The 113119-nt window shown below is 63.6% G+C and carries 110 protein-coding genes, 3 tRNA genes and 1 pseudogene; 61 read left to right on the top strand and 53 right to left on the bottom strand.

What is annotated here, in order from left to right; translation table 11 throughout:
- Positions 1-71: 71 nt before the first annotated feature.
- Together clpX and clpP are read right to left on the bottom strand one after the other, a co-directional pair.
- Entirely contained in the window at positions 72-1340 is a 1269-nt protein-coding gene (clpX, locus tag BRX37_RS10380; protein ID WP_004207563.1) for an ATP-dependent Clp protease ATP-binding subunit ClpX, read from the bottom strand.
- 133 nt (positions 1341-1473) lie between these two features.
- Positions 1474-2109, bottom strand: a complete 636-nt coding sequence (clpP, locus tag BRX37_RS10375) for an ATP-dependent Clp endopeptidase proteolytic subunit ClpP (RefSeq protein WP_125986765.1) — start codon at positions 2107-2109, stop codon at positions 1474-1476.
- Positions 2110-2240: 131 nt separating this feature from the next.
- On the opposite strand from clpP, the gene BRX37_RS10370 reads away from it, so the two are divergent.
- Complete coding sequence (locus BRX37_RS10370; RefSeq protein ID WP_125986763.1) at positions 2241-2870, top strand: HdeD family acid-resistance protein; 630 nt, start codon at positions 2241-2243, stop codon at positions 2868-2870.
- On the opposite strand, the gene BRX37_RS10365 is transcribed toward BRX37_RS10370, so the two are convergent.
- The 4 genes from BRX37_RS10365 to BRX37_RS10350 form a co-directional block, all read right to left on the bottom strand.
- The gene (locus BRX37_RS10365) at positions 2852-3823 is read right to left on the bottom strand and encodes a glycosyltransferase family 2 protein (protein ID WP_125986761.1); all 972 of its coding nucleotides are present in this window, start codon (positions 3821-3823) and stop codon (positions 2852-2854) included. The two genes, BRX37_RS10370 and BRX37_RS10365, sit on opposite strands and share 19 nt — an antisense overlap.
- 42 nt (positions 3824-3865) lie before the next feature.
- A complete protein-coding gene (locus tag BRX37_RS10360) occupies positions 3866-5275 on the bottom strand; it encodes a hypothetical protein (RefSeq protein WP_125986759.1) in 1410 nt (469 codons plus the stop codon).
- Positions 5276-5532: 257 nt separating this feature from the next.
- A complete protein-coding gene (gene tig / locus BRX37_RS10355; protein ID WP_125986757.1) occupies positions 5533-7122 on the bottom strand; it encodes a trigger factor in 1590 nt (529 codons plus the stop codon).
- Positions 7123-7185: 63 nt separating this feature from the next.
- Positions 7186-7270 (bottom strand) — tRNA-Leu (locus tag BRX37_RS10350).
- Between the two features lie 119 nt (positions 7271-7389).
- On the opposite strand from BRX37_RS10350, the gene BRX37_RS10345 reads away from it, so the two are divergent.
- From BRX37_RS10345 to BRX37_RS10335, 3 genes are all read left to right on the top strand, one after another.
- Positions 7390-7590 carry a hypothetical protein gene (locus BRX37_RS10345; RefSeq protein WP_004207569.1) on the top strand — a complete coding sequence of 67 codons (201 nt, stop codon included), beginning with the start codon at positions 7390-7392 and terminating at the stop codon, positions 7588-7590.
- 171 nt (positions 7591-7761) lie between these two features.
- Complete coding sequence (locus BRX37_RS10340) at positions 7762-8367, top strand: RNA polymerase sigma factor (RefSeq protein WP_004207570.1); 606 nt, start codon at positions 7762-7764, stop codon at positions 8365-8367.
- The gene (locus tag BRX37_RS10335; RefSeq protein ID WP_037511612.1) at positions 8336-9316 is read left to right on the top strand and encodes a FecR family protein; all 981 of its coding nucleotides are present in this window, start codon (positions 8336-8338) and stop codon (positions 9314-9316) included. The genes BRX37_RS10340 and BRX37_RS10335 overlap by 32 nt, the downstream gene beginning before the upstream one ends.
- Before the next feature lie 6 nt (positions 9317-9322).
- Here BRX37_RS10335 and BRX37_RS10330 read toward each other — a convergent pair whose 3' ends face one another.
- The 3 genes from BRX37_RS10330 to BRX37_RS10320 are packed head-to-tail and all read right to left on the bottom strand — an operon-like array spanning position 9323 to position 11053.
- Positions 9323-10024, bottom strand: coding sequence for an NAD-dependent deacylase (locus BRX37_RS10330; RefSeq protein ID WP_125986755.1), 702 nt, complete (start codon positions 10022-10024; stop codon positions 9323-9325).
- A gap of 22 nt (positions 10025-10046) precedes the next feature.
- Entirely contained in the window at positions 10047-10346 is a 300-nt protein-coding gene (locus BRX37_RS10325) for a polyhydroxyalkanoic acid system family protein (protein ID WP_004207574.1), read from the bottom strand.
- Between the two features lie 23 nt (positions 10347-10369).
- Complete coding sequence (locus tag BRX37_RS10320) at positions 10370-11053, bottom strand: fumarylacetoacetate hydrolase family protein (RefSeq protein WP_125986753.1); 684 nt, start codon at positions 11051-11053, stop codon at positions 10370-10372.
- A 109-nt stretch (positions 11054-11162) separates the two neighbouring features.
- Here BRX37_RS10320 and dapB point away from each other — a divergent pair, with 109 nt between their 5' ends.
- The 5 genes from dapB to BRX37_RS10295 all read left to right on the top strand — a co-directional run bounded on the left by dapB (position 11163) and on the right by BRX37_RS10295 (position 13505).
- Positions 11163-11927 (top strand): 4-hydroxy-tetrahydrodipicolinate reductase, encoded by a 765-nt coding sequence (gene dapB / locus BRX37_RS10315; protein ID WP_125986751.1) that lies wholly within the window; start codon positions 11163-11165, stop codon positions 11925-11927.
- 4 nt (positions 11928-11931) lie between these two features.
- On the top strand, positions 11932-12591 hold the full coding sequence (gene nth, locus BRX37_RS10310) for an endonuclease III (RefSeq protein WP_069338244.1): 660 nt from the start codon (positions 11932-11934) through the stop codon (positions 12589-12591).
- A 78-nt stretch (positions 12592-12669) separates the two neighbouring features.
- The gene (locus BRX37_RS10305) at positions 12670-13056 is read left to right on the top strand and encodes a hypothetical protein (protein ID WP_125986749.1); all 387 of its coding nucleotides are present in this window, start codon (positions 12670-12672) and stop codon (positions 13054-13056) included.
- Positions 13057-13131: 75 nt separating this feature from the next.
- Positions 13132-13208: transfer RNA gene (locus BRX37_RS10300), tRNA-Arg, on the top strand.
- 90 nt (positions 13209-13298) lie between these two features.
- A complete protein-coding gene (locus BRX37_RS10295; protein ID WP_125986747.1) occupies positions 13299-13505 on the top strand; it encodes a hypothetical protein in 207 nt (68 codons plus the stop codon).
- Between the two features lie 219 nt (positions 13506-13724).
- On the opposite strand, the pseudogene BRX37_RS27610 reads toward BRX37_RS10295, so the two are convergent.
- The 5 genes and pseudogenes from BRX37_RS27610 to BRX37_RS10265 all read right to left on the bottom strand — a co-directional run.
- Positions 13725-14813, bottom strand: a pseudogene (locus tag BRX37_RS27610) (recombinase family protein); the annotation flags it as partial.
- Positions 14814-14839: 26 nt separating this feature from the next.
- Positions 14840-15040 carry a hypothetical protein gene (locus tag BRX37_RS10280; protein ID WP_125986745.1) on the bottom strand — a complete coding sequence of 67 codons (201 nt, stop codon included), beginning with the start codon at positions 15038-15040 and terminating at the stop codon, positions 14840-14842.
- Positions 15041-15100: 60 nt separating this feature from the next.
- The gene (locus BRX37_RS10275) at positions 15101-16606 is read right to left on the bottom strand and encodes a hypothetical protein (protein WP_125986743.1); all 1506 of its coding nucleotides are present in this window, start codon (positions 16604-16606) and stop codon (positions 15101-15103) included.
- Positions 16603-16818 (bottom strand): hypothetical protein, encoded by a 216-nt coding sequence (locus BRX37_RS10270; protein ID WP_069335775.1) that lies wholly within the window; start codon positions 16816-16818, stop codon positions 16603-16605. The genes BRX37_RS10275 and BRX37_RS10270 overlap by 4 nt, the downstream gene beginning before the upstream one ends.
- A complete protein-coding gene (locus tag BRX37_RS10265; RefSeq protein WP_125986741.1) occupies positions 16815-17444 on the bottom strand; it encodes a hypothetical protein in 630 nt (209 codons plus the stop codon). Before BRX37_RS10265 ends, BRX37_RS10270 begins: the two co-directional genes overlap by 4 nt.
- Positions 17445-17771: 327 nt before the next feature.
- On the opposite strand from BRX37_RS10265, the gene BRX37_RS10260 reads away from it, so the two are divergent.
- From BRX37_RS10260 to BRX37_RS10240, 5 genes are all read left to right on the top strand, one after another.
- Positions 17772-20492: a hypothetical protein gene (locus BRX37_RS10260; protein WP_125986739.1), complete on the top strand. Its 2721-nt coding sequence runs from the start codon at positions 17772-17774 to the stop codon at positions 20490-20492.
- Between the two features lie 168 nt (positions 20493-20660).
- Complete coding sequence (locus BRX37_RS10255; RefSeq protein ID WP_125986737.1) at positions 20661-21194, top strand: hypothetical protein; 534 nt, start codon at positions 20661-20663, stop codon at positions 21192-21194.
- Positions 21191-21556 (top strand): hypothetical protein, encoded by a 366-nt coding sequence (locus BRX37_RS10250; protein ID WP_125986735.1) that lies wholly within the window; start codon positions 21191-21193, stop codon positions 21554-21556. Before BRX37_RS10255 ends, BRX37_RS10250 begins: the two co-directional genes overlap by 4 nt.
- A gap of 168 nt (positions 21557-21724) precedes the next feature.
- A complete protein-coding gene (locus BRX37_RS10245; protein WP_318276660.1) occupies positions 21725-22204 on the top strand; it encodes a hypothetical protein in 480 nt (159 codons plus the stop codon).
- The gene (locus BRX37_RS10240; RefSeq protein ID WP_125986733.1) at positions 22201-22797 is read left to right on the top strand and encodes a hypothetical protein; all 597 of its coding nucleotides are present in this window, start codon (positions 22201-22203) and stop codon (positions 22795-22797) included. Before BRX37_RS10245 ends, BRX37_RS10240 begins: the two co-directional genes overlap by 4 nt.
- Positions 22798-22944: 147 nt before the next feature.
- On the opposite strand, the gene BRX37_RS10235 is transcribed toward BRX37_RS10240, so the two are convergent.
- From BRX37_RS10235 to BRX37_RS10230, 3 genes are all read right to left on the bottom strand, one after another.
- Positions 22945-23412 (bottom strand): DUF6998 domain-containing protein, encoded by a 468-nt coding sequence (locus BRX37_RS10235; RefSeq protein ID WP_206434146.1) that lies wholly within the window; start codon positions 23410-23412, stop codon positions 22945-22947.
- Positions 23413-23414: 2 nt separating this feature from the next.
- On the bottom strand, positions 23415-23540 hold the full coding sequence (locus BRX37_RS27265) for a hypothetical protein (protein ID WP_318276659.1): 126 nt from the start codon (positions 23538-23540) through the stop codon (positions 23415-23417).
- A 78-nt stretch (positions 23541-23618) separates the two neighbouring features.
- A complete protein-coding gene (locus BRX37_RS10230) occupies positions 23619-24407 on the bottom strand; it encodes a transposase (protein WP_125986731.1) in 789 nt (262 codons plus the stop codon).
- A gap of 183 nt (positions 24408-24590) precedes the next feature.
- Here BRX37_RS10230 and BRX37_RS10225 point away from each other — a divergent pair, with 183 nt between their 5' ends.
- Positions 24591-24836 carry a hypothetical protein gene (locus tag BRX37_RS10225; protein ID WP_019052496.1) on the top strand — a complete coding sequence of 82 codons (246 nt, stop codon included), beginning with the start codon at positions 24591-24593 and terminating at the stop codon, positions 24834-24836.
- 255 nt (positions 24837-25091) lie between these two features.
- Here BRX37_RS10225 and BRX37_RS10220 read toward each other — a convergent pair whose 3' ends face one another.
- Complete coding sequence (locus BRX37_RS10220) at positions 25092-27338, bottom strand: AAA family ATPase (protein ID WP_125986729.1); 2247 nt, start codon at positions 27336-27338, stop codon at positions 25092-25094.
- 94 nt (positions 27339-27432) lie between these two features.
- Positions 27433-28077 carry a RipA family octameric membrane protein gene (locus BRX37_RS10215; protein ID WP_125986727.1) on the bottom strand — a complete coding sequence of 215 codons (645 nt, stop codon included), beginning with the start codon at positions 28075-28077 and terminating at the stop codon, positions 27433-27435.
- Between the two features lie 326 nt (positions 28078-28403).
- Here BRX37_RS10215 and BRX37_RS10210 point away from each other — a divergent pair, with 326 nt between their 5' ends.
- The 5 genes from BRX37_RS10210 to BRX37_RS10190 are packed head-to-tail and all read left to right on the top strand — an operon-like array spanning position 28404 to position 34739.
- Positions 28404-28721, top strand: a complete 318-nt coding sequence (locus BRX37_RS10210) for a hypothetical protein (protein WP_125986725.1) — start codon at positions 28404-28406, stop codon at positions 28719-28721.
- A 53-nt stretch (positions 28722-28774) separates the two neighbouring features.
- A complete protein-coding gene (locus BRX37_RS10205; protein WP_125986723.1) occupies positions 28775-30007 on the top strand; it encodes a TolC family protein in 1233 nt (410 codons plus the stop codon).
- A 20-nt stretch (positions 30008-30027) separates the two neighbouring features.
- A complete protein-coding gene (locus BRX37_RS10200; protein ID WP_318276658.1) occupies positions 30028-31233 on the top strand; it encodes an efflux RND transporter periplasmic adaptor subunit in 1206 nt (401 codons plus the stop codon).
- Between the two features lie 13 nt (positions 31234-31246).
- The gene (locus BRX37_RS10195) at positions 31247-34381 is read left to right on the top strand and encodes an efflux RND transporter permease subunit (RefSeq protein ID WP_125986719.1); all 3135 of its coding nucleotides are present in this window, start codon (positions 31247-31249) and stop codon (positions 34379-34381) included.
- A gap of 7 nt (positions 34382-34388) precedes the next feature.
- Positions 34389-34739 (top strand): DUF3147 family protein, encoded by a 351-nt coding sequence (locus BRX37_RS10190; RefSeq protein ID WP_125986717.1) that lies wholly within the window; start codon positions 34389-34391, stop codon positions 34737-34739.
- Between the two features lie 228 nt (positions 34740-34967).
- Here the strand turns inward: BRX37_RS10190 and BRX37_RS10185 are convergent, their stop codons facing one another.
- Positions 34968-36347 (bottom strand): alginate export family protein, encoded by a 1380-nt coding sequence (locus tag BRX37_RS10185; protein ID WP_164522447.1) that lies wholly within the window; start codon positions 36345-36347, stop codon positions 34968-34970.
- A gap of 17 nt (positions 36348-36364) precedes the next feature.
- Between BRX37_RS10185 and BRX37_RS10180 the strand changes: the two genes are divergently transcribed.
- Genes BRX37_RS10180 through BRX37_RS10170 form a run of 3 tightly spaced genes read left to right on the top strand, consistent with a single transcriptional unit; the run spans position 36365 to position 39659 of the window.
- Positions 36365-37324: a chromate resistance protein ChrB domain-containing protein gene (locus BRX37_RS10180; RefSeq protein WP_125986715.1), complete on the top strand. Its 960-nt coding sequence runs from the start codon at positions 36365-36367 to the stop codon at positions 37322-37324.
- A complete protein-coding gene (gene chrA / locus BRX37_RS10175; protein ID WP_125986714.1) occupies positions 37321-38733 on the top strand; it encodes a chromate efflux transporter in 1413 nt (470 codons plus the stop codon). Before BRX37_RS10180 ends, chrA begins: the two co-directional genes overlap by 4 nt.
- A 26-nt stretch (positions 38734-38759) precedes the next feature.
- Entirely contained in the window at positions 38760-39659 is a 900-nt protein-coding gene (locus BRX37_RS10170; protein ID WP_206434145.1) for a DUF1259 domain-containing protein, read from the top strand.
- A 492-nt stretch (positions 39660-40151) separates the two neighbouring features.
- Here BRX37_RS10170 and BRX37_RS10165 read toward each other — a convergent pair whose 3' ends face one another.
- From BRX37_RS10165 to BRX37_RS10150, 4 genes are all read right to left on the bottom strand, one after another.
- A complete protein-coding gene (locus tag BRX37_RS10165) occupies positions 40152-40691 on the bottom strand; it encodes a methylated-DNA--[protein]-cysteine S-methyltransferase (protein WP_125986712.1) in 540 nt (179 codons plus the stop codon).
- A 94-nt stretch (positions 40692-40785) separates the two neighbouring features.
- A complete protein-coding gene (locus BRX37_RS10160) occupies positions 40786-42204 on the bottom strand; it encodes an efflux transporter outer membrane subunit (protein WP_206434144.1) in 1419 nt (472 codons plus the stop codon).
- Positions 42205-42206: 2 nt separating this feature from the next.
- On the bottom strand, positions 42207-45386 hold the full coding sequence (locus tag BRX37_RS10155; protein WP_125986710.1) for an efflux RND transporter permease subunit: 3180 nt from the start codon (positions 45384-45386) through the stop codon (positions 42207-42209).
- A gap of 3 nt (positions 45387-45389) precedes the next feature.
- Complete coding sequence (locus BRX37_RS10150) at positions 45390-46580, bottom strand: efflux RND transporter periplasmic adaptor subunit (RefSeq protein ID WP_048938183.1); 1191 nt, start codon at positions 46578-46580, stop codon at positions 45390-45392.
- 209 nt (positions 46581-46789) lie between these two features.
- Between BRX37_RS10150 and BRX37_RS10145 the strand changes: the two genes are divergently transcribed.
- Positions 46790-47284, top strand: coding sequence for a TetR/AcrR family transcriptional regulator (locus BRX37_RS10145; RefSeq protein ID WP_234831892.1), 495 nt, complete (start codon positions 46790-46792; stop codon positions 47282-47284).
- Positions 47285-47331: 47 nt separating this feature from the next.
- Here the strand turns inward: BRX37_RS10145 and BRX37_RS10140 are convergent, their stop codons facing one another.
- Complete coding sequence (locus tag BRX37_RS10140) at positions 47332-48612, bottom strand: Xaa-Pro dipeptidase (protein ID WP_164522446.1); 1281 nt, start codon at positions 48610-48612, stop codon at positions 47332-47334.
- A 227-nt stretch (positions 48613-48839) separates the two neighbouring features.
- Here BRX37_RS10140 and BRX37_RS26715 point away from each other — a divergent pair, with 227 nt between their 5' ends.
- Positions 48840-49010, top strand: coding sequence for a hypothetical protein (locus BRX37_RS26715; protein WP_164522445.1), 171 nt, complete (start codon positions 48840-48842; stop codon positions 49008-49010).
- Between the two features lie 9 nt (positions 49011-49019).
- Here BRX37_RS26715 and BRX37_RS10135 read toward each other — a convergent pair whose 3' ends face one another.
- From BRX37_RS10135 to BRX37_RS10125, 3 genes are all read right to left on the bottom strand, one after another.
- Positions 49020-51917, bottom strand: a complete 2898-nt coding sequence (locus BRX37_RS10135; protein ID WP_125986706.1) for a M16 family metallopeptidase — start codon at positions 51915-51917, stop codon at positions 49020-49022.
- 208 nt (positions 51918-52125) lie between these two features.
- Entirely contained in the window at positions 52126-53556 is a 1431-nt protein-coding gene (locus BRX37_RS10130; RefSeq protein WP_125986704.1) for a DEAD/DEAH box helicase, read from the bottom strand.
- 278 nt (positions 53557-53834) lie between these two features.
- Positions 53835-54305, bottom strand: a complete 471-nt coding sequence (locus BRX37_RS10125) for a pyridoxamine 5'-phosphate oxidase family protein (RefSeq protein WP_125986702.1) — start codon at positions 54303-54305, stop codon at positions 53835-53837.
- Positions 54306-54410: 105 nt separating this feature from the next.
- Here BRX37_RS10125 and BRX37_RS10120 point away from each other — a divergent pair, with 105 nt between their 5' ends.
- The 10 genes from BRX37_RS10120 to BRX37_RS10075 all read left to right on the top strand — a co-directional run bounded on the left by BRX37_RS10120 (position 54411) and on the right by BRX37_RS10075 (position 62060).
- Positions 54411-54989, top strand: coding sequence for a NifU family protein (locus BRX37_RS10120; RefSeq protein WP_125986700.1), 579 nt, complete (start codon positions 54411-54413; stop codon positions 54987-54989).
- A gap of 88 nt (positions 54990-55077) precedes the next feature.
- Complete coding sequence (gene tsaB, locus BRX37_RS10115) at positions 55078-55704, top strand: tRNA (adenosine(37)-N6)-threonylcarbamoyltransferase complex dimerization subunit type 1 TsaB (RefSeq protein WP_164522444.1); 627 nt, start codon at positions 55078-55080, stop codon at positions 55702-55704.
- Positions 55701-56183 (top strand): GNAT family N-acetyltransferase, encoded by a 483-nt coding sequence (locus BRX37_RS10110; protein WP_004207594.1) that lies wholly within the window; start codon positions 55701-55703, stop codon positions 56181-56183. Before tsaB ends, BRX37_RS10110 begins: the two co-directional genes overlap by 4 nt.
- 111 nt (positions 56184-56294) lie before the next feature.
- Entirely contained in the window at positions 56295-56720 is a 426-nt protein-coding gene (locus tag BRX37_RS10105) for a Ros/MucR family transcriptional regulator (protein ID WP_004207595.1), read from the top strand.
- A 126-nt stretch (positions 56721-56846) separates the two neighbouring features.
- Positions 56847-57269, top strand: a complete 423-nt coding sequence (locus tag BRX37_RS10100; protein ID WP_004207596.1) for a Fur family transcriptional regulator — start codon at positions 56847-56849, stop codon at positions 57267-57269.
- A gap of 4 nt (positions 57270-57273) precedes the next feature.
- On the top strand, positions 57274-58032 hold the full coding sequence (locus BRX37_RS10095) for a lysophospholipid acyltransferase family protein (protein ID WP_125986698.1): 759 nt from the start codon (positions 57274-57276) through the stop codon (positions 58030-58032).
- 9 nt (positions 58033-58041) lie between these two features.
- Positions 58042-59406, top strand: coding sequence for a tRNA (N6-isopentenyl adenosine(37)-C2)-methylthiotransferase MiaB (gene miaB, locus BRX37_RS10090; RefSeq protein WP_125986696.1), 1365 nt, complete (start codon positions 58042-58044; stop codon positions 59404-59406).
- 101 nt (positions 59407-59507) lie between these two features.
- Entirely contained in the window at positions 59508-60509 is a 1002-nt protein-coding gene (locus BRX37_RS10085) for a PhoH family protein (protein ID WP_125986694.1), read from the top strand.
- Between the two features lie 24 nt (positions 60510-60533).
- Entirely contained in the window at positions 60534-61043 is a 510-nt protein-coding gene (ybeY, locus tag BRX37_RS10080) for an rRNA maturation RNase YbeY (protein ID WP_037516911.1), read from the top strand.
- Between the two features lie 69 nt (positions 61044-61112).
- Positions 61113-62060, top strand: a complete 948-nt coding sequence (locus BRX37_RS10075; RefSeq protein WP_125986692.1) for a hemolysin family protein — start codon at positions 61113-61115, stop codon at positions 62058-62060.
- Positions 62061-62309: 249 nt separating this feature from the next.
- Here the strand turns inward: BRX37_RS10075 and BRX37_RS10070 are convergent, their stop codons facing one another.
- On the bottom strand, positions 62310-62771 hold the full coding sequence (locus BRX37_RS10070) for a hypothetical protein (protein ID WP_318276656.1): 462 nt from the start codon (positions 62769-62771) through the stop codon (positions 62310-62312).
- A gap of 111 nt (positions 62772-62882) precedes the next feature.
- On the opposite strand from BRX37_RS10070, the gene BRX37_RS10065 reads away from it, so the two are divergent.
- Positions 62883-64325 carry a DUF2142 domain-containing protein gene (locus tag BRX37_RS10065; RefSeq protein WP_125986819.1) on the top strand — a complete coding sequence of 481 codons (1443 nt, stop codon included), beginning with the start codon at positions 62883-62885 and terminating at the stop codon, positions 64323-64325.
- On the opposite strand, the gene BRX37_RS10060 is transcribed toward BRX37_RS10065, so the two are convergent.
- Genes BRX37_RS10060 through BRX37_RS10045 form a run of 4 tightly spaced genes read right to left on the bottom strand, consistent with a single transcriptional unit; the run spans position 64299 to position 68080 of the window.
- Complete coding sequence (locus BRX37_RS10060) at positions 64299-64940, bottom strand: phosphatase PAP2 family protein (RefSeq protein WP_125986690.1); 642 nt, start codon at positions 64938-64940, stop codon at positions 64299-64301. The genes BRX37_RS10065 and BRX37_RS10060 overlap by 27 nt on opposite strands.
- The gene (gene lpdA, locus BRX37_RS10055; RefSeq protein ID WP_125986688.1) at positions 64918-66333 is read right to left on the bottom strand and encodes a dihydrolipoyl dehydrogenase; all 1416 of its coding nucleotides are present in this window, start codon (positions 66331-66333) and stop codon (positions 64918-64920) included. The genes BRX37_RS10060 and lpdA overlap by 23 nt, the downstream gene beginning before the upstream one ends.
- Before the next feature lie 41 nt (positions 66334-66374).
- On the bottom strand, positions 66375-66776 hold the full coding sequence (locus BRX37_RS10050) for an acyl-CoA thioesterase (RefSeq protein ID WP_004207606.1): 402 nt from the start codon (positions 66774-66776) through the stop codon (positions 66375-66377).
- On the bottom strand, positions 66776-68080 hold the full coding sequence (locus BRX37_RS10045; RefSeq protein WP_063141293.1) for a pyruvate dehydrogenase complex dihydrolipoamide acetyltransferase: 1305 nt from the start codon (positions 68078-68080) through the stop codon (positions 66776-66778). The genes BRX37_RS10050 and BRX37_RS10045 overlap by 1 nt, the downstream gene beginning before the upstream one ends.
- 189 nt (positions 68081-68269) lie before the next feature.
- Here BRX37_RS10045 and BRX37_RS10040 point away from each other — a divergent pair, with 189 nt between their 5' ends.
- The 3 genes from BRX37_RS10040 (at position 68270) to BRX37_RS10030 (ending at position 71173) form a co-directional block, all read left to right on the top strand.
- Positions 68270-68725 (top strand): universal stress protein, encoded by a 456-nt coding sequence (locus BRX37_RS10040; RefSeq protein ID WP_004207608.1) that lies wholly within the window; start codon positions 68270-68272, stop codon positions 68723-68725.
- A 427-nt stretch (positions 68726-69152) separates the two neighbouring features.
- The gene (locus BRX37_RS10035; RefSeq protein WP_097383583.1) at positions 69153-69989 is read left to right on the top strand and encodes a cupin domain-containing protein; all 837 of its coding nucleotides are present in this window, start codon (positions 69153-69155) and stop codon (positions 69987-69989) included.
- A complete protein-coding gene (locus tag BRX37_RS10030) occupies positions 69986-71173 on the top strand; it encodes a GNAT family N-acetyltransferase (protein ID WP_125986686.1) in 1188 nt (395 codons plus the stop codon). The genes BRX37_RS10035 and BRX37_RS10030 overlap by 4 nt, the downstream gene beginning before the upstream one ends.
- A gap of 24 nt (positions 71174-71197) precedes the next feature.
- Here BRX37_RS10030 and BRX37_RS10025 read toward each other — a convergent pair whose 3' ends face one another.
- The 7 genes from BRX37_RS10025 to paoA form a co-directional block, all read right to left on the bottom strand.
- On the bottom strand, positions 71198-72661 hold the full coding sequence (locus BRX37_RS10025) for a TolC family protein (RefSeq protein WP_125986817.1): 1464 nt from the start codon (positions 72659-72661) through the stop codon (positions 71198-71200).
- A gap of 2 nt (positions 72662-72663) precedes the next feature.
- Complete coding sequence (locus BRX37_RS10020) at positions 72664-73734, bottom strand: efflux RND transporter periplasmic adaptor subunit (protein ID WP_017501808.1); 1071 nt, start codon at positions 73732-73734, stop codon at positions 72664-72666.
- Positions 73731-75413 (bottom strand): ATP-binding cassette domain-containing protein, encoded by a 1683-nt coding sequence (locus BRX37_RS10015; RefSeq protein ID WP_125986684.1) that lies wholly within the window; start codon positions 75411-75413, stop codon positions 73731-73733. The genes BRX37_RS10020 and BRX37_RS10015 overlap by 4 nt, the downstream gene beginning before the upstream one ends.
- Positions 75414-75597: 184 nt before the next feature.
- Entirely contained in the window at positions 75598-76197 is a 600-nt protein-coding gene (locus BRX37_RS10010; protein WP_125986682.1) for a cysteine hydrolase family protein, read from the bottom strand.
- 20 nt (positions 76198-76217) lie between these two features.
- Positions 76218-78419 carry an aldehyde oxidoreductase molybdenum-binding subunit PaoC gene (paoC, locus tag BRX37_RS10005; RefSeq protein WP_125986680.1) on the bottom strand — a complete coding sequence of 734 codons (2202 nt, stop codon included), beginning with the start codon at positions 78417-78419 and terminating at the stop codon, positions 76218-76220.
- A 4-nt stretch (positions 78420-78423) separates the two neighbouring features.
- Positions 78424-79374, bottom strand: coding sequence for an FAD binding domain-containing protein (locus tag BRX37_RS10000; RefSeq protein ID WP_125986678.1), 951 nt, complete (start codon positions 79372-79374; stop codon positions 78424-78426).
- Complete coding sequence (paoA, locus tag BRX37_RS09995) at positions 79371-80006, bottom strand: aldehyde dehydrogenase iron-sulfur subunit PaoA (protein ID WP_125986676.1); 636 nt, start codon at positions 80004-80006, stop codon at positions 79371-79373. The genes BRX37_RS10000 and paoA overlap by 4 nt, the downstream gene beginning before the upstream one ends.
- 301 nt (positions 80007-80307) lie before the next feature.
- On the opposite strand from paoA, the gene BRX37_RS09990 reads away from it, so the two are divergent.
- The 4 genes from BRX37_RS09990 (at position 80308) to BRX37_RS26710 (ending at position 84854) form a co-directional block, all read left to right on the top strand.
- Entirely contained in the window at positions 80308-81324 is a 1017-nt protein-coding gene (locus BRX37_RS09990; protein ID WP_125986674.1) for an adenosine deaminase, read from the top strand.
- A 79-nt stretch (positions 81325-81403) separates the two neighbouring features.
- Positions 81404-83173 carry a tetratricopeptide repeat protein gene (locus tag BRX37_RS09985; protein WP_125986672.1) on the top strand — a complete coding sequence of 590 codons (1770 nt, stop codon included), beginning with the start codon at positions 81404-81406 and terminating at the stop codon, positions 83171-83173.
- Positions 83174-83353: 180 nt separating this feature from the next.
- The gene (locus BRX37_RS09980) at positions 83354-84676 is read left to right on the top strand and encodes a chloride channel protein (protein ID WP_125986670.1); all 1323 of its coding nucleotides are present in this window, start codon (positions 83354-83356) and stop codon (positions 84674-84676) included.
- 28 nt (positions 84677-84704) lie between these two features.
- Positions 84705-84854, top strand: coding sequence for a hypothetical protein (locus BRX37_RS26710; protein WP_168708657.1), 150 nt, complete (start codon positions 84705-84707; stop codon positions 84852-84854).
- Position 84855: 1 nt separating this feature from the next.
- Here BRX37_RS26710 and BRX37_RS09975 read toward each other — a convergent pair whose 3' ends face one another.
- From BRX37_RS09975 to dnaE, 5 genes are all read right to left on the bottom strand, one after another.
- On the bottom strand, positions 84856-85101 hold the full coding sequence (locus tag BRX37_RS09975) for a hypothetical protein (RefSeq protein ID WP_010337356.1): 246 nt from the start codon (positions 85099-85101) through the stop codon (positions 84856-84858).
- Positions 85102-85174: 73 nt separating this feature from the next.
- On the bottom strand, positions 85175-85765 hold the full coding sequence (locus BRX37_RS09970; protein WP_125986668.1) for a GNAT family N-acetyltransferase: 591 nt from the start codon (positions 85763-85765) through the stop codon (positions 85175-85177).
- Positions 85762-86736, bottom strand: coding sequence for a carbon-nitrogen hydrolase family protein (locus BRX37_RS09965; protein WP_125986666.1), 975 nt, complete (start codon positions 86734-86736; stop codon positions 85762-85764). Before BRX37_RS09965 ends, BRX37_RS09970 begins: the two co-directional genes overlap by 4 nt.
- Positions 86737-86776: 40 nt before the next feature.
- Positions 86777-87187: a ketosteroid isomerase-related protein gene (locus BRX37_RS09960; protein ID WP_125986664.1), complete on the bottom strand. Its 411-nt coding sequence runs from the start codon at positions 87185-87187 to the stop codon at positions 86777-86779.
- A gap of 32 nt (positions 87188-87219) precedes the next feature.
- Complete coding sequence (gene dnaE, locus BRX37_RS09955; RefSeq protein WP_004211996.1) at positions 87220-90762, bottom strand: DNA polymerase III subunit alpha; 3543 nt, start codon at positions 90760-90762, stop codon at positions 87220-87222.
- Between the two features lie 159 nt (positions 90763-90921).
- Here dnaE and BRX37_RS09950 point away from each other — a divergent pair, with 159 nt between their 5' ends.
- Complete coding sequence (locus tag BRX37_RS09950) at positions 90922-92094, top strand: Yip1 family protein (protein WP_125986662.1); 1173 nt, start codon at positions 90922-90924, stop codon at positions 92092-92094.
- Between the two features lie 64 nt (positions 92095-92158).
- Entirely contained in the window at positions 92159-93964 is a 1806-nt protein-coding gene (locus BRX37_RS09945) for a diguanylate cyclase (RefSeq protein ID WP_125986660.1), read from the top strand.
- Here BRX37_RS09945 and BRX37_RS09940 read toward each other — a convergent pair.
- The gene (locus BRX37_RS09940; protein ID WP_004211993.1) at positions 93953-94639 is read right to left on the bottom strand and encodes an ABC transporter ATP-binding protein; all 687 of its coding nucleotides are present in this window, start codon (positions 94637-94639) and stop codon (positions 93953-93955) included. The genes BRX37_RS09945 and BRX37_RS09940 overlap by 12 nt on opposite strands.
- Positions 94632-95882: a lipoprotein-releasing ABC transporter permease subunit gene (locus tag BRX37_RS09935; RefSeq protein ID WP_125986658.1), complete on the bottom strand. Its 1251-nt coding sequence runs from the start codon at positions 95880-95882 to the stop codon at positions 94632-94634. The genes BRX37_RS09940 and BRX37_RS09935 overlap by 8 nt, the downstream gene beginning before the upstream one ends.
- Positions 95883-96499: 617 nt before the next feature.
- Here BRX37_RS09935 and BRX37_RS09930 point away from each other — a divergent pair.
- On the top strand, positions 96500-96967 hold the full coding sequence (locus BRX37_RS09930; RefSeq protein WP_010337347.1) for an Hsp20 family protein: 468 nt from the start codon (positions 96500-96502) through the stop codon (positions 96965-96967).
- A gap of 64 nt (positions 96968-97031) precedes the next feature.
- On the opposite strand, the gene BRX37_RS09925 is transcribed toward BRX37_RS09930, so the two are convergent.
- The gene (locus BRX37_RS09925) at positions 97032-97217 is read right to left on the bottom strand and encodes a hypothetical protein (protein ID WP_125986656.1); all 186 of its coding nucleotides are present in this window, start codon (positions 97215-97217) and stop codon (positions 97032-97034) included.
- Between the two features lie 102 nt (positions 97218-97319).
- Here BRX37_RS09925 and rpiB point away from each other — a divergent pair, with 102 nt between their 5' ends.
- From rpiB to BRX37_RS09905, 4 genes are all read left to right on the top strand, one after another.
- Positions 97320-97757 carry a ribose 5-phosphate isomerase B gene (gene rpiB / locus BRX37_RS09920; protein WP_017501826.1) on the top strand — a complete coding sequence of 146 codons (438 nt, stop codon included), beginning with the start codon at positions 97320-97322 and terminating at the stop codon, positions 97755-97757.
- Between the two features lie 11 nt (positions 97758-97768).
- Complete coding sequence (gene glyA / locus BRX37_RS09915; protein ID WP_010337344.1) at positions 97769-99100, top strand: serine hydroxymethyltransferase; 1332 nt, start codon at positions 97769-97771, stop codon at positions 99098-99100.
- Positions 99101-99106: 6 nt separating this feature from the next.
- Positions 99107-99568, top strand: coding sequence for a transcriptional regulator NrdR (gene nrdR / locus BRX37_RS09910; protein WP_010337343.1), 462 nt, complete (start codon positions 99107-99109; stop codon positions 99566-99568).
- 63 nt (positions 99569-99631) lie between these two features.
- A complete protein-coding gene (locus BRX37_RS09905) occupies positions 99632-100720 on the top strand; it encodes a TrmJ/YjtD family RNA methyltransferase (RefSeq protein ID WP_125986654.1) in 1089 nt (362 codons plus the stop codon).
- On the opposite strand, the gene BRX37_RS09900 is transcribed toward BRX37_RS09905, so the two are convergent.
- Positions 100717-101013 (bottom strand): chorismate mutase, encoded by a 297-nt coding sequence (locus BRX37_RS09900; RefSeq protein ID WP_037516695.1) that lies wholly within the window; start codon positions 101011-101013, stop codon positions 100717-100719. The two genes, BRX37_RS09905 and BRX37_RS09900, sit on opposite strands and share 4 nt — an antisense overlap.
- Before the next feature lie 256 nt (positions 101014-101269).
- On the opposite strand from BRX37_RS09900, the gene rpsD reads away from it, so the two are divergent.
- The 5 genes from rpsD to BRX37_RS09875 all read left to right on the top strand — a co-directional run bounded on the left by rpsD (position 101270) and on the right by BRX37_RS09875 (position 105688).
- Positions 101270-101884: a 30S ribosomal protein S4 gene (gene rpsD / locus BRX37_RS09895; RefSeq protein ID WP_004211980.1), complete on the top strand. Its 615-nt coding sequence runs from the start codon at positions 101270-101272 to the stop codon at positions 101882-101884.
- A gap of 136 nt (positions 101885-102020) precedes the next feature.
- A complete protein-coding gene (locus BRX37_RS09890; protein ID WP_125986652.1) occupies positions 102021-103694 on the top strand; it encodes a M28 family peptidase in 1674 nt (557 codons plus the stop codon).
- Between the two features lie 72 nt (positions 103695-103766).
- Complete coding sequence (locus BRX37_RS09885; RefSeq protein ID WP_125986650.1) at positions 103767-104111, top strand: hypothetical protein; 345 nt, start codon at positions 103767-103769, stop codon at positions 104109-104111.
- Positions 104111-105247 carry a glutathionylspermidine synthase family protein gene (locus BRX37_RS09880; RefSeq protein ID WP_125986648.1) on the top strand — a complete coding sequence of 379 codons (1137 nt, stop codon included), beginning with the start codon at positions 104111-104113 and terminating at the stop codon, positions 105245-105247. The genes BRX37_RS09885 and BRX37_RS09880 overlap by 1 nt, the downstream gene beginning before the upstream one ends.
- Before the next feature lie 60 nt (positions 105248-105307).
- Complete coding sequence (locus BRX37_RS09875; RefSeq protein WP_125986646.1) at positions 105308-105688, top strand: hypothetical protein; 381 nt, start codon at positions 105308-105310, stop codon at positions 105686-105688.
- A 307-nt stretch (positions 105689-105995) separates the two neighbouring features.
- On the opposite strand, the gene BRX37_RS09870 is transcribed toward BRX37_RS09875, so the two are convergent.
- Complete coding sequence (locus BRX37_RS09870; protein WP_125986644.1) at positions 105996-106448, bottom strand: DUF6265 family protein; 453 nt, start codon at positions 106446-106448, stop codon at positions 105996-105998.
- A 101-nt stretch (positions 106449-106549) separates the two neighbouring features.
- Here BRX37_RS09870 and BRX37_RS09865 point away from each other — a divergent pair, with 101 nt between their 5' ends.
- From BRX37_RS09865 to BRX37_RS09850, 4 genes are all read left to right on the top strand, one after another.
- A complete protein-coding gene (locus tag BRX37_RS09865; RefSeq protein WP_125986642.1) occupies positions 106550-107539 on the top strand; it encodes an agmatine deiminase family protein in 990 nt (329 codons plus the stop codon).
- An 89-nt stretch (positions 107540-107628) separates the two neighbouring features.
- Entirely contained in the window at positions 107629-107961 is a 333-nt protein-coding gene (locus BRX37_RS09860; RefSeq protein WP_069337833.1) for a DUF2501 domain-containing protein, read from the top strand.
- 68 nt (positions 107962-108029) lie between these two features.
- Positions 108030-108878 (top strand): N-carbamoylputrescine amidase, encoded by an 849-nt coding sequence (gene aguB / locus BRX37_RS09855; protein WP_125986640.1) that lies wholly within the window; start codon positions 108030-108032, stop codon positions 108876-108878.
- Between the two features lie 31 nt (positions 108879-108909).
- The gene (locus BRX37_RS09850; RefSeq protein ID WP_037516667.1) at positions 108910-109236 is read left to right on the top strand and encodes a YnfA family protein; all 327 of its coding nucleotides are present in this window, start codon (positions 108910-108912) and stop codon (positions 109234-109236) included.
- On the opposite strand, the gene BRX37_RS09845 is transcribed toward BRX37_RS09850, so the two are convergent.
- Complete coding sequence (locus BRX37_RS09845) at positions 109233-109898, bottom strand: uracil-DNA glycosylase (protein ID WP_125986638.1); 666 nt, start codon at positions 109896-109898, stop codon at positions 109233-109235. The genes BRX37_RS09850 and BRX37_RS09845 overlap by 4 nt on opposite strands.
- A gap of 23 nt (positions 109899-109921) precedes the next feature.
- Here BRX37_RS09845 and folK point away from each other — a divergent pair, with 23 nt between their 5' ends.
- Together folK and BRX37_RS09835 are read left to right on the top strand one after the other, a co-directional pair.
- Positions 109922-110431, top strand: coding sequence for a 2-amino-4-hydroxy-6-hydroxymethyldihydropteridine diphosphokinase (gene folK / locus BRX37_RS09840; RefSeq protein WP_125986636.1), 510 nt, complete (start codon positions 109922-109924; stop codon positions 110429-110431).
- A 41-nt stretch (positions 110432-110472) separates the two neighbouring features.
- Positions 110473-110548: transfer RNA gene (locus BRX37_RS09835), tRNA-Lys, on the top strand.
- Between the two features lie 305 nt (positions 110549-110853).
- On the opposite strand, the gene BRX37_RS09830 is transcribed toward BRX37_RS09835, so the two are convergent.
- Both BRX37_RS09830 and BRX37_RS09825 read right to left on the bottom strand, forming a co-directional pair.
- Entirely contained in the window at positions 110854-112521 is a 1668-nt protein-coding gene (locus BRX37_RS09830) for a TonB-dependent receptor domain-containing protein (RefSeq protein WP_318276655.1), read from the bottom strand.
- Positions 112518-113119 (bottom strand): transposase (locus BRX37_RS09825; protein WP_206434143.1); only part of this gene is annotated, 602 nt, incomplete at its 5' end. The genes BRX37_RS09830 and BRX37_RS09825, both read right to left, overlap by 4 nt.

Below are 113119 nucleotides of genomic sequence, written 5' to 3'. Positions count from 1 at the left end.
AGACTTGCACGAAAAAGGGGCCGGTGGATGGTCCACCGGCCCCTTTTGTTCCAGCCTGAACGGCGAATGAACTAGGCGGCGTCTTCCGCGCGCTTGTCCTTCTCGCTGAACACGCGAATCGGTTCCTTGGTCCCAGCGACGACATCCTTGTCGACCACCACTTCGCCAACACCCTCCATCGAGGGCAGATCGAACATGGTGTCGAGCAGGATCGCTTCCAGGATCGAACGCAGGCCACGAGCTCCGGTCTTGCGCTCGATCGCCTTCTTCGCGATCGCGGTCAGCGCATCGTCGGTGAAGCTCAACTCGACATTCTCCATGTCGAACAGCTTGCCATATTGCTTCACCAGCGCGTTCTTGGGCTCGACCAGGATCTTGACCAGTGCGGTCACGTCCAGATCCTCCAGCGTCGCGATCACCGGCAGACGGCCGACAAATTCGGGGATCAGGCCGAACTTCAGCAAATCTTCCGGTTCGCTCTGACGCAGCAGTTCGCCCGTCTTGCGCTCTTCGGGCGCCGCGACATGGGCGCCGAAGCCGATCGACTTGGCTTCCAGACGGTCGCCGATGATCTTTTCCAGACCCGCGAACGCGCCGCCGCAGATGAACAGGATGTTGGTCGTGTCGACCTGCAGGAACTCCTGCTGCGGATGCTTGCGACCACCCTGCGGCGGAACCGAGGCGGTCGTGCCTTCCATCAGCTTGAGCAGCGCCTGCTGCACGCCTTCACCCGACACGTCGCGCGTGATCGACGGGTTTTCGGCCTTGCGGCTGATCTTGTCGATCTCGTCGATATAGACGATGCCGCGCTGTGCCTTCTCGACATTATAGTCGGAGGCCTGGAGCAGCTTAAGGATGATGTTCTCCACGTCCTCACCGACATAGCCGGCTTCGGTCAGCGTGGTGGCATCAGCCATGGTGAAGGGCACGTCGAACGTCTTGGCCAGCGTCTGCGCCAGCAGCGTCTTGCCACAGCCGGTCGGGCCGACAAGCAGGATGTTCGACTTGGCCAGTTCCACCTCACCAGGCTTGGAGCCATGGTTGAGGCGCTTATAATGATTGTGGACCGCGACCGACAGGACACGCTTGGCGCGCTTCTGGCCGATCACATAATCGTCGAGCACATCGCAGATTTCCTGCGGGGTCGGAACGCCGCCATCCTTCTTGCCGACGAGACCGCCCTTGGTCTCCTCGCGAATGATGTCGTTGCACAGTTCCACGCATTCATCACAGATGAAGACGGTCGGCCCCGCGATCAGCTTGCGCACCTCATGCTGCGACTTGCCGCAGAAGGAGCAGTAAAGCGTGCTTTTTGAATCGGAGCCCGTAAGCTTAGTCATTCGCCAATCTTTCCTCCCCGCCGTCGGCACCATGCCGGATCTGGCCGGGGATATTCTGGTCCAAAGGCCATCCTAGACCGGGGCACGGCGGTTTCACAAGGGGTGATATACCGCGCCCCGGTAAAGATCGCCTTTAGGCTTCTGCGGTTTCCGCAGCGGCCGGGCGGCGATCGAACACTTCGTCGACCAGACCGAACGCCTTGGCTTCGTCAGCCTCCAGGAAAGTGTCGCGGTCCATCGCCCGCTCCACCGCTTCCAGCGACTGGCCGGTATATTTCACGTAGAGATCGTTGAGGCGGCGGCGAATCCGAAGGATTTCCTTGGCCTGGATCTCGATATCCGACGCCATGCCCTGGGCGCCGCCCGACGGCTGGTGGACCATGATGCGGGCGTTGCTGAGCGCGATGCGCTTGCCCGGCTCGCCAGCGGCCAGCAGGAAGCTGCCCATCGAGGCGGCCTGGCCAATGCAGACGGTGCCGACCTGGGGGCGGATATATTTCATCGTGTCGTGGATCGCCATGCCCGCCGTGACGACGCCGCCCGGCGAGTTGATGTACATCCAGATGTCCTTCTTCGGATTTTCCGATTCGAGGAACAGAAGCTGGGCGACAATCAGCGAGGCCATATGGTCCTCGACCTGGCCGGTCACGAAGATGATCCGCTCGCGCAGAAGACGCGAGTAAATATCGAAGCTGCGCTCGCCACGGTTCGATTGCTCGATGACGATGGGAACCAGCGCGGCCATGGGATCATGCATGATGTTGGTCATTGTGCTCTTTCAGTCAGGTGCTTTTGCCCGACCCCCTACATCGGCACAAAACCCGACTGGTTCAAGGGGGAACCATGTGTCACCCCTACCGTTCCACAATCGTTTCAAATCGCGACAGGGGGAACAAGCCGATGGTTTCCGACGTGCATTCCGATATTCCGCCCCATGACGGCGGGGCCGGACCGGGGCTGATCGCCGCCTTCTCCTTCGGTTGGAAGGCGCTGGCGCTGCGTGGCGTGGTCTCGATCATCCTGGGCATCATCGCCCTAGCCTACCCGTTCAGCGCGCTGTTCGCGCTGACGCTGATCTTCGCGGTCTATGCCCTGGTCGACGGCATATTCTCGGCGATCAGCGCCTTTCGCCGGATGGGGCATGGCCGCCATTGGGGCGCGATGCTGCTGCGCGGGCTGCTGGGCATTGCCGTCGGCATCATCTTCATCGTCACCCCGATCGCGATGACGATCACCTATGCGCTGCTGACCGTGTTTCTGATCGCGGGCTGGGCAATCATCGCCGGCGGGCTGGAAATCATCGCCGCGATCCGGCTGCACAAGGAGATAGAGGGCGAATGGCTGCTGGCACTGAGCGGGCTGCTCTCGCTGCTGCTGGGCCTGTTCGTCCTCTATCTGGCCCTTGCCAACCCGCATGTGTCGGTGGCCATGCTGGGCTGGGGCATCGGCTTCTATGCGCTGGTGACCGGCGTCACCCTGCTGATCCTGGCGATGCGGCTACGCCGCCGGGTTCAGTCCTTCAAGGCATAGTCGCTCGGCGCGCGGAAGGCGAGATAGGCGAGCCGCCGCACTTCGCGGCGGCCGCGCACCACGGTATCGAGGATGAGGCCACACATGCCGCTCAAGGTCGCCAGGATCATGAGGCCGGTGACCAGGATCGCGGTCGGGAAGCGCGGCACCAGCCCGGTCTGGGCATAGGTGACGATCAGCGGCGCCGCCAGGCCAAGGCCCAGCGCCGCGAGGAAGGCCGCGATGATGCCGAAGAACAGGATCGGCCGCTCGATGCGATAGAGGGTGATGATCGTGCGCAGGATGCGCCAGCCGTCGCGATAGGTCGAAAGCTTGCTGACCGATCCTTCAGGGCGCGCGCCATAGGCGGTCATCACTTCGGACACCGGCATCGCCAGTTCGAGCGCATGGACGCTGATCTCGGTCTCGATCTCGAAGCCGGCGGACAGCACCGGGAAGCTCTTGACGAAGCGGCGCGAGAAGACGCGATAGCCCGACAGGATATCGGTGAAGCTGCGGCCGAACAGCTGCTTCAACAGGCTGGTCAGCGCCCAGTTGCCGAAGCGATGGCCACGCCGATAGGCAGCCTCCACCTGATCGCGACGACAGCCCACCACCATGTCGAGATTATCCTGCAGCATGGCGGCGATCATCTGCGGCGCGGCGGCCGCTTCATAGGTCGCGTCGCCATCGGCCATGATGTAGATATCGGCATCGACATCGGCGAACATGCGGCGCACGACATGGCCCTTGCCCTGTTGCGCCACGCGGCGAACGATCGCGCCCGCGCCGGCCGCCAGTTCGCGGCTGCCGTCGCTGCTGTTATTGTCGAAGACATAGATTTCGGCATGGGGCAACGCGCGGCGGAAATCCTCCACCGTCTGCACGATCGCCCCGGCCTCATTATAGCAGGGCAGGATAACGGCGACGCGCGGATGACCGACGCCAATGTTCGAAAGATTGTCCATATCCATAAATTGCCCCAACCTATGCTGACCAAATATGGCCGTCGCCCGTCAGACCGGCGGCGGCAACATGTATCGCGCAACGACGGTCAGCGCCAATATGGCTGCCGGCACACCCACCGTTGCAACCGCCAATGCCGAATGTCGCCGCATCATGGCCCTTATCGTCGCATCGGACAATGCGAGCGGCAGGGCCAGACAAACCGCCAATGTCGTAAAGAAGAAATAGCGCTGATCGGTCGCCACCCCGACAAGCAGGAAGGTGCCTGTATATATCAAGGCAAGCCATATCAATATCGCGCAGACACGCAGCAGCGCATCGCGCGAGGCGCGCAGCGCGGCAATGATCCAGGGCAGCAGCGCCAGCGCGATGGCGACCATCATCACGGGCGAGGTCAGCGGCGAATAGCGGACCTGGTCCAGCAACCGGTTCTTGAACGACCCGCCGCGGTTGCCGGCGGTGTTCAACTTGCGCACGGCTTCGGTATGATGGACCGGCACCCAGAAATAGAGGGTCGAATTATAATGGGTCAGGCGATGGCGCAGATAGGCCAGCGGATGATGCCGGATCGCGCCAGTCCAGCGTGACGACAGCGATGCGCCCCCGCCATCCCGGATCGCCTGCTCGACATTCTTGAGCACATGACAATTCCAGTGAGCATAGGCCAGCGTGTCCCACATGATCGGGCTGTAGCAGCGATGGACATCCTGCGTCAGCGCCTGCGCGCCCGGCAGATCGGCCAGGATATCATCCCCGCCCCGCACCATGATGCCGGCGATGTCGAATATCTGCAGCGACCGGATCGCCCCGGCATCCGATGCGCCAAGGATGCGATGATTGACGATATTGCTGGCCGGGACCAGCAACACTCCGCCGACCGCGGACAGCGCCAGCATCAGCACCGGCCGTGCCATCAGCGCCGGCCGGCCGGCAAAGACCAGCATCGGCGCAACCAGGAACACGGCATTGCTGCGGACCAGCGCCGCCATGACGACGATCAGCAGCGCCAGCGCCCAGCACAGCGTCCGGGCCGGCCGCGCGGCGACAAGCCCTTCCTGCACCGCCCCGATGATCGCCACTGCCAGCAGCAACATCACCGCCATCATGATGTCCTTGGCGATGTTGACGCTCATCATCAGCAGCATCGGCTGGGCCGCGAGGAAGATCATGCAATAGGCGCAGAGCCACCGGCCGCGCCGCGCCGGCAGGCTGGCCAGCAGCGCAACGCCGCAGCCGTAGAAAATGGTGTCGAAGGCGAAGATCGGCCCGGTGCCCGCGCCGAACAGGGTCAGCCCTTCCCAGATCCGCGCCATCAGCGGCGGATGCCAATCGTTGAACTGGCCAGTGACGATCTGATGATATTGGCTGTTGCTGTCGCTGTTGGGCTCACCGGGAAAGCGCAGGAGGAAGAAGGCGAGAAACAGGAGCAGGCAGACGCCCACCAGGAGCCACCTGTTCATCAGCAATTGCCCAAGACCCCGACCAGAACCGCCCTTGACGACTTGCATAAGCCCTCCGCGATCAGTTCATCGCCTGATCCCTAGTTTCGGGCCTTCATCAGAATATATTGCAGCGCAAAAATAAAGATCAGGAAAAGCGCGTATGATCCCGGCGTTCGCGCCGAGGGCTGATCGCCAATCACCCGCGCGCCCATGCAAAACGCCCGCCCTTCCCTGTGGGGGAAGAACGGGCGTTCCGATTTGCTGGCTGGAAAGGCTTACTCAGCCTTGGCAGCGGCCTTCTTGGCGGGAGCCTTCTTCGCCTTGGGCTTTTCCTCGGCGGCAGCGTCCTCAGCCGGGGCTTCGTCCTTCTTGGCGGCAGCCTTCTTGGCCGGAGCCTTCTTGGCGGGCGCTTCCTCGGCTACGGCTTCGGCCTCGGCGGGCTCGGCCTTCTTCTTGGCAGCGGCCTTCTTCGCCTTGGGCTTTTCGTCATGGTCATGGCCGCAGCCCGGACCGTGGACGTGGGGCTTCAGATCGCCATCTTCGGCTTCGATCGCGGCTTCCAGTTCCTCACGGCTGACAGCGCGGTCGCTGACTTCCGCCTTTTCGAACAGGAAGTCGACGACCTTGTCCTCATAGAGGGGCGCGCGCAGCTGGGCGGCGGCCATCGGATCCTGGCGGACATACTGCACGAAACGCTCACGGTCCTGCGGGCTGTACTGCTGGGCAGCCTGCATGATGAGACGGTTCATTTCATTGTCCGAAACGACGACATTGTTGGCCTGGCCGATTTCCGACAGCAGCAGGCCCAGGCGCACGCGGCGCACGGCGATGCCGCGATAATCTTCCTTCTCGGCTTCCATTTCGGCCAGAGCCGCTTCCGGATCGGCTTCATGGCTGGCTTCATGCTGAAGCTGCTGCCAGATCTGGTTGAATTCGGCTTCCACCATGCTCGGCGGAACGTCGAAGTCGTGCGAAGCGGCGAGCTGGTCGAGCAGCTTGCGCTTCATATAGGTGCGGGTCAGGCCGTTATGCTCCTGCTCGATCTGGCCCTTTAGCAGATCCTTGAGCTGGTCGAGACCTTCCAGGCCCAGCGACTTGGCGAAGTCGTCGTCGAGCTTGGGCTTGTCGGCGTTCAGCACCGACTGCACGGTCACGTCGAAGGTCGCGGCCTTGCCGGCGAGGTGCGCGGCGCCATAATCTTCGGGGAAGGTGACTTCGATGGTCTTTTCTTCGCCCTTCTTCACGCCGCCGAGCTGCTCTTCGAAGCCGGGGATGAACTGGCCCGAACCGATCTTCAGCTTCACGCCTTCGGCCGAACCGCCTTCGAACGCTTCACCGTCGACCTTGCCGACGAAGTCGATGACCAGCGTGTCGCCGTCCTTCGCCTTGTGGCTGCCGGCATATTCTTCCAGCGCGCCCTGCTGGGTCGCGATGCGGCCGGCCTGTTCCTCGACCTGCGCGTCGCTGACTTCGGCAGTCAGGCGCTCCAGCTTCAGACCGTCGATGCTCGGTGCTTCGATCACGGGCAGAACTTCCAGTTCCACCTTGACCTGTGCGTCCTTGCCGAACTCGAAGCTTTCGTCCAGCTCGACCGAAGGCTGCATCGCGGGACGCAGCTTCTGATCGGCGATCAGCTTCTGAACGCTTTCCTGGATGGAATTGTTGAGCGCGTCACGCTGCAGGCTTTCACCATGCATCTTCTTGACGAGGTTCGCCGGCACCTTGCCGGGGCGGAAGCCGGGCATGCGCACCTGCGGCGCAATCGCCAGCACTTCCTTCTCAACGCGGGCGTCGATATCCTTCGACGTGATGGTCACGGTGTAGGCGCGCTTCAGGCCCTCGTTCAACGTCTCGACAGTCTGCATCTCTTCTCTCAAACGCTTTCTTAGCTGAATCTCGTTGGCGCCGGATCAAGCCAAGCCTGACACTGGTGCGGGCGAAGGGACTCGAACCCCCACATCTTGCGATACCAGAACCTAAATCTGGCGCGTCTACCAGTTTCGCCACGCCCGCATCGGTCGCCGGTCGGCGCGGCATAGAGAAAAGCATTGGCGAGAGCAAGGGATATGGATGCATTGGTGGAACCGGCGTCCTTGCCCGCGCGTAGCTTCTTCTTTGCAGGAGAGCATAGCATGGCCACCCAGCCCGATCCAGCGCCCGACACCCTGCCCCCGCCCGACCGGATCGAACCCCAGTCGCCGCCCGAAACGCCGCCGCCCGCGACTCCGGACGAGACTCCGATCAACGAGCCGCCCGAAATCATCCCCGGCGAACCCGATTATGACCAGCCCGACAGCGCGCCGGACGAGGTTCCGCCTGACATAATTTCGTAACCACGCAACAAAAGAAGGCGCCCGAAAACTTTTTTGCAACAGGGTGGAACTTTTTATGGCGGATTACGGAATATGCGTAATCACGTGCTGGACACCCCCCGGAATCCATGATTGAAATGTGACAACAAAAAGAAATTCAGGAGAGGCGCGCTGACATAAAAGGGGGTCGACGTGCATAGGGTTCGCGCCAAGCTAGAGTGGTTCAAGACCGTGATTTTGCCGCAGGAAGCTGCCTTGAGGGGCCGCCTGCGTCGCATTTTGCCCTCTACCCACGAGTTGGAAGACATGGTCGCAGAAGTTCTTGCCCGTGCCTATGCCACGGAGAACTGGGAAAATGTCACCACCGGGCGCGCCTATCTCTTCACCATCGCCCGCAACCTCGTCATCGACACGGCCCGCCGCAACAAGGTGGTGAGCTTCGAGACGATTGCCGATCTGGAATTGCTGGGCGGCGAAAACACCATCGAGGCACAGCTCCACGCCCGCGAGGCGCTCCGCCAGGTCGAGGCGATTGTCGATTCGCTGCCCACCCAGTGCCGCCGCGTCTTCATTCTTCGCCGTATTCACGAAAAATCGATGCTGGAAATAGCGGAGGAAATGTCTCTGTCCGTTTCTACTGTTGAAAAACATCTGGCCAAAGCGATCGGCATAGTTATGCGGGCCTGGGCAGAACGTGAGGAAACGGATTTCGAACGTGCAGGCGTCGGGACCAGGTTCAAACAGCGGGGACAGGGACGCGATCGCGTTGGAAGCCGCGCGCCTGCTGGCCAGGCTTAACAGCGACCCTACTCCCCAGGACGAAGACGAGATATGTGCGTGGATCGAGGCCGATCCGCGCCATGGTGTGGCCTTTGCCCGCGCCGAAGCCGCCTGGGACGCGGCCGAGCGGCTGAAGAGCGCCGCCGCCGAAGTCAATCTGCCCCCGCTCGAAGCGATCGTCAGCGAGGAACAGCAGCGCCGCCTGTCGCGCAACATCATGATTGCCGCCGGCATTGCCATCGCCTTCTTCATCGTCGCCGCGATCGTCACCATCCGCACCTTCAGCGGCGTGGATCGTTATGAGACGGCAGTGGGCCAGATCCGCGACGTCGCACTGGCCGACGGCTCCATCCTGCACCTCAACAGCAATAGCGAGGCGGAAGTCCGCTTCACCGACATCGGCCGCAAGGTGCGCGTACTGAAGGGCGAAGCCTCCTTCGACGTGGCCCATGACAAGGGCCGCCCGTTCGACGTGGAGGTGCGATCGGCCCAGATCCGCGCCGTCGGCACCGCTTTCAACGTCCGCATGCGCCCGTCAGTGGTGGAACTGACCGTCACGCAAGGCACGGTGACGGTCCATTCGGGCAATAGCGGGCTGGAAAAGGTCAGCGCCGGCAGCGGCGCCGTGATCCAGTCGCGCAGCATCGACCTTACCCATCTCAGCCCCAAGCTGATCGACCAGCGCACTGCCTGGCGCGACCAGATGGTCGAGCTGGACGGGGAAACGATCGAGCAGGCGGCGAGCGAGTTCAACCGCTATCGCCGCGCGCCGATCCTGATCGGCGATGCGCGCGTCTCCTCACTGCGGGTCGGCGGGCGCTTCCGCGTCAGCGACAGCAAGGAATTCCTGTCCGCGCTGCAACTGAGCCTGCCGATCCGTGCGGTGAATGGCGAGGATGGATCGGTGATGCTGCTTTATCGCGATGAACCCGATGGCGCCGACATCATGGCGGCACCCAGCGAATAAGGCCGGTCAGCCGAGCAGGTCGCGGACCAGCGCGGGTACAAGTTCGCTTGCCGGGCCAAGCCGGCTTTCCTCGAAATAGCTGCTGCCCGCCGACGGATCGAGATTGAGCTCCAGCGTGCGGGCGCCATAATGGCGCGCCATCTGGACGAAACCGGCGGCCGGATAGACCGCGCCCGACGTGCCGATCGACACGAACAGATCGGCCTGCGCCAGCGCTTCCTCGATCCGCTCCATCTCATAAGGCATCTCGCCGAAGAAGACGATGTCGGGCCGCAGGCTGGGCGCGCCGCAACCGGCGCAGGCGCTGCCGGGCGGCAGCGGATCCGCCCAGCCCACCGCCTTGCCGCAGGCGGCACAGAGGGCGGACTTCAATTCCCCATGCATGTGGAGCAGCCGGCTCGCCCCTGCCCGCTCATGCAGGTCATCGACATTCTGGGTGACGATCAGCAGATCGCCCGGCCAGGCGCGGTCGAGCGCGGCCAGCGCATCATGCGCGGGATTGGGCGCCACCTCCGCCAGCTTCGCCCGCCGCTCGTCATAGAAGCGATGCACCAGCGCCGGATTACGCGCCAGAGCTTCGGGCGTGCAGACATCCTCCACCCGATGCCCCTCCCACAAGCCATCCGGCCCGCGAAAGGTGGCAAGCCCGCTCTCGGCCGAAATACCCGCGCCGGTAAGGATGACAATATTGCGAATGTCGGTCGGCATGGCGGCACCTCGGCAGGCAGGCTTACGCCTTGGTCAGCATCTTCTGGGCACTGGTCTTGATGAAGTCGGAGATCGGCCCGGACATCATCTTGAGGAACATCGGGATCGACACGGTGCCGCGCACCTTGTCCTCCTCGATCAGCAGCTTGACCGGAATGGTCTGGGCCATGGCCGAAATTTCCATGTCCAGCGCATAATCGGACGGCCAGGTCGCGGTCATGGTGCCGCCGCCGGGGATATGCTGTTCCAGCTTGGGCAGGCCCTGCTCCACCCGGCGCTTCGCTTCGTCCCGGCCGAGGTCATGGGGAATGTCGATATCCATCCTGTTTATCCTTGTTCTGAAGGTCAGTTCTGAAAGGCGATGTCGAGCGGGGCGAGGCCGGCAATGGTCGCCTGCACCGCCTGGCCGGGCGCGATCGGGCCGACGCCGGCAGGCGTGCCGGTGAAGATCAGGTCGCCGGGCGCCAGTTCCACATAGGTGGAGAGATTGGCGATGATTTCGGGCACCGACCAGATCATGTCGGCCAGGTCGCCCGACTGGCGCGGGTCGCCGTCGATGCTGAGCGCGATGGCGCCGCTGGCCGGCGGCGTGCCGGGATGGATCGGGCCGATCGGCGCGGAGCGATCAAAGCCCTTGGCCATGTCCCATGGGCGCCCCGCCTTCTTCGCGACCGCCTGCATGTCGCGGCGGGTGAGGTCGATGCCGACTGCCCAGCCATAGATCAGCGCCAGCGCATCCTCGACCGAGACATCCGTGCCGCCCGCGCCCAGCGCAACCACCAGTTCGACCTCATGATGCAGATCCTGCGTGCGGGAGGGGAAAGGCAGCAGCGCGCCATTCTCGACCACGGCATCGGCCGGCTTGGTGAAGAAGAAGGGCGGCGCGCGATTGGGATCGCCACCCATTTCGCGCGCATGTTCGGCATAATTCTGCCCGACGCAGAAGATGCGACGGACGGGAAAGCGATCGGCGCTGCCGTCGATCGGCAGGGTCGGAACGGAGAGTCGGGGAAGATCGAGCATGGCCATCTCTTAGCCATGGTCGGTCGCCTTTCCCAAGAAATTCATGGTGCCGGATGACAAAGGGTCGCCGCTCTGGCATCGCGCGCTCACTTATCTTCAAGGAACGGATCAGGGCATGACCAGCATCGGGATTTTCGGCGCCGCCGGGCGCATGGGCCGCGCCATTGCGCAGGCCGCGGCGGAGGCGGGACTGACCGTGGCGGGCGGCACCGATCGCGACGGCAGCGGCGAGTTGGCGCCGGGCGTCGCGATCACCAGCGATCCGCAGGCATTGGCACAGGCGGCCGATGTGCTGATCGACTTTTCCGTGCCAGCCGCGCTTTCCGCCAATCTCGACGCCTGCATCGCCGCGAACAAGCCGGTGCTGATCGGCACGACGGGGCTGGAAGCTGAGCATCATGCGCTGATCGACCAGGCGGCGGTCCGCATCCCGGTGCTGCAGACCGGCAATACGTCGCTGGGCGTCAACCTGCTCGCCGCGCTGGTGGAAAAGGCCGCCGCCAGCCTGGGCGACGATTGGGACATCGAGATCGTCGAGATGCATCACCGCCACAAGGTCGACGCGCCGTCGGGCACCGCGCTGCTGCTGGGCGAAGCAGCGGCGAAGGGGCGCGGCATCGCGCTGGCCGACCATAGCGAGCGCGGCCGCGATGGCATCACCGGCGCGCGGGCGAAGGGCGCGATCGGCTTTGCCGCGCTGCGCGGCGGATCGGTCGCAGGCGACCATCAGGTGATCCTGGCGACCGAGGGCGAGCGGATCGAACTGGGCCATCGCGCCGAAAACCGCAGCATCTTCGCGCGCGGCGCGATCAAGGGCGCAAGCTGGCTCGCCGGCCAGCCGGTCGGCCGCTATGACATGAAGGGCGTATTGGGGCTCTGATGCCATGAACAAGGGCCAGATCTTTGACTTTTTCAGCCGCCTGGCAGAGGCCAATCCCGCCCCGGTAACGGAGCTGGAATATGGCAATGCCTATCAGCTGCTGGTCGCGGTCACCCTGTCTGCGCAGGCCACCGATGTCGGCGTCAACAAGGCGACCCGCGCCCTGTTCCGCGAAGTCGAAACGCCCCAGCAGATGGTCGATCTGGGCGAGGATGCGCTCAAGCAGCACATCAAGACGATCGGCCTGTTCAACACCAAGGCGAAGAATGTCATCGCCCTGTCCGAGATATTGGTGCGCGATTTCGGCGGTGAGGTGCCGCAGGATCGCGACGCGCTGACGACCCTGCCCGGCGTCGGCCGCAAGACCGCCAATGTCGTGCTCAACACCGCCTTCGGGCAGGAAACCTTCGCGGTCGACACCCATATCTTCCGCGTCGGCAACCGCACCGGCCTGGCGCCGGGGAAGACGGTGCTGGCGGTCGAGGACAAGCTGGAAAAGCGCGTGCCCCAGCCCTTCCGCCGCGACGCCCATCACTGGCTGATCCTGCATGGCCGCTATGTCTGCAAGGCGCGCAAGCCCGAATGCTGGCGCTGCATCGTGTCGGACCTGTGCCGCTTCAAGCCCAAGACGCCGGAACCCGGCAGCGTCGCGAAAGCCGCCTGATCGCGCCGGCCAGCGGTGCTAGGATCGGTACGGAAATCAGCTCCGCGAATCGTCTTGTCAGCACGAAGGAGAGAGACAATGTCCATCCGCCCCATTCTCACCGCCGGCCTGCTGCTGGCCTGTGGCCTGACGCCTGCTTTCGCCAAGACCAAGGACAAGCCGGATCCCTATGTGCCCAGCGGCAATCCGGTCGATTGCATCTCGATCAGCCAGATCCGATCGAGCAGCGTCCGCGACGATCGCACCATCGATTTCGAGGTGAGCGGCAAGAAGATCTACCGCAACACCCTCCCCAACAGCTGCCCCAGCCTGGGCTTCGAACGGCGCTTTTCCTATCGCACCAGCATCTCGCAGCTCTGTTCGGTCGACATCATCACCGTGCTGTTCAACGCCGGGCCGGGCCTGCAACCAGGTGCCAGCTGTGGCCTGGGCAAATTCCAGCCGATGGTGAAGGCCCCGAAATAAGTTTCGGGAACAGGTGATTTTGTGGCTGGCGCGGTTCGAAGCCCTTTGCTAAGCGCCCCTTCTGACCAGCGTCATGCACCCATAGCTCAGCTGGATAGAGCGTTGCCCTCCGAAGGCAAAGGCCAGTGGTTCGAATCCACTTGGGTGCACCATTTCCGTTCAGCTTTGGGCACCAAGGCTTTCGGTGCCTGTGACGCGATGACCGCTCGTTCGAGCATGTCATTGCGACCCAAGATTCGGATTTGGCGGTTGCCGACTTCGACGCGGTCGACCAGCAATTGGACGTACTCACGGCGCAGCTTCGGATCCGAGCCTCGCAAATTTTTATCGAGAAGCTGGCCAAAGGCAGCGATAATGGCAGGAGTTATCCTGCGGTCGCCTGCTTCGAGTTGGCGTTTAAGAACAGCCAGATCGGCTTCTGTGCTGGCCCGCTGAGCGCGGATATTTGAGAGTTCGCTGGCGATCTGCGGGTCCTCAGGGCTGCAGATACCGGCTCTGACGAGCTTGATAACTCTGGCGCTTTCACCTTCAAGCTGTGTCAGTTTCGCTCGCAACCGTTTCAATTCGACCTGGCGTTCAGCGACGGCGGTTTGCGATCGATCCAGCCAAGTCTGCAACAGAAGGTTCAGGCGGTCAGGGTCTGTCAGATGTTCACCAACAGCATCCACCACGATTTCGTCGAGTGTCGACATAGGGATGCGGCGGCCTTTGCAACTCTCGGCACCCTGCTTTACCCGTGCGGCACAAGCATAATAGCGATATTGGCCAGATTTGCCTGTTGCGGTGCCTAAACCCCCGCCGCAGCCATCGCCATTGCATCCGCAAACGGCGCGACCAGTCAGAAGATTGGTGTTCGTCTTCTGCGCAGCCCCGCCCATCCTGGGATCGCGATCGGCCATCTGTTTTTTTACAGCGTAGAAAACATCCTCGGACACGATAGGCGGGACCGGGATTGGCACCCACTCGTTCTCGGGACGCTCTTCACGCGTGCGCGAGTCGCGGCGATTGAACATGACGTATCCGCAATAGGCGGTGTTGGTCAGGATATTATGGACGTTGGAAACGCTAAACCGCTTCCCGCGGATCCGTTCGCCCCGTTGATTCAGTAGCTGGGCGAGTTTCGTGATGCCGACGGGGCCATCCTCGTTTCCATGCAGATATGTCTCAAATATCCAACGGATGAGGTCGACCGTTTCAGGATCATGTTCCAACTTCTTGCGGTCCTTGCCGCGCGGTTGCGGAACAACGTAAGTGCGGAACCCAAGCGGCGGGGTCTGACCGTTCCAGAACCCGTTGACGGCGTTCGCGATCATAGTTCTGCGGACATGCTTGCTGTTTTCAGCTGAGTGGTATTCGTCGAAAATCGCCAGCATCGACACGGCCATGTCCGATGCGGGATCATCGCCAAAATTCTGCGTAATCGAGACAATGCGGATTTTTCGTCGGCGCAGGCGTTCGCGATACTGCATGAAATCCAAGGCATTGCGAAACAGGCGCGACAATGAATGGACGAGGATGATGTCGACAGGGTGATCGTCGGATTCAGCCAGAGCGATCATTTCGCGGAAGGCGCGGCGCTCGTCATCAGTGGCGCTTCCGGCCTCGGAGAAAACCCGTACGCATGCCGCGTCGTTTTCTTGAATCCAACGCTCTGCGCTGGCAATTTGATCGGGCAGAGAGAGGTCGTTCTTCTCCTGCCTGGTGGTCGAAACCCGAGCATAAACGAAAACGCTCTTGCCCTGAAAATCGTTCTGCATGCGGCCCTCTGACTGACCGCAACTTTTCAGTTTTCGAAGAGTGCGGCGATTTCGAAACCGAGGAGACGTTCCAGGAAAGCAACCTCATCTTCAAGAACGAAATTAGAACATATGAGGTCGGTTTGCACCTCATAATCGCTTCGTCGAGAGGTTTTTATGATGGGTTCGGCGTTGCTCGCTGAGCTGCCGCCAGACACCTTTCCACAGAGTTTGACCGGTCTCGCCATGGTCTATTCCATGGCGAGATGCCCGCCACCGCTCTGCGCGACCCATGTGCACTTTCTGATCTATCGGCTCAGGCGGACATCAGGCAGCACATCGAGCAGATAGAACGTTCTGCGCTCATCATTGATATCACCGGAATGGTCCGCATTTACGCGCGGTCCGATCGTCGATAGCCACGCGATCGCGGCATCGACCGATTTCACACCCTGATTATCAAACGACTCAATTGCAGTGCGGCGACCCGATTTGGCGCCGAAAGCTGAATCCTCGAGGATAACCCGGCGATATGAATCCAGCAGGAGCTTGATATGATTTTTTGCGCCGCGCGGCATTTTGCTTTTGTCAAAACCGGGCAGCTGGCCATCGAGATTATATGGCAATTGTCCTGTGCGAGCATGTTCCGTGGCGGCATGCTCGAACGCTTGACCCAGAAAAATAGCAGAATGCAAAAAACGGCAAATGCTTACGGCGGAGCATTCCAGTGGGGACAAGCCTGAATATCGGGCAGTCGTGGCCAGTTTCTTTGTTAGGTCTACGGTTTTCCTGTTGCCATTTTTATCACTTGATCCTTCTATTGAGACTGGCATCGATGGAAAGAGATGGGGCGAGGAGGCCAGCTTTTCGCGCGCAAATTCGACAAAATGATCCAGCTGCCGACGGAGCTTGACACGCATACGCCACGGCATTTTTGCCAGTCTGGCCTCGACTACGGGGGCCAGCGTTTTCGCAATGCTCCCCTTTGGCGTGGCATATCGTGGTTTTGGAACTGGTTCTCCCGGTTTCCTGGCAGCAATGCGTTCGCATCGGTGCGCGTCCCGTTCAGGACGGGTCATGTAGCCGCTGAGGCATTTTTCTGCCGTCTCGGCCACTTTCTTGAAGACCCTGGTGAGTCCGCTCGCGCGGATATAGCCTTCAGCTGGTGCAACAAGTCCGTAGGCGGGCTGCACTAGGGCCAACTGAATATCTGCGATCGTTGACTGTACATCGCGTGCGTTGAAAATCAGCGTCTGGACCAGAATGATATCGAGGCAGGCCTTGATCGTAAGGCGACCAGGTGGGCCGGATTTCCGCATATGCCAAAGAGCGCTGCGGTGGTGGCCGGCCATAACCCTGAGATAGAAAGATCGTTCTTCCGGATCTGCGGATTGCTGCAGCCGCGACAGCGTCGCCGAATGGGCGCTAAGTTCAGGTGCATTGCAAAAATCGGTCCACGTCTTCTCGACGAGTGCGATTAGCGTCGCATCCAGCCCTGCATGAATGAGCTTTTCATTTGCGAGCCGCACCGAGTAATCCGGGCTCTCGATCAGGTTGCGCGGGATGGGGAGTTCACGCGCGCGCAGCGCTGCCGGTGGCAGTGTACGCAGATCATCTACTGAAAGATCATACAGCAGATCGTCGAGATTTTGCGCTGGACAGCCGTTGTGCTCAAATTCCTGCTGCTTATCGGCAAGGTAATATTCGAACCTTGACGGGTTCGGTATCGACGTTACCGCAGAGGCAAGCTTATGCAGGTGCACTAGATTTTGTGTGCGCTTTTTTCGTGGCGTACCGGGAGTCTTCTTTTTCATTTCCAATCCCGCAGCTTCGCGTCGAGAGCCTCCAGTTCACGGGACGCCTGTGCCAGAATTTCCTCGTACTGATTCACTTCGATCTCGAATGCATCTATGTGGCTATCCTGCAGGATCCCTGCCGCATATGCCTCCTCGACCAACTGTTCGGCCTCGATGCAGCACTGTCGCTTTTGGTCGAGGCGTTCCAACAATTCGTTAAGCCGATTCATGATTGTTCCTTTTTTGCGAAGCGTGGATTGCCGCCAACCTTGCGAAGCCATTCGAAGGCCTCTCCTCGGGTGCTCACGATGGGCGGATCAAAATCGAAGGCCCGCACGGCCTCGGAAATGAGGTAGATTTGTCCGCGAGTCGGCGGCTTACGGCGCCAAGCTGCTCTTTGGTTTTGGGCTGCTTTTGACTGCGCGAAGGACTCAACTTCGCTGACGTACAGCGCGCGGTTCCATTCCCATCTGAGCTTCGCCCCCTCGTCACGAAATTTTTGCGCGAGGATCGGGTCCAAGAGAAGCTGATTAAAGACATCGAGAAGGCTGGCGCCATCGTCGATGACCGAGAAATGAAGCAGCGTAATGGTATAATGAGCGTCCGCGAGTAGCCCCAGGAGTGCCAGGTCATCGAGTTCGACGAACCTGCTCGACAGCACAGAAAAGATCGAACCTAGCCGATACTTCTGTGTATCGTCGCCGCCGGGCTTCTTGTCGCCGCGGCGTTTGCCGGCTGCTGCGGCAAGCCGATTGAGCTCGCCCAACTCGTCGTCGATCTGCGACAGCCGTCGATCATACTCTGCAGATCGTTGCTGGAGGCTGGCGGCCAATGATTGTGCGCGGCTTGTGCTCATGCGCATCTCGTGCCGTATTCAGGCGCGGCACGCTGCGCGACCCATGTGCACTATTTTTCGACAGAGCACGGCCGGCGATCATCGTACCTGACGGGCGACCCATGTGCACGTTACGACCAGCATGACTTGCTGAGCCTGAGCGCGACCCATTCGATGGTTTTCTACAGAGGCTTAGAATGTGCGCATGGGTCGCGCATCCACCACCATTAGGGCCGTTTAACAGGACGAGAGAGAAAGGGGGGTGGTGCGCGTAAAAGTGTTGTTTGGCCAACGGCCAACAACACGGACGACCACCCCCTTTCAACAACCTCAATTCAGACGGTTCAGATGCTTCGCCCAGTTGCCGATATCATTCGCCAAAATGAGCAGATCGCGGCCGGATGCGCAGCAGTCCGCAGCGCGCGCAACCGCGCCGCCCGCGAGCGTCGGTCCGCCCTGGAATCCGCCAGCCTGCTGAAGCTGACGCTACTGAAGCGGTTCCGAGAAGATCGTGAGCTCCAGCAGCGGCTGCGTTTCCGGATTCGAGTCGCGGAGTCTGAACGACCGCGAATATCGGATCGAGCGGCGCGTAATTTGTTTCACCGGCCCGCGAATGGGCTGCGTTCCTTCACCTGGTTTTCGCCGTCACGACATCGGAAACATGGATCCCGCTCGCTTTACATCCAGTGGAAAAGTCGCGGTTTGTGCGGGGGGCGCGGGAGAGCGTGGCGGCCGGGTGAAGCCAGCCGTTTTGCCCGCTACATAACGCGCGAGGCAGCGCTCGAATCCGGCGAAGAGGGTTGGTCCAGCAACATCGGCGCCGATCGTACGGAGATCACTGCGTTCTGGCGCGCCCTGGAGCAGGTCGAGCAGCTCAATCGCGCCAACGCCAATGTCTACATCAGTGTCATCGTGCCTCTTCCACACGACCTGACCGCAGCGCAGCGCGTGAAGCTGGTCGACAGTATTACGCAGCCGCTGGCGGCGCGTGACGTACCATTCGTCGCTGCGCTTCATACGCCAGACGCCGGCGGCGACGCCCGGAATTTTCATTTGCATCTGCAGATCGGCACCCGCTTCGTGACCCGTAATGATGCCTACGACTGGGATTTCTCCGCGTCGACGTGGTCCGATCTGAACACTCCCCTGGGCATCAGGCTCATGCGCCGCCATTTCGTTTCTCAAATCAACCATGCGCTGATCGGGGCAGGTCTGTCGCCGCGATATTCACATCTGACGCGGGCGGAGCGCGGAGAAACCCCGGGGCAGCAGAAGCGTGTTCGCGGAGGTGATGCCCGGCAGAAGGCTCTGGCGGACGACAAGGTCAAGATTGCTCGCCTTGCCGACGTCGTGGAAAAGCTATCAGCCCACGCGGCCAATCTTCTCAACCTTCGACGAACTATGGTTCAGGCCAATGAGCGTCTGGCGGCAAGGGGCCGCAGCGATGCACTGGCACTGCATATCGCAGAGCGTCGACGGCTGCGCGGCGAGGTCAACCGCGCTCAGGTCAGGGTGCAAACTGGTCAGTTGTCCAGGATACACGCGGTCGCCTTGCAGAAACTTAACAGCTGGCGGCGAGCCGGCTTGCAAGGGCGCGCCATGTTGGCAGCATCTAATGTCGTGAAACATTCCAACTTCGCTGAAAGCTTGAGAAGTCGTCTGGCTGCGATGCAACACGCCTATCGTGTCGGACAAGCGCTGAGCCAAGGTGCAGAAAGGTTGGAGGCTGCAACGAGAAGCCTGTCACATATCCAAATGCGTTTTGTGCAAAGCGGCGCAGCTATTCGATTAAAATTGGATGGGCACAAGGCGGTGCTCGAGCGATTGCGCGCGCGGCACCAATGTAACAAGCTGCAACTGAGCTGCCTTTACGCGCGCCCGTCTTTGAACAAGCATAGATATGCCGCAGCTGCCTGGCGCGGTCTGATGAACATGAAAGCGGCTCGCACAGCCGGTGCCAGCAGCATCTTGGCCCATCGCCGCGAGCTCGCGCGACAGCGAGAGGTCTGTCGTTATTTTGCGGCGAAGAATTTCCTCGGTTCCGCGAGAAAGCAGCCAGCCGAATTTCGTGGCCGTCTTGGCGACTGGCGTGAGCTTGCAACCCAGATGAGCAGAGTTGCGACGTGCAAAGATACCCTCGCTGCGCATGGCAACTGGTCTCGGGAGCTGAAAAGTACCTTGGCGGCTCATCGAGGCAAGCTTCGGCTGGCGGAAATCGCAGCCATTAATAATCAGCGGTCGATAGATCCACAACGCCGTGCTGCCATCAAGGAGGCGGCAAGAGCCCTTGAACAGCGTGCCTATGTTCCATTGGTTCGCACTGCAGCTGGGCTTTCCATTCATCCTGCGCATGAGCACGATCCAGCCTTGCGCGCTGCGAACTTCTTTGAAGCAGAGCCGGAAATCCAGCATGCTTTCCGCCAAAAGTGGCAGAATCTTATGACTGCGTTGTCCCGCCTCCATGTCGGTCGTGAGAACAGCCCTGTTTTCCAAAGGGAGGCAGGGTTAGCACCTGCCGGCCTATCTGCCGATATGCAGGCCGCCGTTGAGCCGGTCCTTGCAGATGCTGATGTCCAAACGGCACTGCAGAAGTCATTCAATCTTTGGCGGTCCCAACAACTCGCGGCTGAGCGTGAGCGTGAGGCTCAGGATCGTAATATAAAGCAGAAAAGGGCCGAGCGCATCAGGGCAATTAATGATGCTCTTTCAGAACTTGAAGAGCGGTCCGCCAGAGATGTCATATTCAAGCAAGAGTTTGATAAGATCGGCCATGAGCTCAATGCAGTTGTGAAAGCTCTGGCTCATTCAAAATTGATTTGCCGTCTTGATGGTGGGCGATTTATTTTCCATGCCCCCGACATTAATGTTCGGTGGGCCACTCGCGAGCTCGCCTTGACGCCTTTGGGCAGGCGAACGTTGAACCTTCTGATTAAGGCAGTCGAACCCACTGACGATGGGGGCTTGGGCTGGTCGTCATGGCAAGTTGAATTGCCGCCGCGCGTCGTCGCGAAAGGGCCTGCGGCAGATCAAATTGGCTGGCCAATGGATCGCGGCAGAGGGCGTGAATGATCCCTCCCGCGCCGGATGCAATTGCACTGCGCATTGGTATCCGGCGCCGACGATAAAGGAAGTGCGAAGCTTGAAGAGCAGCAGGTGGCTGCAATTACTGAAATGAAAATCTGAACCTCACCCTAGCGGACGCAGCCGCCGCTGGGTGGAGAGAAAGAACCCACCTCAATGATCTATGTAAGTGAAGAAGACCGCAGGCGCAGCGCGCTTGCGAAAAAAGCCGCTCGCGCATTCGCCGGCATGGTCGGCTGGGCGCCTGAACCCTGCACATCGATAATGCCGCCCGTTTTGGCGGACTTTGACTATGTGGACCGCGCCAACGTCGTGATGGTCCATTGGCGCAAGAAGCTCTCGCTCACCGCGCTCATCAAGGCGGTTGCCGAATGTCGGACTGACCTCGTCCTTGTCGAGCCGAACCATGCGCCGGGAGCGCAGGCGACCATGTATGTGACGCTCCTGCTGTGTCGCAACGGTGAAGTCCAGGTCATCTCGGGCCTGCGCCTGTGGCTTCAGGCCCCCGGCGATTCGATCCACCTCGTCACAGCCCCGGATAGCGGCGACGAAATGCGGGTTTTCACGGTCGATCAAAGCGGCATTCATCCGCTGCCAACTCTGCCTTGGTCAAGCGCAGAAGGGGAAAGGCTCGGTTTCTGGATCGCCAAGCGCCACTGGCAACTGGCGACCGGAGGGCATTACGCATGACCCAGATCGATAACCTCCGATGGCTGGACCACCTACCGACCGGCTGGTCGGCTCTCTACCAGGACTTCCTGGCCGATCTCGCCGCGAATGACATCCCAGTGATTGTGGTGGAAGTAAAAGAGAAATTCGGATCGCTTCGGATTCATCTTGAGCCCAAGGTTCCAGAGGCAAGGCCTTACATCATCGCTGCCGAGGAGCGGTCGAAGGTGACCTGCCAAAAATGCGGTGATCCGGGTGAATTGCTGATGCGCAATCGCATCGTCGCCACGCTCTGTCCGGCCCACAGCGGAGGTTTTTCCAGGCCGGCCGCACCGCCAGTGGTCACGGTCTACATCAAGTCTCCGGATCGGAGCGACGGGTAGGCGCCGCTGCTGCGGCGAAAGCCAAGTTTGAAGTGGCTCAGTAGCTGAGCGAAATCGAATGAAAAAGGGGCAAGGCGCGGCACCGCTCGGCTGCCGCGCGCTCTAGAAGTGAAAGTCTCTTACATGCAGAATATCCTTACACCGTGCTCCGCGGGGAGCGCGGGCGGCTTGCCGTGGATCAAGCCCGCTCCGCATCGTGCCATCATGATGTTGGCGTCGAACATCGGCGGACCGATCGATATCGCGCCCGAGCTGCGTTTCCCCGGCACCCAGCACGCGGTGTTTCTGGGAGGCGCCAATCTCCTGCTTGCTGGCACGAGGGCCGGAGCGGAGGTCGGATTGTACGACTTCGGTGCGGTCGCCAAACGGCATGGCATGGACCTGTTGCTGGCGCGGTTCTCTGGCCCGACGGCGACATACGATATCTACCGTTTCGACACTGACCAGTGGTACAGAGACTATCGCCGCGCATGGTTCGAAGATCGCCTGTGGTTTTGCCCGCCCGGCGATATCGATCAGCCATTTATTCTCGCCCACAGGCGCGGATTGCTGTTCGCCCCGCACGCACCTTTCCCAGATGCCCGGCGGTTCGAAGCAGACCTTTCCCCGGCGACGCAGAGCGGCACGCAATGGCAGGAGGCCGCATGAGCAAGGCCAAAACGAAGCCCGCCACGGCAGACCGGCCAGACGAGCTGTCCTGCTTCCCGCTGGACCCCGCTGGCGACGGTAGTTTCAAATACCTCCGCTACTTCTACAAGCCCGGTGCATCCCGCGCCGGTATCATAGAACCGGTCTTGGCAAAGCTGACACCCGCCGGGCACAAGGCCGCGCATAACGACCTGCTGCTCCCTGATGCGGCAGGCGGCGAATATATGGACCTTTGCTATCTGCTGCAGCGCTATGATGCCATGCTGCCTGCCGCAGAGCGGAATGGGTTTGCCCAGTTTACCCTGAGATTGCCGCCAGACCAGCCACCACATCGGGGATGGGAGCAGGCGCGAGCCTGGGTCCGATCCTACTTTGTCCGGCAGGAACAATTGGCGGCGCTGATGATCCTCCACCTACCATATTTGGCGGGTTCACCGAACGCCAGTCACATCCATATCGTGCTCCCGGCACGCAGACTGACAGTAAATGGTTTTACCGGCCATGCCCGCGATATCATCTCGGACGGTGGCTGCCATAATGCATTGAACGCCTGGCTCAGCTTTCAGCAGGAAACTGGCTCATGCGCGAAGTGACCATGATCAATCCGCCGGGTGGCAGGCGTTAGGCGTAGCACGAACCGCGTCGCGAAAGGCGTATTCGGCGACCCTGTAAGAGTGGTTCGGGCCGTCCCTGGGCCAGCAGGCATTGGGCCTGCTGGCTATCGTTTCTCTCGAACGTCATCAGATCGGAGCGGGCCTAACGAGTGCGAGGCGTTGTTCGTTGGCGATGGCGGCGTCCAGGCGGGTGAGGTGTGCGAGGCTGATAGGGCGCTGGCCGTTGCTCTGGATGCGGCCGGCGTTGCTCCATGGGTGCGTTCCGGGGCCGTTGTAGACGACGCGGACGTTGGCGCCGCGGGCGCGGTGGAGGACGAGGAGGTGGTCGGGTTCGTGGCGGATGGCGACGGTTCGGCCTTGGGTGAACTTGATCTCCACGCGGCGGCCGTCGGGGCACAGCGCGTCGTGCGCCATGGTCGACGCGGGATTCAGGGTGAGGTCGAACATGTAGGCGGCGATGACCTCGCCGATGCTGCCGACGAGGTGTCCGTCGAGCGTGAACTTGCGGCCGGGGAACAGGGCCTCAAGGCGCTCGGCGGAACCGTAGAGGGAGTCGAGCAGGGTTCGAACCTCTGCCCAGTCGACTTCAGGCATCGTTATGCGAGTTCCAGTTCCCGCGCTTCCGTCGGTTCGATCGCTTCGTGAAGGATGGCTTCGAGCAGGCGCTGGCGGGTTTCGTCGCCGGAGGTGAGGCTGGATTCCAGTCGGTCGCACAGAGCCATGAGTTCGTCGACTTTCGCAACGATGCGGCGTTGCTCGGGGACTATCAGGAATTTCGTGTGCGGCGAGGCGGTTGACCATCAGGCCGTCATGACCCTGATGAAACGTTCGCCGAAGAGCACGGCAAATTGCGCCTTCGCCATGTTCCATTCGCGCGGTGGCATTTTCCACTCTTTTTCCGATCGGTTCAAGATCAGATAGAGCAGCTTGGTGGCGGCCTCATCACTGGGGAAATGGCCCCGGGCACGAACAGCGCGGCGAAGCTTGGAGTTCAAGGCTTCTATCGAATTTGTGGTGTAGACGATCCGCCTGACCTCATCAGGAAAGGCGAAAAATGGGATGACCTCGGGCCATGCTCGACGCCAACTCTGGCCGATGGCGGGATAGCGCTGCCCCCAGAAGCTTGCTTCGAAGGCTGTCAGCGCTTCCTCGGCGGCCACTGCCTCAACGGCACGGTAGATGGCTTTCAGAGCCATTCCGAGCGCCTTGCGATCCTTCCACGCGACGAAATCCATCGAGTTTCGCAGCAAGTGTACGATGCATGTCTGGACCATCGCTTCGGGGAAGCGCCGCTGGTATTTGGCGATCAGCTGCGGATCGAAACTGCCGGCTTGATCGCGCGGCACCTCGATCTCGATCCGCCCGCTGTCGGTCGTCACCGTCTTGCGACCATAGCCATTGCGGTTGTTGCCGACCTGGTCATTGTGCCCGAGATGATGATCCATCTCCGCGTTGAGGGCCCGTTCGGCAAAAGCCTTCTTCAGGGAATCGAGCAAGCCGCCCTGGCTGAGCGCCGCCGCCGCGTCAGTGCCGGCCAGCAACTGATCGAGAATGTCGTTCGGTATCGAGGGTTCTTTCCGTCGTGACATATTGGGTCTCCTTGTTGCCCATTATGCCTCGCCGCACACGAAATTCCTGATAGTCCCCGTTGCTCGGCAAGAGGTGGGATCGGTACCAGGAATTCGCCGTAGTCCGATCCCTCGATCCGGCAGGTACCGTGGCTCGACCGTTGAACCCGCATCAGCATTTCGGTGATCTCATAGCATCACGGCATGGAATTTGACCCGCAACCCGAACTGATTGAATCCTCTCTCTGCCGGTCCATCGAACAGGCGGGCGTACGGCTGACCATCAACATCGTGCGGCTCGCCACCGAACGTGGCTGGTCCCTCGAGGTCGTCAACGAGCACGGCACCTCGACGGTCTGGGACAATCTATTCCCCACCGACCGCGATGCCGATGCTGCATTCCGCGATGTGCTCGCTCAAGAAGGCGTGGAGGCCTTCCTCGGCAAGTAAGATGCCAAATCCCCCAGCAAACCGTCAGTAGCCGCGGTCCTCACCGGATGCGTACACCACGTCTGTGGATGCCCCGAAAGAAGCAAGCGGTAAATGAGATCTGGTACGTAGTTAGGTGCTCTCGTCTGTCCGGCCTCGGTATGCAGCATAAGGCTGTGGGTCAGTATGGGAGTTTGCGGACCGGATCCAAATCGGCTTTGCGCGCTTTGTTAGCGCTTCGCCATTCACTGGTTTTCCGACCTCGTCTGCCATAGCCTAATAGCTGCCGACGATCGCCAGGACCTTTTTACAGTGGGCGCGGAGTTCGCCGGGAACGGGGGGTGTGCCGCCGCCATGCATATTCGGGCGAGTATACTCGTTTAGAGAGAAGAGATCGCTGACCGTTCCCGCCATCGGATCGCTTTCGCCGGCTCCCTTGATCGCACTGGCCATTTCAAAAATCTGCGCCTGATCTCCGAACCGCCCAGGGAAGCGCAAACGCAGATAATCTTCGAGAAATGGCCGGATAGCCTGATGGATGGTGTTAAGATTTTGCTGTTTGAGCACTGTCTGATGCGTCGCGTACTCGCGTATCATCTCATGCTGCTGGACATAGAGAGACTTCAATTCATCCGTGCTCGACCAAGCTGCCAGCGCGCCGACCCCAGCGTCGCTGCACTGGAGCTGAAACGTACGGGTATTGGTGTTGTCCGCGTTCTTTTCGATAAGCTGAAGGAAGCGCGGATCGTGCGAAAGGACTATGGTCTGGCACGCTTTACCCGACAGGGAGCGGATGTAACTCGTCGTTTGAAACTGACGGTCCATATCCTGGCTACTGAAAGGATCGTCGAATACGACTACCGCATCGGCTAGCGACGGGTCAGCATCGATCTGCGCGAGGAAGAATGCCAGCGCGAGGGTACTCTTGTCACCTGCGCTGAGGACGGTTTTGAAGCTTGGCTCAGTCTCGGACTTTTCGGCGGCTTTGATCCGGTTCGTGCCCAGTTCGATGGCAAATTCGGTGTTGGGCTCACGACCCACAAAGCTGGTCTTGGCATCGACCACGCGGAAGCTCGCCCCGAAATTCGACAGGATGGCGTTTACGGCGGTTTGGCGTGCGGCCATCGTCATCGTTGTATAGTTTTTGAGGGCGTTCTGGGCTTCGGCCTTCTCAGCCTTGATTTCGGCGAGCCGAGTTTCCGCGCTCAAACAATCTGCGACCGCAGATTTGACCGGTTCGGTCAATCTCTCTGCCATGGCGATCCACTTTGCAAGGTTCGCCTCTGCTCTTGGCACATCCGCGTTGGCTGTCTCGTCACGTGCTTGGTCGATCACGGCACCGCACGCAGCAACGCGCTCATTGTAGATCGACAGCAGCTGCAGGGAATCGCGGATCGGCCCGGCATCCGAGCCAAACGCAATTGGTTCGAGTGGGTTCTTCCGCTTGGCGACGACAAGGGATTTCAGGTGCGTCAGCGCAGCTATGACTGCGCTGCTTTCATCCTTTGACAGCCTAGGAGGGGTAGGAATCTCACAAAGCTTGGACCAATATGCAAAGTCCGCGTCGTTGGTCGACAAATGCTGGTTTAAGCGCGCAGGCGACAAGGCGTCGAGATCGCGGTCCAGTTGATCGATGCGTGATTGGAGAGCTTTGAACGCGTCGCTGAAATAGGTGCCGTAAGCCGTTACAAGTGGAACGTGGGTCGTGTCTTGGCCGCAATAGGGGCACTCCCGATCAGAAGAATGGCCAGCCCCATACTCGAGCCAGGCCAGTCCACGATCGCCCAGAACCTGCCGGGCAAGATGCTGCTGAACTAGAGTTGTAGCTGCTTCGCCGACGCCCTCGAGCCCTTCGCTAAGAATGGCCTCAGCCTGCGCGAGTGAGCCGAGTGCAAGAGCGGGAGGATTTCGCTTCTGCTTTACGACAGCAGCTTGTCGCGCGAGCTCGAGCTTCTGCGCCTGAGCCGCGGTCCTCGCCTCAAGGTCATCGGGTACGTCGGCCTGACAGAACCCGAGCAGATCATTGGGGGCGAGGCCCCTACAGCGAGCAAGAATGATTTTCCCTTGCGCTTTCTTGGAATCGTCAACGTCGCGCTGTTCACGATCCAACGCGTTGACCTTCTCGGCCAGTGCGACCCCTTCATCGCCGAGAACGACAGGAAGTAGGCTGCGTTTGTTTTCGCGCGTTACGCTCTCGCCAAGATGCAGATTCTTCGACACATATTCGAGATCGTAGATATAAATCCTGCCGGGGCAGGCGTTCCAGGTGCCAGCGCTGTAGGCGATCGTAGCACCGGACGCCCAAAGCGAGTCCACACGGGAATCGTTAATCGCGCCAAGACGTTTGCGAGAGGTGATGGGGTGGGGGCTGCCATCCGCAGCCGATCGTAGGATCGAACACAAAGTGCTTTTTCCGTAGCCGTTGCGCGCAAAAATCAACGACAGTCGGGCAAATGCCTCGGCCTTGTGGGTCAGCTTTGCAAAGCGTCCGATTTCCTCAACGGACCTAAATCTATGGAGCATTGTCCCCCCTTGCGTAAGTCAAGCTCGTACGCATCTCTTCCAGCAGCGGCGCAGCGCAATGGAGCTGAACACCCATGCGGCGACGAGTTCCCCGTCAGCAATCCTCTAATTTTTGCATAGTTCGACGCATAAAGGCCCGACCACGCAGTTTGGATTTCGTGTTATGCATCAACCGCTGCATCCCCAGCGCGAAAGCAACCGCGGGCAGGCTGATCTGTAGGGTGATGGCATGAGCCGGCCGCAACTTAAGAAGATCGGGCCAAACAAGAACAGCCGCGGCCACCATGAAGATTGCGATCCAGCCCGCGAAAATTACCTGCAGGAAACGCTCGTTTACGCGACTGACGGAATATTCAAGCCGCTTCTCGACTAAAGCGGTCACGTGAAGCTTCCCTTCTACTTCGGGCTCCAGGAAGTCCACATGGGCCTCCCAAATGGCTTGCCAAAACTTCGAGCCTTTGGCGGTCAGGACTCCGGTCCAAGCGGCAAGAGCGCCAAGGACTGAGACGACGAGGATAAGCGGCGCGTTGACACTGGCGCGATTGACGCTGAGTGCGAGAGCCGCGAAAGCCACAATTTGAAAGCCCCAAAAGTAAGTGGACCGTTTCCAGTAATTCTCGATTTCCAGTTTCCTGAGTTCATGCGCGCGATTGAGCGCAGCCTTGTGGGCCGCACTTGCTTCTCCGTCGGGAAAGGAGAGTTGGTCAAAATACAGCTGCCTAGTTGCTTTATCATCCATCCTGCATTCTTAGAGCAGCCGAAGTCGCGGCGATAGTGGATTAACCAGAGCCCCCGGTGAAGGGAGGCATCCACCGCATCAGTTCACACTAACCGATCTGTCCAAACGAAGGTCCGCATCGTCGACTGTCGACCAAACCAAGTCATTCAGTTCCGCTCCATCGAACGCCCGGATCGGATGGAAGCGGACGATCAGATGGCAGATGAGCGCGGCGGCTGCCCTTTTTAGATCTCGGGCAAACTCAGCAAGACAGTACCCTCCATTTGATCGTGGGCGCGTTGCCCACACCGCGCGCATCTGCTAACCGCTGAGGCATGCGTCGCCTCATGGCACTCCTGATCATGCTCACATTGATGTTGTCGCACGGCAGCATGGGAGAGGCCGTGCCGCATTTCGATGATCATGCCTCGCACGCTACGATGCACCAAGCCGATCTCGATGCCCATCACGCCGATCCAACTCAGCCTGATGGGGACAGGGACGCGGGTCATGCGACCCATGTTCATGTCGCGTTCGATGTTGCCCGCGCCGATATGGTCGAAGCCATGGCATTCGTCGCCGCACGCTCGCTTACCGCACCGACCGATACCGTTGCCCTGCCATCGCGTGGCGTAGCGCCACTGCTCGAGCCTCCCGCCGCCTGATCTTTGCCATTCCGGCGCCTTTGGCGCCCAGGTGATGATCAGGGAGATATTTCATGCTTTATCATGTGCGCGCTGCCGTTGTGGCAGCAGCGCTTGCGTCGGCCGCCCCCGTTTGGGGTCAGGTGCTGACGCTCGACGACGCGATCACGCGTGCCATCGACGCGTCGCCAGACGGCGCGGCCGCAACGGCAAGGCTCGACACATTGGATGCTGCTCGTGCGGCAGCCGATACTCGGCCCTCAGGCGCCATTGACCTCCTGGCTGAAAATCTCGGCGTGGGCGGACCAGAGCTCAATCGCCAGATTCAGGTGGGAGCGACCTACAATCAGGTCATCGAACGCGGTGGCAAGCGATCGGCTCGTGTGGGCGTCGCCAGCGCTGAAATGGATATTGCTCGGGCCGAGGCACTGGTCCGTCGTCTCGATACGGCAACTGCAGTGCAGCGCCTCTATATTGAAGTCCAATCCAGCGAGGCGGCCATTACGATTGCGCAGGAGCGTATCGCGATCGCCGAGCAACTGGTACGAGAAGTCGGACGCCGTGTCGCTGAAGCACGCGATCCGCTTTTCGCTGGAACGCGAGCCCGAACGCAGTTGGCAGAGGCCAAGGTCGACCTCGAACTGGCGCAACACGCCCGTGATGCTGCCTTGACCAGACTTGTCGGTTTGTGGGGTGACAGCGCGCAAGGCATCGCTGTCACCAAGGCCGACTTCTTAGCGGTAACGGAGGCTTCCGGCGCCCAGGAACCGGCGGGAGTCGACTTGGCGGTGTTCGAAGCCAGACGACGCCGAGCTGATGCACAACTGACGCTTCAGCGCGCCAATGCTCGCACGGATCCGACCTGGTCGGCAGGCCCACGCTACATCGGCACTGGCGATGTAGCCGTGGTTGGTGGGCTCTCCATCCCGCTCGGGAACAAGGCGCTCAATCGCGCGAACATCTCTCGTGCTGAAGCTGAGGGCCGACAGGTCGAGGCGGATCTTGCCGTCGAACGTTACAAGAAGCGGCAGCAGATCGGACACGCTGCCGAGCGGGTCACGGAGACGGCTCATGAAGTCGAGCTGATCCGAGACAAGGTGATCCCGGGCGCAGAGCAAACGCTCGCCCAGGTGCGTGCCGGCTATAATCGTGGCGGGTTCACCTTCCTCGACGTGTCGACCGCCCAGACCGCTCTTCATGACGCGCGTGTCCGCATGGTCCGTGCCGCCACCCTTCATCACGAGGCCCGCGTCGATCTCGACCGCCTCACCGGCCGCTTCGCGCCGATCATTCAGGATGCCCGCTGATGCGCAGACTTGCCCTCGCCATGACCTTCGCCCTGCCACTCTCCGCCTGTGGAGGCGCTGACACTGGCGGATCAACCAAACATGAAGCCCCCGCTGCGGATTTCGAACGCGGCCCGCACAACGGACGCTTGCTCCGCGATGGGGACTTTTCGCTGGAAGTGACGGTGTTCGAGGACGGTATCCCGCCCGAATATCGTCTCTACGCCTTCCTCAACGACAAACCGGTCGCGCCGAAGGACGTCCAGGCGCGCGTGACAATCCGCCGCCTGGATGGCGAGACCACGACGTTCAGCTTCCGTCCCGAGCAGGATTATCTGCGGGGCAACGCCACCCTGGTCGAGCCCCACAGCTTCGATGTGTCGGTCTCCGCGACATCCGGCGGCAGCCACCAATGGACATTCCAGTCCTATGAGGGCCGTACGACAATCGCGCCCGAAGCTGCGAAGGCGGCCGGCATAGAAACCGCGATTGCCGGCCCCGCCGAACTAGGTGAAGGCCTGGAGATTGTAGGCCGGGTCGAACTGGATCCCGCAGCGACCGCACAGGTCGGCGCGAAGTTCCCGGGGCCGGTCATGGCCGTCTACAAGAATGTCGGCGATCGGGTAGCCAAGGGCACATTGTTGGCCCGTGTGGAGAGCAGCAACTCGCTGCAGACCTATTCGGTCTTCGCGCCGATCGCCGGCGTCGTAACCCAACGCAGCACCAATGTCGGTGATGTCGCGGGTAGCACGCCGATGTTCGTCATCGCCGATCCCTCGCGAACGGTCGCGACTTTCCCAATCTTCCCGCGCGACATCGAGAAAGTGCGGCCGGGGCAAGCTGTGCAGATACGACCGCTCGAGGGCGCCAGGTCGCAGGGTTCGGTCATCCGGGACTTCCTGCCGTTGGCCGAGGTGCAGACGCAGGCCGTCACAGCGCGCGCTGCACTGCCCAACCCGAACGGCCTATGGCGTCCAGGCATGGCGGTGCGCGGGACCATCACGGTCGACCAGAGCCGCGTGCCGCTCGCAGTACGGACCGAGGCGATCCAGCAGTTTCGCGATTTCCGCGTGGTCTTCGCCAAGGTCGGCAACACCTATGAGGTGCGGATGCTCGAGCTGGGACGCGAAGGACCGGAGTGGACGGAGGTGCTGGGCGGTCTGAAACCCGGCACCGTCTACGCCGCGAAGAACAGCTACGTCATCAAGGCCGACATCGAAAAGTCCGGCGCCAGCCACGACCACTGAGGGATCATCAGCCATGCTTGAACGCATCATCAGGCTGTCGATCCGGCAGCGCTTCATCGTCCTCGCGTTCGTCGCGATCATCACCACCATGGGCATCGCCGCCTTTCAGCGGCTGAAGATCGACGCCGTCCCCGACATCACCAACGTCCAGGTGCAGATTAATAGTTCTGCCCCCGGTTTTTCGCCGCTGGAAGCCGAGCAGCGCATCACCTTTCCGGTAGAGACCGCCATCGCGGGTCTACCCGGACTTCAATATACCCGCTCGGTGTCCCGATATGGCCTCAGTCAGGTGACCGTAGTCTTCAAGGACGGGACGGATATCTATTTCGCCCGCCAACTTGTGAACGAGCGCCTTCAGGGCGTGCGGGGGACGCTCCCGGCCGGCATCGAACCCGAGCTGGGGCCGATCGCCACGGGGCTCGGCGAGATTTTCATGTACACCGTCGAGGCGAAGCCTGGCGCGATCAATGACGAGGGTAAGGCCTACACGGCTCAAGATTTACGCACGCTGCACGACTGGGTGATCCGGCCGCAGCTTCGCACTGTGCCCGGTGTCACCGAAGTAAACTCGGTGGGCGGCTATCGGCGCGAATATGTCGTGGCGCCAATCCCCGAGCGGCTCTCCGGTTTCGGACTGACGGTGCAGGATCTCGTCTCCGCGCTTGAGAAGAACAACGCCAATGTCGGCGCCGGCTATATCGAGCAGTCGGGTTCGCAGTATCTGATCCGCGTGCCGGGTCAGGCGGCGAACGAGCAGGATCTGTCCGGCATCATCGTCGCCTATCGTCAGAACACACCGATCCGCATTGCCGACGTCGCCGATGTCGAAATCGGCTCGGAGCTGCGCAACGGTGCTGCCACCAAGGATGGCAAGGAGGTCGTGCTCGGCACGATCTTCATGCTGGTGGGTGAGAATGCCAGCGAAGTCTCCAAGGCGGTCGCGGCACGGCTGGATGTCGTGAACGCATCGCTGCCCAAGGGCGTGGAGGTGCACACCGTTTATGACCGCTCCAAGCTGGTCGCGGCGACCGTCAGCACGGTTGACAAAAACCTCGCCGAAGGCGCGCTGCTGGTGGTTGTGGTGCTGTTCCTGCTGCTCGGCAATATCCGCGCCGCGCTGATCACGGCGGCGGTGATCCCGCTGTCCTTCCTGATGACGATCACCGGCATGGTCGCGTCCAGCATGTCCGGCAATCTCATGAGCCTAGGCGCGCTGGACTTCGGTCTTATCGTCGATGGCGCTGTCATTATCGTCGAGAACTGTCTGCGAAGGTTCGGCGGGGAACAGCATCGGCTCGGACGGCTGCTCGATCGAGAGGAGCGGTTCGACACGGCGGCGTCCGCCAGTGCGGAGGTCATTCGCCCGAGCCTGTTTGGCATCGCGATCATCACGCTGGTCTATTTGCCGATCTTCGCGCTGGAGGGCGTCGAGGGGAAGACCTTCCACCCCATGGCGTTCACGGTCGTGCTCGCGTTGACGGCGGCAGCCATCCTTTCGCTCACGCTCGTTCCCGCGGCAGTGGCGACTTTCGTGACCGGTCGGGTCGAGGAGAAGGAGAACCGCGTGATGCGCGCGGCGGGCAACGGCTACCGACCGCTGCTCGACTGGGCATTGAAGGCAAGGGTGGCGGTCGTCGCCGGCGCCATGGCATTGACGGTGATCGCGGGGCTAGTTGCTACCCGTTTGGGGTCGGAGTTTATCCCGAATCTGGATGAAGGCGACATCGCCATGCATGCGCTCCGCATACCAGGCACCAGCCTCACGCAGGCAGTGGCGATGCAATCGGCACTCGAACGACGGCTGAAGCAGTTCCCCGAAGTGTCGGAGGTTTTCGCCAAGATTGGCACGGCCGATGTCGCGACCGATCCGGTGCCGCCCTCGGTCGCCGATACCTTCATCATCATGAAGCCGCGCAAGGAGTGGCCCAACCCCGGCAAGGCCAAGGGCGATCTGGTCGCTGAGATGGACAAGGCCGTCCAGAGCGTCCCCGGATCGCGCTACGAGTTCATCCAGCCCATCCAGATGCGGTTTAATGAGCTCATCGCAGGGGTCCGCTCCGATGTGGCGATCCGTATCTATGGTGACGATCTGGAGAAACTGGCCAGCCTTGCTGAGCAGGTGACCGGCATCGTCGAAACCGTCGATGGGGCCCGGGATGCACAGGCCGAGCAAGTGACGGGGCTTCCCTTCATCCAGATCACGCCGGACCGGTTCCAGCTGAAGCGGCTCGGGCTCAATGTCTCCGATGTCCAGGATGTCGTGGCCGCAGCCACCGGTGGCAAGGAGGCAGGCCAGATCTTCGATGGCGACCGTCGCTTCGACATCGTGGTGCGTCTGCCTGAGCGACTGCGTCAGGATCCATCGGTTCTGCAGCGCCTTCCAATTCCGCTTCCAGGCGGAGCGGGCACCGTACCCTTGTCGGAGGTGGCGACGATCGAGCGGACGGTCGGACCGAACCAGATCAGCCGCGAGGATGGCAAGCGCCGTGCGGTCGTCACGGTCAATGTTCGCGGTCGTGATCTCGGATCTTTCATCGCCGAAGTGCAGGGGAAGATCGGATCGGGCGTCGAGATGCCGGCCGGCTACTGGATCGACTATGGCGGCACCTTCGAGCAGCTTCAGTCGGCATCGACACGGCTGCAGATCGTCGTGCCTCTTACGCTCATGCTGATCTTCGGCCTGCTGATGCTGCTGTTCGGGTCAGCGAAAGATGCCGGGATCGTGTTCTCCGGCGTACCGCTGGCTTTGACGGGGGGTGTCTTGGCACTACAGTTAAGGGGGATCCCATTTTCGATCTCGGCCGGCGTCGGTTTCATCGCCCTGTCCGGGGTCGCCGTGCTCAACGGCGTCGTAATGCTGGCATTCATTCGCCAGTTGCGAAGCGAGGGGCGCGAACTGGACGAAGCGATCCGGGAGGGGGCTATCACGCGCCTACGGCCGGTGCTCATGACTGCCCTGGTCGCGAGCCTCGGCTTTGTGCCCATGGCTCTGAACGTGGGGCTTGGATCCGAGGTGCAAAGGCCGCTTGCTACCGTTGTGATCGGCGGCATCATCTCCTCGACGATCCTGACGCTTCTGGTCCTGCCCGCCCTTTACCGGATGGTGCACGGTCGGAAGGCCGCGCCATCGCCCGAACAAATCGCGTGAGGTTCACATGCTCTACCTGACGATCAAGGCCGGGCTTTCCGGCATCATCATCGCCATCGTGTCAGAAGTGGCGCGCAAATATCCCGGGTTCGGCGCGCTCATCGCGTCGCTGCCTTTGGTGTCGATCCTGGGCATGATCTGGCTCTGGCGCGACACACAGGACATCGACAGGATGGCCCATCATTCGGCGGCGACATTCTGGTACGTCTTGCCCAGCCTGCCCATGTTCCTCGTCATCCCCCTGCTTCTGCGGCAGGGGGTGACGTTCTGGCCGGCGCTGGTGGCCGGCTGCGCGGTAACGATCCTGCTCTACCTCGGGTTAAGCTGGATCGGACCGCGCTTCGGGCTTCCGCTCTGAAGGGGCGCTTCTAAGCGCCTCTTACTCAAACTCTGACCCGGTGACCTAACGCCGTACCCTTTGGAAAGGCGGGTTTTGGTACAACCTGACGTTTGGCAGTTCAACCGGGATCGGCCGCTTCGTCCCACGACGCGGCGTTCAGCTTCCGGCAGCACGCGACCAACGCACGACGTTCCAGACAAGACGGTGAACGTCAGCTCAGGCCCGCAAAGCCGACATTTGCTGCATTCAGAATGACGCGGTTAGGTTGAACGAGCCATAGCGCGTCCAGCGTTCCGCAGGCGCATTCGGGGCATCACGCAGGAAACGCCCTTTGGCCAGTAACACTCCATCAAACTCGAACCGCAGTTGTTGAGGCACGATCCAGTAGCGGAGGCGCGCCTCCAGCTGATGGCCTGCAAAGTCCCCCGACCTCCCCGATGCGTCGCGCACGCCTGTCGATGAGAAGCTGTCCTCTGGGGCTGCCAACCACATCGCCCGATAGACGGCGAACCAGTCGAACCTCTTGCTCGGCGTCGCTTCGACCCGAACACCCTGGGTCATCAGGTTCGTCCGCGAGATAGCATTGTAGAGGCCAGCGGGTGCAAGCTCCGCGCGCCGCATTCCGAAAAGCGTGTCGAACCTGCCATCGGAACCGCCGGGCCGGTCGCCACTGGCCCGATCGAATTCCAGAGACACCCGAGGCTTCCACCCTCCAGTAAAGGTATAGCCCATGTCGACATGGACGAAGCTGGCGCTCACCGATTGTCGCAGCGCCGTTGACGCGAGGGATGTGCTGAGGTGCCCCGTCTGATAGAAGGCCTCAACCTCATAGTCGAAGGCACCGGGGCGGGGCTCGGCAATCACACGGCCACCGAATGTATCGAGCGACCGGTCGCGGGTCGGCCGATGGGGGGAATCCCGCTCGCCAAGATGGAAGTAGGTCAGTTCAACGGTCGCCTGACCGAGAACCTTGGCCTTGCTGACCTGTCCGCCCCACAGGACAAGGTCGAATCTCTCGCGATCCAACCTTACGCGCGCGGCCCGGATACCAGCGTCATCTTCCGGCTGACGGACCTGCGGCAGCGTGTAGATCAGGATCGCCTTCCATCCCTGCGGCGCAGCGAAATCGGCCCGGACCCCGGTATAACCGTTGGTGGTGTTGCGATAATCGTCAGCGGCCACGAGACGACGCGATCCCAGGTTCAAGGTCATGCGTCCAGCAGTCAGCGTCAGCTTGGTTCCCCTGCCCAGGGCACCATCAAGTCCGGCAGCCACATAGGCCTGCACTGGCTCCAGCGTGTTCACCTCGTTCGTTGTGACCGGCGTGCCGGAATTGTCGCCCCAGACCCGGCTGTCGAACAGCTCCACCCCCAACCGGATGTCATCACGCCGATACTCGGCCAGGACGTTCGTCCGCAGGTTTACCAGCTGATCGCTTTCGTTGAACCCCGCTCGGGCCTGGCCATCGATAAGCTCGTATCGCAGGCGCATGGTGCCCGTCACGGTCAGTCCATCTGCCGCTACCGAAGTGACCGGCGTTACCTGCTGTGCCCAACCCGCGTGAGGAACGACGGCCGTAACGCCAAGCGTCGCCATGAGATATATATGTTTCACCGAATCAATCATGATGATACATATGCGATATGAATAGCGATGACGCATCAGAATTCTGGCTGGCCCTGCTTCACCAGCTTCCGGCCAAGCCTCCTTATCTGCGAGTGAAGATCTGGCGGCGACTACAGGCGATCGGCGCCGTGCCGCTCAAGAATGCCGTCCACGTCCTGCCTCGCCGGGAGGGGACGGAGAGCGCCTTTCGCGACCTCCTCGCCGAGATTATCTCAAGCGGCGGAGAGGCCGTGCTCATTGAGGCGCGGATGATCGAGGGGCAGAACGACGCGGATCTGCGCGCTCTGTTCGATACTGCCCGCGACAGCGATTATGAGGAACTTGCTCAGGCGGCGCGCTCGCTGCTTGATACGGGTCCGCCTTCCGGTGCCGACATTGGCAAGCTGCAGCGGCGCCTCGCTGAGATCGTCAAGCTGGACTTCTTCGATGCCCATGGGCGACAAGCGGCCGAAGCCGCGATGCGGGAGTTGGATGAAAAGCGCTACGCGCATCCAGATGTTGGCCGCACGTGCGAACAGGCGCAGCTCTCTCCCGCCGATCTCCGGAACCGCGTCTGGGTCACGCGGCGGGGCGTCCACGTCGACCGCATCGCCTGCGCGTGGCTGATCCGGCGCTTCATCGATCCGCAAGCCAGCTTCAGGTTCGTGGATGCGAAGACCCATCAACCGCAGGAGGGCGAATTGCGCTTCGACATGGTCGATGCCGAATTCACCCATGAGGGGGATTGGTGCAGCTTCGAAACGCTGCTGGCACGCGCAGAGCTGACGGGTGACCCCGGTCTCACCGCCATCGGGGAAATCATCCACGATCTCGACATCGGCGACGGCAAATATGGGCGACCGGAGACACCCGGCCTTGGGGCGATGCTGTCGGGCGTCTGCGCGTCAACCGACGATGACCTCCAGCGCATCGCCAGTGCCGGTGACGCTCTCAACCAGTTCCACGCCTATTTCAGTTCGCGAAAGGCCGAGCGATGACCGCGATAACGACCGATACCCAGGAGCTGCCGGATGCCGCTGCAAAGGATCATGGCATCCCGTTCGGCGAGGCGGTGAAGGTCTGGGCGCGCATCGCCTCGCTCAGTTTCGGCGGTCCCGCTGGGCAGATCGCGGTGATGCACCGCATCCTTGTCGACGAGAAGCGGTGGATCGGGGAGGAGCGTTTTCTTCATGCCCTGAACTACTGCATGCTCCTGCCCGGCCCGGAGGCACAGCAACTTGCCGCCTATATTGGCTGGCTGCTGCACAAGACCAAGGGTGGGCTGGTCGCTGGCGCGCTGTTCGTCTTGCCGGGCTTCATCTCCATCCTCGCCCTCAGCTATCTCTACGTGCTGCTTGGACATTCGCCGGTGATCATGGGGCTGTTCTTCGGCCTGAAGGCGGCGGTGCTGGCGGTGGTGATCCAGGCGGTGGTTCGCGTTGGCTCCCGCGCGCTCAAGAATAATGTGATGCGTGGGATCGCGGCTGCGGCCTTCGTGGCCATCTTCTTCCTCGATGCCCCTTTTCCCGTGATCGTCCTGTCCGCCGCGCTCGCCGGATACATCGGTGGACGCATGAGACTGCCCGCGTTCAAAGGTGGTGGAGGACACGGACCCGCGGACGGCAATATCGTTCATGACCGTGATACCGCACTCGGCGAGGGCCTGCCTGCTCATGCCCGCCCCGACCTGGGCTGGTCGTTGAAAATCTCCGGCGCACTTCTGGTCCTCTGGCTCGCCCCGGTCGGACTGTTGCTTGCCATCTTCGGTCCGGACGATGTCTATTCCCGAATCGCTACCTTCTTCAGCCAGATGGCAGTCGTGACCTTTGGCGGGGCCTATGCCGTGCTGGCTTATGTCGGACAGGAGGCCGTCGGCACCTATAGCTGGCTCCAGCCGGGGGAGATGCTCGACGGCCTCGGCCTGGCGGAGAGCACGCCGGGTCCCCTCATTATGGTGACCCAGTTCGTGGGCTTCCTTGCCGCCTTCCGGGAATCAGGCGCCTTGCATCCTCTGATCGCAGCGACGCTGGGCGCCATTCTCACGACCTGGGTGACGTTCGTCCCGTGCTTCCTGTGGATCTTCGCAGGCGCCCCCTTCGTCGAACGGCTGCGGGGCAATCCAGCGCTGTCCGCTTCGCTCGGTGCGATCACGGCAGCGGTCGTCGGTGTCATCCTGAATCTCGCCCTCTGGTTCGCCATCCACGCGCTGTTCCGCGAAGTTCGCAGGATCGACCTTGGCGCGATCTCCTTCGATCTGCCGGTCCTGACTTCGCTGCACCTGCCAGCCCTGGTTTTGGCCGCCGCCGCCGCTGTGGCGGTGTTTCGCTTCAAGATTGGCATGATACCAACGCTGGCAGCCACCTCCGCCGCCGGCATCGCGATCTACATGCTTGGCCTTATTTCCTGACGTCGACCTTTCGAGAGGAGACCCTAATGAAGTCCATGCGTTTGTTGAGCCTGCTCGGCCTGTTTGCGCTGAGTGCCCCCGCCTATGCAGCCGAACCGTGGGAGCAGGCGATCGCCACATCCTTCGGCAAGGCCGGGACGGAGATGCCTGGAGGCGTCTATCGCATCGCGCTGCCGCGCAGTGACCTGAAGGTGACGCTGGACGGCGTGGGCATCAAGCCTGCGCTGGCGCTTGGCTCATGGCTTGCCTTCATGAGCCATGGCAGTGGCGAGGTCATGGTGATGGGCGACCTCGTGCTGACCGATACCGAGGTCAATCCGGTGATGGCGAAGCTCGTCTCCAACGGCTTCGAGATCACGGCCCTCCATAATCACCTGCTGCGCAACACGCCGCACACCATGTATATGCATATCGGCGCCACTGGAGATCCGGCGAAACTCGGCAAAATTCTCCACGACGCGCTGGCGCTGAGCCAGACGCCCCTGACGGCGGCACTAGCACCGGCTCCAGCACCGGCTGATACGATCGATCTGGACACGGCGGCTATCGACAAGATCATGGGACGCAAGGGCAAGATCGGCGGCGGTGTGTACGCCTTCGGCATCCCCCGTGCCGAAGCGCCGCGCGATGGCGGCATGGCGCTCCCGCCTGCCATGGGATCAGCCATCGCGATCAACTTCCAGCCGACGGGCGGTGGCAAGGCTGCAATCACGGGCGACTTCGTCCTGGCCGCTTCCGAGGTCAATCCTGTGCTGCGCGCCCTTCGCGAGAACGGCATCGAGGTGACGGCGCTCCACAACCACATGCTCAATGATGAGCCGCGCATGTTCTTCATGCACTTCTGGGCGAATGATGACGCGCAGAGGCTCGCGAAGGGCTTGGCCGCTGCGCTTGGCCATGTGTCCGTCGCGCCGAGTGCGAACTGACGCGAAGCCGCCCGCAATATGTAGTTCGACACGGACGCTGTCATATCCTCAGGATGGAACAGCGTCCGCCCTCTTGCCGAGATGCCCGATGCAGCAAAGCCGCAAAAGGCTTAATCGCGCTGGCAGCTGTCCAAGTAAGAGATAGCGGGTTTCGGCTAGAACTGACATTTAACGGATCGAACGAGAACGGCGGGAAAGTCCCAAAAGTTAGCACGTCCAAGCGCATGCCAACCCAATGAGCCAGAGGCGGCTTTCGGGATCCTGTATACTGACACCGTATGGTAGCCACTCCGGCGCAAAGCGGCACTCATTCCACTAGCGATACGGAAATTTCCCAATGATTTGAGTGCCCATTGCTTTCATGTCGGGTGCACCAAACCTCGCATAGATCGGCCGGCTGACGCGCAGTTTCCTATTTTAGCGTTACGGAACGCTGGCGCCGATTGGTCGATTTCTGAGCCGTGATGCGATCAACGCATGATGACGAGGCGCCTAAACCGATCTCGCTCCGGCATCGGCAAGCGGCATTGGCGCGAACGAAAAAAGATTGTCCCCGCCCTGCTCCAGATCGAGCAGATATTTCTTGGTTTCCACCCCGCCGGCAAAGCCGGTGAGCGCGCCGTTGCTGCCCACCACCCGGTGACAGGGCGCGATGATCGAGATCGGGTTGCGACCATTGGCGGCGCCGACGGCACGGGTCGCGGTCGGGCGACCAATGGCGCGGGCGATGTCGGCATAGCTGCGCGTCTCGCCGAACGGTATGTCGAGCAGCGCAGCCCAGACTTGGCGCTGGAAATCCGTGCCCTGAAAATGCAGCGGGACGGAGAAATGCTGCCGCTGGCCGGCGAAATATTCCGATAGCTGGGAAGTCGCGTCGCGCAGCACCGGGTGGTCGGTCGCTTCGGAGCGGGCGCCCAGGCGGACGCGGGCGGGATCATCGTCGTGCCACAGGACCGCCATCAATCCTTCGTCACTCGCGACCAGCGTCAGGTCGCCCACCGGCGAGGGCATCATCATACAGGCCAGGGTCATCGTCATCCTCCATGCGTCATCGCTGGAGATAGGCGATGATCCCCGCCCCCGCTTCCTGCCGCTTGCGATCAAAGTCCGCAAGCGGCAGGCCGCATCATTTCAGGCCGCCACCCATGGCACGATACAGCTCGATCATGTTGGTGAGCCGTGCCAGCCGGGTCGATACCAGGCTCTGTTCCGCGCTCGACAGGGTCCGCTGCGACACCAGGGTCGGCAGGAAGCCGTCGACACCCGCACGGAAGCGGGCCTGCGTCAGGTCATAGGCCTTGCGCGCAGCATCCCGCTGCGAGGTCTGCGCCTCGACCTGATCGGTCATCGTGCCACGCCGGGCGAGCGCATCGGCGACTTCGCGGAAGCCGGTCTGCACGCTCTTTTCATAAGTGGCGAGCATCGCGTCATAGGTCGCCCTGGCGTAACGCAGATTGCCCTTGTTCCGGCCGAAGTCGAAGATCGGCAGGGTCGCACTGGGCGCCACCGACCAGCTATCGCTGCCCGACGCGAACAGGCCGGACAGGCCAAGGCTGACCGTGCCCAGAGCCGCCGTCAGCGACAGCTGCGGGAAGAAGGCCGCCCGCGCCGCACCGATATTGGCGTTGGCCGCGATCAGCTGATGCTCGGCCGACGCGATGTCGGGCCGACGCAGCAACAGGGTCGAGGGCAGTTCCGCCGGCAGATTGTCGAGCGTGACATGACCTTCCGGCAGGGCCGACGGCAGATCCTCGCTGCCGAGCGTCGTGCCCGCCAGCAGGTTCAGCGCATTCTGGTCCTGCGCGACCAGCGTGGTGGCGCTGGCGATGGCGGCGCGCGCCTGGTCATAGCTGGTCTGTGCCTCGCGCACTTCCAGTTCGGACGCGATGCCCTTGTCGAAGCGCGCCTTGTTGAGGTCCAGCGTCTCCTTGAACGCGGTCGCCAGCGTGCGCGCGATCGACAGCAATTCCTGATCGGCGGCCATGTTCACCCAGGCCGTCGCCACTTCCGCCACCAATGCGGTCTGGGCCGCGTTGCGGTTTTCGACCGAGGCGAAATATTGCTCCTGCGCCGCCTTGGTCAGGTTCCGCACCCGGCCGAACAGGTCGATTTCCCAGGACGAGATGCCGACCTGCGCCTGATAGACATCGGTGTTGAGGCGCTGGCTCTGGCCGAACTGGACCAGCGGCTGTTCCGAATAGGTCGCGGTGCCGGTGGCCCCGACGGTCGGCAGCAGATCGGCCCGCTGCACCTTATATTGCGCCCGTGCCTGTTCGACATTGGCGACCGCAATGCGCAGGTCGCGATTGTTGGCGAGGCTCGTCTCGATCACCCGCACCAGACGCGGGTCGGTGAAGAAATCGCGCCAGGCGGTATCGGCCGGCACGATCGCCGCGCCGCCGTCCGCCGCGGCCGCATAGGCCGGCCCCTGGGGGCTGGCCTGCGGCACCGGCAGTTCGGGGCGGGCATATTTGGGCGCCATGTCACAGGCGGCCAGCGTCAGCGCCAGAGAGGCGACCGACATTGCTTTGATATTACGCAACATTCTTATGCCTCCTGCGGTGCGTTCGGCGTTTCGCCGTCGGCGTTACGCTGTTCTTCCCCTTCATGATGTTCGCGGAACAACCGCTTCACCACGGTGAAGAAGACCGGCACGAAGAAGATGGCGAGGACGGTGGCGGACAACATGCCGCCGACCACGGCCCAGCCGATGGCATTCTGGCCACCCGCGCCCGCGCCCTTGGACACGGCCAGCGGCAGCACGCCGAAGATGAAGGCGAAGCTGGTCATCAGGATCGGCCGCAGACGCAGCTTGCCCGCTTCCAGCGCCGCCTTGGCGGGCGGCAGCCCTTCGCGCATCTTCTCTTCGGCGAATTCCACGATCAGGATCGCGTTCTTCGCCGACACGCCGATGGTCGTAATCAGACCCACCTGCAGATAGATGTCGTTGTTGAGGCCCGCCAGCGTCGCCGCGATCACCGCGCCGAGCACGCCCAAGGGCACGACCAGCATGACCGCGATCGGCACCGACCAGCTTTCATACAGCGCAGCCAGGCAGAGGAAGACGATCAGCATCGAGAGCGCATAGACATAGGGCGCCTGTCCACCGGAGGTCTGCTCCTCATAGGAAATGCCGTTCCAGGCATAGCCGATACCGGCCGGCAGCTTGGCCGCGAACTCTTCCATCGCCTGCATCGCCGTACCGCTCGACACGCCGGGTGCCGGAGCGCCCTGGATGTTCATCGACGGCACGCCATTATAGCGTTCCAGACGGGCCGGGCCTTGGACCCATTCCGTGGTGGAGAAGGCGGAGAGCGGCGCCATCACGCCCGTGCTGCCACGCACATGATAGGCGTTGATCGCGTCGGCCGAGGTACGGAACGGTGCATCCGCCTGGACATAGACGCGCTTCACGCGGTCGCGGTCGATGAAGTCGTTGACATAGGATCCGCCCAGATTGGTACTGATCGTGTCATTGACGTCCGACTGGGCGATGCCCAGCGCACCGGCTGCGGCGTGATCCACATTCAGCTTCAGCTGCGGCGTATCTTCCAGGCCATTGGGACGGACCTGCGCCAGGCGCTTGTCGCCCATCGCCATGCCCAGCAACTGGTTGCGGGCTTCCAGCAGCTTCTCATGACCAAGATTGGCCTGATCGAGCAGCTGGAAGTCGAAACCGGACGCGTTGCCCAGTTCCTGCACGGCCGGCGGCACGAAGGCGAAGGCCATGCCCGACGAGATCTTCTGGAACGCCATATTGGCGCGCAGGGCGATCGCGGGGACGCGGTTGTCCGCACCCGACCGTTCATGCCAGTCCTTCATGCGGGCAAAGACGATGCCGACATTCTGGCCCTGGCCCACGAAGCCGAAGCCGGCGACCGTGAACACGGCCGAGACATTCTTCTTCTCGTCGACCAGATAATGGTCGCGCATCCGGGCGAGGGCCCGCTCGGTCTCTTCCAGCGTCGTGCCCGCGGGCAGCGACACCTGGTTGATGATGATGCCCTGGTCCTCGTCCGGCAGGAAGCCGCTGGGCAGGCGCAGGAAGATGAAGGCCATGCCGACCACCACCAGGCCATAGACAAGCATGGTCCGAACCCAGCTGCGCTCGACCTTCTCGACGCCCTTGCCATAGCGCACCACGCCCTTGTCGAAGGTCCGGTTGAACCAGTCGAAGAAGCGGCCAAGGATCGAACCGATCGGCCCGTTCCAGCTATGCCCGTGCGAGGCGGGCTTGAGGATGGTGGCGCAGAGCGCCGGGGTCAGGATCAACGCGACCAGCACCGACAGGATCATCGACGACACGATGGTGATCGAGAACTGGCGGAAGATGACGCCGGTCGAGCCGCCGAAGAAGGCCATCGGCAGGAACACCGCCGACAGCACCAGGCCGATGCCGATCAGCGCGCCGCTGATCTCGTCCATCGACTTCTTGGCCGCTTCCTTGGGGCTGAGCCCTTCATCCTGGATCAGACGTTCGACATTCTCGACGACGACGATCGCGTCGTCGACCAGCAGGCCGATCGCCAGCACCATGCCGAACAGCGTCAGGGTGTTGATGGTGAAGCCGGCTGCGCTGAGGATCGCCAGTGCGCCCAGCAGAACCACCGGCACCGCGATCGTCGGGATCAGCGTCGCACGCCAGTTCTGCAGGAACAGGAACATGACGACGAACACCAGCAGCACGGCTTCGAACAGGGTATGGACCACCTGCTCCACCGACAGCTTGACGAAGGTCGAGTTGTCGACCGGGAAGTCATATTTGACCCAGCTGGGGAAATTCTTCGACAGCTGGTCGACGCGCGCCTTGACCGCTTCCACCGTGTCGAGCGCGTTGGCGCCCGGTGCCAGCTTGATGCCGAAGCCCGATGCCGGATGGCCGTTGAACTTCACGCCGAAACCATAGGTTTCCGCGCCCAGTTCGACCTTGGCGACATCCTTCATCAGCACGACCGAACCGTCGCTGTTGCTGCGCAGGCGGATATTCTGGAATTCCTCCGGCGTGCGCAGGCGCGACTGGGCGGTAACGGTGGCGTTGAGCGCCTGGCCCTTGGGCGAAGGCGAACCACCGATCTGGCCGGCCGACACCTGGGCGTTCTGCGCGGTGATCGCCGACTTCACGTCGCCGGTGGTCACGCCCAGATTGGCCATCTTATAGGGGTCGAGCCAGATGCGCATCGCATATTGCGAACCGAACAGCTGGGTATCGCCGACGCCGGTGACGCGGCTCAGCGGATCCTGGAGGCTGGACGCGATGAAGTCCGCCGCGTCCTCCTGGTCATGGATGCCGTCGTCGGAATAGGCGGCCATGATGAGCAGGAAGCTGGACGTGGACTTGCCCACGCGCAGGCCCTGCTGCTGCACTTCCTGCGGCAACAGGGGGGTCGCCTGCGACAGCTTGTTCTGCACCTGCACCTGCGCGATGTCAGGATCGGTGCCCTGCTCGAAGGTCAGGGTGATGTTCAGATTGCCCGAACCGTCGCTGGTGGACGAGAAATAGCGCAGATTGTCGATGCCCTTGAGCTGTTGCTCGATGATCTGCGTCGTCGTGCTTTCCAGCGTCTGGGCGTTGGCACCGGGATAGGTGGTCTGGATCGTCACCGCCGGCGGGGCGATTTCCGGGAACTGCGCGACCGGCAGCGACCGGATCGCGAGCAGGCCCGCCAGCATGATGACGATGGCGATGACCCATGCGAAGATGGGCCTGTCGATAAAATAGCGGGCCATGGCTTAGTGCGCCTCGCCCGCGTTCGACGCGCCTTGTGCAGCGGCCGGCTTCGCGCCGCCTTCAGGCGCAGTCACCTGCTGCGGCGCACCGGGCTTCACCACCGTGCCGGGGCGCAGATTGACCAGCCCCTCGACGATCAACTGATCGCCCGGCTTCAGGCCGCTGGTGACGATCCACTTGTCGCCGATCGCGCGGTCGACGGTGACTTGGCGCATCTCGACCTTGTTGTCCTTGCCCACGACCATCGCCGTAGCCCGGCCGCGCGCGTCGCGCGAAATGCCCTGCTGCGGGGCCAGGATCGCCTGGGTGCGCTCACCCTCGATCAGCTTGGCGCGGACATACATGCCCGGCAGCAACAGGCCGTCGGCGTTGGGGAAGATCGCGCGCAGCGTGACCGCGCCCGAGCTGGAATCCACCGTCACATCGGCAAACTGCAAGCGGCCTTCACCCGGATAGACGCTGCCATTGGGCAGGATCAGCTGGATGCGGGCGCCCTGCGCCTCGCTGATGCCGCCAGCCTTCATCGCCTGCTTGAGGTCGATGATCTGCGCGGCCGACTGGGTCACGTCGACATAGACGCGGTCGGTGCGCTGGATGGTGGTCAGCGGATCGGCCTGACCGGTCTGAACCAGTGCGCCCGGCGTCAGCAGAGAACGGCCGATACGGCCCGAAATCGGCGCGCGGATGCGGGTGAAATTCTGGTTCACCTGCGCTGCCTGCACCGCGCCCTGCTGCGCCGCAACATTGGCGCGAGCCTGCTGGGCCGCAGCCGCCGCGTCATCATATTCCTGCTTCGACACCGCATTGATGCCGACCAGATCCTTGTAGCGCTGGGCCTGCAGCCCGGTCGAGCGGATCGCCGCCTGGGCATTGGCCAGCGAGCCCTGAGCCTGGGCGAGCGCCGCGCGATAGGGCGCGTCCTCAATCTCGTAGAGCAATTGCCCGGCCTGGACATTACCGCCTTCGGTAAACAGGCGACGACGGATCACGCCGCTGATCTGCGGCCGGACTTCGGCCGTTTCAAAGGCCGAGATGCGGCCCGGCAGTTCGTTCAGCAACGGTGCCGACTCGGTCTTGAGCGTCACCACGCCCACGCTCGGCGGCGGCGGTGCGGGCGGCGCTTCCTGACCGCAAGCGCTCAGCGCAAGGGCCGAAACACAGGCCAGCAATCCGAAGAAGTTCCCCTTTTGCATCAATTTTCCCAATCCGATAAATATCGCAGGACCGGAATGAACGTTCATTCCGCTTGCCGCGCACCTAAGAAGCTGTCAGAGGGAATTCAAGAGAAAAACAATTTTCCGAGGGTAAAATGGTTGCAGCGCAGCATGAAAAAAGCAGTCGCGACCGTGTACTTGCAGCGGCGCGAGACCTGTTCAACAGCCATGGTTTCCACCAGACGTCCATGGCCGAACTCGCTTCCGCCGCACAGGTATCAGTGGGGCAAATATATCGGCTTTTCAAAGGAAAGGAAGATATCATCGAGGCTATCGTCCATGCCGACGCCGACCAGTGGGCGGAGGACGTCGATATCCTGCGCAAACGACTCGACAGTGGCGAGTTGAGCATCGACGATACGTTCGAGCAACTGATGCTGCACGTCATTGACGAAAAGGATGAGGCGCTGTCGTTCGACATCCTGGCCGAGAGCTTCCGCAATCCGACGGTCGGCGAGATGATCGGCACCATGTGCGGCCGTTTCCGCGACGATATTCGCGACTTTGCCTGCGCCGCCAACCCGGAGCTTTCGGGCGAAGCGCTGGACGGCGCGGAGGAGATGATCCTGGCCTGCATGTTCGGCCTGGGCCATCGCAGCCTGTCGCGCCCCAATCTCAGCCCGGAGGCGTCGGCCCGGCGCGCCGCCCAGATGATCGTGGCAGGCCTGAAGGCCGTGCGCTGATCGCAGCGAAAGCCGGTTCACGCCGATCGTGAACCGGCAACGGCGGATCACTCCACCAGTTCGCCGCCCTTCACCACGTCGCTGACATGCTGCAGCAACGTCACATCCTTGAGAGGATCACCCTGCACTGCAACGATGTCGCCATAGCGGCCGACCGCGATCGCGCCGACATCGGCTTCCCAGCCCAGCGCCTTGGCGCCGCTGACGGTCGCCGCCCGGATCGCCTGCATCGGCGTCATACCCCATTCGACCATCTTGGCGAACTGCTTGCCATTGTCGCCATGGGGATAGACGCCGGCATCAGTGCCGAACAGCATCGGCACGCCCGCCTTCACCGCCTTGCGGAAGGTTTCGCGCTGGAGACGCCCGATCAGCTTTTCCTTGTCCAGGCTTTCCTGCTCGGTGCCGTTGGCCGTGCCGGTCGCCAGGATATAATCGTCATTATAGATATCCATGTCGAACCAGGTCTTCTTGCTGGCCGCCAGCTTGATCGTCTCGTCATCGGCCAGACTGCAATGTTCGATCGTATCGATCCCCGCCTCGATCGCGGTGCGGATGCCGTCATTGCCATGGGCGTGCGCCGCGACCTTGAGGCCCAGCATATGCGCCTCGTCGGCGATCGCCTTCATCTCGTCAAAGCTCAGTTGCTGGGCGCCAACCGCGTCGCCCAGCGAGAAGACGCCGCCGGTCGCACAGATCTTGATCACGCGCGCGCCATATTTGTGCAGCCAGCGCACCTTGGCGCGGCCTTCCTGCGGGCTGTCGACCACCGAAGGCTCCTTGCGGTCCATCGAGGGCGGCAGGCCGCCGCCATCGCAATGGCCGCCAGTCGCGCCGATCGCATAGCCGGCCGGGATGATCCGCGGCCCGACAATCTGCCCCTCCTCGATCGCCTGTTTGAGGCCCACATCGGCGAAATCGGCCGACCCGACATTGCGCACCGTGGTAAAACCGGCCTTCAGCGTGATCCGCGCATTCTTGACGCCCACAGCGGTCCAGAAACTGTCGGTGTAGCGGAGCCCCTGATAGCCGCCCACTTCCGCCAGGCTGGTCAAATGGACGTGCATGTCGATCAGGCCCGGCAGGATGGTCTTGCCCGACAGGTCGATATGGCGGACGTCGCTGCCCCAGCGCACGGTGCGCGCGTCGGCAATGCCGGTAATGCGACCATCGGTGATGAAGATGGCCGGATGATCGACCGTCTTGCCGGCCAGCACATCGACCATATGGTCCGCAGTGACGACCACCTGCTCGGCAAGCGCCGGCGCGGCAGCCAGCGACAACAGGATGGTGGTGGCCATGGCCGATGCCCGGACAGTCTTCAACATGCGATGCAAATCCCCCTGGGCGATCGATGTCCGGGCCGCGTATGGCCGGATCATCATTGCCCCAAGCCCCTGACCTAGCGACCAAAGCCCGCCAGCATCAAGCGCAAAGATGGATGGCGGCATCGCGCCACCCGCCCCTGTTTCACCCCCGTCCACCGCAAGCCGCTGCGCTGCCCGCAACCTGTTGGCGCCCCGCCCATTGGAGGGTCAATCGAGGGAGGTATTTCATGGATCTGGAAGCAAATTTCGGCCGCGCCTATTTCGAGCAGCGACGCGACCGCAATCGCCAGTTGGCAGCGCAATCGGCCACACCGGCGCTCCGCAACATGCATATGGAATATGCGCGGCTCTACGAGCAATTGCTGCAGGCGGAGGACGCGCAAGCCGCCTCCGCCTGATCCAGCCGTCTATTTGGCAGCGACGCCCTGAGGCAACACCACGGCCGACCAGCTCTTGCCCGGCACCAGATATTTGGTCGCCAGCGCCTGGATATCGGCCGGCGTAACGTTGAGCAGATCCTGGCTCATGGTCTGCATCGCCTGCACATAGCGGGGATCATGGGTCGATCCCTCCATCTGCCCCATCCAGAAGGCATTGCCGGTGCTGGCGCGCATCAGCAACTGCCGCATCGGCGCCACCGCCCGTTGCAGTTCGTCGGCGCTGATCGGCGTCTTCGCCAGATCGGCCGCCGTTTCCTTCACGACGCTGTAGAAATAATTGACCCGGTCGGGCCGCACCTGGCTGGTCACCAAGATATAGCCGCCGCTATCATAGGAGAAGGGCCAGCTATTCTGCACGCTGGGCGAATAGGCAGCGCCCTCGGTCGAGCGCAGCTTGTCGAACAGCCGGTCATTGAAGATCTGGGTCAGGATTTCGAGCTGGCGCGCCTCCTTCGTCAGCGCAAAGCCGCCCGAGGTCGGCCAGGCCATGACGGCAGCCGCCTGCTCCTTGTCGCCATCATGGCGCAGGATGACCGGCTGTTCGACATGGGCGGGGAAACGCTGCACCTTGTTCGCGGCCGGCACCGGCACGTCCGGGCGGGCCGGCATCGCACCAAAGGTCGCCGCCACGGCCTGGATCGCTTCTTCCGCCTTCACCTGGCCGAAAATCTGGATCTCGATCGGCCCCGAAGCCAGGATCGGCTCCCAGGTCTGGCGGAAGCTTTCTGGCGTCAGCGCGTTGATTTCCGCCTTGGACGGGGTGCGGAACCGCACATCCTTGTCATGCAGCAGCCAGTTGAGGTCGCGCCCCAGCACGCCATCGGGCGCGCGCGACATCGCGTCATAGGCGACCGAGGCGCCGGTCTTCACCCGCGCGATCGGCGCGGGATCCCAGCCGGGCTGGTACAGTTTGGCGGCGAACAGGCGCAACTGGTCCTTGTAATCGGCCGGACGGGTCACCGCCTGCAATTCGAACGCGTCATCGTCGGTCGAAAACTGCATGCCCATGCGCCGGCCATTGGTCAGGTCGTCCAGCTCCCGCTGGCCCAGCTTGCCGATGCCGCTGGCCACCAGCGCATAATCGCCAGCCCAGCTTGCCACCGGCTTGGTGGGCGAGAAGGCCTGCTGGCCATGACCGAAGCGGACATTGATGCGCACCTTCTCGGTCTCCGCATCATTGGCGAACAGCGTCAGCTTGACGCCGTTGGAGAAGGTGATGCTCTCCATGCCCTGCAACCCGACCGGCGTGCGCGACACGACGGTCGCGGGCGCACCGAATTTGGGCAGGTCGTCCATCGTCACCGCCTTGTCGGCCAGGCGGGCATTGGTCGCCGCCTTGACCGGCGCGGCGAGCGCAGCGGCCAGCTTCTGCTCCTGCCCCGCCTCGACCTTGCCGGTGATCAGCATCGCCCGGAAAACTCCGGCGGAAAAGAGGCGGCGGGTGCAATCCAATATCTTCTGCGGCGTCATCGCCGGCTTGCCGGAGCGGAAGATGTCGAGCGCGGCCTGCGGGCTGACCGTAGTTTCGCGAATGTCCACCGCGCTCACCAGATCGCTCGCCTGCTTGGCCCCGGCTTCCGTGTCGGCATTTTCGACCTGGATCGCCAGCGCCGTGTCAAGCTGCGCATATTCGCGGTCGATTTCCTGCTGGGTCGGCGGCGCGGCCTTCGCATCCTCGATGATCGCGCGCACATCGGCCAGCGCCTTATCCCAATTCTCGCCGGTGGGCGTGATGGTGATGAAGGTGCCGTCGGCCGACCGGCTGATATCCTGCTGGTCGACACCCGCCGCCAGGAAGCTGCCCCCTGCCCGTGCCGCCTGCTCCAGCCGTCGGCTGACGATCTGCAGCGCCAGCATGTCGGTCAGCTTGTCCTGATTATAGACGATCGTGTCGGCATGGGGCTTCCACGGACGCAGCCAGGCCATGGTGAGGCCCGTTGGCGAGCCCGGTTCCACCACGACGCGGGTGGCCGGGGCCTTGGGGTCCGGCTCGCCGAAATCGGGCTGCTCGGCGCCCTTGCCGCTATCCTGCCAGCTGGCGAAATTATCCTTGAGCAACTCTTCGGCCAGTGCCGGGTCGATATCGCCGGCAATCGCGATCACAGTGTTTTCCGGGCGATACCAGCGCTGGTGGAAGGCTTCGGCCTTGGCCGCGGTCACCGCGTTGAGCGTTGCGACCGTGCCGATCGGCGCATGGTCGGCCAAGGTCTGGCCGGCAAAGAAATGCTGGCGACTGGCATCGGAAATCCGCATCTGCGGCCCGTCGCTCTCGCGCCGTTCGGCCAGCACCACCGCCCGCTCGGCATCGACCGCGCTGTCGACGATATTGGGGTCGGTCATCATGCCGGCCAGGATCTTCAGGCTTTCGCCAAGGCTCGTCTGATTGGCCTGGGGCAGGTCCAGCGCATAGGTCGTGCCGGTCGGCGTGGTCGCGGCATTGCTGTCGCTGCCGAAGGTTACGCCCAGCCGCTGCCAGATGCGCTTCGACTCGCCATCGGGCACATGGCGCGAGCCGCGCATCGACAGATGCTCCATGAAATGGGCATAGCCCTGCTCGTCGGGACGCTCCATCAGCGATCCGGCATCGATGCGCAGGCGGATCGACACCTGCCCCGGCGGCACGCCATTGCGGCGGATGGCATAGCGCAGCCCGTTGGACAGCGTGCCGAACCGCCACGCCGTGTCGATCGGCACATCACTATTTTCGTAGAGCCAGGGGCGGATATCCGCCTGGCTGCCGCCCGGCGCGGCCTTTGCCCCGGCAACCGAAGGATCGGTCCTGGCCGCCAGCGGCAGGGGAGAGCCCGACAGAAGCAGGGCAAGAATGGTGAGCGAAGCGGCCGAACGGCGAGAGGTCAAACGCATAGGCAGGGGAGCCTAACGGCATTTTCCTGAATGACCACTGACAAAGATGGTCACGCCGCTGCATCGGAGCATTGCACACAGAAGGGGGAACCGCTCTTGCGCCCCAAGCGATGCGACAATGAAAATATGGCGCGCACGCAAAATTGCGCGCGCCAGACCGGTTGGTCCCGGACGCTCCATGGGGGGAACGCCCGGAACGCCTCAGCTATTAGCCGCGCGGTGCGCCGGTGCGCTGGACCGCGCCCTTGTGCGTGCCGACGGCGCCACCGCCGCCACCGCGACGACGACGGAAATTCTTCTTGGCGCCGGCACCATCGCCTTCGCCACGATGCGCGCCCTCGCCACGATGGCCCCCTTCACCCCGGCGAGCCTTGTCGGGCGCGCCGCGCTGGGCCTTCTGCCCATCCTGATAACGACGCTGGCCTTCGGCGCGCTTGGCCTGCTGGGCCGGGCTCTGGCTCGGCCCCTTGCGCTGCGGCGCGGGCTTGGGAAGGTTGCGCACGGCCTCCAGGAAATTCTCCGGCAGGGGCACGATCTCGGGCTTCACCTTGGTCGCCCGCTCGATTGCCTTCAGATAAGGCCGTTCATCATCCGCCACGAAGCTGATGGCGATACCGTCTGCGCCGGCGCGCGCCGTCCGGCCGATGCGGTGGACATATTGTTCCGGCACGTTCGGGATTTCGAAGTTGATGACGTGGGACACGCCCGACACGTCGATGCCGCGCGCGGCGATGTCGGTCGCGACCAGCAGCTTGCAATGGCCATGGCGGAACGCTTGCAGCGCGGTGGTGCGCTGCGCCTGGCTCTTGTTGCCATGGATCGCGAAGGCCTGGATGCCCGCGCCCTCCAGGAAGCGCACGACGCGGTCGGCGCCATGCTTGGTGCGGGTGAAGATCAGCGCGCGGTCGATCTCCTCGGTCTTCAGCACGATGTGCAGCAGCGCCTGCTTCTCCGCCTGGTTGACGAAGGTCAGCTGCTGGCGAACACGCTCGGCCGTGGTCGACTGCGGCGCGACGCTGACCTTGACCGGATCATTGAGGAACTGGCCGGCCAGCGCCTCGATCTCCTTGGGCATGGTGGCCGAGAAGAACAGGTTCTGGCGATCGCGCGGCAACAGCTTGGCGATGCGCTTCAGCGGATGGATGAAGCCCATGTCCATCATCTGGTCCGCTTCGTCGAGGACGAAGATTTCCGTGTCCTTGATGGTGAAGGCGCGCTGGTCGATCAGGTCGAGCAGGCGGCCGGGGGTGGCGACGACGATGTCGACGCCGGCCGACAGGGCACGGATCTGCTTGTTGACCGGCACGCCGCCGAACACGGTTTCCACCGACAGGCGCAGGAAGCGACCATAGTCGCGGAAGCTCTGGGCGATCTGGGCGGCCAGCTCGCGGGTCGGCGACAGCACCAGCATGCGACAGCCCTTGATCGGCGTCGGCTTGGGGTTGCGCGCGAAATAGTCGAGGCTGGGCAGCGCGAAGGCTGCGGTCTTGCCGGTGCCGGTCTGGGCGATGCCGCACAGGTCGCGGCCTTCCAGCAGGACCGGAATGGCCTTTTGCTGGATCGGCGTCGGCTCGGCATATTTCTTGGCGGTAAGCGCCTTGATGATCGGCTCGGAAAGACCAAGTTCATTGAAATGCATGAGAAACTCACAAGTCGGCCGGGCGCCAACCTGTCTGCGGACGCAGCAAGGGCGCAAGGCGGGTTAGGAAACGACCCGCGTGAATAGGGAAGCCTCAAGCTTGGCGCAGACTATCATTGGCCGGTTCCCAGGGCCTGTCAGAGCCGGGAACGATCACGCTGCCAATCGCTATCGGGCCCCAAGGGCCATGCTGCGCTGCCGCACATATGGGGCAAATGCCGCCGAAAAGCAAGCGGCCACGGGATTTCGCCCGCGGCCGCCCAACATGACATTCGGGTTTAGAGGCTGACCTCGGCATGCTTGTCGCGCAACTCCGCCCGGACATCGCCGCCGAACATCATCTTGAACACGCCGCCGATCGACAGATCGGCGCGCCAGATCTCCGCCGTGCCAAGATCAAAGCGCAGCATCAGCAGGTTGGGATCCTGCCGTCCGCCCGGATACCAGGCCTCGACCTGCTTCGACCAATAACGGTCGATCACCGCCTCGTCGGTCTCCGGCACCAGCGTGCCGTTGATGCAGGCGAACAGATAATGGTCCTTCGCCGCGAACTGCGCCATCGCCGGGCCGCCGGGCGCCAGCCGATTGTCGCGACTGGTATAGAACCAGAAGCAATGATCGGCATCCTTGTCCAATTGCGCGGTCATCGGCACGCTGTGCGCATGGGCATCCTGCAACCCCACCATCAGGAACGGGCTGCTCGACAGGTCCGTCCAGAAACGCTCGCGAATATCCTTGTCGTCGCTCATCTTTCCATCTCCTTATCTGGGGCTTCACCAAAGGAAATGGCTCGACGCCGCCGAAGTTCCGTTTGACCGCTTGATCTCGCGCGCGCACGTCGCCACATAGCGGCCATGCTGATCGAGACCGAACTCACGCCCAATCCGGCGACCGTCAAATTTCTCCCCGGCCAGGCCGTCATGGGCGCCGCGGGCACCCGCGACTTCGCCAGCCCCGAAGAGGCGGAAGCCTCGCCGCTGGCTGATGCGCTGTTCGGTCTGGGTGACGTGACCGGCGTCTTCTTCGGCGCCGACTTCATTTCGGTGACGATCGCACCGGGCGCCGAATGGAGCGACGTGAAGCCGGAAATCCTCTCGATACTGCTCGACCATTTCTCGGCCAACATGCCGCTGTTCGCCGCCGGCACCGCCGCGGGCTTCAGCGTCCCGGCCGAGGAAGAGGCTTTCACCGACCATCCGGAAGATGCCGAGATCGTCGACCAGATCAAGGATCTGATCGAAACCCGCGTGCGCCCGGCCGTGGCCAATGACGGCGGCGACATCATCTATCGCGGCTTCGACAAGGGCACCGTCTATCTGCGCATGCAGGGCGCCTGCGCCGGCTGCCCCTCCTCCTCCGCCACGCTCAAGAACGGCATCGAGCAGCTGCTCAAACATTATGTGCCGGAAGTGACGGAAGTCCGCGCGGTCTGACGCTGCGATGACCGGATTTGGCAAATCGCCCCGGATCGATTAACCGCAGCCTTATCCATATCGGCACCGCGGCTTCGGGGGAGTGAATTTGCGCATATTGGTCATCGACACCGCCACCCAGGCGCTGTCCGTTGCGCTGCTGGAAGACGGCCAGCCAATCGGCCATTTTCATGAAATCGTCGGCCGCGGCCATGCCGAGGCGCTGCTGCCCGCTATCGCCGCGCTGCCCGATGGCGGGCGCGCCGATGCGATCGCGGTCGATGTCGGGCCGGGCAGCTTCACCGGCGTGCGCATCGGCATCGCCGCCGCCCGAGCTTTGGCACTCGCCTGGTCGGTGCCGCTCCATGGCTATAGCGCCTTTTGCCTGATCGCCGCGATGGCGGCCGCCGACCATCAGGAAGGTCCGATCGCCGTCACCATCACCGGCGGCCATGGCGAACTCTTCTGGCAATTGTTCGAGGCCGATGGCCGCACCGCCACGACCCAGCCCGCCTCTACGCCGATCGCCACGCTCGCGACCCAATTGGACATGGCACAATTTTACGGCACCGGGGCCGAGGCGCTGGTCACCGCACGCGGCGACGGCACCGCGATAGCCCTCTATCCCGAAGCCGCGCGCTACAGCCTGATTGCGGAGCTGCCGCCGCTTGCCCCCTCCCCGCTCTATGGCCGCGAGGCCGACGCCAAGACGATCGCGGAGCGCGCCGCTTCATGATCCCCGCCGGCCTGACGCTCGACACCTATGACGAGGGCGAGCGCAATGCGCTCGCCGACGCCATGGAAGTGATGACCCGCGCCTTCGACCCGCTGTTCGGCGAGGCCTGGACCCTGCCCCAATTGTCGGGGGTCATGACCATGCCAGGCACCTGGCTGACCGTCGCCCATGTCGATGCGGCCCCGCTCGGCTTCGCCCTGGTCCGTTCGGTGCTGGACGAATGCGAACTGCTGCTGCTGGCGGTCGATCCGCTATGGCGTGGCCGTGGCATCGGCCGGTCCCTGCTGGGCCACAGCCTGACGCTGGCGCGTCGCCGTGGCATCACGTCGATGAACCTGGAAGTCCGCGCATCGAACATGGCGGTCAAACTTTATGAGACTATTGGTTTCGAATATGTACATCGTCGCCCCGGTTACTATCGAGGCAATGATGGAAAGCTTCATGACGCTTTGAGTTTTCGCATCGACATGCTTGTTTAAGGCAATCTTCTCTTGCGAAGGCAGGCCACAGGGTCTAGCCAAGATATACCGCTCTGAATCCATTTCCTCAGGCGGGTCGCACAATAGAAGCCTTTGCAGGAAACAAGAAAAATGGAAAACGAATCGGCACAGAGCGAACTGCTCGTCACTCTGACCTCCGACATTGTCGCTGCGCACGTCTCGAACAACAGTGTTGCTGTTTCCGACGTCGCAACGCTGATCCAGAATGTTCATGCCGCGCTGACCGGTCTTTCGACCCCGGCACCCGCCCCCGAAGTCAAGCCGGAACCGGCTGTTTCGGTGCGCGCATCGATCAAGCCGGATTACATCATCTGCCTGGAAGACGGTAAGAAGCTGAAGATGCTCAAGCGGCACCTGATGACCCATTATCAGATGACCCCCGAAGATTATCGCGCCAAGTGGGGCCTGCCGGCCGATTACCCGATGGTCGCCCCCAATTATGCCGAACAGCGCCGCTCGCTGGCCAAGAAGATCGGCCTGGGCACCAAGCGCCGCCGGACCCGTGGCGGCAAATAAGCCCCACAACTTCGGCATTTACCTATTGCGAAAGGGGCGCATCGACGATGCGCCCCTTTTCCGTTGGAACAAAAGCGGCTAGGCAATGTCCGACTTTTCCATTTTTGAAGCGAGCCAGCCCCCCGCATGAACCGCAAGATCGACGTCGAAGCCCTTTGCCACGAAAAGGGCCTGCGCATCACCGAACAGCGCCGGGTCATCGCCCAGGTGCTGAGCGACGCGACCGATCACCCCGATGTCGAGGAACTGCACAAGCGCGCGTCCACCATCGATCCGGGCATCTCGATCGCCACCGTCTACCGCACCGTGCGCCTGTTCGAGGAAGCCGGCATTCTGGAGCGCCACGATTTTGGCGACGGTCGCGCCCGCTACGAAGCGGCCCCGGAATCGCATCATGACCATCTGATCGATGTCGAAACCGGCAACGTCATCGAGTTCGTCGACCCCGAACTGGAACTGCTGCAGAAGCAGATCGCCGAAAAGCTCGGCTTCCGCCTGGTCGACCATCGCATGGAACTGTACGGCGTCGCCCTCGACCGCAAGGACTGACGCCTTGGCGCCACTGCGCCGGGCAGGCCGCATCGCCGCCCTGCTGGGTAGCCTGCTGCTCTGCCTGCCCCCGCACCTCTTGTGGCGCCTGCTCCGCCGTCCATCTCCCTGGCCACGCCGCTTCCTGGGGATGGCGGCCCGCTCGGTCGGCGCCCGCGTCCGGGTGGAAGGTCACCCGGTCGACAGCGACATGTTCCTGGTCGCCAATCATGTCAGCTGGATCGACATTCTCGCCCTCGCCGACGCGACCGGCGCAGCCTTCGTCGCCCATGACGGCATTGCCAGCTGGCCGGTGATCGGCTGGCTCGCGGCCCAGAACAACACCCTGTTCGTCTCGCGCGAGAAACGCGGCAGCCTGTCGGGCCAGCTCGATGCGTTGCGCGCCGCACTCGCCGGCCATCAGCCGGTCGCGCTTTTTCCGGAAGGCACGACCAGCGACGGCAGTGGCCTGCTGCCCTTCAAGCCCTCGCTGCTCGCCGTACTGATGCCGCCGCCGCGCGCGGTGATGATCCAGCCGGTCCATATCGATTATGGCGCCGCCACGGCGGAGATCGCCTGGCACGGTGACGAACCCGCCGGCGCCAACGCCAAACGGCTGCTGGAGCGCAAGGGCCGCCTGCCCGTCACCATCCGGTTCCTGGAGCCGTTTGACCCGGCCAGTTGCGCCGATCGCAAGATATTGGCCGCCACCGCGCACCAGCGGATCGCCGCGAGCATTGCCGCGCACCTGCCACCTTCCTCTTCGGGCCAAGCGCCTGTATAGCTGGACGGCATGAATCGTAACGACGCCCCCGAACATAAAGCCGGCAAGGGCCCGGCCACCTTCCAGGTCAAATCCTTCGGCTGCCAGATGAACGTCTATGATGGCGAACGCATGGCCGAAATGCTGGGCGAGCGCGGCATGACCGCTGCTGCCGATGGCGCAGAGGCCGACCTCGTCATTCTCAACACCTGCCACATCCGCGAAAAGGCGGTGGACAAGGTCTATTCCGACATAGGCCGCCTGACTCGCGAGGATGGCACGCGCCCGATGATCGCCGTCGCCGGCTGCGTCGCCCAAGCCGAAGGTGGCGAGATCCAGCGCCGCGCCCGCAATGTCGACATCGTCGTCGGCCCGCAGGCCTATCACCGCCTGCCCGACCTGATTGGCAAGGCGCAGCGCGGCGAGGAGGCGGTCGACACCGACATGCCGGCCAATTCCAAGTTCGCCGCTTTGCCCGGCCGCACCAAGCAGGCCCGGCCGACCGCCTTCCTGACGATCATGGAAGGCTGCGACAAATTCTGCACCTATTGCGTCGTGCCCTATACCCGCGGCGCGGAAATCAGCCGCAGCTGGACCGCGATCCTGGACGAAGCCAAGGCGCTGGTCGATGGCGGCGTGCGCGAGATCACCCTGCTCGGCCAGAACGTCAATGCCTGGACCGGCGAGGATGATCGGGGCCGGATGCAGGGCATGGATGGCCTGGCCCGCGAACTGGCACGGCTGAGCGAACTGGAGCGCATTCGCTACACCACCAGCCATCCCAACGACATGAGCGACGGGCTGATCGCCGCCCATGGCGACGAGCCCAAGCTGATGCCCTTCCTCCACCTGCCGGTGCAATCAGGCAATGACCGTGTCCTCAAGGCCATGAACCGCAGCCACACGGTCGACAGCTATCTGCGCATCATCGAGCGCGTGCGCGAGGCGCGGCCGGACATCGCCCTGTCCGGCGATTTCATCGTCGGCTTCCCCGGCGAAACCGACGCAGAGTTCGAAGATACTCTCAAGATCGTCGAGCAAGTGCGTTATGCGCAATGCTATTCCTTCAAATACAGCCCCCGCCCCGGTACCCCGGCGGCGGACATGGATCATCAGATCCCGGCGGCGGTGATGGACGAACGGCTGGCCCGGCTGCAGGCCGCGATCAACCGCCATCAGGTCGATTTCAACGCCGCCACGGTGGGCCGCACCACCAGCATCCTGCTCGAACGCAAGGGCCGCTATCCCGGCCAGCTGATCGGCAAGACGCCCTGGCTGCAATCCGTCCATGTCACCGCGCCCGAATATGGCATTGGCGACATGGTCGATGTCGATATCATCAGCGCCGGCCCGAACAGCCTGGCCGGCGAAATCAGCAGGAGGAAAGCCGCTTGAACCAAAGCCTCGTCATTCCCGCACAGCCGGGAAGCCATCTCCCCGACCCACGGCGCCTGCCGGTCCTTACGAGATGCATGACGAGCCAGGGAGGCTTTTGAATGGGCAAGAAACCGCACCATCCCCGCACCGACATTGCCGAGCGCGCGCGCCTGGAAGTGACGTTCGAGAAGCCGCATCTTCTGGGTGCGCTGTTCGGCCAATATGACCAGAATCTGGTCGCGATCGAGAACCGCCTGGGCGTCTATATCGCCGCGCGCGGCAACAAGCTGCAGATCGAGGGCGAGGCCGAAGCCGCCGCCCGCGCCCGCGACGTAATGACCGGCCTCTACAACCGCATCATCGCCGGGCAGGAAATCGACAATGGCGCAGTGGAAGCCGTGATCGCCATGTCGGCCGAACCGACGCTGGACGGCATCATCCGCCATGACGTCGCCGAACCGCCCAAGGTGATGATCCGCACCCGCAAGAAGACGATCGTCCCGCGCTCCGCCACACAGGTCGCCTATATGGAGGCGCTGACCCGGAACGACATCATCTTCGCGCTTGGCCCGGCAGGCACCGGCAAGACCTATCTGGCGGTTGCCCAGGCGGTCAGCCAGCTCATCACCGGCAGCGTCGACCGCCTGATCCTCTCCCGCCCGGCTGTCGAGGCGGGCGAGAAGCTCGGCTTCCTGCCCGGCGACATGAAGGAAAAGGTCGATCCCTATCTGCGGCCGATCTACGATGCGCTGCACGACACGCTGCCGGCCGAACAGGTCGAACGGCGGATCGCCAGCGGCGAGATCGAGATTGCGCCGCTCGCCTTCATGCGCGGCCGTACCCTGGCCAATGCCTTCATCGTGCTGGACGAGGCACAGAACACCACCATCGCCCAGATGAAGATGTTCCTGACCCGCTTTGGCGAAGGCAGCCGCATGGTCATCTGCGGCGATCCCAAGCAGGTCGACCTGCCGCAACCCGGCATTTCCGGCCTGGCCGACGCGGTCGCGCGGCTGGACGGGGTCGAGGGCATCGCCATGGTCCCCTTCGGCATTGGCGACGTCGTCCGCCATCCGGTGGTCGGCCGCATCGTCCAGGCCTATGAGGGGCCGGATGCCTAAATCTTCACAACGGATCTCAACATTATGATCGAAGTCGCTGTCCTTCATGAAGAAGGCTGGCCCGGCCCGGACTGGGAATTTCTCGCGCAACAGGCGGTTTCGGCCGCCATTGCGCACAGTCCCTATGCCGCCTTCGCGACCGACTCCACCCTCTATGAAGTTGCGGTCAAGCTGACCGACGATGATGAGGTGCATCAGCTCAACCGCGCCTATCGCGAGAAGGACAAGCCGACCAACGTCCTGTCCTTCCCGATGGTGCAGGAAGACCTGCTGGAAGTGACGGCCAATACCGACGATGGCGAGGTTCTGCTGGGCGATATCGTGTTGGCCGAGGGGGTCTGCGCCGCCGAAGCCGCGGAAAAGGGCATATCGGTCGCCGACCATGCCACGCATCTGATCGTCCACGGGACTTTTCATTTGCTTGGATATGACCATATGGACGACAATGAAGCCGAGGCGATGGAAGCGCTGGAAATCCGCGCGCTCCTCAGCCTTGGCCTGGCCGATCCCTATGGGGATCGGGACAATGGTTGATCATGCTTATTCGGATCCGGTCTGTCACCGGCTTCGACAATGTTCTGAAACAGGGGAATAGGAAGTAAGATGGCTGAAGGCAGCCCGAAGGATAGCGCCGGTTCCAAGGAAGCGGACAGTAGTAACGAGGGCGGTTTATGGAGCGGCCTGAAGTCGCTCCTGTTCGGCGAGAATGAAGCCCCCAGCCTCCGCAAGGAACTGGAAGAGGCGCTCGACGAATATGATGAGGAAGAGCAGGAAGAGGGCGCGGCCCCGCCTGCCAAGGGCGACCTGTCCGCGATCGAGCGGCAGATGGTCCGCAACCTGCTGCATTTTTCCGAACATACGGTCGACGACGTCGCCCTGCCCCGCGCCGACATTGTCGCGATCGAGGAAAAGGCGAGCTTTGCCGAATTGGCCGAACTGTTCGCCCAAGCCGGTCATAGCCGCATCCCGGTCTATCGCGAGACGCTCGATACGATCGTCGGCATGGTCCATATCCGCGATGCCTTCGCGATCCTCGCTGGCAAGGCGCCGGTGCCCGACACGCTGGCGCCGCTGATCCGCCAGCCGCTCTATGTGCCCGAAAGCATGGGCGCGCTCGACCTGCTCGCCGAAATGCGCGCCAAGCGCACCCATCTCGCCATCGTGCTGGACGAATATTCGGGCACCGAAGGGCTGCTGACCTTCGAGGATCTGGTCGAGGAAATCGTCGGCGAGGTCGAGGACGAGCATGACGACGCGCCCGAAGCGATGCTGGTGCCGCTGGAAGGCGGCATGTGGGATGCCGACGCCCGCGCCGAACTGGACGATGTGGCCGAGGAAATCGACCCGCGCCTGGGCGAGATTGAGGAAGATGTCGACACGCTGGGCGGGCTCGCCTTCGTGCTCGCCGGCCGCGTCCCCGAACCGGGCGAGATCATCCCGCACGAACAGAGCGGCTGGAAACTGGAAGTCCTGGCCAGCGACGGCCGCCGCGTCACCCGCCTGCGGCTCCACCCGCCGGTCGAGCAGGAACTGGAAGCGGAAGAGGCCTGAGGGCCTCTTCCTTTTTCAGGGCACGCCTAGGGCGTTTGCCTGTCAACTTCGCCGTCATCTTTGGCGTCAGGCACTAGCGCCAGTATGCCCAAGGGCTGGCGTTTCACCATCCTCCGGGCAATTGCCAGCAGATCGGCCGGCGAAGCGACATGACAATAGCGGGTGTTCAATATGTCGAGTTGCCGTCCTTTGCGCAGGGCTTGCCCCGTGCAATCACGCTGCAAAAGAAAGAAGCGCCTGATGATCCCATCACCGCGCTCGCGCGCCAGCAGCAGATAATCGCTGCCCGGTACAGCGCCCTTCTGCAACGCCCAAAGTTCCGTTGCGCCTTGCGTGCCCAGAAATATAAAAAAAGGATGGCACGACCTCCGCATGAGCCAGCGCCTCGCGCGCAGATGCCTGCGCGACATTGGCCCAGCAATGGAACACCCCATAGTTGCTGATCCGGTACCAGAATGGATCCTCATCAGGATCGGACGGCTGGATCTGCCAGTCGCCGAAGGCAACACGACTGGTGCAACCAAATTCCTTGGCATCATCACTCGTAAAAGCCTGCGGCCATTTATCCTCGGTCTCGTCACCGAACAACGGCGTGTCGGCGTGCAGGATCATCCCGGCGGGCACCTCCTTGTCTGACTCTTCAGCCCATGCCGGCGTCGACAGCAGCAGCAGGGCCGGAACAAACCAATGTCGCATATTTTCGGCCTTCATAGTGTCCATCGCGAAATGTTAACGGGGCATATCTAGGGCGTATCAATATTCAACCGAACGGCGGGCATGCGCAGCGAGCGATCTTCTTTCAGGCACCATCCTTATGCCGACATGGCGATCGCCGCGCCATGGTCGCGTCTCGAACGGATAGTGCTTCTTGCGATCTGCCTCGCGACGTTGTTCTTCGCGACTCTGACCCCGCCCTTCCAGGCTCCGGATGAGAACCAGCATTATATGAAGGCGCTGGCCCTGTCGCAGGGCCATGTCGTGACGCAAATCCAGGGCGACCGGATCGGCGCGGAACTGTCGCGCGCGGCGGTCGATCTTCATGCCAACGATTTCCCGACCGAACCGGACGGCCAACGCCACCGCTATGACAAGGCGATGATCGACCGCGCCTGGGCCGCCGACGCTGCCCGCCCCGGCACGCGCTTTGCCGAATTTCCCAATGTCGCCAGCTATGCGCCGACCCTCTATGCCCCCGGCGCCGTCGGCCTCGCGATCGGCGATGCGCTCGGCCTGCCGCGCATCGGCGCCTTCTACGCCGGCCGTATTGTCAATGCGCTGACCGCATTGCTGCTGCTCGTCGCCGCGCTGCGCCTCATCCCCTTCGGCCGGATGGCGCTGCTCGGCACCGCGCTGCTGCCGACCTTCTGCTATCAGACCGGCTCGCTCTCGCCCGATGCGGTCATCAACGGCGTTGGCTTTCTCGGCCTCGCTCTGGCGCTGCGGATCGGCTTCATGGCGCCGCAGCGCGCCAGCACCGTCGCCACGCTGGTCACCGCGCCGCTGCTGGCGCTGGCCAAGGGCGTCTATCTGCCGCTGATGGCCGCCGGCCTGCGCTGGCCCAGCCGCGCCAGCCTGCTTCGCAACGCGCTGATCCTGAGCGCGATGCTGCTGGGGGCTGTCATCTTCGCTGTCTGGATGAAGGCGAACGGCGGCAGCCAGGCGCTCTATCACATCACCTCGCGCAAGACCGGAGAGAGCGTGCTGACCGCGCCGCTGGCGCAGCAACTCGCCGTGATCCTGGCCGATCCGGCCGGCTATGCCCGGATCCTCGTCTCCAGCATCGTCGAGCGGGCACCAGTCTATGCGCTGCAAATCGTCGGCCGCTTCGGCTGGAACGCGATCCTGCTGCCGCTGCTCGCTTACCCCCTTGCCCTGCTGATGCTTGGCAGCGCCGTGCTGAGCGGATCGGGCGTGCGCTTCGGCCTCGGCCAGCGGCTCTGGTGGCTGGCGATCGCGCTCGGCACCGCGCTGCTGATTGAAACCGCCATGTATCTCACCGGCACGCCGCTCGGCGCCGATTATATCCAGGGGACGCAGGGCCGCTATTTCCTGCCGCTGCTGCCGCTCGTGCTGCTGGCGCTGATGCCGGCCAATCCGCTGCGCAGAGCCCGCCTGCTCTGCGTCGGCGCCGGCCTGACGCTGCTCATCATCGCGATGCTCAGCGCCTGGGACAGTTTCTGGGTCCATGGCTTCGTCACCGCCGACGGCATGCCGCCGCACGGCAACATCACCCGCGCCTTACTGCTGCCCTCGCCGCGCTGGTAGCCAGACCGCGCACAGCATAAGCCAGCCCAGCCCTTCGACCCATCCGGCCATCACATCGCTTGGCCAATGCACGCCCAGCCACACCCGGCTGGCGCCGATCAGCGCGATCATCGCCCCGCCCGCGCCATAAGCCCAGCGTCGGCCGGCCAGCATCGCCAGCGCACCAAAGAACATCATGTTCCCCGCCGCATGGCCGCTGGGAAAGCTATAGCTATGCACGATGTCGAGATGCGGCAGCAGGTCGGGCCGGGGCGCGGCGAAAATCTGCTTGAGGATGAGGTTGAGCAGCGTGCCGCCAATCTCCACCCCCGCAAACCACGAGGCCGCCGCACGCCGCCCGGTAAAGACCAGCGCCCCCAGCACGACCAGCGACAGGATGATGCGGATCGCCGTGCCACCGATCGCCGAGGCGAGCCGCATGACCATGGTCACATGCCCGCCCAGCGCCGTCTCGCGCCCCTGCCCGGCCCAGCCCATCAGGCCGATATTCAGATCGTCAAGCAGCCCATTGCGCTGCGCCAGCGCGATTCCCAGCACGCAAAAAAGCGCGAGGATGAACATCCCCGCGCCCTTTGCCAGCATGACCTGCCGATCAGATATGGAGCGCACGCCCATAAGCCGCGAGCACGCTTTCATGCATCGATTCCGAGATGGTCGGGTGCGGGAACACCGTCTGCATCAGCTCCGCCTCGGTCGTCTCCAGCGTCTTGCCGATGGTATAGCCCTGGATCATCTCGGTCACTTCCGCGCCGATCATGTGGGCACCCAGCAGTTCGCCGGTCTTGGCGTCGAACACGGTCTTGGTGAAGCCCTCGGCCTCGCCCAGCGCGATCGCCTTGCCATTGCCGATGAAGGGGAACATGCCGACCTTGACGTCGTAGCCCGCTTCCTTGGCCTTGGCTTCGGTCAGGCCGACCGATGCGATCTGCGGGTGGCAATAGGTGCAACCCGGAATGTTGCGCACGTCCATCGCATGCGGGTGGACATCCTTGTTGCCCAGCGCCTGCGCGATCGCCTCGACCGTGGTGACGGCTTCATGGCTCGCCTTGTGGGCCAGCCATGGCGGCGCGGTGACGTCGCCGATCGCCCAGATGCCGTCGACATTGGTGCGGCCATAGGGGTCGGTCTTGATGTGGAAGCGCTGGTCGGGCTCGACGCCGACCTCTTCCAGACCGATATTCTCGACATTGGGCACGATCCCGATCGCCACGATGACATGGCTATATTCGGCGGTGATGTCCTTGCCGGCCTTGTCCTTGATGGTCGCGGTCACGGCCTTGTCGGTCGCGGCGATCTTCTCGATCTTGGCGCCGGTCAGGATGGTCATGCCCTGCTTCTTGACCGCCTTTTCGAGGAAGGCCGAGACATCGGCATCCTCGACCGGCACGATCCTGTCCATCATCTCGACCACGGTCACATCAGCGCCCATGTCGTTGTAGAAGCTGGCGAATTCGATGCCGATCGCACCCGATCCGATGACCAGCAGCTTGGTCGGCATTTCCGCCGGAGTCATGGCGTGGCGATAGGTCCACACGCGCTTGCCGTCGGCTTTCAGCTGCGGCAGGTCGCGGGCGCGGGCGCCGGTCGCGATGATGATATGCTTGGCGGTCAGCTCTTCGCTCTTGCCGTCCTTGGTGACGGTCAGCTTGCCCTTGCCGGTCAGCTTGCCGTCGCCCATGTGGACGGCGATCTTGTTCTTCTTCATCAGGTGCGTGACGCCCTGATTGAGCTGCTTGGCGACGCCGCGCGAACGCTTCACCACCGCCTCGATGTCGGCGCTGATCTTCTCGGCAACCAGGCCATAATCCTTGGCATGCTGCATATAATGGAAGATTTCGGCCGAACGCAGCAGCGCCTTGGTCGGAATGCAGCCCCAGTTGAGGCAGATGCCGCCCAGATTTTCGCGCTCCACGATCGCGGTCTTGAGGCCCAGTTGCGCCGCCCGGATGGCGGCAACATAGCCGCCTGGGCCGGAGCCGAGGACGATCAGGTCATAGGTATCAGCCATGGTCTCTCTCGTTCTTTCGATATCTTGGTCAGGCCGCGCCCTTATTGAGCAGGCAGCGGCGGCACGGAACGGGGTTGGCGATCCTCACCGATCGCCACGAAGGTGAAGGTCGCCTGGGTCACGCGATAGGATCGGTCGTCATGGCGGGCACGGCGCCACGCCTCGACATCGATCTTCATCGATGTGCGGCCGACCGACTTCAGCGTCGCGAACACCGACACCTCATCGCCGACGATGACCGGACGGTGGAAGGTCATGCCCTCCACCGCGATCGTCACCGCACGGCCGTGGCTGTAGCGCGCCGCAACCGAACCCGCAGCCGAATCCATCAGGCTCATCAGCCAGCCGCCGAAAATATCCCCATGGGGATTGGTATCGGCTGGCATGGCGATGACGCGCACCGCCGGGCTATGCTCCGGCGGCTGCTCGTCGATCTTCGCCATCAGGCCAGCATACCCAGCGGATTTTCGATGAGTTCGCGGAACGCCTTCATCAGGCGAGCGCCGTCGGCGCCATCGATCGCGCGATGATCGAAGCTGCCGGTCGCCGACATCACGGTCGCGATCTGGAGCGAGTCATCGACCACGAAGGGACGCTTCTCGCCCGCGCCGATCGCCATGATCATGCCCTGCGGCGGGTTGATGACGGCTTCGAACTGCTTGATGCCAAACATGCCCATGTTCGACAGCGACGCGGTGCCGCCCTGATATTCGCTCGGCTGCAGCTTGCCGGCCTTGGCGCGATCGGCCAGATCCTTCATCTCGTTCGAGATCGCGGCCACACCCTTGATGTCGGCGCCAGTCACGATCGGGGTGATCAGGCCACCGGGGATCGACACGGCCACCGAAATATCGGCGCGCTTGAACTGCAGCATCTGGTCGCCGGCGAACTGCACGTTGCACTCGGGCACCTGCATCAGCGCGACGCCCAGCGCCTTGATCAGCAGGTCGTTGACCGACAGCTTGACGCCACGGCCCGACAGGCCGGCGTTCAGCTCGCCGCGCAGCTTCAGCAGCTTGTCGAGTTGGATGTCCACGGTCAGGTAGATGTGCGGCACCTGCTGCTTGGACTCGGTCAGGCGGCGCGCGATCGTCTTGCGCATACCGTTGAGCTTGATGACTTCGTGCGGGATGCCGAAATCCTGCGCGGCGGCGGCCACCGGCGCGGGGGCAGCGGCGGGCGCAGCAGCGGCCGGGGCGGCGGTCGGCGCAGCGGCCTTGGCCGGGACAGCAGCGGCGCCATCCAGGTCAGCCTTGACGATGCGGCCATTGGGACCCGAACCGGCGACAGCAGCCAGATCGACGCCCTTGGCTTCGGCCAGGCGACGGGCCAGCGGGCTGGCCTTCACGCGGCCTTCCGCCGGAGCGGCGGCGGGGGCGGCGGCCTTCGCCGGCACCGGATCAGCCTTGGCGGCGGGAGCGGCGACTTCGGCCTTGGCGGGAACCGCATCAGCCTTGGGCGCGGGGGCAGCGCCACCGCTGGCGGCGGCTGCGGCGACATCCTCGCCCTCTTCGGCGATGATCGCGATGACGGTGCCGACCTTCACGCCCTCGGCGCCTTCCGACACCAGGATCTTGGCGACGGTGCCTTCATCGACGGCCTCGAATTCCATGGTGGCCTTGTCGGTCTCGATCTCGGCGAGAAGGTCGCCGGACGATACCTTGTCCCCTTCCTTGACCAGCCACTTGGCCAGCGTGCCCTCCTCCATGGTGGGGGACAGGGCAGGCATCTGGATCGTCTTGCTCATGCGTTCGGGGCCTCTTCTTGATTATCTGGCACGCGCCGTTTCGGAGCCCGTTTTCACCCTTTGGCCGGAACGGTCAAGGCCACGCCTTGCGCAAGGGCCCATAATGCCCCACATTTCACCTCGTTGGTTCGTCGGGGCAATTTTGACGGGCCGGCAAGGCCGATTTTTGTTTCTCGGGGATATCGAACAATGCGGACATATCTGGTGGTCGTGGACGAATCGCCCGAAGCGGAAACCGCGCTGCGCTTCGCCGCACGCCGCGCCGCCAAGACGGCCGGGACGATCCGCATCCTGGCCCTCATCCCGCCGTCCGAATTCGTTCAGTGGGGCGGCGTCCAGGCGACGATGGAGGATGAGGCGCTGCAACGGGCCGAAGCGCTGGTGACCAGTGCGGCCGGCACGCTGACAGACGAATCCGGCATCCGCCCCAGCATCACCGTGCGCCAGGGCGATCCCGTCGCGGTCGTGCGCAAGACGCTGGAGGAAATGGACGATGTCGCCGCCCTGGTCCTGGGCGCCGCCGCCAGCGGCCCGCCCGGTGCCCTGGTATCCCACTTCACCGGATCGGACGCGGGCAAGATGCCCTGCCCGATCATGATCATCCCCGGTGGCCTCGACAGCGACGCGATCGACCGGCTGAGCTGAACCAGAGCCGCAAGGCTTCTCCGCGGCGAAATGCGTCGTGCCGGCGCGTGCGTCCGCGGCGCCCCATCAAGCACAGACCTCTCGCCGCTGCCGGCAATATCATGATGCCGCACGGTTGCCCCCAGCGCGGCATCCGACAATCGCGCAAGGGGAGAATAGCGCACATCTAAGACCAGGCACGATCGAAACACCGCATTGCGATCTTCTTCATCGCATCAATGCGGAAACAGACCAGAAATCATTGCCGCAACCATTTTTCATCCAAATCGATATTTCCGCATCACCGTTTCAACTCATCCCAGACAGAAAATGAACCTCTTATGGCCTAAAAATATACAGGAAGACGCGCATCTTGTTTAACGCGATCTTCAACCTTGCACGACAAGTTTGCGGCAATTGATCTCGTCATTGCGGAAGAACTTCCTCCATGAGCTTTGTTGCGCCGTCCAGTCTCGGTCCTTTCGCCAGCGCCTATCCGCTGTCACCGACCATGCTGCAGCATAGCCTGACGGACCATCCGCTGCTCTCGTTCGAAGCCCTGGCAAAAGCCAGCATCGACCTGCCACCGCAATTTGTCGAACGCCGGATCGGCAACGCCCCCAATGGCGGCGAATTCGCGATGGACCGCTCCGACGACGCCGATGTCGCCACCGTCATTCGCTCGATCCAGACCAGCGGCAACTGGATCATGCTCCGCTTCGTCGAGCAACTGCCCGCCTATCGCGAGTTGCTGGCCAGGCTGATGGACCAGATCGGCCCCGCAATTTCTCCAGCGACCGGTCCGGGGCTGACGGTGCGGGGGTTCATCTTCATTTCCGCGCCGGGAACGCTCACCCCGTTTCACTTCGATTGCGAATATAATATCCTCTTCCAGATCGCGGGCGACAAACAGTTCGCGACCTATCGCCCTATGGCACCATGGCTGCCGATCGACCGGCACGAAGCCTATTATGGTGGTGGCGACAATATGCTGCCCTGGAACGACGCCTATGAGGCGGATGCCGACATCCACCCCATGCAGCCGGGCGACGGCCTGTTCATCCCCTATGCCTCGCCCCATTGGGTCAGGGCGGGCGCGGAGCCGTCCATTTCGCTGTCGATCACTTGGCAGAGCCAGTGGAGCCAGGCGCTGGGCGACGCCATGCAGATCAATCCGCTGCTGCGGCGATGGGGCCTGCCCACCGGCGACGTGCCGATATGGCCCAAGGCCGCCAAATGGCGCTCGATCGGGTGCCGCGTGGCGCGCAAGGCCGGGCTGTTATGAGCCACCTTCCCGCCTCCGGCAGCTTCCAACCGGACGCCAGCCATGCCTGGCCGATGTCGGACGCCGACCAACCTGCCGTCCGCATCCTGCGCCATGTCGATCTGACGGCCGATGATCGCGCGCAGTGGGCAGCCCTGTCGGCACTGGCCGGGGCCGCCAATGTCTTCGCGCAGGACTGGTTCATGGACGCCGCCCTGAGCCACGCGCCTGATGGCGCTGACGTGCTTCTGGCCGTCGTTGCGCCCATCGATGGACCATGGCTGGGCGTCATGCCGCTGATCGCTGCACCACGCTTCGGCCGGTGGCCCGTTCGCATCTGGCGCAACTGGTCGGCGACCAACCAGTTCCTGGGTACGCCGCTGGTCATCGCGCAGTCCGCCGATCTGTTCTGGAAGAGCCTGTTCGCCTTCCTGGACCAGCGCACAGGCGGGGAGATCATGCTGCATGTCTCCGGACTGGATGCCGACGATCCGGTCAGTATCGCCCTGTTCGACCGCTGCGAACGGGAAAGGCGAGCATTCCACACCATCCATTGCCATGATCGTCCAGCCTATCGCGCCGGCAAGGAAGGGGAAGGCCGCGGCGACGCGAAAATGCGGAGCCGACTGCGCAGCCTGTCGAAGCGGCTGGAACAGGACCATGGCCCGGTCACGATCGACATTCTGGCGCCGGACGCGCCATGCACAGCCTGGATCGACGCGTTTCTGGACCTTGAGGCATCGGGCTGGAAAGGCCGTAGCGGCAGCGCATTGGCAAGCGACGGCGCGACCCAGGCCCTGTTTTGCGAAGTGATAGAACGCGGTCATGCGAACGGCAGCGCCCGCCTCGCCACCCTGTCGGTCGGGGGCCGCGCCATCGCCATGTCGAGCTGGTTTGAAGCCGCCATCTGGGGCCATGGCTTCAAGATGGCGTTCGACGAGGATTATCGCGCTTATGCGCCGGGCCAGCTTCTGATGCGCGACATCAGGGATCGCATCGGGGCCCGCCCCGGCATGTCCTTCGACAGTTGCGTCCCACGCGGCGCCGGGCACTGCCATCGACTTTGGGGCAGCAACCGGAAGATTGTCGATGGCGCCGTCGCGATCGGCTCGCCCTGGCAGCATGTCCAGTTCGACGCCCTGATGAAGGCGAGAGCCGCCTATGCGGCGATCAAGGCCCGTTTTCCCGACCGACCGGCGACCTGACGCCAGGTCGCAGCCATATGCCGCCTAGCTGCGATCCAGTCCCAGCGCCCGATCATCGGCCGTTGCCGCCGCCATTTCGGCCTGGGCCGCGGCGATGCGGGCCTGCGCCTCGATCAGCTTGACCGCGGCGTCGGTGGCCGCTTCCTCGCGACTATTGACCAGGAAGAAATCGCTCGATCCCAGATCGAAGCGGCGCCGTTCGGCCTGGGCCAGTCGTTCGGCCAGGTCGCGCTGCCGGCGGGTCGTATCGACCAGCACGCGCGCGGCGTCGACCTCGATGCCGATGCCGGCCACTTCGGTGCGGATCTTTTCCGCCAGATAGCGCTGCTTGACGGTGAGTTCGTCGATCTTTGCCTGGCTCTCGGCAACCTTGCCCCTCGCTTTGCGGTTCTGCAGCGGCACCTTGAAGGTCACGCCGACGATCACCTCCAGCGGCGTACGGCTATAGCCTCCCAGCCCCTGGGCACCGACATCCTTGGCGACCTGCCCCTCGAAGTCCAGCTTGGGGCGGGTGTCGTTCTCGGCAAGCGCCAGCTTGACCGAGGCGTTGTCGATTTCCTCCAGCAGGATGCCGAAGTCGGGGCGATCCTCGATCGCGAACAGCGGGTTGATCCGCAGGCCGTCGAACGCGGAGGCAGACGCGGGCAGGCGCGCAGCATCGACGAGGATCGGCAATCCGTCCGCATCGCGATAATAGAGCGAGAAGCTGTTGGCCGCCGCCATGAACTCCTGCCGCGCCTGCACCACCAGCGCCTCGCGCTTGACCATGTTGGCTTCATTCTCGGTCAGCAATATCGCGGACTTGGCGCCCAGTTGCACCTGGCGCGCAATGCCCTGGCTACGGCTTTCCGCCAGATCGTAGAGCGCCTCATAGGCCTTGAGCTTGAGGCCGCTCGCCACCCATTTCTGATAGGCCGCAATGGCGCGCGCCTGCACGCCGATGGCGGTCGCCCGCGTTTCAAAGCGCGCGATGTCAATGTGATTGCCGGCGATTTGCGACGCGGATCGCCGCGCGTCGATCAGGCGATCGCGCATCAGGGCATAGAGCGCCCCGATCTTCAGCTCGCCCGCGCGATTGGTATAGGCCTTATCCTCATAGACCGGGAAATCCCCGCGCGAATTGCGATATTGGCCATAGACATAGCCGCCATTGCCGGTCAGCGGGCGTTCGACCTTGCTGTCGATCAGCGTGCCGTCATAATAGCCCTCGACCCGGCTGCGGGCATCCACGGAAAACACCGTGTCGAAAGCGCCCTGTGCGCTGATCGCGCGCCCTTCGGCCTGACGCGCGCGCGCCAAAGCGGCAATGATATCGGGCGCCGAGCGGGCCGAGGATTGCAGCACCTCATCCAGCGTCAGCGGCGTCGAGGGCTGCCCTGCGGTCGGCGCGGGCGTCGCATCGACCGACATGGCTGCACCAGCCGCGCACGGGAGGGTGCCCGCGCCCATGGCCACGACCAGCATGGGAAGCGCCATCGCGCGCCACATCGTCACTTCTTCTTCTCGATCGAACTCTTGTCGTCCTTGGGCGCTTTCGCCTCGCCCTTGCCGGCCACCTGATCCTGGCCGAAGTTGAGCGGAAAGTCGTTGAGCTGGCGCCACAATTCATACCAGACCGGCACCGTGTCGCCCTGCACCCAGCCCAGCACCTTGCTGCCCTGACGGACGAAGCGTCGCTCCGGCCAGGCGGTCTTGCCCGGCGCCTGTTCCACCAAGATCCGGAACAGTCCGTCGGTGCGCGGCGTGGGATCGACCGACCGCACCTGGCCGTCATAGATGCCAACAGCAAAAGCCGGCCAGCCACTGAACTGGAAGGCCGGAAAGCCCTCAAATTCGAGCCGCACTTGGCGCCCCGGCTCGACCAGGGGCACGTCGCGCCCATCGACATACAGCTCGACCGCGCGGGTTATATTCTCGGGCGCGATCGTCGCCAGCACCGTGCCGGACGAGATCAGCGCGCCGCCCGCTGCGGCATTCAGATCCTGCACCCGACCTTCGCGCGGCGCAGAGACGATCTGCGCCGAACTTTGCGCGAGCTTGATCTCGATCTGCTTGAGCTTCGCGCGCGCTTCGGCCAGCTTCGCATCGACATCCGCGACCTTGATCTGGGTCTGCTCATAATCGCGCCGGGCGGCCAGCCCTTCGGCATAAAGCTGACTGGTGCGATTGACGTCGATCATCGCGGTCGCCCGCGCCTGCTGGACCGCCGCGATCTGCGCCTCGACCTGCGCCTTTTCCCCGGCCAGCCGGGCGAGGAAATCGGGATCGACATCGACCACCCGGACGATCGGATCGCCGGCCCGGACATGATCGCCGTCCCTGACGTAGAACTCGGCGACGCGGCCGCTCACCAGCGAGGATACGTCGCGGGCGCGGTCCTGCGCGCTCAACGTCGTGACCTGGCCACCGCCCTGCGCCGTCTGCTGCCAGGGCACGAACAGGATCGCCAGCACGAGCAGGACGCCCAGCAGGATGAGCCAGGCGACGGTCGTCACCAGTCGGGGCGGCCGCAACTGGGCGAGCGACGGGAAATGTTCGGCCTGGGCGCGATCGAGCGTCATGCCTGCGCCTCCCGCGCCGCAACGAAGCGGGCAAATTCATCCTTGTCGGTGAACCGTTGCTGCGCGCGCGCGCCAACCCAATACCAGGCGTCGAGGTCGAGCGCTTCGGGGCGCCCGCTGCTGAGCAGCACGGTCGTACCCGCTGCCCGCAACTCGGCCAATGTCGCCTTGAGGCTGGCAATCGGCATCATGTCGTAAAGTTGCGACAACAGCAGCACGCGCGGACGGCTGAGCAGAGCATTGGCAAGCTTGAGCTGCATCACTTCGACGATCGACAGCGGCGAGCCGGAGCTGGCGAGTTGGGTATCCAGCCCGTGCGGCAGCCTGGCGAGCCGCGCGCCCAGGCCCACCCGTTCCAGCGCGTTCATGATCCGTGCCCCATCCATGTCGCGGCCTTCGGCGAACGACAGATATTCGCGCAGGGTGACATCGATGATGGTCGGACGATTGAGCACCATCACCGCCGATCGCAGCAGATACATGTCGAAACTGCCCAGTTCGCTGCCGCCGATCAGGACGATGCCGCTGTCGGGCGCGGCGTGGCGTTTGAGCAGCAGCGCCAGCGCGCTTTCCATGCCCGGTTCGGCCAGGATCACCGCCTGTTCGCCGCTCGCAATCTCGAAATTGATCTGGGCCTTGTCGATCTCGACATCGCGGAAGCGCACCGATCCGTCGCGCGGCGCCTCCCCGCGCTGGCCCAGCCGCTCCTGCGGGATGGCCAGGATTTGCGACAACTCCTCGCTGCTCGCGACCAGATCATAGAAGGTGTCGAGATAGGAACCGAGCTGGTAGATGCCGTAGAAGACGCCGGACAGGATCAGTTCCGCCGCGACCAGTTGCCCGATCGAAAGCTGGCCGGCCAGGATCAGATTCCCGCCGAGCGCAAGCAAGGCAGCCGCCGCGAAGGCATAGACCAGGAAATAGCCCAGCGTCTGGGCGAAACTGTAGCGGAAATAGCGGCGATGCGCGGCAATATAGTCGGAAATGACCGTTTCGGAGCGATCCATCGCGAAATTCAGGTGCCGGGCCGACTTGTAGAAACCGTTGGAACCGCCGACGCTTTCCAGCCAGTGCGCGGCATTATGCTTGGCGTGGCTCACGCCCACCGCGCCGGTGATCGCGCCATGCCGCCAGGCCAGCCAGATCATCAGGCACACCGTCACCAGCACCAGGTTGAAGGCCAGGAAGAAGGGATGGTAGAAGCTGGTCACCACCAGTCCCACTGCCCCCTGCAGCACGATGGTGAAGGCGCCGATCACCAGGCTGGGCACCGATTTCTGGACGATCACCATGTCGAAATAGCGGTTGAACAGGCTGCCCCGGCTTTCATCCACGAAGAAGGGGTTTTGCGCATGCACCGCGCGCACGGTGATTTCCGCGACCACCCGCGCAAAGATGCGGCGTTCGAAGATCGCCAGCAGATAGACGCGCAGCGCGCTCAGCCCCGCCACGACCAGCAGCAGTGCCAGCAGCACGCCGGACAGGATCCACAAGGGCGCGACCAGCGCGGTACGCGCCACGGAGTTGATCAGCAGTTGCACGGAAATGGGGGTGGCCAGCGACAACAGGCTGATCGCCACCGTATAGACGATCCCGACATTCACATAGCTGCGGTCAGGCCCCACCACCTCCGACAGCCACGCGGCCGCCTGCCGCAAGCCGAAACGCTCACTCGCCAACTCGACACCTGTTCCCTGCCAGCCTCATCGAAAGCGCCCCTAACCGCGGCGATTACGGCCCACAATGGCTTATGCTGCACAGCAACATAAACTTATGAAGCGTTTGCAGAATGGTGCAGGCATCAGGGCAAATGCTGCCCTCCCGGCCAGAAGTCCCCCGCTCTGGAGGGGACAGATCGGTCCTTCAGCCAAATTGCGCGAGAAAATCCCGCCCGGTCATTGGCAGCGAGAACATCGGGAAATCCTTGGTGATCGCAACGCGCTGTTCCTCCTCGCCGATGGTGGCGCAGCAGTCAATCAGCGTCGCGACATGATAGCCCCGTTCATAGGCGGAGCGCATGGTGGATTCGACACAGCAATTGGTGAGAAAGCCGGCAATGGCCAGGTGCGTCATGCCATGCTGGCGCAGGATGAAGTCGATATTGGTGCTGGCGAAGCAGTCAAGGCCACGCTTGCCCTCCACCACGATCTCGCCATCGGTCGGCGCCATCGCATCGGCAATCTGCGCGCCCCAGCTGCCACGGCGAAAGGCCCTGGCGGCGATCACGCCGGCAAGGATGCCATAGGGCCGGGGCGACAGTTCGGGATAGCCCTCCGCAAAGCTGATCGGCACATGAAGGATGGTGAGTCCCGCCTGGCGCGCGCCATCCAGCAGCGCGATACTGTTCGCCAGCATGCTGGTGGCGCGCATCACGTCCCGCACCGCCTCATGCTGGGCACCGCCCTCGCTGACGAAATCATTCTGATATTCGATCAGGACGATGGCGGTCTTGTCCGGCTTCATGCTCTTGCTCCGGTTGAGGGTCAGGCGATGTCGGGCATCTGGTCGAGATATTTGTCCAGCGTCAGGGGATAGTCACGCACACGGATGCCGGTGGCATTGTAGATGGCGTTGGCGATCGCCGATCCGGGACCGCATATGCCCAATTCCCCCACCCCCTTCGCCTTCAACGGCGAGACCACCGGGTCGAGCGTGTCGAGGAAGATGCATTCCTGATGCGGGATGTCGGCGTGGACCGGCACTTCATAGCCGGCAAGGTCGTGATTGACGAAGAAGCCGAAGCGGGTGTCGACCGCCAGTTCCTCCATCAGGGCGGAGCCGGCCGACATGACCATGGCACCGATCACCTGGCTGCGCGCCGACAGCGGATTGAGGATGCGGCCGGCATCGCACACCGCCAGCATGCGGCGTATGCGGGTTTCGCCGGTATAGGCGTTGACCGCCACCTCGGCGAAATGGCCGGCATAAGTGCCGACGTCATAGCCCTTCTTGAAATCGCCGAAGCTGATTTCATCCTCCGCCGTCAGGGCGCCGGCATCGGTCAGCGCCATGCGGCGACCGCCCGCATCGATCCGGCCGTCGGCAAAGGTCGCGCTATCGGCGTCGAACCCCAGTTTCTGGCCGATCGCGCGGCGCAACGCCACGCAGGCGGCATAGACGCCGGCGGTCGAACTGGCCGCGCCCCATTGGCCGCCCGAACCCGATGAAGCGGGAAAATCGGAATCGCCCAGCACCACTTGGACCCGATCGAGCGGCACGCCCATGGTTTCCGCCGCGGTCTGGGCGATGATGGTGTAGCTGCCGGTACCGATGTCGGTCATGTCGGTTTCGATGGTGATACGGCCATCCGTGCCGAGCCGTGCGCGCGCGCCGGAGGTCGCCGTCGGCCCGCCGCGATAGCCCGCCGCGACGCCCATGCCGATCAGCCAGGCGCCCTCGCGGCGCTGCCCCGGCCTGGCGCTGCGCTGCGCCCAACCGAACCGCTCCGCCCCTTCGCGCAGGCAGCGGACCAGATTGCGGTCGGAAATGCGCTGGGTCGCGTTGGCGGGCACCGTCCCTTCGGGCTCATTGCGGATGCGCAGTTCGATCGGGTCCATGCCGAGCTTTTCGGCCAGTTCGTCGATCGCCACTTCCAGCGCCAGATGCCCCGGTGCTTCGCCGGGCGCGCGCATCGCATTGCCCTCCGGCAGATCGAGCATGGCGACATGATTGGCGGTCATGCGATTGGCGCCGGCATAGACTTTGGGCGTCTGGGCCGTGCCATCCTCGCCATCCGTGCCGTTGATGTTGCTCGACCAGTTTTCATGCCCGATCACGGTAATCCGCCCGTCCCGCTCCGCGCCGATACGGATGCGCTGGATCGTCGCCTGGCGATGGGTCGCGTTATTGGCCATCAGCGGGCGCTGCACGGCAATCTTGACCGGCCGTCCGGCCACCTTGGCACCCAGCGCCGCCAGCACGGCATCCGCCCGCACGAACAGCTTGCCGCCAAAACCGCCGCCAATATAGGGCGAATCCACCCGCACATTGGCAGGGTCGATGCCCAGGATCTTGCCCATGCTCTGCTTGGCCCAGGCGATCATCTGGTTGGACGTCCAGAGCGTCAGCCTGTCGCCGTCCCAGGCAGCGATGGTGGCGAACGGTTCCATCATCGAATGACTTTCGTTCGCGGTGCTGTAGCGCGCGTCGAGCTTCACCGGCGCTGCGGCGAAGGCGGTGGCGAAATCGCCCTGACTGCTGGTGTCGGGCTTGCCTCCCTGCCCCTTGGCCAGCGGCGCGGCCGGGGCGACGGCAGGAAAATCGAACACGCCCTTGTCCCGCACATAATCGGTGCGGATGAGCGCCGCGGCGGCGCGCGCTTGCTCGAAGCTTTCGGCCACCACACAGGCGATCGCCTGATGATAATGATGGATGTCGCTGCCACCGAACAGCGGGGCATAGTTCATCATGCCCTTGCCGACCGGCTTGGTATCGGGGGCGGTCACGATCGCGATCACGCCCGGCGCGGCGCGGGCCAGGCTGGTGTCCATCGCGGCGATCCGCCCCTTGGCGATGGCCGATCCGACGACGAAGCCATAGGCCTGGTTGGCGATGACATCATGGCGTTCGGCGGCATAGGGCGCCTGGCCGGTGGTCTTGAGCGGGCCGTCGATCCGGGGCGTCGACTTGCCGACGATCTTGGCCTGATCGAACAGATTGGCTTTGGCGGGGGCATCGAATTTCATGGGATCAACTCCTCGCCTGGGCCATGAGCGACGCCAGCGTCCGCTCGGCCAGTTTCAGCTTGAACCTGTTGTCCTCGGTCGGACGGGCATCGGCAAAGACCTTCTCCGTCACCGCGCGGGCGCCGCCTGGAAAGGCGCCTTCGGCCGCTTCCACCCGCCAGGGCCGATGGGCGACGCCGCCAAATGCCACGCGTCCGCTACCGTCCTTCTGGATGACGGTGGCGACCGAAACCAGCGCGAAGGCATAGGAGGCCCGGTCGCGCACCTTGTAATAGAGCTGGGTGCCGCCGATCGGCTTGGGCAGGGTGACGGCGGTGATCAGTTCGCCAGCCTCCAGCACATTGTCGCGCTGCGGCTCATTGCCGGGCAGGCGATGGAAGTCGGCAAAATCGATTGCGCGCTTCGCGCCATCGGCCTTCACCGTCTCGACCTTCGCATCGAGGAGGCGCAGCGCCACGCCCATGTCGCCGGGATAGGTGGCGATGCACTGGTCCGACGAACCGATGACGGCCAGCTGCCGGGAAAAGCCGCCGATCGCCGCGCAGCCGGTGCCGGGCCGACGCTTGTTGCAGGGCATGTTGGTGTCGTAGAAATAGGGGCAGCGGGTTCGCTGCAGCAGGTTCCCCGCTGTCGTCGCCTTGTTGCGCAGCTGGCCGCTGGCGCCGGCAACGATCGCACGGGCAAGGACGCCATAGTCGCGGCGGACCGCCATGTCCGACGCCAGCGCCGTGTTGGTGACGAGCGCGCCGATCCGCAGCCCGCCCTCCGCTGTCTTCTCGATCCGGTCGAGCTTCAGATCCTGGACATCGACCAGATGAGTGGGCGTCTCGATCTCCAGCTTCATCAGGTCGAGCAAATTGGTGCCGCCAGCCAGATATTTGGCGCCAGGCCGGCCGGCTACGGCGGCGGCGGCCTGCTCGGGCGTCTTCGCCCGTTCATAGGTGAAGCTCTTCATGCCTTTGCTCCCGCGACCTGCGCCATGGCCTGCGCGATATTGGAATAGGCGCCGCAACGGCAGAGATTGCCGCTCATCCGCTCGCGCATCTCGATATTGGAATAGTCCGGGGCGCGGGTGATGTCCGCCTGGACATGGCTAGGCACGCCCTGCTCGATTTCCTTGAGCACGGCGACGGCAGAGCAGATCTGCCCAGGCGTGCAATAGCCGCACTGATAGCCATCATGGGCGATGAAGGCCGCCTGCATCGGATGGAGGTTGTCGGGCATGCCCAGCCCTTCGATCGTGGTGATCTCGTCGCCCTGATGCTGCAGCGCCAGACTGAGGCAGCTGTTGATGCGGGTGCCGTTGACCATCACGGTGCAGGCGCCGCACTGGCCATGATCGCAGCCCTTCTTAGTGCCGGTCAGCTTGAGATGTTCGCGCAGCGCGTCGAGCAATGTCGTGCGGGTGTCGAGCTTCAACTGCTGCCGCTTGCCATTCACGATGAAATCGACCGCCATCATCGGCGGCGGCGCAGCGGGAGACGGCTGTGCCTGAACTGGTGCTGGAATGACGGCAACCGTCGCGGAGGCGGCACCGCCCGCCAATATGCCACGTCGCGACACGCCCATATCCGGAAAATCGGCCATGAAAATCTCCCCTGCAGACGCTGGTTGCGCGCTCTATCGAAGAAAAAAATGGCGGCCGTCTTCCGGCCTGCCATCTACCCAGATGGAGGATAACACAGGAGAGGCCGTTCAGGTTCATGCGATGATCGGCATGATGTCATGATCAGGGATCATGAATGCTATGGCGGCCGACGCTGATCGCCAAATAAATACCGCGGGGCCTTCCACACACGACCTTCCACGCAAACCAGCATGGCGCTGCAACGACCGTTTCGCGCGGCCTGCTCCTGTGCCATGGTGGTCGATCCTGTATAGAGGCCCCATGACCGACATCGACCAATTTATCGCCGGACTGCCCAAGGCAGAGTTGCACCTCCATATCGAAGGGACGCTGGAGCCCGAACTGATGTTCGCGCTGGCCCGGCGTAACGACGTGACGCTGCCTTACGGCTCGATCGACGAGATCCGCCAAGCCTATGATTTCGGCAATCTCCAGGATTTCCTCGATATCTATTATGCCGGCACCAATGTGCTGCGCACGCCGCAGGATTTCCACGATCTCGCCGCCGCCTATTTCGATCGCGCAGCGCAGGACAATATCGTCCATGCCGAAATCATGTTCGATCCGCAGGCGCACACATCGCGCGGCGTGCCCTTCGCCCATGTGATCGAGGGACTGCTGTCAGCCATGCGGGACGCGGAAGAACGGCATGGCATCACCAGCGACCTGATCCTGAGCTTCCTGCGCCATCTGAGCGAGGAAGAGGCGTTCGACACGCTGCGCGCCGCCACCCCCTGGCTGCCGCAGATCAAGGCGGTGGGGCTGGACTCGTCGGAAGTCGGCCACCCGCCCGAGAAATTCGCCCGCGTCTTCGCGGCCGCCGCCGATGCCGGCCTCAAGCTGTGCGCCCACGCCGGCGAGGAAGGCCCGCCCGCCTATGTCTGGGAAGCGCTCGACCTGCTCAAGGTCGACCGGATCGACCATGGCAATCGCGCGCTGGAGGAGGATGCCCTGGTCGAGCGACTGGTGGACGAGCAGATGGTGCTGACCGTCTGCCCGCTCTCCAACCTCAAATTATGCGTGATCGACGACATCGCCAGCCATCCGCTCGACCGGATGCTGGACATGGGCCTGCGCGCGACGGTCAATTCCGACGATCCGGCCTATTTCGGCGGCTATCTCAACGACAATTATCGCGCCGTCACCGCCGCACGCGACCTGACCCGCGAACAGATTGCCCTGCTGGCGCGCAACAGCATCATCGGCTCCTTCCTGCCGCAGCAGGCCAAGGACGCGCATCTGGCGACCATCGACGCCTATCTCGAACAGGCGCACTGACGCCCTGATTTACCGGCCCCTTCCCCGATGATATAGTCTGTCTCACAGGATGGCGGGCTTTTGGGGAAGGGCCGGACGCATGGCTGACTGGATAAGGGCAGCGACCGCGCTGGGCATCGGCCTGTCGCTCGCCTCCGTATCGATCGAACCCGCCTTCTCGCCCGCGACGCTTGCCGCGCTCGATCCCGTCCGCCTCGCCCGCAGCCTGTGCAGCGGCCCACGGGCCGGCTCCGCCCTCGCCCGCGAATTGCTGATCGCGGCCGCCGCCGCCCAGCCGATCACCAACGCGCCGCCGATCCCGCTGTTCGACGATCTCACCCATTCGCGCTTTCCGCTGACCACCACCAATCCGCAGGCGCGCCGCTATTTCAGCCAGGGCCTGCTGCTCATGTACGGCTTCAACCATGCCGGCGCGGTCCGCTCCTTCCGGATGGCACAGCGGCTCGATCCGGCCTGCGCGCTCTGCTGGTGGGGCGAGGCGGTGGCGCTCGGCCCCAATATCAATGCACCGATGGATGCCGGCGACCGGGACGCCGCACTCGCCGCGATGGACCGGGCGATGACGCTGCGCGATCAAGCGTCACCGATGGAGCGCGGCCTGATCGCGGCGGCGGCGCTGCGCTATGCCCCTGATCCCGATGCCGACCGCGCCGCGCTCGACGGCGCCTATGCCGATGCGATGCTGGCACTTGCCGCACGCTTTCCTTCCGATGACGATGTCGCCCTGCTGGCGGCCGAAGCGGCGATGGACACCAGCCCGTGGAATTATTGGGAGGCCGACCGCAAGACCCCGATCGGGCGCGCCGGCGCTGCCGTCCGCCTGGTCGAAACGGTGCAGGCCCGCAATCCCGCCCATGTCCAGGCGGCGCATCTGATGATCCATCTGCTCGAAGCGAGCGACGCAAAACGCGCCGAAGCCGCCGCTGATCGCCTCTCCGCCGATGGCATGCCCAGCGCCGCCCATCTCGTCCATATGCCAAGCCACATCTATCAGGTCGTCGGCCGCTATCGCGACTCGATCCGCGTCAACATCGCCGCCGCCCGCGCCGACGAAGCCTTCATCCGCGCCACCGACGACCACAGCTTGGTGGGCTACGGCTATTATCCGCACAATGTCCATTTCATCGTCGCCTCCGCGCAAATGGCCGGCGACATGGGCAGCGCGATACGGGAGGCGCGGCGCCTGCGCACCATCCTCGATCCCGAAACCTCGGCCGCCATCTCCTGGATCCAGGCGATCGACGCCGCCCCCTATCTGGCCATGGCGCAGTTCGCCGCGCCCGCCGACATCCTCGCCCTGCCCGCGCCCGATCCGCGCCTGCCCTATGCCATCGCCATGCGCCATTATGCCCGCGCCGTCGCCCATGCCCAGCAGCGCGACCAGCGCGGCTTCGATGCGGAGGTCGCAGCGATGAGCGCGCTCGCCCGCTCCGATGCACTGGCCCCGATGATTGCGCAGGGCGTCCCGGCCCCTGACCTGATCGCGCTCGCCACCGCGGTCGCGCGCGGCCGCCTCGCCACCGCCCAGCGCCGCTATGCGCAGGCCGCCGATCATTATCGCGCCGCGATCGCGCTGGAGCGCAGGATACCCTATCAGGAACCGGCCTACTGGTATTATCCGGTGCATCAGTCGCTCGGCGCTGCCCTCTTCCTCGCCGGCCGCCACGACGAAGCCAGCGCCGCCTTCCGCCAAGCGCTGATCCAGGCCCCCAATAATGGCTGGGCGCTTTACGGCCTCGCCCGCGCGGAGGCAGCCCAGGGGCACAAGGCAGAGGCCGCCGCCGCCCGCAAGGCCCTGACCAGCGCCTGGTCCGGCGATCCCGACTGGCTGCGCATGGAGCGGCTCTGAGGGGCGATCCGCTTGTCGATCGGGAAAATGGACAAATAGCCGGAAAATACTGGCCATCGCCCATTTTGCTGGTAGGGAGGGCGCGTCCAGCCCACCGGGATCGATATTTCGCGCCATGGCATCCGCGCCGCCCCCTTTCCGCGTCCTGCGTCAATCGCGCCCCGGCGCGCAACGTCCGTCATGAGCCGCCCCGGCCAGCGCTGGAGCCGCCGCCGCGCCCGCGCGCTGCTGCGCCATAGCGGGCCGACATCCTTGCTTTTCCGCCGTCGCCTCGCCCTGATCGGCGGCGCCGTGCTGGTCGGCCTCGCCGCGCTCGCCTTCGCCTGGGCCGCGGACGAAGCGACCGAGGCTTTCCATCGCCTGGCCACCGCCAATCGCTGGCTGCCGCTGCTGCTGACCCCGCTCGGCTTTGCCGCCCTCGCCTGGATCACCCGCAGCGTCGCGCCCTTTGCCGGCGGATCGGGCATCCCGCAGGTGATCGCCGCCACCCAATTGCCGGAAAAGGTCGGCCGCTGCCTGGTTGACCTGCGCATGGCCCTGCTGAAGGTCGTGCTGACCATCGCCGGCCTACTGGTCGGCGCCTCAGTCGGCCGCGAAGGCCCCACCGTCCAGATTTCCGCTGCCATCCTTGCCCGCGTCCACGCTTTGCTGAACGTGCCGCTGCGCGCGTCCGTCATGGTCGCGGGCGGCGCGGCCGGCGTTGCCGCCGCCTTCAACACGCCGCTCGCCGGCATTGCCTTCGCGATCGAGGAACTGGCCTCCGCCTATGAGCAGCGCATGACCCTGCTGGTCATCACCGCGGTCATCATCTCGGGCATGGTCAGCCTCGGCGTCGCTGGCGACTATGTCTATTTCGGCGCGGTCGCCGCCCATCTGCCGCTGCAGTCGGCCGTGCCGATCGCGCTGCTGGCCGGGTTGCTGGACGGCATGTCCGGCGGCCTGTTCGCGCGGCTGGCGCTCGATGCCGCCACCGCGCGCAATCGCATGACCGACTGGATGCGGGCCCATCCGGTGCTGTTCGCCGGCGGCTGCGGCCTGCTGGTGGCGGCGATCGGCGTGGCCACCGGCCTCACCTGGGGCACCAGCTATGCCCCGGCCCGCACCATGATCGCGGGCGGCGACCAGCCGCTCTGGTTCGCCCCCGCCAAATTCCTCAGCACCCTCGCCACCAGCGTCTCGGGCATTCCCGGCGGCATCTTCGCGCCCTCGCTCGCCACCGGCGCCGGGTTCGGCAATCTGCTGCGCTGGATTTTCCCAGGCGAACCGGCGAGCGCCGTCGTGCTGCTGGGCATGGTCGCCTATTTTACCGGCGTGGTGCGCGCGCCATTGACCGCCGTCATCATCATTTCGGAAACCACCGGCAGCCGCGGCTTCATGTTGCCGCTGCTGGGCGCCGCGCTGGTCGCCGACGCATCCGCCCAGATATTCTGTCGCGAGCGCCTCTATCACGGCCTGTCCCGCAACTTCCTGGAGCGGGCCAAGGCCGCCGAAGCAAGCCGCTGACATGGCGGCGCTCGGCTGCCTGTTGCTGATGATATTGCCGATTATCGGCTTTCTCGCCGGCCAGCTGCTGGCCGGCATGGACGGCGCCTGGATCGGCGCGGCCATCGGCCTCACCGGCGCGATCGGCTTTTCGGCGGTGACCTTCTACGCCCTGCTCCAGGCCGGCCGCCGCCGCTAGATCAGCCCTCGGCGCGCAGCTTGTCCGCCAGTTGCTGGATTTCATCGGGATTGAGCAGCCAGGTCCGGGTCTTCTGCCCCTCGCGATGCACCGGCTGGGTCAGCAGCACCCGCGCCTGTTCCTTGGCGAAGGGCTTGAACAGGCCATAATGGATGACGCAATCGCGCACCGTCGCGATCAGCGGCGCCTTGCCATCCAGGTCGATCATGGTGGCAGGCTGGTCCCAGGGAATGGTCGAGATAATCATGGATATCCCATCACCACCCGCCACGCGCGAAATCAAGGGAAAGCTTTCGTCGCCATGCGCGCGGACCCGCCCCTTACAGCGCCCGCATCCAGAATTGCATCGGGTGGCTGACCTTTTCGCTGCCGCCAATTTCCTTCCAGCTCATGTCGCACAGCGCGCCCTCGATCGGCGCATAGCCGCGCTTGCGCCAGAAGGGGGCAAGGTCGCGGGCGTCGGCCGGACGGCGCGGATCGTTCTCCTGGCGCACCACGCCGCAGAAGATCGCAAAATCGGCGCCGGCGTCGCGCGCCGCCGCCTCGCGTGCGTCGAAGAAGAGATGGCCGATGCCGCGGCCATGATAGGCCGGCAACAGTACGGACTCGCCGAAATAGAAGCTGCGCGCGACATCGACGCCGGCTGCCACCAGCGGCGCGACCAGGCTGTCGGGCTGGCCGGCCAGCGGCGATGCGGTGGCGATGCCGACCGGTTCCTCGCCGATCCGCGCCCGCACCAAAGTCGCCTTGTCGCTCGCCAGAAATGCGCGCAGATACGCCTCCTCATGCGCGGCATCGCCCTCGTAAAGATAGGGCCACTCACGGAAGATGCGGATGCGCAGCGTCGCCAGCGCCTCAAGTCCCTGCGCATCGCTGGTCACGCGGTCGACGATGATCGACGGCTCGGTCATTCTGCAATCTCCTGATCTTCGATTTGCGGCGCGGCCGGCGCATCATCGCGCGCGGCATCGCTGGCCATCTGCGCGATCACGTCCGATCCCGCGCCATTCTGGATGATGTGGAAGGGCACATGCTGTTGGGGCCAGTGTCGGAAGGGCAGCACCGTGCCATCCGCACGCAACTGGTCGACCATGGCAAGGTCGATGTCCGCCAATACCCAAGCCGGGCCGTTCGCCTGCCCCAGCGCGATCACGCCATCATCGGGCATCATGCCATCGGGTGGTCCAAAGGCACCGGCGGCGCCGAAATTCTCGTCCATGCAGGGCAGCCAGGGCGCCATGCCGACGCTGGGCGACTGGACGACGAAGCATTGATTTTCCATCGCCCGCGCCTGCGCGCCGATCCGTACCCGCCAATAGCCCTGCATCGTGTCGGTGGCCGATGGCGTCAGGATCAGCTTGGCGCCCGCCTCCGCCTGCGCCCGCGCGATCATCGGAAATTCGACGTCATAGCAGATCGAGATGCCGACCGGCCCGATCGGCGTGTGGATGAGGTTGATGCTGTCGCCGCCGCTGATGCCCCAGCGCTCGCGCTCGAACCGGGTCATCATGATCTTGTCCTGATGGCCGGTGGTGCCGTCCGGGCAGAAGAGCCGCGCGCGGTTGACGATCCGCCCGTCGCTTTCCCGCACCGGCCGGCTACCCGCCAGGATCATGATGTCAAGCCGCGCCGCAAGCTCGGCATGGACGCGGTCATAGGCCTCGCCAAACTGCATCACCAGGTCGAGCGAGGCGGTCAGATCCGCCGCCCGCTCGGGATCGATCCCGGCCAGCTCCATCGCCGCATATTCGGGGAAGATCGCCAGGGTCGCGCCCAGCGCGGCGGCTTCCTCCACCCAGCGGGTCAGCTTTTCCTGCCAGGCGGCAAAGCTCTGCACCTGCTCGATCGGATATTGGGCGGCGGCAACGCGGATGTGGGTCAAGGATACCTCAGGATGGGATGGCGACAGGACTGGCGAAGGCTTAATGCCCTTCGACCTGCGCGATCCAGTCGGCCAGATTATAATGGTTGGAAATGCGCGTTATCTGCCCCTCGACGATGTCGAAGAAAGCGCCAACCCGCAGATGATAGGTCTGGCCGGCGGCCGGCGGCAGGCCCTCGTCGGTCACCAGATAGCGCCCATCCAGCAGGAACTCGGCCGCCGCCCGCGTCCCTTCCGCATTGGCCAGCACGATCGGATCGATTACCGTCTCGGCATAACAAATGTTCATATGGGCCAGGAAATCGGCGAAGGCCGCCTTGCCGATGCGGGCCGCGCCCTGGCTCGGCTCATGCCGCACATCGTCGGCCAGCAGCGCCAGCATCCCCTCGGCATCCTGCCGGTTGAAGGCGTCATAATAGGCATGGACCAGGGCCAGGGTCGCTTCGGACACAGATTTCTCCTCGGACTGGGGAACGGGCGGGATCAGCCGACCAGCCGCATGGCCGATCGGCGATGGCGGGTGCGATAGCCGTCCGACTTCGCCTCCATCCGCGCCAGATTATGGACGGTCAGCCCGGCAATACCACTGATCGCGTCGACCTGATCGGCGCCCAGCGTGAAGTCGTCGCCCAGGAAGACACGGGCCGCCTTGCCATCGCCGATCGGCGCGCGCACGAACACCTCACACCGCCCGCCCCTGCTGCCGGACAGGATCGCGGCCAGCTTTGCGACAGCCTCGACCATCTCGATGTCCAGCACCAGTTCCATGCGCGACACGTTGGCGATCTCGCGGAACGGCTCCATCCGGCGCACGGTGACACGCGGCGTTTCCTCGCCCGGCAGGCGATCGAGTTCGACATGCAGCAGCGCGCAATCGCCCTCGCGCGCCAGTTCCTCGATCTGCTTGCAGGCATCCTCGTCGAAACAGCTCGCCTGGAACTGGCCGCTCTGGTCGGAGAAGGTGGCGTTGGCATAGCGCGCACCCCGCCGCGTCTCGCGCCAGCGCACATCCTCGACCATCGCCGCCATGATGCCCATCACCCGTCCTTCGGCATTGGGCATGCCCATTGGCTGGGAACAGATTTCGCCATAGCTTTTCGCGCCGCGCGCATCGGCCAGATGGCGGAAGCGGTCGACCGGATGGGCCGAGAAATAGAAGCCGAACGCCTCCTTTTCCTGCGCCATCCGGTCCGACACGGTCCAGGCCTGATGCGGCGGGATACGGACGTCGGCATGGGCCGTCTCGACATCGCCGAACAGGCCGCCCTGCCCGCTTTCGCGTGCCTGCGCCGCGCTTGCCGCGACGCTCAGCAGTGTTTCGGCCGCCGCATGCACCCCGGCCCGGTCGGCATGGATGGTGTCGAACGCACCGGCCGCGGCCAGGCTTTCGAGCTGCCGCCGGTTGAGCAGGCGTGGCTCGATCCGGTCGGCCAGATCGTCCAGATGCTTGAACGGGCCATTGGCTTCGCGCTCGGCAACCAGCTGCTCCATCGCCTTCTCGCCCACGCCCTTGAGCCCGCCCAGCGCATAGCGCACGGCAAAGCCCAGACGCGGATCATCACCCTCGAACGGCACCGCCTCGACGGTGAAGTCGGCCTCGCTCTGGTTGAGGTCGGGTGGCAGACAGGTCATGCCCATGCGCCGCATATCGTCGACGAAGACGGTCAGCTTTTCGGTCAGATGGATATCGAACGCCATCGACCCGGCATAGAATTCCGCCGGATAATGGGCTTTCAGCCAGGCGGTCTGATAGGCGAGCAGCGCGTAGGCGGCGGCGTGCGACTTGTTGAAGCCATAGCCGGCGAACTTGTCGATCAAGTCGAACAGTTCGTTGGCCTTGGCCGGCTTGATGTCGCTCTTGGCACAGCCCTCGACGAAGCGCAGGCGCTGGGCGTCCATTTCCGCCTTGATCTTCTTGCCCATGGCGCGGCGCAGAAGGTCGGCGTCGCCAAGCGAATAGCCGGCCAGGATCTGCGCGGCCTGCATCACCTGTTCCTGATAGACGAAGATGCCATAGGTTTCTTCGAGGATCGGCTTCAGCAGGATGTGCGGATATTCAATCTCTTCCTGGCCGTTCTTGCGGCGCCCGAACATCGGGATATTGTCCATCGGGCCGGGACGATAGAGCGACACCAGCGCGATGATGTCGCCGAAATTGGTCGGACGCACGGCGGCCAGCGTCTTGCGCATGCCTTCGGATTCCAGCTGGAACACGCCGACCGTGTCGCCGCGCTGGAGCAGTTCATAGACCTTGGCATCGTCCCAGGCCAGTGTGTCGAGATCGACCGTGACGCCGCGCCCCTTGAGCAGCTGCACCGCCTTTTGCAGCACAGACAGCGTCTTGAGGCCGAGAAAGTCGAACTTCACCAGCCCGGCGCCCTCAACGAACTTCATGTCGAACTGGGTCACCGGCATGTCGGATCGCGGATCGCGATAGAGCGGCACCAGCTGGCTCAGCGGGCGGTCACCGATCACCACGCCGGCCGCATGGGTGGAACTGTGGCGCGGGAAGCCCTCCAGCTTCATCGCATAGTCGATCAGGCGCTTGACCTGATTGTCATTGTCATATTCCGCCTTGAACTCGGCGACGCCGTTCAGCGATCGCTCCAGCGTCCAGGGATCGGTCGGATGGTTGGGCACCAGCTTGGCAAGGCGGTCGACCTGGCCATAGCTCATCTGCATCACGCGGCCGGTATCCTTCAGCACGGCGCGCGCCTTCAGCTTACCGAAGGTGATGATCTGGGCGACGTGATCGCTGCCATATTTCTGCTGCACATAGCGGATCACCTCGCCGCGCCGCGTTTCGCAGAAGTCGATATCGAAGTCGGGCATGGAGACCCGTTCCGGGTTCAGGAAGCGCTCGAACAGCAGGCCCAGTTGCAACGGATCGAGATCGGTGATGGTCAGCGCCCAGGCGACCAGCGATCCGGCACCCGAACCACGGCCCGGCCCCACCGGAATATCATGATCCTTGGCCCATTTGATGAAGTCGGCCACGATCAGGAAGTAGCCGGGGAAGCCCATCTGGATGATGATGTCCATTTCGAACTTCAGCCGCTCGAAATAGGGCTGGCGCGCCTCGTCCGCGATGATCCCGGCCTTCTCCAGCCGGGCCTCCAGCCCGGCGATCGACTGATCGCGTAGCATGATGCCCTCGCCCTCGATATCGCCGGCCAGGCTGGGCAGGATCGGCTTGCGCTTGGGCGCCATCACCGCACAGCGCTGGGCCACGACCAGCGTATTGGCCAGCGCCTCGGGCAGATCCTCGAACAACCGCTTCATCTCCGCCGCCGGCTTCATCCAGGCGTCGGGCGAACTGGTGCGGCGATCGGGCGTCTCGACATAGGCGCCATCGGCAATGCACAGCATCACGTCATGCGCCGCGTGAAATTCCGGCTCGGCAAAGCAGGTCGGGTTGGTCGCGACCAGCGGCAGATTGCGGTCATAGGCTAGGTCGAGCAACTGCGGCTCCGCCTTGCCCTCTACCGGGTCGAGCCGGCGGCAAATCTCGACATAGAGCCGATCGGGGAACAGCGCCTGCAACCGGTCGGCGTAAGCGAGCGCAGCGTCGGGCTGATCCTCGGCGAACAGGCGAGCGATCGCCCCCTCCCCGCCGGCGGTCAGCGCGATCACGCCATCGGTCCGCCCCTCCAGCATGTCGAGCGTGACATGGGGCACTTCCTCCAGCGGCCGGTCGAGATGCGCCATCGAGACGAGCGCACAGATATTGTCATAGCCGCCCGCATCCTGCGCATAGAGGGCGATCCAGTCATGCACCGCCGGCGCATTGGACGGCCGGCCCGGCCGCACCACGCCCAGCATGGCGCCGACGATCGGCTGCACGCCCTCGCCCTTGCAGCCATCGGAAAAGGCCATCGACCCATAAAGGCCGTTACGGTCGGTGATCGCCGCCGCCGGAAAACCCAGGGCCTTGGCCTGCTTGGCGATCTTCTTGGGGTCGATCGCCCCTTCGAGCATGGTGAAGGACGAAAAGATGCGCAGCGGTACGAAGGCGGAATGAGACATCGCGGCAATCTAACGACGCCCGCGCCCGCGCGCCAGTCCCGCCCGGCGAAAAGCTGTGGACAAAAGCACCACTTGTCGCTTGCCAAGGGCTGCGCTTGCTGATCCTATCGCGCCCAAAGAACGGGCCAGAGGATAAGCCAGAGAACAGGGAGCACGGTCATGTCGGATAGCAACCCGGTTTCCACCCCGCCCGGCATCGCCGATCGGGCCAAGGCGATCATCCTGCGCCCCAGGGACGAATGGCCGGTGATCGAGGCCGAACCGGCGAGCATCGGCAGCATCTATACCGGCTATGCCATGATCCTGGCGGCGATCCCGCCGCTCGCGACCCTGATCGGCGGACAGGTCTTTGGCCATGGCCTGTTCGGCATCACCTGGCGCCCGCCGCTGATCGGCGCGATCGGCATGGCGATCGCCCATTATGTCCTGTCGCTGATCGGCCTGGCCGTGCTGGCGATCATCATCAACTTCCTCGCCCCCAGCTTCGGCGGCCAGCGCGACAAGCTCAAGGCGTTCAAGATTTCCGCCTATTCGGCGACCGCCGGCTGGCTGGCCGGCATCTTCTCGCTGCTGCCGGGCCTTGGCATGCTCGGCCTGCTCGGACTTTACAGCCTCTACCTCCTCTATCTCGGCCTGCCGCGCCTGATGAAGGTGCCAGAGCAGAAGGCGCTGCCCTACACCATCGTCACCATGGTCGCGGGCGCGCTGCTCTTCATCCTCGCCAGCCTGCTCGCCATGCCGTTCAGCGGCCTGCTGGGTGGCCATGCCGGCCCGGACGATATTAGCGCCGACATCATGGTGCCGGGCATCGGCAAGATCGACGTCGACAAGATGGACGACGCCACCAAGCAGATGGAACAGGCCGCCAAGCGGATGGAGGAAGCGACCAACAATGGCCGCTCCGCCGCGATCGCGCCCGATGTGCTGCAGGCGCTGCTGCCCGAGAAGATCGGCCGCTTCACCCGTACCGAGATTGAGAGCAGCGGCATGTCCGCCGGCGCCCATGCCTCCGCCCGCTACCGTGCCGGCGACGACGAGATCGAGTTGGAGGTGAACGACATCGCAGTGGCCGGCGCCTTTGCCGGGATCGGCGCGGCGCTCAACGTCCAATCGAACCGCCAGACCGCCAGCGGCTATGAGCGCACCCAGACGATCGACGGCCGCATCGTGACCGAGGAATGGGACAAGGACAGCCGCCACGGCAAATATGCCACCACACTGGCCGACCGCTTCATGGTCGAGGCGGAGGGCACCGTCGCCGATATCGGGGAATTGAAGGCCGCAGTGAACGCGCTCGATCTCGACCGACTGAGCGCGCTCGCCGCAAAATAGGCAATGTCATGAGGTCGCCCGCGTAACGAATTGCCAAGCTATAGGGCTTAGGTTAGGCGCCACCATGCGTTTATCCACGATCACCAACTGGGCCTATGGGGCCACCGTCCTGCTCACTTTGGCGTCGGGCACGACGATGCTGTTCGCGTCCGGCGCGGAACAGCGCGAGCGCGCCGCCGTCGCCCAGCGCGCCAGTTTCGACCAGTTGACCTCCACCCTGGAGGAGGATGTCTATCGCCTGACCGAACAGGCGCGCGGCTATGTGATTTCGGGCGATCCCAGCCATCTGGTCGTCTATCGCCGCGAGAAGGAAGCGCTGCGTTCCGTCGAGGACCGCATCCGGCATCTGAAGGATGCCGGCGCCAACGAAAATGAACTCAGTGCGCTGCGGCAGGCGATCCAGTGGGCCGACGCCCTGTCCGACGAGCAGGATGTCGCGATCAAGGCGGCGCAGTCGGGCGATGACAAGACCGCCCGCACCATCCTCTTCGGCGACGAATATGGCCGCGAGCTGGACCGGGTAGCGGCACAGGTCGGCCGCTTCCAATATATGCTGGACCATCGCACCGACACGGCGGTGCAGGGCGCGACCGATACCGCGCGCCAGTGGCGGACCATGTCGGAAATCATGCTGGGCGTCACCGCCCTGCTGTTCCTGTGCGTCCTCTATTTCGTGCTGAAGCAGCGCATCCTGCATCCGGTCGTGCGCCTGAGCGATGTCGTCACCCGTCTTGCCGCGCAGGATTTTGCCGCGATCCCGCCCGACTTCCCGCAGGTGGACGAGATTGGCGACATGGCGCAGGCGATCCGTATTTTCCGTGAAAATGGCCTGGAGCGCCAGCGGCTGGAGCAGGAGCGCGATGTCGATCGCACCATGCGCGACCTGCTGTCGCGGATGACCCAGCGCCTGCAGGGCTGCGACAGCACCGCCGACCTGGTCGAGGTGGTGCGCCGCTTCACGCCGGAAATCACGCCCGATTTCCCCGGCCGCCTCTATATCCACGACATTCGCCGCAACATGATGCTGCAGGCCTGCGACTGGCTCGATCCCAAACAGTCGCGCAACGATTTCCCGGCCTCGGCCTGCTGGGCGCTGCGACGCGGCCAGGTCCACAAGCCGCGCGGCGGCATGGTCGACATTGCCTGCGAGCATCTGGAAGGCGAAACCGCCATCCCGACCATCTGCATCCCGCTGGCGGCGCAGGGGGAAAGCATCGGCCTGCTCTATTTCGAACAGACCCGCGAGATGGACGCCGAGCATCTCGACCGGGCGGAAAAATATCTGGAAATGCTGGCGGAGAATATCGGCCTGGCGCTCGCCAATTTGCGCCTGCGCGACGCGCTGCGTGAAATGGCGATGGCCGATGCGCTGACCGGCCTGCCCAACCGCCGCCATTTCGACGCCATGTTCGAAGCGCTGGTGGACGAGGCGGAACGCAACCATGCCCCGCTCGCCTGCCTGATGGTCGACATCGACCATTTCAAGCGGTTCAACGACAGCTATGGCCATGATGCCGGCGACGCGGTGCTGCGCGCGGTCGGCGCGGTGCTGGGCGACTCGCTGCGCGAACAAGGCTTTGCCTTCCGCCTGGGCGGCGAGGAATTTGTCCTCCTGATGCCCGGCTTCACGCTGGAGCAGGCGCTCACCCGGTCCGCCCAGATCCAGCAGCGCATCCGCGACCTGCGGGTCGAGCATCGCGGTCAGGAACTGGGGCCGATCACCGCCTCCTTTGGCCTCGCCGCCTGGCCCGACCATGGCGCCGCCACCCGACTGGTCACCACCGCCGACGCCGCGCTGCTGCGTGCCAAGGGCGAGGGCCGCGACCAGATCATGGTCGCGACCGCGCGCGAGGGGCTGTTACCGGGCTGACGCCTCTTCCAGCCGCCCTTCGTGCAGGCGGACCACCCGGTCCATCTTTTCCGCCAGCCGCTCATTATGAGTGGCGACCAGAGCCGCCGATCCTTCGCCGCGCACCAGGCGCAGGAACTCGGCCAGCACCACGTCGGCGGTGCGCTCGTCCAGATTGCCGGTCGGCTCGTCCGCCAGCACCAGCGCCGGGCGATTGGCCAGCGCGCGGGCGACCGCGACGCGCTGCTGCTCGCCGCCCGACAACTGGCTCGGCCGATGGTCGAGCCGATGGCCCAGCCCCAGCGCCGTCAGCAGCGATTCCGCGCGGGTCCGCGCCGCGTCCATGGTCGCGTCCTTGATCACCTGCGGCAGCACGACATTCTCGGTCGCGTTGAAATCGGGCAACAGGTGGTGGAACTGATAGACGAAGCCCAGCGCATCGCGGCGCAGGCGGGTGCGCCCGTCATTGTCCAGCTTGGCCGCTTCCTCGCCGGCGATGCGGATCGATCCGTCGAACCCGCCTTCCAGCAGGCCGACCGCCTGCAACAGCGTCGACTTGCCCGAGCCCGAAGGGCCGAGCAGCGCGACGATCTCACCCGGCCCGACCGTCAGGTCGACGCCGCGCAGCACGTCGATCGTGACCCCGCCCTGGGTGAAGCTGCGGGACAGGCCGCTGACCTTGAGGACATCATTCATAGCGCAGCACCTGGACCGGATCGGTATTGGCAGCCTTGAAGGCCGGATAGAGGGTGGCGAGGAAGCTGAAGACCAGCGCCATCAGACAGATGATCACGATCTCGACCGGATCGGGCTTGGACGGCAATTCGGTCAGGAAGCGGATCGAGGGATCCCACAGATTCTGCCCCGTCACGAACTGGATCACATTCACCACGCTCTGACGGAAGAAGAGGAAGGTGAAGCCCAGCGCCATGCCGGCGACCATGCCCAGCGTGCCGATGGTCACGCCGACGGTCATGAAGATCTTCACCAGCCCGCTCCGGCTCGCCCCCATGGTGCGCAGGATCGCGATATCGCGAGTCTTGGCGCGCACCAGCATGATCAGCGAGGACAGGATATTGAACACCGCGACCAGCACGATGATCGACAGCACGACGAACATCGCCACCCGCTCGACCGCCAGCGCCTCGAACAGGCTGGCATTCATCTGGCGCCAGTCCTGCACCACGGCGCGGCCCGCGACCTTGGCCGCCAGCGGTTCCAATATCTGGCCAACCTTGTCGGCATTGACCGTCTCGACCTCGATCATGCTGACGACATCGCCCAGCAGCAGCAGCGTCTGCGCGTCCTCGATCGGCATGACCACGAAGGCCTTGTCATAATCATAGACGCCGACCTCGAAGATCGCCGCCACCTGATAGGAAATCTGGCGGGGAACGGTGCCGAACGGCGTCGACCGGCCCGCCGGGTTCATGATGCTGATATGGTCGCCGACCTGGATACCCAGATTTTCGGCCAATCGCACGCCGATGCCGACCTTCTCGCTATTGGCGGTCAGCGCGTTGAGATCGCCCGCCACGATCTTGCCCTTGAGCGTCGTGTTGCTGCGAATGTCGGGCACGGTCATGCCGCGCACCAGCACGCCTTCCACCCGACCCTGATAGCTGCCGAGCAGGGGCTGTTCGATCAGCGGGGTCGCGCTGGTGACGCCCGGCGTCGCCTTCGCTTCCTTCAGCACATCGCGCCAGTCGGGCAGCCGCCCGCCATAGCCCTGCACCACGGCATGGCCGTTGAGGCCGACAATCTTGTCGAACAGCTCCGCGCGGAACCCGTTCATGACGCTCATGACGATGATGAGCGCGGCGACTCCGAGCATGACCGCGGCCAGGCTGATGCCGGCGACGAGGAAGATGAAGCCTTCCCCCTTGCCCGGCAGCAAATAGCGCTTGGCGATCATGCGTTCGTAGCGGGATAGAATCATGGTGGCGCGAATGGCCCTTCTGGTAGTGATGCGGCCGGTCTAGCAGGCTGAGCCTTAACGGCAAGGATTGCGGAATTGTTGCACGCGGGACACAGGCCGATACAGAAAATCACAGAGCCCGGATTTTGCCCGTGACAGCAGGCTGCGCCAGTCATAGCAAGGCTCCCGAGGCACAGGCAAAAGGCCGTGGTTCAGGGATACTGCTTCCCACTTCAAGCTTAGGGGGCTGAGAAGTCGGTAGAGGCAGGCCAAGGGGGAGACGAGCAATCGTCCATTAAGTGCCCGGATCGCGAAAGCGGCCCGGGCACTTTTTTGTTCAGCGACTCTTGGGCACTCTTCCCGCTTAACTTCGCACATTTCCCGCACATCTTGGCATTTTCGGATTCAAGACGGAAATTTTGTTACGCTTCCGACCATTTTCCGTGCCCTCTTCTCGCCAGTCTATCGCCTGCGGGCGCTGTAGGACAGGCGGCGCGATGCTTCGTCCTGCCCCCTCTTGAACAACGCAAAGAGCCAACCATATCAATCCCGTCCGGCCGCCACATGGGGCCGGGCGCAAGCATAGGCCGGACGCCGAAGACCGGGTCCGGCAGGATCATTTTGCTCTGTTGGAGATTATGAGCATGCGTGGTTTCGACCTTACCCCCTATCGCCGCTCGACCGTCGGCTTCGATCGTCTGTTCGACCTGATCGAGAATAATGCCCGTCTGGCGCAGGGCGACAATTACCCGCCCTTCAACATCGAACGCCTGGCCGAGGACCGCTATCGCGTCACCCTGGCCGTCGCCGGCTTCCGTCCCGAGGAAATCGACATCACCGCCCAGCAGAATCTGCTCCAGGTGATCGGCCGCAAGGATGAGACCAACGCCGACCGTTCCAAGTTCCTGCATGTCGGCATCGCCAATCGCAGCTTCGAACGCCGCTTCGAACTGGCCGATTTCGTCCGCGTCGAAAAGGCGGACCTGGCCGACGGCCTGCTGGTGATTGAACTGGTGCGCGAAGTGCCCGAAGCGATGAAGCCCAAGAAGATCGCCGTGAATGGCGGCCATCTGGTCGACATCAACAAGGATCGCGACGCCGCCTGATCCGGCCATCCGAAACAAGCACAGGGCGCGACCGCAAGGTTGCGCCCTTCTTGCTGCCCGCCGTTCAGCGAACCTGTTGCGGCGGCGGCATCGGTATCGCGCTGATCGCGACATTGCCGAACATCACCAGCCCCGCGACGATCATCAGCGCCCCGCGCTTGCGGTCGCCGCGCTTCACGATCGCGTAAATTCCCCCGCCGGTCAGCAGGATACCCGCCAGCATCAATATCGAAAGGATCATGCCCGCCATGGGCCAGTCCATAGGCGCCTAGCTGGACTGTGGCAATTGGCGGCCCATGCCCCTATGAGGCGCGCAGAAACGAATCACCCCAAGCCGCAGGGGAACGCACCCATGAAAATCGCCATCGCTTCCGATCATGCCGCCGTCGACCTGAAGGCCGAACTTGCGCAATGGTTGCGCGACGAGGGCCATGAGGTCGCCGACCTCGGCCCGGCCACCGCCGACCGCGTCGATTATCCCGATTTTGGTTACAAGCTCGCGACCGCCGTCGCATCGGGCGAAGCGGAACGCGGCATCGCGCTCTGCGGTTCGGGCATCGGCATCTCGATCGCCGTCAATCGCAACCCGGCCTGCCGCTGCGCCCTGGTCGGCGAACCGCTGTCGGCCGCGCTGTCGCGCGAGCATAATGACGCCAACGTCCTGGCCATGGGTGCGCGCCTGACCGGCGTCGACATGGCCAAGGCCTGCGTCACCGCCTTCCTCACCACCGAGTTCGGCGGTGGCCGCCATGCCGGCCGCGTCGAGAAACTGTCCCAGCCCGCGCTCTGAAAGGACTTGAGATGAGCACCGAAACCCTCACCCAGCCCAACCTGTCCGACATTCGTTCGGAAGGCTATTTCACCGCAGGCCTGGCCGCTGCCGATCCGGCCGTGTTCGCCGGCGTCGCCCAGGAACTGAAGCGCGAGCAGACCCAGATCGAGCTGATCGCGTCGGAAAATATCGTGTCGCAGGCCGTGCTCGAAGCGCAGGGCAGCGTCTTCACCAACAAGTACGCCGAAGGCTATCCGGGCAAGCGCTATTATCAGGGCTGCGCCCCGTCGGACGTGGTGGAACAGCTCGCCATCGACCGCGCGAAGGAGCTGTTCGGCTGCCAGTTCGCCAACGTCCAGCCCCATTCGGGCGCGCAGGCCAATGGCGGCGTCATGCTGGCGCTGGTCAAGCCCGGCGAAACCATCATGGGCCTGTCGCTCGACGCTGGTGGTCACCTGACCCACGGTTCCAAGCCCAGCATGTCGGGCAAGTGGTTCAACGCCGTGCAATATGGCGTGCGCGAAGACACCCATCTGATCGACTATGACGATGTCGAGCGTCAGGCGATCGAATGCCAGCCCAAGCTGATCATCGCCGGCGGCAGTGCCTATCCGCGCCAGATCGACTTCGCCCGCTTCCGCGCGATCGCGGACAAGGTCGGCGCGCTGTTCATGGTCGACATGGCCCACTTCGCCGGTCTGGTCGCCGGTGGCGCCCATCCCTCGCCCTTCGGCCACGCCCATGTCGTGACCACCACCACGCACAAGACGCTGCGTGGCCCGCGTGGCGGCATGATCATGACCGATGACGAGGCAATCGCGAAGAAGATCAACTCGGCGATCTTCCCCGGCCTTCAGGGCGGCCCGCTGATGCACGTGATCGCCGCCAAGGCTGTCGCTTTCGGCGAAGCGCTGCAGCCCGAATTCAAGACCTATGCCCAGGCGATCGTCACCAATGCGAAGGCACTGGCCGGCAAGCTGGAGCAGCGCGGCCTGGCCGTGGTCTCGGGCGGCACCGACACCCACCTCGCCCTTATCGACCTGCGCCCCTATGGCATTTCGGGCAAGGATGCGGACGAGGCGCTGGAGCGCAGCTTCATCACCTGCAACAAGAATGGCGTGCCGGGCGATCCGCTGCCGCCGACCAAGACCAGCGGCATCCGCGTCGGTTCGCCGGCCGGCACCACCCGCGGCTTCGGCGTCGCCGAGTTCGAGGATATCGGTGACATGATCGCCGACGTTCTGGAAGGGCTGCGCGACAGCCAGGCTTCTGGGGGCGAACATGGCGATGCCGCCGTCGAAGCCAGCGTCCGCGAGCGTGTCGCCGCGCTCTGCGCCCGCTTCCCCATCTATCAGGGGTAAGCCCGCTTGCGCTGCCCTTTCTGCGCCCATGAGGACAGCCAGGTGAAGGACAGCCGGCCGACGGAGGATGGCAATGCCATTCGCCGTCGCCGGCAGTGCGAAGCCTGCGGCGCGCGCTTCACCACCTTCGAGCGCATCCAGCTGCGCGACATCTGGGTGGTGAAGAGCGAAGGCCGCAAGGAAGCGTTCGAGCGCGACAAGCTGGCCCGCTCCATCGGCATCGCCTGCCGCAAGCGGCCGATCGACCCGAGCCGGATCGAGAAGCTGATTTCAGGCATCCAGCGCCAGCTGGAAACCAGCGGCGAAAGCGAGATCCCGGCGCGATCGATCGGCGAAATGGTGATGGAGGGGCTCAAACGCCTCGACAGCGTCGCCTATATCCGCTTCGCCAGCGTCTATAAGGACTTCACCGACGCCCGCGATTTCGAGGATTTTGCGAGCACGGTGAAGGAGGTGGGGAGTGAGTAAAATCACTCTCGCCCGCAGGACCAGGGTCCGTTCGGTTCGAGCCTGTCGAGAACCGCGCGCGCAATGAGTTTCTGGGTCTATATCCTGCGCTGCTCCGACGGGAGCTATTATACCGGTCACACCGATGACCTGGAGCGCCGGATAGCCCAGCATCAAAGCGGCGCCATTGCCGGTTACACGCACGACCGACGTCCGGTCGAATTGGTTTTCAGCGAGACATTCCCCGATCGGATCGACGCCCTTGAGCGTGAACATCAGATCAAGGATTGGTCCCGCAAGAAGAAGGAAGCCCTGATAAGGGGAGATTGGAAAGCGGTCTCGGATGCTGCACGTTCTCGACCACGGGTCTCGACTTCGCTCGACCCTGGCTCGAACCGAACGGAAGCGGAGGCGGCTCAGCCCCTACTCAGGACGAACGGAAATATGACTGACACCTCCCCCCTCCCCCCCGTCATCGTCCTGGTTCGCCCGCAACTGGGCGAGAATATCGGCAAGGCGGCGCGGGCGATGCTGAATTTCGGGCTGACCGAGATGCGGCTTGTTTCCCCGCGCGACGGCTGGCCCAATCCCGATGCCGGCCCGGCGGCGGCGGGCGCGGACTTCATCCTGGACAAGGCGCAGGTCTATGAGACGCTGGCCGATGCGGTCGCCGACTGCGCCCATGTCTATGCCACCACCGTGCGCAAGCGCGGCGTCACCAAGCCGGTGGTCACGCCCGAGGAGGCGGCGCAGGAAATCCATGCCGCACAGGGCCGCTGCGCCTATGTGTTCGGGCCGGAACGCTCCGGGCTGGAGACCGAGGATGTCGCGCTCGCCCGCAAGATCCTGACCGTGCCGATCAACCCGGAATTCGGATCGCTGAACCTCGCCCAGGCGGTGATCCTGTGCGCCTATGAATGGTCCAAGCAGGCCAATCTGGCGCAACCGACCGTGACCGAGCTGGGCGAGCCCGCGCCGCAGGAGGAGCTGGAAGGCATGATCCTGCAGCTCAACACGCTGCTGGAGAAGGTCGGCTATTTCTTCCCGCCCGACCGCGCGCCCGCAACCAAGCTGACGCTGCGCAACCTGCTGACCAAGCCGGGCTGGAACCATCTGGAGGTGCGCACGCTCCGCGGCGTGCTGTCGCACCTCAACCGACCGCGCGAGCGTTAACCCCGCGTGCGGTCATACTCGGCCATTTCATAGGCGATCGAGGCTTCGACCAGCTGCTCCCACAGCTCCGCGATCACGTCGCCGGGCGCACCCAGCCGCTCGGCCTCCGCGCGGGCATTGTCGATCACCTGGCGCTTGCGCGCCTCGTCGCGCACGGCGCTGCGATCCGGCTTGATGCGGGCGGCGGCGCGCATATGGGCGAAACGCTGGTCAAGCAGGGCGACGAGCTGGCGGTCGAGGGCGTCGACACCGGCGCGCACCTCGATCATGCTGGTATAGTCTTCGGGCTTCATGGCCGCCGGATTAGGCCGCGCTCCGCCGGCTGTCGAGGCCCCAGTGGCGACAGATGTCTGGGCTTGACATAATATCCGACCTTCTCCATAGGCGCGCCTTCGCGATTGGCCCCGCATCCCGGTGAAGCGGCGGCCCTGTCCCTGAAATATGGAAACAGGCGATGACCGGGAAGCCTTCGCCCTCCGCAATGCGCGGACCTCGGTTCATCGGATCCGGAGGGCGGATAACGTAGTATGCAGTTGTAAGGAATTAGGTATGTCGAAGCGCTCTAGCGCCAAGTACAAGCTCGACCGTCGCATGGGCGAGAACATCTGGGGTCGTCCGAAGAGCCCGGTCAACAAGCGCGAATATGGCCCCGGTCAGCACGGCCAGCGCCGCAAGGGCAAGATGTCGGACTACGGCATCCAGCTGCGCGCCAAGCAGAAGCTCAAGGGCTATTACGGCGACATCACCGAGAAGCAGTTCAAGAAGAACTATTTCGAAGCCAGCCGCATGAAGGGCGACACCGGCCAGAACCTGATCGGTCTGCTGGAGCGCCGTCTGGACGCCGTCGTGTACCGCGCCAAGTTCGCGCCGACCATCTTCTCGGCCCGTCAGATCGTTTCGCACGGCCACATCTATGTGAACGGCGTGAAGTGCAACATCGCCTCGCGTCTGGTGAAGCCGGGCGACGAAATCACCCTGGGCAAGAAGGCGCAGGAAATGGCGCTGGTTCTCGAAGCGCAGAGCCTGCCCGAGCGTGATATCCCCGACTATGTCGCCCCCGACGGCGCCACCAAGGTCACCTATGTCCGCGTTCCGACGCTGGACGAAGTGCCCTACCCGGTGAAGATGGAACCGAATCTGGTCGTCGAATTCTATTCGCGCTAATCGGTCCTTCCGGACAGAATTTGGAAAAGGGCGGCCCCGCAAGGGACCGCCCTTTTTCTTTACCTTGTAACAATCTTGCCTTGCCCCCGGCGCGATGGCATCACCCCGCCATCCTATCCAACCAAGGGTCATTTCCATGCGCAGCTCCGTCGCGGCGATCGCCGCCGTTCTCGCCCTTTCCGCTCCCGCCCTGACGCCCGCCGTCGCGCTGGCCGCCCCGGCCGCCAAGAGCGACGCCGCCCCCTCGATCGACACGATGAAGCGGCTGGTGAAGGAGCTTTCGTCCGACGCCTATGAAGGCCGCGCGCCCGGCACCGTGGGCGAGGAAAAGACGCTAGCGCTGTTGACCGCCGAGTTCGAGAAGCTGGGACTCAAGCCCGGCAACAAGGGCAGCTGGTTCCAGGACGTGCCGCTGGTCGAGATCACCGCCAAGAATGTCTCGGCGCTGAGCTTCACCGGCGGCAAGGCGCCCATCACTGCCGCCTATGGCCCGGAAATGGTGATCGGTACCTATCGCACCACCCAGCCCCGGATCGAGGTAAAGGACAGCCCGGTGGTGTTCGTCGGCTATGGCATAAACGCCCCGGAAAAGGGCTGGAACGACTATGCCGGCCTGGACGTGAAGGGCAAGACGGTGCTGATTCTGGTCAATGACCCGGATTATCAGACGCCGGGCCTGACCGGTCCGTTCAATGGCCGCGCCATGACCTATTATGGCCGCTGGACCTACAAGTTCGAGGAAGCCGCGCGCCAGGGTGCCGCCGCCGCGATCATCATCCATGACACCGAGCCGGCCGCCTATGGCTGGAACGTCGTCCAGTCGAGCTGGACCGGGTCGCAGCATGTCGCGGACAATCCGGGCGGCAATGCCGACCAGTCGGCCGCGATCGGCTGGATCCAGAAGGACAAGGCCGCCGCCCTGTTCGCCGACGCCGGCCTCAACCTCGACCAGCAGATGGCCGCCGCCAAGCAGAAGGGTTTCAAGGCCGTGCCGCTGGGCGCGATCAAGGCCAATGTCTCATTCGACAATGACCTGCGCAAGCATGCGTCGAAGAATGTCGTCGCCCTGCTGCCCGGCAAGACCCGCCCCGACGAATATGTGCTCTACAGCGCCCATTGGGACCATCTGGGCCATTGCCAGGCCGCGCCCGACGGCGACGATGTCTGCAACGGCGCGGTCGACAATGCCACCGGCACCGCCGCGCTGGTCGCCCTGGCCCAGGCCAATGTGAAGGCCGGCCCGTCCGACCGCAGCCAGGTGTTCCTGGCCGTCACCGGCGAGGAATCGGGCCTGCTGGGTTCGGCCTATTATGGCAACAATCCGGTCTTCCCGTTCAGCAAGACCGTCGGCGGCGTCAACATGGATGCCTTGAGCGTCGCGGGCCTCGCCAAGAATGTCGTCGTCATCGGCAAGGGCAAGTCGCAGCTCGACGCCTATCTCGACCGGGCACTGGGGGCGCAGGGCCGCGTCGCGACGCTCGAACCGACCCCGGAAAAGGGCTATTATTATCGTTCCGACCATTTCAGCTTCGCCAAGCACGGCCTGCCGATGCTCTATTTCGAGGGCGGCGAGGATCTGGTGAAGGGCGGCACTGCCGCCGGCATGGCCGCGGCGGAGGATTATACCGAGCATCGCTACCACGGTCCCAAGGACGAATATGATCCCAATTGGGACTGGACCGGCGTCGCCGCCGACCTGAAGCTCTATTATGATGTCGGCCGCGCGCTCGCGAATACGACCGACTGGCCCAACTGGGTCGACGGCGACGAATTCCGCGCCATCCGCGACAAGGACCGCGCGGGCAAATAAGCATCGTCAAGGCCGGCGACAGCATGGGGACGCTGTCGCCGGCCTTTCATCTTCGGGGCTATAAGGGGGATCATGACCCAGAAATTCGACCGGCGCATGTTGCCGATCACATCGGCCATGGCGGCGGCCCTGCTCGCCACCGGCTGCTCGCGCAGTCCTGACACGGCCGACCGCGACGTGCGTGTGTGCCGCGATGCGCAGGGACGCCGGGTCGAGGACCGCAATTGCAGCTGGGGCGGCAGCGGCGGCGGCCATGGCTGGTATTATCTGGGCCGGGGCAGCGCAGTCGCGCGCGTGGGCGAACGGGTCGGTGGCGGGTCGATCGCCCCCTCCTATGGCCATAGCTACAGCCCGGCATCCTCGGCCAATGTGACGCGCGGCGGCCTTGGCCTGTCGGGGCGCAGCGGCCACAGCTGATGGAACGGATCGCCTGCACGCAGCGCCCGCACTGGCAGGCCCGGGTCGAGCATCTGGGCCTGGTCTGGCATGGCGCCGATGCCCAGCCCTATTGGGATGAAAGCGCCTGCTATCGCTTCAGCCCGGACGAGATCGCGGAGATCGAGCTGGCTACCGCCGAACTCTATCGCCTGTTCCTCGCCGCCGGCCAGCATGTGCTGGATCAGGATCTGCTCGGCAGCTTCGGCATTCCCGATTTCTGTCATCAGGCGATCCGCGAGGCATGGGACGGGGAGCCGGCCGCGCTCAACTATGGCCGCTTTGATCTCGGCTATAACGGCGCCGGGCCGCCCAAATTGTTCGAATTCAACTGCGACACGCCGACCAGTCTGCTGGAAGCATCGGTGATCCAGTGGGACTGGAAGGAGGCCCTCTTTCCCGCCGCCGACCAGTTTAACAGCCTGCACGAGCGACTAGTCGACCGCTGGCGCGCCATCGCCCCGCCGCGTGGCACGTCGATGCTGCACCTCACCTATGTCGACGGCAATATGGGCGAGGATGCGGTGACCGTCGCCTATATGGCCGACACGGCGCGCGAAGCGGGGATCGACACCCAGTTGATCCAGACCCAGCAACTGGGCTGGGACCACGCCCGCCGCCGCTTCGTCGATCTCGACAATCGACCGATCGACGCCCTGTTCCACCTCTATCCGTGGGAATGGATCGTCCATGAACCTTTTGGCCGGGAAGTGGTGGAAAGCCTGTCCTCCACCCTGTGGATCGAGCCGATCTGGAAGATGATCTGGAGCAATAAGGCGATCCTGCCGATCCTGTGGGATCTGTTCCCCGGCCACCCCAATTTGCTGGAGGCCAGCCGCGTGGCCATGACCGGCGACCATGTGGTGAAACCGCTGCTGTCGCGCGAGGGCGCCAATATCCGCCTCGTCCAAGATGGCGAAACGGTTGCCCAGAGCGGCGGCGACTATGGCGAGGAAGGCTTCATCTACCAGCGGCTCTATACCCTGCCCGGTGCAGGCGACCGGCGGCCGGTGCTCGGCAGCTGGGTGGTGGATGGCGACCCCGCCGGCATGGGCATTCGCGAGGATGGGCCGATCACCGGCAATGCCGCGCGCTTCGTGCCGCACATCATCGGCTGAAGGTTCAGCGCGGGTTCAGCGCTTGGGGCTGACCTTGCCCCGTCCTGTAGGAGCAACGCCATGCGCATATCCCTTGCCCTGCCCAGCCTGTTTCTGACCGCCTTCGCGCTGCCGGCCGCGCTGCCCGCGCAAATCGCGCCCAAGACAGAGCCGACCGCACCGCCCGGCCCGGTCAATGTCCGGGTCGAGCCTCGCCCTTCGGGCGACTATGAACTGGACCGGGCGCGCGAGGACATAAGCGACGGTCGCAAGAGCGGCACGCTCAGCAAGAAACAGGCGCGCGCGCTCCGCCGCGAGGCCGACCGCGCCGACGCCCAGGCCGATCGCAGCGCCCGCGATGGCCTCAGCTATTCAGAACAGCGCGAAATCGACATGCAAGGCCGCGCTCTCCAGAGCCTGACCGAAGCCCAGCGCAGCCAGCCGGGCGGAAAACGGCCTTAAAGTCTGAGGTGGGCGCATAGGCGCCAACCTGCCTTTCATCCCGTCATGCCAGCGAAGGCTGGCATCTCTCTTTTCTTTCAAACCCATCGTTAAAAGAAGTGAGATGCCAGCCTCCGCTGGCATGACGGACCTGGGTGGGAGCAAGACATAGCCCCTCCCTTCCAGGGAGGGGTTGGGGTGGGTTGCGAGCGTAGCGAGCTTCTGCCCTATCGACCGTAGACCGCCGCTACGCGGCGCACCCACCCCCGACCCCTCCCTGGAAGGGAGGGGAGTAGGAAACTTCCGCTTCTGGTCACAACTTCCCCCCTCACTGGCCCGCCGGGGCGTAGGTCCAGTTCTGGGCGTTGCTGCCGTCCATCATCGCGGTTTCGGCCATCAGCAGGCGGCCTTCGCGCCAGTAGCGGATGCGCTGGGGATAATCATGGTCGGGATTGGCGAAGCTGATGTCGCGCACGCCCTGTTCCAGCACGGGGAAGATCGTCTCCTTGCCGCCCTCCCGCGCCGCATGCAGCGTCAGCGTTCCGTCCGCCGCGCGCACGATCCGCATCACCTCCCAGCTTTGCAGGCTTTCGCCCCGCCCGCTGCGCCCCATGCCGATCATCACCCCGCCGCGCGGCAGCGACCAGAGTTCCTCGGTCCAGCGGTCGCCCCGTTCCTGCTGCCATTCGCCGGTCAGCCATTCGGGCAGGTCCGCCGCCTGCGCCAGCGGCGCCGCGCCCAGCATCAGCGCCGCCAGCATGATCGATACGCTCTTCTTCACCCGCTACACCCTCTGTCCAGACCCGCGACCCTGCGCTATGGAGCGCGCAACATCTCTCCCGCTATCTCGGACCGGCCAGCGCGCCGGGCAAGGACAAATCTATGACTTTTCGCATGCCTGCCGAATGGGCGCCGCACGACTGGACCTGGATCGGCTTCCCGACCAACCCGGAAGAATGGCCCGGCGCCTTTGACGGCGCGCGTCGCCAGATCGCCGATTTCGCCAGTGCGCTCCATGCCGATGGCAAGGGCGAGGAGGTGCGGCTGGTCGTCGCCAATGAGGCGGATGCCGACGCTGCGCGTGCGCTGGTCGCGCCGGGCGTCACCATCGCCGTCCATAATCTGGGCGACGTGTGGCTGCGCGACACCGCGCCGATCGCCGTGCTGAACGGCGCTGGAGACCGCGCATTGGTCGATTTCGGTTTCAACGGCTGGGGCGGCAAATATCAGATGCCCGGTGACGAGGATATCGGCGCGCGCCTGGCCGCGACCACCGGCATGACGACCTCCACCCAGAATTGGGTGTTCGAGGGCGGCGCGATCGACACCGACGGCACCGGCCTGTTCGTGACGACCGAGCAATGCCTGCTCAACCCCAATCGCAACCCGGACCTCGATCGCGGCAAGATCGAGACGCTGCTGGCCGGCGCGCTCGGCCTGTCCGACATGCTATGGCTGGGCGATGGCCTGCTCAACGACCATACCGACGGCCATGTCGACAATCTCGCCCGCTTCGTCGCGCCGGGCAAGCTGGCGCTGCCGATCGCGACCACCCCGGACGATCCCAACACCGCCATCTATGCCGACGCCCGCGCCCGCGCCAAGGCGCATGGCGTCGACGTGGTCGACATCCCCTCGCCCGGCCTGGTGCTGGTGGATGGCGAGGCGATCCCGGCCAGCTACATGAATTTCTATGTCGGCAATGCCGCCGTCATCGTCCCCATCTATGGCCAGCCCAATGATCAGGCAGCGCTCGACGCCTTCGCACCCTTCTTTCCGGGCCGTCAGATCATCGGCCTGCGCAGCGACGCGATCCTTTCGGGCGGCGGCAGCTTCCATTGCTGCAGCCAGCAAATGCCCTCGCTGGTCTAAGGGTTAGTCCCCCGTTGCGGGGATGCGCATGCGGGCGCAATTTCCGGGCCGGGCGACGCAGCATCGCCCGGCTTCAGGAGCATTGCCCCATGTTTCGTCCGATCCTTGCCACTTCACTGATCCTGCTGGGCGCGAGCGCCGGCACCGCCCAATTGCCCAGCATCATCGGCATGGGCGCCGACAATGCCGCCGGCGTGCTGGGCTATTGCGTCAAGAACCGGCTCGTTGATGCGACCAGCGCCAATGCCGTGCTGGACAAACTGAACAAGAAACCGGGCGTGAAGGGCTCGGGCGCCTTCAAGTCCGGCGAGACCGGCATCATCCATGCCGGCAAGAAGGACATTTCGCTCGACAGCCTGAAGGGCGATGCCAAGGGCAAGATGTGCTCCATGGTGCTCAAGCAATCGGCTTCCCTGCTATAGGCGCTTCCCGGTAGCGCGACGGCGCCATAGCCCCTATATCGCGCGGCGAACCCATCATGGAGTGATGCATGACCCGCGTGACCGTCGCCGCCCTGCAGCTCGCCTTTTCGGACGACATGGCCGACAATATCGCCATGGTCGCCGATCATGTGACCAAGGCCGCCGCCCGCGGCGCGAAGATCATCCTGCCGCCCGAACTGTTCGAGGGCCATTATTTCTGCCGGGTCGAGGACGAAGCCCTGTTCGACCGCGCCCAGCCGACCGACCAACACCCCGCCGTACAGGAAATGCGCAAGCTGGCCAAGGATCTGGGCGTCTATATCCCGACCAGCTATTTCGAGCGGGACGGCCATCATTATTACAACTCGCTCGCCATGATCGATGATGCAGGAGAGATCATGGGCGTCTATCGCAAGAGCCACATCCCCGACGGTCCAGGCTATGAGGAAAAATATTATTTCCGCCCCGGCAATACCGGCTTCAAGGTGTGGCCAACCAAATATGGCACCGTGGGCGTCGGCATCTGCTGGGACCAATGGTATCCCGAAACCGCGCGCTGCATGGCGCTGATGGGCGCGGAAATGCTGTTCTACCCGACCGCGATCGGCTCCGAACCCTATGATGCGGAGCTGGACACCAGCCGGATGTGGCGCCGCGCGATGATCGGCCATGCGGTCAGCAACTGCATGCCGGTGATCGCCGCCAACCGCATCGGCGAGGAAGAGGGCCAGAAATTCTATGGCCACAGCTTCATCAGCGACGAATGGGGCGATTTCCTCGCGGAGTCCGACGCCAGGGACAATGGCGCGCTGGTCGCCACACTGGACCTTGCCAAGGCGAAGATCCACCGCGCTGGCATGGGCTTCTTCCGTGATCGCCGCCCCGAACTCTACGGCCGCATCGCGCAGGATATCTGATGGGACGCTGCAATCCGGTCCGGGTCGGCTGATGCAGTCGATCCTGGTCTATATCGCCGCCGCTCTGGCCGAGATCGCCGGCTGCTTCGCCTTCTGGGCGTGGCTGCGGATGGACAAGTCGATGCTGTGGCTGATCCCCGGCACGGGGTCGCTGCTGCTCTTCGCCTGGCTGCTGACCCTGGTCGATGCGGCGGCGGCTGGCCGCGCCTATGCGGCCTATGGCGGCGTCTATATCAGCTCGGCGCTGCTCTGGCTCTGGCTGGTGGAGGGCGTGCGGCCGGACCGCTGGGACATGGCCGGCGTGGCGCTCAGCCTGGTCGGCGCGGGCATCATCCTGTTCGGCCCGCACCGCGCCTAATTGGCGGACGTCAGCCCCGCCAGTTCCACCGCCCGCGCGAACACCGCCTCGAACATCTCCGCCGTCAGCCGGTTGGTATTCTGATTGTAGCGCGAACAATGATAGCTATCGATCAGCATCCGCCCGTCGGGCATGCGATGCTCCGCCCCATGGGCAAAGCGCGCCTTGGGCAACTTGCCACCAAGCACCTTCACCGCCGACTGATGGGCAATCTCGCCCAGCGCGACGAAGGTCCGCGCGCGCAGCAGTTGCGCCACGCCATCGGCCAGGAAGGGGCGACAGGCATGGACTTCGGCCGGCACCGGCTTGTTCTGCGGCGGCAGGCAGCGGACCGAATTGATGATGATCGCGTCGCGTAGTTCCAGCCCGTCATCGACCCGCGCCTCATAATTGCCTTGCGCCAGGCCGAACTTCTTGAGCGTCGCGAAAAACAGCTCGCCCGCGACATCGCCGGTGAAGGGCCGACCCGTGCGGTTTGCCCCCTGCTTGCCCGGCGCCAGGCCGATGATGCCGATCCGCGCCATCGGGTCCCCAAAGGCGGGCACCGGCGCGTTCCACCAGTCGGGATGTTCCGCTCGGCATTCCTCGCGCAGCGCGACAAGACGGGGGCAGAGCGGACAGTCGCGGGGCGGTTCACTTGATAAGGGGCTTTGCAGGATCATGGCGCTCAGATAGGCGCTGCACCATGCCGGACACAAGCCGCCACCTTTATGCCCTCTCGATCGGGTCGAACCGGCCGCTCTCGGCTCGGCTGACGCCGCCGCGCCTGCTGGCCGAGGCGGTGCGCCGGATCGGCGCGCTGGGCGATGTCCTTGCCCTGTCCCCGACGATCGAGACGCCGCCGCTCGGCCCGTCGCGCCGCCGCTTCGCCAATGCCGCGCTGCTGGTCGCCAGCGCCCTGCCCCCGCCCGCCATGCTGGCCGCGTTGCAGGGCATCGAGGCCGGGCTTGGCCGCCGCCGCTTCCAGCGCTGGGGCGCGCGCCGGCTCGACATCGACATCATCCTCTGGTCGGGCGGGCATTGGCGCAGCCGCGATCTTCTGATCCCCCACCCCACCTTTGCCCAGCGCGACTTCGTCCTGCGCCCGCTCAGCGCCATCGCGCCCGACTGGAAATGCCCGCCTTCCGGGCAGAGCGTGCGGCATCTCCATGCGCTTTTGCGAAAAGCATCCTATCATCGTGCCACAAGAGGTTGACCAGCCGCCCGCACGCCACTAGTGCGAGCGGTCTCGACAGGGGGTCCATAGCTCAGTCGGTAGAGCAACTGACTTTTAATCAGTAGGTCGCTGGTTCGAACCCAGCTGGACTCACCACCCCAGACATCGCGATAGCAAGCAATCCCGGCGTATCCGCGCCCGATCAATATCGCGCGCGCATCATTTCTGCGCACGGCGCACAACTGTCGTGCCGACAAACGGCAGGACAGGACGCCCCCGGATGATATCGAGCGGTTGACGCGCTCGCTGCCAAGATTCGGGGCGCACACCGCGGTTTTCAAAAGCGGGCGCGTCACCTTTCCCATGCCCTGACCATCCCTCATTGCGCCTACCCGCAAAGCAAAACGCGGCCCCGGAACAAGCCCGGAACCGCGTCTTTGCCTTTCCCCAAGGGAATGGGATCAGAACTTGCCCTGAACGCCGACGAAGAAGCGCTGACCGGGATAGGCCATCTCCACCGGCATATCGCTGTTGATATAGAGTTTGGTGGATTCCTTGGTCAGGTTCTGCGCTTCCAGGAAGACACTGAAATGATATTGCGGGAAGCGCAGCGTGATCTTGCCGTCCAGATAGCCTTCACCCCTGCGATAGAGCGGGTTATTGCCGTTATTGGCATCAATCACCGTCTGCATCCACTTGGAGCGATAATTGTAGCTCAGGCGGAAATTGAGCCAATCCTTGTCGTAGAAGAAGCTGGCATTATAAGTATATTTCGACATGCCGGGATATTCTTTGAGTTCCGCCCCGGTCGCACTGTTGGTGAGGTTGGTCCGCAACGCCCGCGAATAGCTGAAATTCGCGCTAGCCCCGAAACCATCGAACGGCTTGGGCAGGAAGGTGAAGGCAGTCTGCGCATTCGCCTCGATGCCGTCGAGCAGCGCACCAAAGCCATTGACCGGCTGGCGCACCGTATAGCTGGAGCCGTCGTTGAACAGGTCCACGCCGCTGCGGGTCACATTGGGAATGACGAAGCTGGATTCATATTTCTTCCAATAGCCCAGGCTCAGCATCGTGTCGGCGTTGGGATACCAGGCCAGGTTCACTTCCCACTGGTCGGCCCGATAGGGCTTGAGCGCCGGATTACCCGCTGTGCAGGTATCGTCCGTGCCCGTGATGGTGATGTCATCCAAACAATTGATGTTCGGCACCAGGTCGGTCGGGCGCGGTCGCGCCAAATTCTTGGCCCAGTTGGCCCGCAGGAACAGGTCGCGCGCCAGTTCCAGATTGGCGTTGAAGGCCGGCATGATGTCCGTGTAACTGTTGCTGATCGTCACCGATTGCGCCGCCAGCACGACCGTTTCCGTGCCGCCGGTCGGGGTGAAGCGGGTCACACGGCTGACATTGGTGCCGGTCCCTTCATCCTTGGTATGCATCCAGCGCACGCCGGCATTGCCGGTCAGGCGCATGCCGAAAATCTGGGTATCGATATCCGCCATGACATAACCCGCCAGCACGGTTTCGTCGATCTTGGCGCTGGGCACCTGCGGGAAACCATCGGCGAAGCGGACCAGATCATGATCGAAGCCCGAAAGATCGTAGAATTTCCCCAGTTCCTCGGCATCGAAATTGGGGAAGGCGAGCCCCGTGGGCAGGCCAGCCGGCGCGCCCTTCAGGCCGGAAAAGAGCGGCGCGCCACCCGTGGTGCCGCCAATCGCGCCGATCAGCGCGGTATATTGGGCGGGCGTCATATACCAGGTATTGCCGTTGCGCGCCTGGGTCGGATTGGCGACGATATTGGTGGTGTAGGAAACATTCGCCGACGACTGATAGGTCATGCTCGTGGGATCGAGCAGTACCGAACCACCCCCCTGATAGTTCAGGAATTTTTGTTTGCGCCCCTGGGCACCAAATTCAATCTTGCTGACGATCGGGTGATCGATTTCCCAATCGACGTCGATCTTGAACTGATCTTCGGTATTGTTGAACTCGCCCGGACGATATTGCAGGCCGGGGCCGTAGACGGGCAGCACCTGGCCATTGGCGCCGGTGCGGGTGAAGTCGGCATAGACCGCCGGATCGGCGGGGTCGAAATTGGGCTCTGAATCACTTTTGCTGCTGGTGATGGTCATACGCCGACCACGCGAGCGCGCAGCAGGTCCAGCTTCGCTCGACCATACATCTGTCGTTTTATCAGCTTGAGGCGAGTGATTTGGCCCTCGGTCTGCCCATTTGACCACGGTGAAATGATCGCGTTGCGTACCGCAGTCAGGTCCTTTTCTACACCGTTGACAAAGGAAGCGACAAGGCTGTCCTTGGCCAGCTCGATCCACCCATCAAGTTTCGCGGCTGACTTTGATCTGATCATCGATTGGAAGTCGCCGATTGCTTTGCGTGCCGTCACCAACTCAGGGACACAGTTCTCGATGACGGCAACGAGGATGGCATCTGATTTGCCCAATCCATCCTGAGCGGAGGTCATCAGGCGCGCCAGAACCCGCGCCGAGGGTGTGCGCATAAGGCCGCTTTGGCCGGCCTTTTCAGCGAGGCGGCGCCGTTGAGCCCATTGCGAGACGATCCCTCGCTGTCCAACAAAACCTTCTGCACGCATCTCACGCCAGAGCGCCAAGGCGTTGCGGGATCCGGTATCCCAGCGCTCGTTCAGCCACGGCAACCAACTGTCCAGAGCGCTTGGCCGAGTACGAAAGACGTCTAGGCGCTGTCCGCGTA

The organism is Sphingomonas sp. S-NIH.Pt3_0716, from assembly GCF_003950715.1.
Lineage (GTDB): Bacteria > Pseudomonadota > Alphaproteobacteria > Sphingomonadales > Sphingomonadaceae > Sphingobium > Sphingobium yanoikuyae_A.
The sequence above is the reverse complement of the archived record's forward strand: the minus strand, read 5'-3'. Positions and strand labels throughout refer to the sequence as shown.

Coding starts and splice junctions, on each gene's coding strand:
- BRX37_RS10000 (WP_125986678.1), bottom strand. CDS start 79,374: ATGAAGAGCTTCACCTATGAACGGGCGAAGACGCCCGAGCAGGCCGCC.
- BRX37_RS10010 (WP_125986682.1), bottom strand. CDS start 76,197: ATGAAGCCGGACAAGACCGCCATCGTCCTGATCGAATATCAGAATGAT.
- BRX37_RS10165 (WP_125986712.1), bottom strand. CDS start 40,691: ATGACCCTGGCCTGTATGATGATGCCCTCGCCGGTGGGCGACCTGACG.
- BRX37_RS10045 (WP_063141293.1), bottom strand. CDS start 68,080: ATGAGCAAGACGATCCAGATGCCTGCCCTGTCCCCCACCATGGAGGAG.
- BRX37_RS10190 (WP_125986717.1), top strand. CDS start 34,389: ATGCTCTACCTGACGATCAAGGCCGGGCTTTCCGGCATCATCATCGCC.
- BRX37_RS10065 (WP_125986819.1), top strand. CDS start 62,883: ATGGCGATCGCCGCGCCATGGTCGCGTCTCGAACGGATAGTGCTTCTT.
- BRX37_RS10140 (WP_164522446.1), bottom strand. CDS start 48,612: ATGTTGAAGACTGTCCGGGCATCGGCCATGGCCACCACCATCCTGTTG.
- lpdA (WP_125986688.1), bottom strand. CDS start 66,333: ATGGCTGATACCTATGACCTGATCGTCCTCGGCTCCGGCCCAGGCGGC.
- rpsD (WP_004211980.1), top strand. CDS start 101,270: ATGTCGAAGCGCTCTAGCGCCAAGTACAAGCTCGACCGTCGCATGGGC.
- rpiB (WP_017501826.1), top strand. CDS start 97,320: ATGAAAATCGCCATCGCTTCCGATCATGCCGCCGTCGACCTGAAGGCC.
- BRX37_RS10255 (WP_125986737.1), top strand. CDS start 20,661: ATGATCTATGTAAGTGAAGAAGACCGCAGGCGCAGCGCGCTTGCGAAA.
- dapB (WP_125986751.1), top strand. CDS start 11,163: ATGACCAGCATCGGGATTTTCGGCGCCGCCGGGCGCATGGGCCGCGCC.
- BRX37_RS10125 (WP_125986702.1), bottom strand. CDS start 54,305: ATGAGCGACGACAAGGATATTCGCGAGCGTTTCTGGACGGACCTGTCG.
- BRX37_RS09935 (WP_125986658.1), bottom strand. CDS start 95,882: ATGATTCTATCCCGCTACGAACGCATGATCGCCAAGCGCTATTTGCTG.
- BRX37_RS10280 (WP_125986745.1), bottom strand. CDS start 15,040: ATGGCGAGACCGGTCAAACTCTGTGGAAAGGTGTCTGGCGGCAGCTCA.
- BRX37_RS10220 (WP_125986729.1), bottom strand. CDS start 27,338: ATGCTCCATAGATTTAGGTCCGTTGAGGAAATCGGACGCTTTGCAAAG.
- paoA (WP_125986676.1), bottom strand. CDS start 80,006: ATGGCCGATTTTCCGGATATGGGCGTGTCGCGACGTGGCATATTGGCG.
- folK (WP_125986636.1), top strand. CDS start 109,922: ATGCCGGACACAAGCCGCCACCTTTATGCCCTCTCGATCGGGTCGAAC.
- BRX37_RS09980 (WP_125986670.1), top strand. CDS start 83,354: ATGAGCCGCCCCGGCCAGCGCTGGAGCCGCCGCCGCGCCCGCGCGCTG.
- BRX37_RS10215 (WP_125986727.1), bottom strand. CDS start 28,077: ATGGATGATAAAGCAACTAGGCAGCTGTATTTTGACCAACTCTCCTTT.
- BRX37_RS09975 (WP_010337356.1), bottom strand. CDS start 85,101: ATGATTATCTCGACCATTCCCTGGGACCAGCCTGCCACCATGATCGAC.
- BRX37_RS10160 (WP_206434144.1), bottom strand. CDS start 42,204: ATGTTGCGTAATATCAAAGCAATGTCGGTCGCCTCTCTGGCGCTGACG.
- BRX37_RS10180 (WP_125986715.1), top strand. CDS start 36,365: ATGAATAGCGATGACGCATCAGAATTCTGGCTGGCCCTGCTTCACCAG.
- BRX37_RS10275 (WP_125986743.1), bottom strand. CDS start 16,606: ATGAAAAAGAAGACTCCCGGTACGCCACGAAAAAAGCGCACACAAAAT.
- ybeY (WP_037516911.1), top strand. CDS start 60,534: ATGATCGAAGTCGCTGTCCTTCATGAAGAAGGCTGGCCCGGCCCGGAC.
- BRX37_RS10085 (WP_125986694.1), top strand. CDS start 59,508: ATGGGCAAGAAACCGCACCATCCCCGCACCGACATTGCCGAGCGCGCG.
- BRX37_RS10230 (WP_125986731.1), bottom strand. CDS start 24,407: ATGTCACGACGGAAAGAACCCTCGATACCGAACGACATTCTCGATCAG.
- BRX37_RS10100 (WP_004207596.1), top strand. CDS start 56,847: ATGAACCGCAAGATCGACGTCGAAGCCCTTTGCCACGAAAAGGGCCTG.
- BRX37_RS10020 (WP_017501808.1), bottom strand. CDS start 73,734: ATGACGCTCGATCGCGCCCAGGCCGAACATTTCCCGTCGCTCGCCCAG.
- BRX37_RS09860 (WP_069337833.1), top strand. CDS start 107,629: ATGTTTCGTCCGATCCTTGCCACTTCACTGATCCTGCTGGGCGCGAGC.
- BRX37_RS10200 (WP_318276658.1), top strand. CDS start 30,028: ATGACCTTCGCCCTGCCACTCTCCGCCTGTGGAGGCGCTGACACTGGC.
- BRX37_RS10170 (WP_206434145.1), top strand. CDS start 38,760: ATGAAGTCCATGCGTTTGTTGAGCCTGCTCGGCCTGTTTGCGCTGAGT.
- BRX37_RS10330 (WP_125986755.1), bottom strand. CDS start 10,024: ATGCCGACCGACATTCGCAATATTGTCATCCTTACCGGCGCGGGTATT.
- BRX37_RS10370 (WP_125986763.1), top strand. CDS start 2,241: ATGGTTTCCGACGTGCATTCCGATATTCCGCCCCATGACGGCGGGGCC.
- BRX37_RS10205 (WP_125986723.1), top strand. CDS start 28,775: ATGCTTTATCATGTGCGCGCTGCCGTTGTGGCAGCAGCGCTTGCGTCG.
- BRX37_RS09990 (WP_125986674.1), top strand. CDS start 80,308: ATGACCGACATCGACCAATTTATCGCCGGACTGCCCAAGGCAGAGTTG.
- BRX37_RS09850 (WP_037516667.1), top strand. CDS start 108,910: ATGCAGTCGATCCTGGTCTATATCGCCGCCGCTCTGGCCGAGATCGCC.
- BRX37_RS10325 (WP_004207574.1), bottom strand. CDS start 10,346: ATGGATATCGACATTCCCCATGACCTCGGCCGGGACGAAGCGAAGCGC.
- BRX37_RS10050 (WP_004207606.1), bottom strand. CDS start 66,776: ATGGCGAAGATCGACGAGCAGCCGCCGGAGCATAGCCCGGCGGTGCGC.
- BRX37_RS10120 (WP_125986700.1), top strand. CDS start 54,411: ATGCTGATCGAGACCGAACTCACGCCCAATCCGGCGACCGTCAAATTT.
- BRX37_RS09945 (WP_125986660.1), top strand. CDS start 92,159: ATGCGTTTATCCACGATCACCAACTGGGCCTATGGGGCCACCGTCCTG.
- tig (WP_125986757.1), bottom strand. CDS start 7,122: ATGCAGACTGTCGAGACGTTGAACGAGGGCCTGAAGCGCGCCTACACC.
- BRX37_RS09830 (WP_318276655.1), bottom strand. CDS start 112,521: ATGACCATCACCAGCAGCAAAAGTGATTCAGAGCCCAATTTCGACCCC.
- BRX37_RS09885 (WP_125986650.1), top strand. CDS start 103,767: ATGACCCAGAAATTCGACCGGCGCATGTTGCCGATCACATCGGCCATG.
- aguB (WP_125986640.1), top strand. CDS start 108,030: ATGACCCGCGTGACCGTCGCCGCCCTGCAGCTCGCCTTTTCGGACGAC.
- BRX37_RS10105 (WP_004207595.1), top strand. CDS start 56,295: ATGGAAAACGAATCGGCACAGAGCGAACTGCTCGTCACTCTGACCTCC.
- BRX37_RS09900 (WP_037516695.1), bottom strand. CDS start 101,013: ATGAAGCCCGAAGACTATACCAGCATGATCGAGGTGCGCGCCGGTGTC.
- BRX37_RS10040 (WP_004207608.1), top strand. CDS start 68,270: ATGCGGACATATCTGGTGGTCGTGGACGAATCGCCCGAAGCGGAAACC.
- BRX37_RS10150 (WP_048938183.1), bottom strand. CDS start 46,580: ATGCAAAAGGGGAACTTCTTCGGATTGCTGGCCTGTGTTTCGGCCCTT.
- BRX37_RS10320 (WP_125986753.1), bottom strand. CDS start 11,053: ATGGCCATGCTCGATCTTCCCCGACTCTCCGTTCCGACCCTGCCGATC.
- BRX37_RS10060 (WP_125986690.1), bottom strand. CDS start 64,940: ATGGGCGTGCGCTCCATATCTGATCGGCAGGTCATGCTGGCAAAGGGC.
- BRX37_RS26715 (WP_164522445.1), top strand. CDS start 48,840: ATGGATCTGGAAGCAAATTTCGGCCGCGCCTATTTCGAGCAGCGACGC.
- BRX37_RS10195 (WP_125986719.1), top strand. CDS start 31,247: ATGCTTGAACGCATCATCAGGCTGTCGATCCGGCAGCGCTTCATCGTC.
- BRX37_RS09845 (WP_125986638.1), bottom strand. CDS start 109,898: ATGATCCTGCAAAGCCCCTTATCAAGTGAACCGCCCCGCGACTGTCCG.
- BRX37_RS10240 (WP_125986733.1), top strand. CDS start 22,201: ATGAGCAAGGCCAAAACGAAGCCCGCCACGGCAGACCGGCCAGACGAG.
- BRX37_RS10360 (WP_125986759.1), bottom strand. CDS start 5,275: ATGAACAGGTGGCTCCTGGTGGGCGTCTGCCTGCTCCTGTTTCTCGCC.
- BRX37_RS10155 (WP_125986710.1), bottom strand. CDS start 45,386: ATGGCCCGCTATTTTATCGACAGGCCCATCTTCGCATGGGTCATCGCC.
- BRX37_RS09865 (WP_125986642.1), top strand. CDS start 106,550: ATGACTTTTCGCATGCCTGCCGAATGGGCGCCGCACGACTGGACCTGG.
- BRX37_RS10035 (WP_097383583.1), top strand. CDS start 69,153: ATGAGCTTTGTTGCGCCGTCCAGTCTCGGTCCTTTCGCCAGCGCCTAT.
- BRX37_RS09925 (WP_125986656.1), bottom strand. CDS start 97,217: ATGGCGGGCATGATCCTTTCGATATTGATGCTGGCGGGTATCCTGCTG.
- BRX37_RS10145 (WP_234831892.1), top strand. CDS start 46,790: ATGGCCGAACTCGCTTCCGCCGCACAGGTATCAGTGGGGCAAATATAT.
- BRX37_RS27265 (WP_318276659.1), bottom strand. CDS start 23,540: ATGGCTCTGTGCGACCGACTGGAATCCAGCCTCACCTCCGGCGACGAA.
- BRX37_RS09905 (WP_125986654.1), top strand. CDS start 99,632: ATGAGTTTCTGGGTCTATATCCTGCGCTGCTCCGACGGGAGCTATTAT.
- BRX37_RS26710 (WP_168708657.1), top strand. CDS start 84,705: ATGATATTGCCGATTATCGGCTTTCTCGCCGGCCAGCTGCTGGCCGGC.
- BRX37_RS09930 (WP_010337347.1), top strand. CDS start 96,500: ATGAGCATGCGTGGTTTCGACCTTACCCCCTATCGCCGCTCGACCGTC.
- BRX37_RS10185 (WP_164522447.1), bottom strand. CDS start 36,347: ATGATTGATTCGGTGAAACATATATATCTCATGGCGACGCTTGGCGTT.
- BRX37_RS10250 (WP_125986735.1), top strand. CDS start 21,191: ATGACCCAGATCGATAACCTCCGATGGCTGGACCACCTACCGACCGGC.
- BRX37_RS09950 (WP_125986662.1), top strand. CDS start 90,922: ATGTCGGATAGCAACCCGGTTTCCACCCCGCCCGGCATCGCCGATCGG.
- BRX37_RS09875 (WP_125986646.1), top strand. CDS start 105,308: ATGCGCATATCCCTTGCCCTGCCCAGCCTGTTTCTGACCGCCTTCGCG.
- BRX37_RS10030 (WP_125986686.1), top strand. CDS start 69,986: ATGAGCCACCTTCCCGCCTCCGGCAGCTTCCAACCGGACGCCAGCCAT.
- BRX37_RS10075 (WP_125986692.1), top strand. CDS start 61,113: ATGGCTGAAGGCAGCCCGAAGGATAGCGCCGGTTCCAAGGAAGCGGAC.
- BRX37_RS10070 (WP_318276656.1), bottom strand. CDS start 62,771: ATGAAGGCCGAAAATATGCGACATTGGTTTGTTCCGGCCCTGCTGCTG.
- BRX37_RS09940 (WP_004211993.1), bottom strand. CDS start 94,639: ATGAATGATGTCCTCAAGGTCAGCGGCCTGTCCCGCAGCTTCACCCAG.
- BRX37_RS10210 (WP_125986725.1), top strand. CDS start 28,404: ATGGCACTCCTGATCATGCTCACATTGATGTTGTCGCACGGCAGCATG.
- BRX37_RS10235 (WP_206434146.1), bottom strand. CDS start 23,412: ATGCCTGAAGTCGACTGGGCAGAGGTTCGAACCCTGCTCGACTCCCTC.
- clpX (WP_004207563.1), bottom strand. CDS start 1,340: ATGACTAAGCTTACGGGCTCCGATTCAAAAAGCACGCTTTACTGCTCC.
- BRX37_RS10345 (WP_004207569.1), top strand. CDS start 7,390: ATGGCCACCCAGCCCGATCCAGCGCCCGACACCCTGCCCCCGCCCGAC.
- BRX37_RS09970 (WP_125986668.1), bottom strand. CDS start 85,765: ATGACCGAGCCGTCGATCATCGTCGACCGCGTGACCAGCGATGCGCAG.
- BRX37_RS10260 (WP_125986739.1), top strand. CDS start 17,772: ATGCTTCGCCCAGTTGCCGATATCATTCGCCAAAATGAGCAGATCGCG.
- BRX37_RS09880 (WP_125986648.1), top strand. CDS start 104,111: ATGGAACGGATCGCCTGCACGCAGCGCCCGCACTGGCAGGCCCGGGTC.
- BRX37_RS10365 (WP_125986761.1), bottom strand. CDS start 3,823: ATGGATATGGACAATCTTTCGAACATTGGCGTCGGTCATCCGCGCGTC.
- BRX37_RS10305 (WP_125986749.1), top strand. CDS start 12,670: ATGTCCATCCGCCCCATTCTCACCGCCGGCCTGCTGCTGGCCTGTGGC.
- BRX37_RS09985 (WP_125986672.1), top strand. CDS start 81,404: ATGGCTGACTGGATAAGGGCAGCGACCGCGCTGGGCATCGGCCTGTCG.
- BRX37_RS10025 (WP_125986817.1), bottom strand. CDS start 72,661: ATGTGGCGCGCGATGGCGCTTCCCATGCTGGTCGTGGCCATGGGCGCG.
- BRX37_RS10135 (WP_125986706.1), bottom strand. CDS start 51,917: ATGCGTTTGACCTCTCGCCGTTCGGCCGCTTCGCTCACCATTCTTGCC.
- BRX37_RS10110 (WP_004207594.1), top strand. CDS start 55,701: ATGATCCCCGCCGGCCTGACGCTCGACACCTATGACGAGGGCGAGCGC.
- nth (WP_069338244.1), top strand. CDS start 11,932: ATGAACAAGGGCCAGATCTTTGACTTTTTCAGCCGCCTGGCAGAGGCC.
- paoC (WP_125986680.1), bottom strand. CDS start 78,419: ATGAAATTCGATGCCCCCGCCAAAGCCAATCTGTTCGATCAGGCCAAG.
- BRX37_RS09890 (WP_125986652.1), top strand. CDS start 102,021: ATGCGCAGCTCCGTCGCGGCGATCGCCGCCGTTCTCGCCCTTTCCGCT.
- glyA (WP_010337344.1), top strand. CDS start 97,769: ATGAGCACCGAAACCCTCACCCAGCCCAACCTGTCCGACATTCGTTCG.
- chrA (WP_125986714.1), top strand. CDS start 37,321: ATGACCGCGATAACGACCGATACCCAGGAGCTGCCGGATGCCGCTGCA.
- BRX37_RS10270 (WP_069335775.1), bottom strand. CDS start 16,818: ATGAATCGGCTTAACGAATTGTTGGAACGCCTCGACCAAAAGCGACAG.
- BRX37_RS10225 (WP_019052496.1), top strand. CDS start 24,591: ATGGAATTTGACCCGCAACCCGAACTGATTGAATCCTCTCTCTGCCGG.
- dnaE (WP_004211996.1), bottom strand. CDS start 90,762: ATGTCTCATTCCGCCTTCGTACCGCTGCGCATCTTTTCGTCCTTCACC.
- miaB (WP_125986696.1), top strand. CDS start 58,042: ATGAATCGTAACGACGCCCCCGAACATAAAGCCGGCAAGGGCCCGGCC.
- clpP (WP_125986765.1), bottom strand. CDS start 2,109: ATGACCAACATCATGCATGATCCCATGGCCGCGCTGGTTCCCATCGTC.
- BRX37_RS10265 (WP_125986741.1), bottom strand. CDS start 17,444: ATGAGCACAAGCCGCGCACAATCATTGGCCGCCAGCCTCCAGCAACGA.
- BRX37_RS10130 (WP_125986704.1), bottom strand. CDS start 53,556: ATGCATTTCAATGAACTTGGTCTTTCCGAGCCGATCATCAAGGCGCTT.